We start from the raw sequence: 82,998 nt of genomic DNA, 5'->3' as shown, positions 1-82,998 counted from the left end.
CCCATCCCGAACACAGAAGTTAAGCTCTATCACGCCGAAAGTAGTTGCCGGATCGCTGGCTGCGAGGATAGGAAGATGCGGTGCCGTACATAGGTAGCGAAAGTTACAACAGAGAAGTAGAGAGTTAGGAAGATTTGGAGAGGTGTCCGAGTCTGGCCGAAGGAGCATGGTTGGAAACCATGTAAACAAGGAATTGTTTCGAGGGTTCGAATCCCTTCCTCTCCATTATGGACGCTTAGCTCAGCTGGGAGAGCACCTGCCTTACAAGCAGGGGGTCACAGGTTCGATCCCTGTAGCGTCCATTGGCGAAAGTCAAGACCGGCACGCCGGGATAAAAGGATGCCGACTTAGCTCAGTTGGTAGAGCACCGCTCTTGTAAAGCGGGGGTCGAAGGTTCGAGTCCTTTAGTCGGCATGATTTCTGCGGAAGTAGTTCAGTGGTAGAACATCACCTTGCCATGGTGGGGGTCGCGGGTTCGAATCCCGTCTTCCGCTTCTATGCCGGCGTGGCGGAATAGGCAGACGCACAGGACTTAAAATCCTGCGATAGAGATATCGTACCGGTTCGATCCCGGTCGCCGGCATATATGCACCTATAGCGCAATTGGATAGAGCGTCTGACTACGAATCAGGAGGTTGCAGGTTCGACTCCTGCTAGGTGCATAGAGGTTGAAGGAATTCAAACTCTTTTTTAAGTTTAAAGGGGCAAAAGCTCTCGTAGAACTTTTCGGGACGTAGCTCAGCTTGGTAGAGCACCTGGTTTGGGACCAGGGGGTCGCAGGTTCGAATCCTGTCGTCCCGATTGGCAATAAAAGTTGTCAAAGAAGATCGCGGTGTAGCTCAGCTGGCTAGAGCGTCCGGTTCATACCCGGGAGGTCGAGGGTTCGATCCCCCCTGCCGCGATAGGCTCGATATAGGACCTTTAGCTCAGTTGGTTAGAGCAGACGGCTCATAACCGTCCGGTCGTTGGTTCGAGTCCAACAAGGTCCATGCAGGACTACTGTATTGAAACAATGGAGAATTACCCAAGTCTGGCTGAAGGGAACGGTCTTGAAAACCGTCAGGTCGAGAAATCGGCGCGTGGGTTCGAATCCCACATTCTCCTTAGGTAGAGATACCGATTAAAATTATCGCGGGATGGAGCAGTCTGGTAGCTCGTCGGGCCCATAACCCGAAGGTCGTAGGTTCAAATCCTGCTCCCGCAATTGGTCGCATGGTCTAGCTGGTTAGGACGCCTGCCTGTCACGCAGGAGATCGCGGGTTCGAGCCCCGCTGTGACCGTTTAGTATGAGCAGTACTAAGATGGCGCTGTAGCTCAGTTGGTAGAGCATACGATTGAAGCTCGTAGTGTCGGCGGTTCGATTCCGTCCAGCGCCATAGATACACAGAGTGTATCCGACAAAGGATCTGCGAATGTAGTTCAATGGTAGAATTCCAGCCTTCCAAGCTGGCTATGCGGGTTCGATTCCCGTCATTCGCTTTTATGCGGTATGCATAGAAAGAGGGCCTGTAGCTCAGTTGGTTAGAGCACTGTGTTGATAACGCAGGGGTCACAGGTTCGAGTCCTGTCAGGCCCATCAGATGAAGCAAGTCACGTGAGTGCCTTGCTTTTTTTGTCTTGGAAAATTGATACTTGCCTTTTGATATCTTTTTAGATACAATAAATTTATTAACTTACCATAATTAGGCGATCTAAGAAAGTTGTTGGTTGATGAAAAACAACAAGCTGAAACTCCAGTAAGTCACGATAGTTAGTGGGCAATGCCACTCGGTCGTCTCCGTTATCAGATGATGAGTGTTATATATTATGTTGATATATAAAAACTGGGTGGTACCACGGAATCGCGTTTTCGTCCCTTATCTTTTTTGATTAGGATGTGAACGCGTTTTTATATGAGTATAGTTAACTGACCTCTATTGGTTTAAAAAGGAGATAATTATAATGTTGGATATGAAGTATTTACGAAAAAATGTTGATGAGGCTAAGAGACGATTAGGTGATCGTGGTGTGTCTGCTGATCAACTAGATGAGCTACTTGCCTTGGATCAATCAAGACGTGATGCGATCCAAAAAGTAGAAGGATTAAAAGCTGAACGTAACACTGCATCAGATAAAATTGCATATGCTAAGCGTAATAAAGAAGATGCTAGTGTAGCGATTGCAGCTATGCAACGCGTTAGCGCTGAAATTAAAGAATTAGATGCACAACAGGCTTACCTTGACGAACAGGTGCAAAATTTATCTGCTCATTTACCTAATTTAGCAGCCAAAGAAGTACCTATTGGCGAAGATGAAACAGCTAATGTGGAACAACGTGTTTGGGCACCAGCTGACTATCAAAGTCGACCACATGCAGTTGAGAAAACACCAGATTGGTTACAAGCGCACTATGATATAGGTGAGACACTAGGAATTCTAGATTTTGAACGTGGCGCCAAGGTATCTGGTGCTCGTTTCTTATATTATGTTGGTGATGGTGCCAGGTTAGAACGTGCAGTTTATAACTTTATGTTGGATGAGCATCGTAAAGAAGGCTATACTGAAATGATTACACCAATTGTGGTGAATGATTCAGCAATGTTTGGAACAGGGCAATACCCCAAATTTCAAGATGATGCATATCGTGTTGAAGGTCTAACTCAAACTTATATTCCAACAGCCGAAGTACCATTAACAAACTACTATTCAGGTGAAACTTTACCTGCTGAAGAGCTTCCAATTAAATTTACTGCGTTATCGCCATCGTTCCGTAAGGAAGCTGGTGCAGCAGGCAAGGACACACGCGGCTTGATTCGTTTACACCAGTTTAATAAAGTTGAAATGGTTAAATTTACAAAGCCTGAACAGTCATATACAGAATTAGAGGCTATGACAGCGAATGCGGAAAATATTTTGCAAAAACTTGGCTTGCCATATCATGTTATTATGCTATCAACTGGAGATATGGGATTTTCAGCAGCTAAAACATATGATGTAGAAGTTTGGATGCCACAGCAAAATGTTTATCGTGAAATTTCTTCAGTATCAAATACTGAAGATTTCCAAGCACGTCGCATGCACATTACTTATCGTGATGATAATGACAAATTGCAGCTTGTTCACACGTTAAATGGTTCAGGACTTGCTGTTGGACGTACTGTCGCAGCTATTTTAGAGAATTACCAAAATGAAGATGGAACTGTAACAATTCCTGAAGTTCTGCGCCCATATATGGGGGGGCAAGAACAACTTAGAGCAACACCACATCATTAATCTAGTGATGTCTCTAATCAATATATTTATTGATTAGGGATTTTTTTGTGTAGAAGTTTAACGGTGTTATTAAGAGATATAAAATAGTTAAGCATGAAAATTCAAGTTTTGTTATAATAGAACGTAGATTATTGTGCGACAGAACGCACAAATTTAGATTTTATAGGAGAAGCATACAAGCTATTTAATTTTGTGTGCTAAAAATCATGGCAAATCCAATAAGAAAATTAGTTGATAACTCAAAAAAACAACTAAAAAAATTAAATCAGATTGCTGACCAAGTAGACAGCTATGCTGATAGTATGGCTGCAATGACTGATGAACAATTGCAAGCCAAGACAGCAGAATTCAAGCAACACATTGCTGACGAAATTGAAGACATTCAAGATAAAAATAAAAAAAATAAAGTGTTGGCCAATATTTTGGATGACATTTTACCGGAAGTATTTGCGGTAGCTCGTGAAGGGGCAAAACGTGTTCTTGGTCTTTATCCATTCCGGGTTCAAGTTATGGGTTCGGCCGTTTTGCATGGTGGAAACCTTGCTGAAATGCGAACTGGTGAAGGAAAAACATTGACAGCTACTATGGCTGTTTACCTAAATGCGCTTCCGGGTCGTGGTGTTCACGTTGTTACGGTTAATGATTATTTGTCATCACGTGATGCTGAACAAATGGGGCAGCTGTATAATTGGCTTGGTCTATCAGTGGGCGTTAACGTGGGTGATGCACCAGCAGATGAAAAACGTGCTGCTTATGATGCCGATATTACATATTCAACCAACTTTAATATTGGATTTGATTATTTGCGTGATAACATGGTTCGTCGTGCTGATGAACGTGTCATGCAGCGTGGTTTAAACTTTGCCTTGATTGATGAAGCTGATTCGATTTTAATTGATACTGCAAGAACACCGCTGATTATTTCTGGTCCTGGTTCTGGTGTATCACAGTTGTACTCACGTGCTGATCGGTTTGTTAAAACATTGCAACGCGATGAAGATTATAAATTGGACGAAGAAGCTAAGACAACAATGTTGACCAATGAAGGTATTCATAAAGCTGAAGTTTTCTTTAATTTGAATAATCTATATGATGCAGATGATACGGCATTGACACATCATATTGACCAAGCATTACGTGCTAATTATAATTATCTTCAAGATAAAGACTATGTTGTTCAAGACGGTGAAGTTAAGTTAATTGATCAAGCGACAGGTCGTATTTCTGAAGGTACGCGTTTATCTGATGGGTTACACCAAGCCATTGAGGCAAAAGAAAACGTTGAAGTGCAAGAAGAAAATAAGTCTATGGCACAGATCACGTATCAGAATTTGTTCCGAATGTACAAAAAGCTGTCAGGTATGACAGGTACAGCAAAAACAGAAGAAGAAGAATTACGTGAAATTTATAACATGGAAGTTATCACAATTCCAACCAACAAACCGATTAAACGTGTTGATTATCCGGACCTGCTTTATCCATCTGCGCGTGCGAAATACAATGCTGTTGTGAAACTAATTCAAGAATTACATACTAAAGGGCAGCCAGTGTTAATTGGTACGGGTTCTGTCGAATCATCGGAACTATTGTCGAAAATTTTGATGGCTCAAAATGTGCCACATAATGTTTTGAATGCCAAAAATAACGCTAAAGAGGCAGAAATCATTGCCAATGCAGGACAACGTGGTGCTGTAACAGTGGCCACGAATATGGCTGGTCGTGGGACTGATATTAAATTAGGACCAGGTGTTGCTGATCTTGGTGGATTATCTGTCGTTGCTACCGAACGACATGAATCTCGCCGTATAGATAACCAGCTACGTGGGCGTGCGGGTCGTCAAGGTGATGATGGATTCTCACAATTCTTCTTATCATTAGAAGATGACTTAATGATTCGTTTCGGTGCTGATCGAGTACGTATCATTTGGCAACGTATGAATTTGGATGAAGACGAGACAGTGATTACTAATCGTCTGATTACACGATCTGTTGAGTCAGCACAAAAACGTGTTGAAGGAAACAATTATGATACACGAAAGAATGTTCTGCAATATGATGATGTTGTTCGTGAGCAACGTGAATTAATATATAAACAACGTAATATCGTTATTGATGAAGAGAAGTCATTGGAGTGGGTATTACTGCCAATGGTAAAGCGAACGATTGACCGTGTTGTGGATGCACATACAGCAAGTAAGAAAACAGATGAGTGGCAGTTAGAACCAATTGTAACTTTTGCTGGCAATGTCTTAGTTCATGCAGATAGTTTATCTGTTGAAACATTGAAAAGCTTGTCAAGAGATGATATTAAGGCTAAATTACTTGGTTTGGCAAAAGAAAATTATCGTGAAAAGAAAGCACAATTGTACGATCCAGATCAATTATTAGAATTTGAGAAAGTAGTTATTCTACGTGCGATTGACCAGCATTGGACAGATCATATTGATGCTTTGGACCGCTTGCGCCAAGGTGTTGGTTTACGTGGGTATGGGCAATTAAATCCATTAATTGAGTATCAAAATGAAGCCTTTACCAATTTTAATCGTATGATAGCTGATGTTGAATATGATGCCACACGTACGTTTATGAAGGCTGAAATTCGTCAAAATTTACGCTCATAAGCTGATAACATATTAAATATAACGAACCTTGTGTTCGTTTTTATTTTGAAGGGACACAATATAATGGAAATTATCGATGCCAAACATACTTTAGCCGATATCCAAGAAAACATCACAAGATTCCGTGAGACATTAGATTTAGAGGCGTTGACGGAAGAAATTGCTGATTTTGAAAATCAAATGACAGAGTCTGGATTCTGGGATGACAATGTTAAAGCTCAAAAAATAATTGAAGAAAATAATGTGTTAAAAAATCGACGTGATTCTTTTTTGAATTTGACTACTCAAGCAGAAGAAATTGAAGTTTTGATTGAAATGATTTCTGAAGACCCAGAAGATAGCGATATGGCAGCCGAATTGGAAGATAGTGTTGTTAAGGCTCAAAAAGATGTTGAAGCTTATAATTTAGAACAATTATTGACCGAACCTTATGACGCCAATAATGCTATCTTAGAAGTTCATCCAGGATCTGGTGGGACTGAGTCGACGGATTGGGGTGCTAACTTGTATCGTATGTATACACGTTGGGCACAACAACATGATTTTCAAGTGGAAGTGTTAGATTATCATGCCGGTGATGAGGCTGGCATTGATAGTGCGACCATTAAAATTACTGGGCATAATGCTTTTGGGTTTTTGCGGAGTGAGAAAGGTGTACATCGCTTTGTTCGCATTTCACCATTTGATTCAGCAGGACGCCGTCATACCAGCTTCGTGAGTGTTGATGTCATGCCAGAATTAGATGACACGATTGAAGTCGAAGTTCGTGACGATGATATCAAAATGGATGTCTTCCGTTCTGGTGGAGCAGGTGGTCAAAACGTCAACAAAGTATCAACCGGCGTACGGTTGACTCACGAACCGACAGGTATTGTTGTTTCATCAACTGTTGAAAGAACACAATATGGTAACCGTGATTATGCAATGCGTTTGTTGAAAGGGAAATTATATCAATTGGAACTAGAGAAACAGGAAGCCGAGCGTGCTGCCTTAACTGGTGAAAAGATGGAAAACGGTTGGGGATCGCAAATTCGTTCATATGTGTTGCATCCTTATCAGATGGTTAAAGATCATCGAACAAATTATGAAACCAACCAACCTCAACAAGTACTTGATGGTGATTTAGATCCATTTATTAATGCCTACTTACAGTGGCAACTCAGTTTGAAAAATCCAAATTAACTTGTAAAGTCGAAACAATGCGTTTCGACTTTTTGTATCATAAAACAAATTATTTCCTAATCATGGTCTAATGGGTTATAATATAAGTCAACATTAGACATCAATTGCCAAACTGGAGGGCACAACATGGATAACAATTATACAGCAAGTGCACAAAATGTATTAGTTTTGGCTCAGGAACAAGCAAAGTACTTTAAGCATCAAGCAGTTGGGACAGAACACCTATTACTTGCCTTAGCAATCGAAAAAGAAGGGATTGCTAGCAAAATATTAGGACAGTTCAATATTGCAGATGATGACATACGTGAAGAAATTGAGCACTTTACGGGCTATGGCATGACTTCACGCTATGATAAAAATAGTTACTTACCTTACTCACCTAAGGCAGCAGATATTTTACGACAAGCAGGTGAAGAGTCACAGGCTTTGGCACAACCAACAGTCGGGACAGAACATATTTTGCTCGCTTTACTACAAGACGAAAGTATTTTGTCATCACGAATTTTATTAGCGTTGGATGCTAATTTACAAGATATGCGACGTGCTGTTTTACGTAAATTAGGTATTACGGACGTCCGCAAGCAGATGAAACAACGTACGAAACAGCAACAGACTCAAGGAACACCGACTTTAGATGGGTTAGCGCGTGACCTGACACAAATAGCTAGCGAAGGCAATATGGATCCGATTATTGGACGTGCAAAAGAAGTACGTCGAGTGATTCAAATTTTATCACGCCGCACCAAAAATAATCCAGTGTTAATTGGAGAACCTGGTGTCGGTAAAACAGCGATTGCCGAAGGATTGGCACAAAAAATTATAGCTGGTGAGGTACCTAGTGCTCTACAAGGTAAGCGAGTAATGGCATTAGACATGGGATCATTAGTAGCTGGTACGAAGTATCGTGGTGAGTTTGAAGATCGTTTGAAAAAAATCATTGAAGAAATATATAATGATGGAAAAGTTATTTTATTTATTGATGAATTACACACTTTAATTGGTGCTGGTGGTGCTGAAGGCGCTATTGATGCGTCAAATATACTAAAGCCTGCTTTGGCACGTGGAGAATTACAAACATTAGGTGCGACAACTTTTGATGAGTATCAAAAGTATATTGAGTCAGATGCTGCATTAGAAAGGCGATTTGCTTCAGTGACAGTTGAAGAACCTTCACAAGAAGATGCTATTGCTATTTTAACTGGGATTCGGCCAAAATTTGAAGCACATCATCAAGTTCAAATTGATGATGAAGCGGTTAAAGCTGCTGTTAAATTGTCATCTCGTTACATCACAGATCGTTTTTTGCCGGATAAAGCGATTGATTTGATTGATGAAGCTGGGGCTAAAGTTCGTATTGATGCCTCTGATCAGCCCAAACCTATCAATAAAAAGGTAGCGCATTTAGAAGGAATTTCGGCTGCTAAAGATGCTGCTATTGCAGCGCTTGATTTTGAAGAGGCGGCACGTTTGAGAAAGCAAGAAGGCAAGTTGCAAACTCAAATTGCTCGAGCAGAGGCAAAAAAGGCTGCAAACGATGCTAATTCAGATCAACCACAATACAGCTTACATGTTACCGAGGAAGATATTGCTGAGGTAATCTCACAACAAACAGGCGTTCCGTTGACGCAGCTTGAAAAAAATGAGCAACAACGACTAGTTAATCTAGAGGATGTTTTAGGACGTCGAGTTGTTGGTCAAAAAGAGGCAGTTTCAGCCGTGGCACGTGCCATTCGTCGTGCGCGTTCTGGCTTAAAAGATCCCAATCGACCTATTGGAACATTTATGTTTTTAGGACCAACTGGGGTTGGTAAAACAGAATTAGCTAAGGCGCTAGCTGAGGCAATGTTTGGTAGTGAGGATAATATGGTCCGCATTGATATGTCAGAATATCAAGAGCGTTGGTCATCTTCACGTTTAATTGGTTCGGCACCTGGTTATGTTGGTTATGATGAGGGTGGACAATTGACTGAACAGGTACGTAATCACCCATATTCTGTTATTTTGTTAGATGAAGCGGAAAAAGCGCATCAAGATATCTTTAATCTCATGTTACAAGTATTTGATGATGGCTATTTGACAGATTCTAAGGGGAGAAAAGTTGATTTTAGAAATACAATCATTATTATGACTTCTAACTTAGGTGCAACACGCTTGCGTGATGAAAAATCTGTTGGATTTGGGGCTGTTGATTTAAAAAATGATAGTGAAGCAGTTGCTGAAAAGATTCGTGAAACATTAAAAGAAACATTCAGACCAGAATTTATTAACCGGTTAGACGAAACAATTGTGTTTAAATCATTAACCAAAGAAGAATTACATGAAATTGTGAAGTTGATGAGTCGTTCGGTATTACAACGTGTGGCAGAACAAGGGATTTCAGTGAAAATTACACCGGCAGCAATTGATGTTGTTGCGAGTGCAGGATTCGATCCGGAGTATGGTGCGCGTCCAATTCGTCGTGCGTTACAGACAAAAATCGAAGATGTATTGAGTGAAGAATTATTGCAAGGTAATATTACTACGGAAAGTGCAGTCACTATTGGCGCTAGAAATGGTGAAATTAAAGTTACTATTAAGCCCGTTAAAAAGGCATCTGCAAAATCATAATTAAAAGGCAATCACCCTGATATGAGGATGATTGCCTTTTGTGATAAAATAACGATAAGCCAACCAATGAACAGAAAGGGGACAAATGGCAGCTCGTGTGTGCGTTTGATTGTCAGATAAATTAAAGCAAGTATAGACGTTACAAACAAAGTTAGCGCAAATCCATTGAGATCATTAATCAAAGCTAAGTTAAGCAGTACTGGAATATCACCTGATCCCATCGCACGTCGAATAAAGACGAGCCATAGGCTGATTGATAGGATACTAAAAGTCATCAGAAGATGTTGTTTATCGTGTACGTGTATGATGAGATACACTAGCCAAGGGATAAGAAGGTAGGCATGAATACTTTTGTCATGCCAATCTTCTAGTGAAAAAAATAGTAAAAATAAGCCGGTGATCCAAAGTGGCGGATTGCTAAAAAGTAGAGTGCCTATAATCGTACCTAAGCATTCAAATATCGCAATATGGCAGCCAAAATATTGCTGACAGTATCGACATTTGCCTTTGAGCATGATTACCGAAATAATGGGTATAGTGTCGTACCATAATAGCATATGACCACAATGTAAACAAAATGATCTCTTGTGCAAGAGACTGATATGGTGGTTGATGCGATCGGCTAAGCACATAATTGTCGAAATAAGTGTTGCATTTAAAATAAAAATCAATGAAATAGTCATAAAGCATGATACGATGACTGTAAGAAAAATACACAAAGTGCATCACTAAATTCCTATTTAAATTAGACAATTAACTCTCTATTGACTTTTATTCTGATTCTGGTATTATATTTAACGTGCTTTTAAGTAATCTGTTCTGTGATCACATCACAACGTGCTGAACGGCGTTATAAAGGTAACTACCAACAGATTTCGAGTGAGCATTTTTGTTTAAAGACATTTATGACACACCTGGAACTGTGAAACTAGTAAAAATTTAAGGAGAATGTAGCATGCCTACAATTAATCAATTGGTTCGTAAGCCCCGCAAGTCACAGTTGACTAAGTCAAAGTCACCAGCTTTGAACTTCGGCTATAACTCAATGAAGAAGAAAGCAACAAATAACGTTGCACCACAAAAGCGTGGGGTAGCAACTCGTGTCGGAACAATGACACCAAAGAAGCCTAACTCAGCTTTGCGTAAGTACGCCCGTGTGCGTCTTTCAAACTTATATGAAGTGACAGCTTATATCCCAGGTATCGGCCACAACTTGCAAGAACACTCTGTTGTTTTGATTCGTGGTGGACGTGTTAAGGATTTGCCTGGTGTACGTTACCACGTTATCCGCGGTGCATTGGATACTGCGGGTGTTGATGGTCGTATGACATCACGCTCAAAGTACGGCACAAAGGCGCCAAAGAAGTAAGAAGGAGACTGACTAATGCCACGTAAAGGTTATACTAAGCGTCAGGAAGTTTTGCCTGACCCTATTTACAATTCAAAACTCGTTTCACGTTTGATCAACAAGTTGATGCTTGATGGTAAGCGCGGAACTGCTTCAACAATCCTATATGATGCTTTTGATCATATCAAGGAAGCTACTGGTAATGAACCATTGGAAGTTTTCGAACAAGCCATGGAAAATATCATGCCAGTATTGGAAGTTAAAGCTCGCCGTGTTGGTGGATCTAACTACCAAGTGCCAATCGAAGTGCGCCCTGACCGTCGTACAACATTGGGATTGCGTTGGTTGGTAAACTATTCACGTTTGCGTAACGAACACACAATGGACGAACGTTTAGCTAAGGAAATCATGGACGCCGCTAATGACACTGGCGCATCTGTTAAGAAGCGCGAAGATACACACAAGATGGCTGAAGCTAACCGTGCATTTGCTCACTATCGTTGGTAATATAAACAACACAGCTTACTGGCTGTGATAGTTGTTTATTCCTACCATGCAATAATAGTGTAAAATGACAGTAGATGGTACGACGCTGCCAGCGTTTACCGTCAAAAAGCGAACACAATTCTGTGTCGCTTTTTGTTGCATATAGAACAAAACCAGGAGATAACTCACAATGGCAAAACGTGAATACCCACTAGATCGTACACGTAATATTGGTATCATGGCCCACATTGATGCGGGTAAGACGACCACTACGGAACGTATCTTGTACTATACCGGTAAAATTCACAAAATTGGTGAAACACATGATGGTGCTTCACAAATGGATTTCATGGAACAAGAAAAAGAACGTGGAATCACGATTCAATCAGCCGCAACAACAGCTGTTTGGCATGGTTTCTTTGATCAATTCGCTAAGACACCTTACCGTGTTAATATTATCGATACACCAGGTCACGTGGACTTCACTATCGAAGTTGAACGTGCTCTGCGTGTGCTTGATGGTGCCGTAGCCGTACTTGATGGTGCTGCTGGTGTTGAACCTCAGACCGAAACTGTTTGGCGTCAAGCAACAACATATGACGTACCACGTATCGTGTTTGTTAACAAGATGGATAAGATGGGCGCTGATTTCCAAATGTCAGTTGACTCAATCCACGAACGTTTGCAAGTCAATGCGGAAGCTATTCAATGGCCTATTGGTGCAGAAGATGACTTCGAAGCTGTTATTGATTTAATCACAGAAGAAGCTTATTATCCAGTCGATGACTTGGGTGAAAAGTGGGAACCACGTGAAATTCCTGCAGAATTGAAAGATTTAGCAGACGAGAAGCATAATACATTGATTGAAGCAGTTGCTGATGTTGATGATGAATTGATGGAAAAGTATCTTGAAGGTGAAGAGATTTCAGTTGATGAATTGAAAGCTGCAATCCGTCGCGCGACTTTGGCATTACAGTTCTACCCAGTTCTTGCAGGTTCTGCCTACAAGGATAAGGGTGTTCAAATGATGTTGGATGCTGTTGTTGATTACCTACCAGGACCTTTGGATGTTAAACCATATATTGCTAATGATCCAAAAACTGGTGAAGAAGTTGATTTGATTGCTGATGATGACAAGTCGTTTGCTGCCTTGGCTTTCAAGATCATGACAGATCCATTCGTTGGCCGTCTAACATTTATGCGTGTTTATACAGGTACTTTGAAATCAGGATCATATGTACAAAATACATCATCTGATTCACGTGAACGTGTTGGTCGTTTGCTACAAATGCATGCGACATCACGTACTGAAATTGAAGAAGTATTTTCAGGTGATATTGCCGCAGCTATTGGTTTGAAAAACACAACAACTGGTGATTCTTTGACATCTGTTGATCATCAATTGGTACTTGAATCAATGGAATTCCCAGAACCTGTGATTGAATTAGCTATCGAACCAAAGACTAAGGCTGATCAAGATAAGTTGTCAAATGCTATCCAAAAGTTAGCGGAAGAAGATCCATCATTCCGTGCAACTACAAACCAAGAAACTGGTGATACTTTGATCGCTGGTATGGGTGAGTTGCAGTTGGATATTATGGTTGACCGTATGCGTCGTGAGTTTAACGTTGAAGCAACTGTTGGTGCACCACAAGTTGCTTACCGTGAAGCTTTCACAAAGACAGTTCAAGCACGTGGATTCTTCAAGCGTCAATCTGGTGGTAAAGGTCAATATGGTGATGTTTATATTGAATTCTCCCCAAATGAAGAAGGTGCAGGATTCGAATTCGATGACGCTATCGTTGGTGGTGTAGTTCCTCGTGAATATATTCCATCTGTTGAAGCTGGTTTGAAGGATGCATTGAATGCAGGTCCTTTGGCTGGATTCCCATTGGTTGATTTGAAGGCTAAGTTGTACGATGGTTCATATCACGATGTCGATTCTTCTGAAGCTGCCTTTAAGATTGCTGCATCTTTGGCATTGAAGGAAGCTGCTAAGACTGCTGGTGCTGTTATCCTTGAACCAATCATGGCTGTTGATATTGTTGCGCCTGAAGACAACCTTGGTGATGTTATGGGACACGTTTCAGCACGCCGTGGTATGATTGAAGGACAAGAATCACGTGGACCTGTTTTGGCTGTTAAAGCTAAGGTGCCTTTGTCAGAAATGTTTGGCTATGCAACTACTTTGCGTTCAGCTACACAAGGTCGTGGTACTTTCCAAATGGTATTCGATCACTATGAAGCCGTTCCTAAGAACATTCAAGAAGAAATCATCAAGAACAGTGGTGAAGAGAAATAATTAAAGTTTGATTTGTTGGCTATCTGTTTGATGACATATAATCAAGGATACTAACAGACAATAAAATTAATTTTAAACTGACTGATGGTTCAGTATAAACGGTGTCACTCTTATGAGTGACACCGTTTTAATTTAAATATTTTTGGAGAAATTATGAATAGACAATACAGTAAATTCCTGATACCCGGCATTATAGTGGTTGGCATGGTCTTGCGTTTACCATTTACTTCGATACCGCCGATTATTAGTGATATTGCTAAATCACAACATGTGTCGGTGGAACAATTGGGTATTTTGACAACAGTGCCATTGATTGCCTTTGCAGTATTTTCGTCAATTGTACCGAAAATAGCAGAAAAATTGGGATTAGAACGTGCTTTTGCATTGATGTTGCTGTTGATGACTATTGGATCATTAATGCGTATTGTTAATACACCTTTCTTGTATTTTGGTACGTTGTTGATTGGTATTGGCATTGCGCATATGAATGTTTTATTACCAAGTGTTGTACGAACTTATTTTCCGAGTAGAATTGGACCAGTAACATCAATATTTGTTTTTAGTATGGGTTTGGCAACTGCAGTCGGATCAAGTTTGGCGGCACCTATTACGCATGCCACGAATTGGCATGTTTTCGTGATTATTTTGACATTACTGTTAGGCTTAGCATTACTCGTTTGGTTGCCAAATGTTGTTTTTTCAAATAAAAATAAGGCTAAACGTGCGACATTAAAAAGTAGTACGTTACCATTAACAAGTACGCGCGTTTGGCAGAATAAGTATGCTTGGATGTTGTTGTTTTTTAGTGGTATGCAATCAGCTATGTTCTATGTGATAATGGCTTGGGGACCAACCATGGCCATACAAAGCGGCTTATCAGCTACAGTTGCTGGTCTGTTTGTCGGAATTAATGCCTTAATTGGCTTACCATTTGCTTTGATAGTACCAACAATTATAGCGCATTTCAATAGTAGACAGCGGCAGATATTTGTGGCAAGTTTCTCGACGATTGGTATCATTGGCTATGTCTTATTATTGGTACCACAAGATACTTTTGGTTACTGGCTGACCATTAATTTATTTATCGGTGTTAGCACTGCATCGCTTTTTCCTTATGTGATGGCAACATTTGGTTTAAAAACTAGTACACCAAGTCAAACAGCACAACTCTCTGGTATGGCACAAAGTGGCGGTTATTTAATTGCAGCATGTGGACCTGCTTTATTTGGTTATGGTTTTATTTGGTTTAACAGCTGGAAACCGCAGATTATAGTAATAACCGTGCTGTTTATTATAATGACTATCGTAATTATTTTGGTGGAAAAACAAGATAAAATATTAAAGTGAAAAAGCATGTAACGGATGAAGTTGCATGCTTTTCTTGTTACAATGTACTTATTGACTAAAAGTGAGGATTGGGCATTGACTAATACATCAACACCAATTATTGAGTTTAAAAACATTAGTTTATCATATGATGATAATGAAGTTTTGAAGAATATTGATTTGGAACTTGAAGCAGGTAAATTTTATACGTTATTAGGACCTTCAGGTTCAGGAAAAACGACTATCTTAAATTTGATTTCCGGTCAGTTAACTGCAACACACGGCAATATATTGTTTGAAGGCAATGTTATTAATGATGTGCCTGTTGAAAAACGTAATATGAATACGGTTTTTCAAGATTACGGATTGTTTCCAAATATGAATGTTTATGACAATGTGGCTTTCGGACCAAGTATTAAAGGTATGAATAAAGCCACGATTAAGACAAAAGTCACAGAAATGCTTGATTTAGTGAAATTAAGTCAGTTTGCTGATCGAGAAATTAATGAATTGTCCGGTGGTCAGCGTCAACGTGTAGCAATCGCACGTGCTTTAGCAAATGATCCAGAGATATTATTGTTAGATGAGCCATTATCGGCATTAGATTATAAGTTACGTAAGGATATGCAGTCTGAATTACGCGAAATTCAACAGCGTTTGGGGATTACTTTTGTTTTCGTAACACATGATCAAGAAGAAGCCTTGGCTATGTCGGATTGGATTTTCGTCATGAACGATGGTGTCATACAACAAAATGGTTCACCGGAAGATATTTATGACGAGCCGATTAACCATTTTGTTGCTGATTTTATTGGCGAATCAAATATCTTAGATGGTATTATGAAAGCCGATTATTTGGTGCATTTCGTAGGTAAAGATTTTGAAAATGTTGATGCTGGTATGCGACCAAACGAACGTGTTGAGGTTGTTTTACGTCCAGAAGATTTGGATTTGACGACAGTAGATCAGGCTAAGTTAATTGTAACAATTGAAGACCAGTCATTTCGAGGGGATTATTATGAAATCACCGCTATTGATGATGATGGTAATGAATGGCAAGTACAAGCTACTAATAAAGCAACCGTGGGCTCGCGGCTAGGCTTAACGTTTGATCCCGAAGATATTCATATTATGCGATTTAATGAATCTGAGGATGACTTTGATGCACGCTTGGAGAGTTATGATGATGATGCCGCGGAGTAAGAAACAACGTCAATTATTCTATCTAGTGCCATATGGTGCGTGGCTGCTGTTATTCGTAATTGTACCGCTGTGCCTACTTGTTGTTCAATCTTTAATGACTCAAAACGGGCATTTTACGCTGAATAACTATGCTATATATTTTTCCAGTGGTACGTATTTACGGATGACATTTAACTCAGTTTGGTTTGCTTTTTTAATTACAATTATCACCTTAATTATCAGTTATCCTACGGCTTATTTTTTGAATCAATTAAAGCAAAAACAATTCTGGTTACTTTTAATTATTTTACCTACTTGGATTAATTTGTTATTAAAGACGTATGCATTTATTGGTTTATTATCGAAAACAGGATCAGTAAATACTTTCTTGAATTTGTGGGGAATCGCGCCTAAACAGTTATTGTTTTCTGATTGGAGTTTTCTCTTAGTTGCGGCCTATATTGAAATCCCCTTTATGATTTTACCTATTTTTAATTCATTAGCTGAAATCAACCCACGATTAGAGCAAGCTAGTCGTGATTTAGGTGCAAATAAATGGCAGACGTTACGGTATGTAACTGTGCCGCTATCTATGACAGGTGTCAAAGCTGGGATTCAAGCAGTCTTTATCCCGAGTTTGTCATTATTTATGATCACACGTTTAATCGGTGGTAACCGTGTCATTACCTTGGGTACAGCCATTGAAGAACACTTTTTGGTCACGCAAAATTGGCACTTAGGTTCAACGATTGGTGTTATTTTGATTATTGCGATGGTCATTACGATGAGTATTACTCGTGATCGCGTCCGTAAGCATTCACGAAAGCGAGGCTGAGATAATGTATAAAAAAATTAAATGGTCTTACTTATATTTGTTATTCGTCTTTATATTGTTATATTTACCTATTTTCTTTCTGGTTGTCTATTCTTTCAACGCAGGGGATGTCATGCAAGGATGGGATGGCTTTTCACTTAAGCATTATAATGAATTATTTGCTGATACCCGCATATTAGAAATTATTGTTAACACCTTTTTGATTGCTTTGTTGTCATCACTTTTGGCAACGGTTATTGGCACAGCTGGTGCATTGTATATATATAATCAAACAAACGCGCTGACGAAAAATATTTTTCTGTCATTAAATAATATCTTATTGGTATCGCCGGATGTTATTATTGGTGCTTCTTTCTTAATTTTATTTACGGTAGTAGGATTTTCGCTTGGTTTTGTTTCAGTATTATTGGCACATATTGCCTTTAGTATTCCTATTGTAGTATTGATGGTCTTGCCACGACTGCAAGAAATGAACCAGTCATTAGTAATCGCTGCAAAAGATTTAGGTGCTGGTAATTGGCAAATGCTTTCGCGCGTTATTTTACCGGTCATCTCACCAGGCATATTAGCAGGATTTTTTATGGCTTTGACTTACTCATTAGATGACTTCGCTGTGACATTTTTCGTGACAGGTAATGGTTTCTCAACGTTATCAGTAGAAATTTACTCTCGTGCACGACAAGGTGTGAGCCTGGAAATTAACGCCTTGTCTGCGATGATGTTTTTGGTATCGTTAGCATTGGTGTTCATATATTATGTCATCTCGACACGTTTTGCAAAAAGTAAGAAACGTGGAACACGCCTCGTCTTACCTGCATCGGAGGGCTTATAATCATGAAGAAAATACTTGTTAGTGTTTTATCATTGTTTGTGTTGCTTATGATGTTGTTTGGCTTAAAAAATTATTTTTCTACACAAACAGGTTCTGGTGTATCATCAGGGAAGGTGTTGAATCTTTATAATTGGGGAGATTACATTGATCCAGCGTTACTTAAAAAGTTTACGCGCGAAACAGGTTATAAGGTAAGTTACGAAACATTTGATTCTAATGAAGCGATGTATACCAAAATCAAACAGGGTGGCACTTCTTATGACCTAACCATTCCTTCCGAATATATGCTAGAAAAAATGAAGAAAGAAAATTTGTTACTACCTCTAGACCACAGTCGATTAACTGGTTTAAAAAATTATGATGATCGCTTTCTCAATCAAATTTTTGATCGAGGTAACAAATATTCTTTACCATATTTCTGGGGAACATTGGGTATTCTGTATAATGATAAATTTGTAAATGCTAAAGATATTAAACATTGGGATGATTTGTGGTCGACAAAATTTAGAAATAAAATTATGCTGATTGATTCTGCCAGAGATGTTTTGGGATTTACTTTGATGACACAAAATAAATCTGTCAATACACGTTCAGCTGCTGACTTGGCTGCGGCACAGGGAAAACTAACGACATTAATGCCTAATGTTAAAGCTATTGTGGCCGATGAAATTAAAATGTACATGGCTCAAGAAGAGGCGGCAATTGCCATCACATATTCGGGTGAAGCTGCTGAAGCCATGTCGAATAATAGTCATTTGCATTATCTTGTGCCTAGCGAGGGCTCTAACTTATGGTTTGATAATATTGTCATGCCAAGAACAGCTAAACACAAGGATGCGGCCTATGCCTTTTTGAATTTTATGAACGATCCAAAAAATGCAGCGCAAAATGCTGAATACATTGGTTATGCGACACCTAATAAAAAAGCTTTCCAAATGTTACCAAAAGCAATTCGTACAGATCAACAATTTTATCCAAACGCTAAGGTTGTTGAGCGCCTGCAAGTGTATGATGATTTGGGACGAAAATGGACTGAGAAGTATAATGATGCTTTCTTAGAATTTAAGATGACACAACGCTAATAAATAAAATAGACAACGCTAACGTTGTTTTTTATTTGATACAACTTTTAAAATTGATTAGAAATATGGGCATAAGCGGTGATCATAAAAAGTCGAATTAAATCGTGCTAAAAGCCTTGCATTGTGATTGCTTTTTTGGTATTATATTTAAGTACGCTTTTGAGAAGGTCATTACATAAACCGCTCAAAATACTGGTGTATCAATATTTAGCGATGATGGTTAAGGTTGCGACACGCGCGGCCGCGTTGCCGAGGGCGCGCAAAACACAAGCAGTGTTGTCGGTTTTTAATCGGAGTTAGCTGATTTACAAAATCAACGAGGAGGCACGAAATAATGGCACAAAAGAAGATCCGTATCCGTTTGAAGGCATACGAACACCGTATCTTAGATCAATCAGCAGAAAAAATTGTTGAAACAGCTAAGCGTACGGGCGCAGGAATTGCTGGCCCTATCCCATTGCCAACTGAACGTACATTGTATACAGTTCTACGTTCACCACATAAGCACAAGGATAGCCGTGAACAATTTGAAATGCGCACGCACAAGCGTTTGATCGATATTGTGAACCCTACTGACAAGACAGTTGACGCATTGCGTAAACTTGAATTGCCATCAGGTGTTGCAATTGAAATCAAGTTATAATCTTAACGGATACATTTCAGACCTCACTGAGGCAAAATTAAGAAAATAATTAAGGAGATTAGTCATGACTAAAGGTATCTTAGGCCGTAAAGTCGGTATGACTCAGGTTTTCACTGAAACTGGTGAATTGATCGCCGTAACTGTTGTTGAAGCTACACCTAACACTGTTTTGCAAGTTAAAAATGCAGAAACAGATGGGTATAATGCATTACAACTTGGTTACCAAGATAAGCGCGCAGTTTTGTCAAACAAACCTGAACAAGGTCACGCTTCTAAAGCAAACACGACCCCTAAGCGCTACGTTCGTGAAATCCGCAATGCGGAAGGCGAATTTAACGCAGGGGATGAGATCAAGGTTGATACATTCGCAGCTGGTGATTACGTCGACGTAACCGGAATCACGAAGGGACATGGCTTCCAAGGTAACATCAAGAAAGATGGTCAGTCTCGTGGACCTATGGCTCACGGTTCTCGTTACCACCGTCGCCCAGGTTCAATGGGTGCTGTTATCAACCGTGTATTTAAGGGTAAGCTATTACCTGGACGCATGGGTAACAACAAGCGCACAATGCAAAATGTTGCTATCGTTCATGTTGACGTTGAAAATAACTTGTTGTTGTTGAAGGGTAACGTCCCTGGTGCAAACAAGTCACTTTTGACAGTTAAGTCAACTGTTAAAGTTAATGCAAAGCATCCTGAAGTTAAGATGGCTGGTGCCTCTGCATCTGCTGTTGCAACTGAAGAAGCTTAATATAATTTATATAGAAAGGAGAACAATCAATCATGACTAAAGTTGCTGTATTAAAGCAAGATGGTAGTCAAGCCACTGAAATCGAATTAAACGATACAGTTTTTGCTATCGAACCTAATAACGCCGTTATTACAGACGCCGTTTTGATGCAACGTGCATCAATGCGTCAAGGTACACATTCTGTTAAAAATCGTTCAGCGGTTTCTGGTGGTGGACGTAAGCCTTGGAAACAAAAGGGTACTGGTCGTGCACGTGCCGGTTCAATTCGCGAACCGCAATTCCGTGGCGGTGGTATTGTCTTCGGACCTACACCTCGCTCATATGCATACCGCATTAACCGTAAAGCATACCAATTGGCTTTGAAGTCAGTTTTGTCACAAAAGGTTTCTGATGGAAAGTTAGTTGTTGTCGATGCTTTGTCATTTGAGGCACCTAAGACACAAGACTTTAAAAAAGTTTTGACAAACTTGTCAGCTAGCACAAAAACATTAGTAGTTGTTGATGAAGATAACGAAAATGCAATCTTGTCAGCACGTAATTTGGCTAATGTTCAAGTTATGACAACAAAGGGTATTAACGTACTTGATGTTGTTAATGCAGATAAGCTGGTGATTGTTCAATCATCAATCGAAGAAATCCAAGGAGGTCTTGCCTAATGGATGCACGCGATATTATCCGTCGCCCTATCATCACTGAAGCATCAATGGCGCAAACTGAACGTAAGCGCTATGTCTTCGAAGTTGATGTCCGCGCTACAAAGCCTCAAATCAAGAAGGCTATTGAAGAAATTTTTGACGTTCAAGTTTCTGGCTTGAACACAGCAAATGTCCGTGGTAAGAAAAAGCGTCAGGGCCGTTATGTTGGTTACACACGTAAGTTGAAAAAGGCAACGGTAACGTTGTCAAAAAATTCAAAAGATATTCAAATTTTTAACGAAGGTTAATTCTAAATAGGAGGATAAGACATTGGCTATCAAGAAGTATAAGCCAACCTCTAACGGACGTCGTAATATGACGACTTCAGATTTTTCTGAAGTTACAAAATCAACGCCCGAAAAGAGTTTGTTGGCAAAAAAGTCAAAGACTGGAGCTCGTAATAATTCTGGTCGTATGACAGTGCGTCACCATGCTGGTGGGCACAAGCAAGCCTACCGTGTGGTAGATTTCAAGCGTATTAAAGATAACAAGACAGCTACTGTTAAAGCTATCGAATATGATCCAAATCGTACTGCCAATATTGCTTTGGTTGTGTATGAAGATGGTATTAAGTCATATATCTTGGCGCCAAAAGGACTTAAGGTTAACGATAAAGTACAATCTGGTCCTGATGCCGACATTAAGATCGGCAATGCCTTGCCATTAGGTATCATTCCTGAAGGTACTTTGATTCATAATATTGAATTAAAGCCTGGTAAAGGTGGTCAATTGGCTCGCTCAGCTGGAACGTCAGCACAAATCTTAGGTAAAGATGGAAAATATGTCATTGTACGTCTTACATCAGGTGAAGTTCGTTTGGTCCTAGCGACTAACCGTGCAACAATTGGTGAAGTCGGTAATGCTGAACATTCATTGATTAACTGGGGTAAAGCTGGACGTAACCGTTGGCGTGGAAAGCGTCCACATGTTCGTGGATCAGTAATGAACCCTAACGATCATCCGCATGGTGGTGGTGAAGGTAAAGCACCAGTTGGTCGTCCAAGTCCTATGTCACCATGGGGTAAGAAGACCGCTGGTAAGAAGACTCGCGATAATAAGAAGGCGTCAACAAAGCTTATCGTTCGCGGTCGTAAGAGTAAGTAAGGGAAAGGAGATAACTAATGGCTCGTAGTTTAAAAAAGGGACCATTTGCGGACCCACACTTGCTTAAGAAGATTGAGGCGCAAGTTGATTCTGAAAAGAAATCTGTAATCAAGACTTGGTCACGTCGTTCAACAATCTTCCCAAGCTTTATCGGTTTCACAATTGCCGTTTATGATGGTCGCAAGCATGTCCCAGTTTATGTCCAAGAAGACATGGTTGGGCACAAGTTGGGCGAATTTGTTCCAACTCGTACATTCAAAGGTCACAAGGCTGATGATAAAAAGACTGGTAAAAAATAAAGGAGGAAATTGAAAAATGGCTGAACAAGTTACTTCAGCTCGTGCGACAGCCAAGATCGTTCGCGTTGCCCCTCGTAAGGCACGCTTGGTTCTTGACACAATTCGTCGTAAGAGCGTTAACGAAGCATACGCAATTTTGAAGTTCCTACCTAACACTTCTACTGAAGATATTTACAAGGTTTTGAACTCAGCAGTTGCTAATGCTGAAAATAACTTCTCATTAGACCGAGAAGATCTTATTGTGAAGGAAGCCTTTGCTAACGAAGGACCTACGCTTAAGCGTTTCCGTCCTCGTGCCAAGGGTTCTGCTTCACCTATCAATAAGCGTACAAGCCACATTACAATTGTGGTTGCTGAGAAGGAGGCAAAGTAATGGGTCAAAAGATTAACCCTACTGGATTCCGTGTTGGCGTTATTCGCGACTGGGATGCAAAGTGGTTTGCTGACAAGGCTGATTATGCTAACCAACTTCACGAAGACTTGCGTATTCGTAAGTATATCGAAAAGAATTTAGCGGACGCCGCAGTTGATCGCATCGAAATTGAACGTAGCACAAAATCTCGTGTTGACGTTTCTGTTCACACAGCTAAGCCGGGCATGGTTATTGGTAAAGGTGGTTCCGAGGTTGAAAAGCTTCGTACACAACTTGCCAAATTGACTGATGTTGATGAAAAGGGACGTTCAAAACGTGTCTTTATCAATATTGTTGAAATCAAGAAACCTGATTTGTCTGCTCATTTAGTTGGACAACAAATTGCTGGTGATTTGGAACGCCGTGTTGCTTTCCGTCGCGCAATGCGTGGTGCTATTCAACGCACAACACGTTCAGGTGCTAAGGGTATCAAAGTAATGGTTTCTGGTCGTTTGAACGGCGCAGATATTGCTCGTATTGAACAATATACTGAAGGAACCGTGCCTTTGCATACTTTACGCGCAGATATTGATTATTCATGGGACGAAGCAATGACTGCTTACGGTAACTTGGGTATCAAAACTTGGATTTATCGTGGTGACATTTTACCACAAAAAAAGAACAGTAAGTAAGGAGGGAAGCAAACATGTTAGTACCAAAGCGTGTTAAATTCCGTCGTGTACACCGTGGTCACATGCGTGGCGAAGCAAAAGGTGGCAAGACGGTATCATTCGGTGAATATGGCTTGCAAGCAACAACTTCAAGTTGGATTACTAACCGTCAAATTGAAGCTGCCCGTACTGCAATGACACGTTATATGAAACGTGGTGGTAAGGTTTGGATTAAAATCTTCCCTCACAAATCATATACATCTAAAGGTGTCGGTGTTCGAATGGGTAACGGAAAAGGTGCACCTGAAGGTTGGGTTGAACCAGTTAAACGTGGTAAGGTAATGTTTGAAGTCGCAGGTGTTCCTGAAGCAACTGCGCGTGAAGCATTACGTTTAGCACAACACAAGTTGCCTGTACGTACAAAGATTATTGCTCGGGAGGCTGAATAATGGCTAAAGCAAGTGAGTTAAAAGAATTGTCACTTGCGGATTTGCAAAAGCACGAAGCCGAATTCAAGGAAGAATTATTCAACCTACGTTTTCAATTGGCTACTGGTCAACTTGAAAACACGGCACGTATTGCACAAGTTCGTAAGGACATTGCACGAGTTAAGACAATTATCCGTGCACAAGAATTGGCAAATGCCAATAAATAAGACGAAAGGAAGAAGCTGAAAAATGAGTGAAGAACGTAATGCTCGTAAGGTTTACCAAGGCCGTGTTGTATCAGATAAGATGGACAAAACAATTACTGTTGCTGTTGATACTTATGTGACTCATCCTGTTTATGGTAAGCGTGTTAAGTACACAAAGAAGTTTAAAGCCCATGATGAAAACAATAGCGCTAAGGATAACGATATTGTTCAAATCATGGAAACACGTCCTTTGTCTGCAACTAAGCACTTCCGTTTGGTTAAGATCGTTGAAGAGGCAGTTATTCTCTAATTCGTTCGATACTAAATCGTCGTAATTAATTGCTAACTAAGGAGGAAGAACCATGATTCAACAAGAGAGTCGTTTAAAAGTGGCTGACAACTCTGGCGCACGTGAAATCTTGACGATTAAAGTGCTCGGTGGTTCAGGCCGTAAGTTTGCTGGTGTAGGGGACGTTATTGTTGCTACAGTTAAGCAAGCTATCCCTGGTGGTAACGTAAAGAAGGGTGACGTCGTTAAGGCTGTTATCGTTCGTACTGTTTCTGACGTTCGTCGTACAGATGGTTCATACATCAACTTTGATGAAAATGCCGCTGTTATCGTTAAGGACGACAAGTCACCAGTTGGTACACGTATTTTTGGCCCTGTTGCACGTGAATTGCGTGACAGCAACTATATGCGTATCGTTTCATTGGCACCAGAAGTGCTCTAATACTGACAAGGAGGAGCCAAATCATGTTTGTAAAAACAGGTGATAAGGTTCGCGTCATTGCCGGCAAAGATAAGGGAAAAGAAGGCACAATCACTAAGACTGTTGCTGGAACAGAACGTGTCATTGTCGAAAACGTGAACATCGTTAAAAAGCATCAAAAGCCTTCTAACGAATACCCACAGGGTGGTGTTATCGATATCGAAGCACCAATCCACGTATCAAACGTGCAACTGCTTGACCCTTCAACAAATGAACCAACTAAAGTTGCGTTCAAAATTGAAGATGGCAAGAAAGTTCGCGTATCTAAAAAGTCTGGTAACGTACTAGGCTAATATTGAAAGGTGAAATCATTTTCATGGCTAACGCATTAAAAGAAAAATATGTTAATGAAGTTCAACCTGCTTTGATCGAAAAGTTTAACTTTAAATCATCAATGCAAGCACCAAAAATTGAGAAGATTGTTCTTAATATGGGTGTTGGTGATGCAGTTTCAAACTCAAAGAACTTGGATGAAGCGGTTGAAGAATTGAAGTTGATTGCTGGTCAACAGCCAGTAATTACAAAGGCAAAGAAGTCAATCGCTGGTTTCCGATTGCGTGAAGGTATGGCAATTGGAACTAAGGTTACATTACGTGGCGAACGTATGTATGAATTCTTAGACAAGTTGATCAATGTTTCATTGCCTCGTGTTCGTGATTTCCGTGGTGTATCATCAAAGGCCTTTGATGGTCGTGGTAATTACACTTTAGGTATTCGTGAACAATTGATTTTCCCAGAAATCGATTTCGACAAAGTAAACCGCGTACGTGGCTTGGACATTGTTGTTGTAACAACTGCCCAAAGCGATGAAGAAGGTCGCGAATTATTGGCACTTTTGGGTCTACCATTTGCCAAGTAATTAGTCGTTAAAAAACGCTTGTTACTCTTAATTAAAAAAGAGTGACGCGTTTTTAACTGTTATTGACGAAAATAGTCTATAATAGTTAAGAGCGTGTCATTTAACTATGTCTCGTTCAAAAATAAAAGGAGGATATCGATAGATGTCTATGACTGATCCAATTGCTGATTTATTGACACGTATTCGTAATGCCAATTTGGCACATCACGAAATCGTTGAAATTCCAGCATCAAAAATTAAAAAGAGCATTGCTGAAATTCTGAAATCAGAAGGTTTCATCCGCGATGTGGAATACATTGAAGATAACAAGCAAGGTGTTATCCGTGTATTTCTTAAGTACGGTGAAGACCGTAACCGCGTGATTACAGGAATTAAGCGTGTTTCAAAGCCAGGTTTACGTAAGTATACTAAGGCTGACGCACTACCAAAGGTTTTGAATGGTTTGGGAATTGCTATTATCTCAACTTCTGCAGGTGTTATCACTGATAAAGAAGCACGTTCAAAGCAAGTTGGTGGCGAAGTTCTCGCTTACGTTTGGTAATATATCTAAGAAAGGAGACTTACCATGAGCCGTATTGGAAATAAAGTAATTACATTACCAGCAGGTGTTGAAGTATCACATGAAGATAACACTGTCACTGTTAAAGGCCCTAAGGGAACATTATCACGTGAAATAGCATCACAAATTTCGATGTCTATCGAAGGCACTGAGGTTGCATTTTCACGTGCTAGTGACGACAGTAAGACAAGAGCTTTGCATGGTACAACGCGTGCAAACGTTGCTAACATGGTTGAAGGTGTATCTGAAGGATTCACTAAGACATTGAAGCTTGTTGGTGTTGGATACCGTGCTGCAAAGTCAGGATCAAAGTTGACTTTGTCAGTTGGGTACTCACACCCAGTTGTCTTTGAAGATCGCGAAGAGTTGACAGTTGAAGTGCCAGATGCATTGACTATCAAAATTTCAGGTATTTCAAAGCAAAAAGTTGGAGATTTAGCAGCTGAAATTCGTGCTGTTCGTTCACCAGAACCTTATAAAGGTAAAGGTATTCGTTACGAAGGTGAAGTTGTTCGTCGTAAGGAAGGTAAGACTGGAAAGTAAAAACCTATTTAGGTTCTTATTTAGACAGTGTTATTAACTTGTAAAACTAATAAATATATTAAAATGGTGAAAGCCATCAGAAAAGGAAAGCACAGCTATGATTTCAAAACCAGATAAAAATAAGCTCCGCGTAAAGCGCCACAAGCGTGTTCGTGGAAAGATTTCTGGTACTGCTGCTCGCCCACGTTTGAACGTATTTCGTTCTAATGCAAACATCTACGCGCAATTAATTGATGACGTAGAGGGTGTAACGCTAGCAAGTGCCTCAAGCCATGATACAGAAGTATCAGGTACAAAAACGCAACAAGCTACTAAAGTTGGTGAATTGATCGCTACACGTGGAAAAGCTGCAGGACTCGAAGATGTTATCTTTGATCGTGGTGGCTACTTGTACCACGGTCGTGTTCAAGCATTAGCAGAATCAGCCCGTGAAAACGGTTTGAAGTTCTAAGGAAAGGAGGAATATAAAATGGTTGAATTCGTTAACCCTAAGTCACTTGGTGAATTAGAAGAAAACGTTGTTTCTATTAACCGTGTCACAAAGGTTGTCAAAGGTGGTCGTCGTTTGCGTTTCGCAGCGTTGGTTGTCGTTGGTGATAAGCAAGGACATGTTGGTTTTGGTACTGGTAAGGCACAAGAAGTGCCTGAAGCTATTCGTAAAGCTGTTGAAGATGCTAAGCGTAAATTGATTACTGTTCCTACAGTTGTTACAACTATTCCTCATGACGTTCTTGGCGTATGGGGCGGCGGTAAAATTTTGATTAAGCCAGCCGAAGAAGGTTCTGGTGTTGCTGCTGGTGGTGCCGCTCGTTCTGTTATGGAACTAGCAGGTATTGCTGACGTGACTGCGAAGTCACTTGGCTCAGCTACACCTGTTAACGTTATCCGCGCAACTTTTGATGCTTTGACTAGTTTGAAAGATGCTGAAAAAGTAGCAGCTTTGCGTGGTGTTTCATTGGAACACTTAGCTGAATAAGGAGCGATAAAATGGCTGATTTAAAAATCACTTTGATTAAGAGTGCGGCTCATCGCTTACCAAAGCAGCGCGCAATTGTTAAGTCTCTTGGACTTGGACGCGTGTCTAGCTCAGTGGTGAAGCCTAATAACGAAGCTACTCGTGGTGCAATTTTTCATATTGCCCATCTTGTAAACGTTGAAGAAGTAAAGTAATAACTATATAAATAAGGAGGTACCGAAAGATGAATTTAAACGAATTACAAACTGCTGAAGGTTCACGCAAGTTGCGTAACCGTGTAGGTCGCGGTACGTCATCAGGAAACGGTAAAACGTCTGGACGTGGTCAAAAGGGTCAAAAGGCTCGTGGCAAAGTACGTTTGGGCTTTGAAGGTGGTCAAATGCCTTTGTACCGTCGTATTCCAAAACGTGGATTTACAAATATTTCACGTAAGGAATTCGCTGTTGTCAACTTGGACAAGTTGAATACATTTGCAGATGGCACAGAAGTAACACCAGCACTTTTGATTGAAAATGGTATTGTTAAGAATCAAAAGTCAGGAATTAAAATCTTGGCCGTTGGTCAACTTGATAAGAAGTTAAATATCAAGGCACATAAGTTCTCAGGCGCTGCAAAATCTGCTATTGAACAAGCTGGTGGATCAACTGAGGTAATTTAATGCTAAGCACGTTATTTAATGCAGTACGTGAAAAAGATATTCGTAAAAAGCTTGGATGGACTTTTTTAATTTTGTTTATTTACAGAATTGGAACACATATTACTGTGCCAGGTGTTGATCCAGCAGCTATGACGAATATGGCTAACTCCGGATTGATGAACATTCTGAATATCTTTTCGGGTGGCGGTCTGATGAATTACTCATTGTTTGCAATGGGTGTTTCACCGTACGTGACGGCACAAATTGTTGTGCAACTTTTGCAATTAGATATCGTGCCTCGCTTTGTTGAATGGAGTAAGCAGGGTGAAGTTGGTCGGCGAAAGTTGAACAACGCCACGCGTTGGCTAACACTTGTGCTTGCTTTTGTACAGTCTGTGGGTATTACAGCTGGATTTAATTCCTTGTCTGCCTACGGATTAGTCAGTGAAACAAATAATGTCATGTCATTTGCCGTGATCGGTTCGGTCATGACAATTGGAACATTTTTTGCAATGTGGCTGGGAGAAATGATTACTGAAAAAGGTCTAGGAAACGGTGTTTCTATGATTATTTTTGCTGGAATCATCGCTCAAGCACCTGAAGGTTTGTATGAAATTTTCAAAGAAAATATTTTACAAGCAGGTGCAAGTGATTTAACAAATGGTATTGTTTTCATGGTTGTTTTGATTGCCGCAATGATATTAGTTGTAGCAATTACTACTTGGTTTTATGAAGCTACACGTCGGTTGCAAATGCAATATACGCGTTCTGCAACTTCATATGGTAGTGAAGCATATTTACCACTAAAGGTTAATGTGTCAGGTGTTATCCCAGTAATTTTTGCTTCATCATTTATTAGTACGCCACAAACAATTATGTTAGCATTTCAAGATAAATATGCATCGGCTCAATGGTATCAAGTCATGCAACAAATATTTAGTATGACAACACTACCTGGTGCAATTCTCTATACTATATTAATCATCGTCTTTACGTATTTCTACGCTTTTGTGCAAGTTAACCCTGAGAAATTAGCGGAAAATCTGCAAAAGCAAGGCGCCTATATCGTTGGTGTTAGACCTGGTGATGAGACGAAATCTTTTGTTTCAAAATTACTATTGAATTTAAGCTTTGTTGGTTCAATATTCTTAGGTTTTGTAGCATTAGTACCACTAATCGCATCAGATATTTGGGGCTTAAATGAAAAAATTGGTTTAGGTGGCACTAGTTTGTTAATTGCAATTGGTGTTGCGTTGGACTTAATTCGTCAGATTGATGGTTTGATGCAAAAGAGAAATTATATTGGGTTTATAACCAAGGATCAGTTAGTAAATCGGGAGGCAACTAATGGCTAAAAATTTGATTTTATTAGGTTTGCCTGGTGCTGGTAAAGGCACACAAGCAGACTTCATCGTGAAAGATTATCCAAACGTACATATCTCTACCGGAGATATTTTCCGTGCAAACTTATCTAATGATACAGAACTAGGTAAGAAGGCACGTGAATATATGGATGCTGGAAACTTAGTTCCTGATGAAATTACAAACGCGATGGTTGCTGATCGTCTAAGTCAAGCAGACGTTGAAGAGAATGGTTTCATGTTAGATGGTTACCCACGTAATGAGGCACAAGCCGAGTTTTTGGATAACTATTTAGATAAAAAAAGCAATTCAGTTTCAGCTACGCTTTACTTTGAAGTTACTGATTCGTTATTGCGCGAACGTCTTTTGGGGCGAGGTCGTGCAGATGATACACCCGAAGTTATTGATAACCGTTTGGAAGTCAATAAAGCAGCTAACTTGCCATTAGTAGACTATTACAAAAAAGCAGGCGTGTTGCACACGATAGATGGCGGACGTGAACTGGCTGAAGTGTATCGTGATGTGAAAGGCGTTTTGGATAACTTATAAAAGTTTCTAAAATCACATTGAGAAGTATCAATATATTTGATATAATTTGATAGGCTAGGCGCTTATCGACAATGTTGAACATTATTAGCACAGGAGGTTAAGTGCATGGCCAATGATGTCATCGAAATTGAAGGTAAAGTGAAAGAAACTTTACCAAATGCGATGTTCCAAGTAGAACTCGAGAATGGTGCGGTTATTTTGGCACATGTTTCAGGTAAGATTCGTAAGAACTTTATCCGAATATTGCCAGGGGATCGTGTCACAGTAGAAATGTCACCATACGACTTAACAAAGGGTCGTATTACTTATCGTTTCCGTTAAGAAGTGATTTGGAATAATCAGTTAACCGAATAGGAGGAATGGATTATGAAAGTACGCCCATCAGTTAAAAAGATGTGTGATGCTTGCCGCGTTATCAAGCGTAATGGTCGCACGATGATTATATGCTCAGCTAACCCTAAGCATAAGCAACGCGCTGGAAAGTAATAATTTCTAAAGCAAGTATGGATTTAAATTAAGATTGTAAATAGACATAATTGTCGTTTTCAAAATATAAATAGGAGGTACATTGTTATGGCTCGTATTGCAGGTATTGATTTGCCACGTGACAAGCGTATTGTCATCGGCTTAACATACATCTACGGAATCGGTAATACTACTGCACAAAATATTTTAGCTGAAGCTGGTGTGTCTGAAGAGGTTCGTGTTCGTGATCTCTCAGCAGATCAAGAAGATGCTATCCGTGCAACAGTTGACAAGTTAAACTTGCAACTTGAAGGTGACTTGCGTCGTAAGATATCCTTGGATATTAAATCGTTGCAAGAAATTGCTTCATACCGTGGCATTCGTCATCGTAAGGGCTTGCCCGTTCGTGGACAAAACACGAAGAACAACGCCCGTACACGTAAAGGCCCAGCTAAGGCAATTACTGGTAAGAGAAAGTAATCTTTCTCTTGTTGTATCCTAATCGGTACGGCACATGATTATCGCAACCATAGTTGCGTAATGTTGGTTAATTTAATTAACCCGAGAAATTATACGAAAAGTATTGAATAGGAGGCCAATTTTATGGCAGGTCGTACAACGCGTAAGCGTCGTGTGAAGAAGAATATCGAAGCTGGTGTAGCTCATATTCACGCAACATTTAACAACACTATCGTCATGATTACTGATGTACAAGGTAACGCTGTTGCTTGGTCATCGGCTGGTGCACTTGGCTTCAAGGGAAGCCGTAAGTCAACACCATTCGCTGCTCAAATGGCAGCAGAAGCAGCAGCAAAAGGTGCCATGGAAATGAACATGCGCACTGTTGCGGTTACTGTTAAAGGACCAGGTTCTGGTCGTGAATCAGCTATCCGTGCTTTGGCCGCAGCTGGCTTGGAAGTAACATCAATTAAAGATGTTACACCAGTTCCCCACAACGGATCACGCCCACCAAAGCGTCGTCGTGTTTAATTGATTTTCATTGCTCTTGCTGTGAAAGAAGGGGTAAGAATTACAGATGATTGAATTTGAAAAGCCAAATATTCATAACATCGAAGAGGATGCCCGCTATGGCAAATTTGTTGTAGAGCCTCTTGAGCGTGGTTACGGTACAACGCTAGGTAACTCATTGCGTCGTATTTTGTTATCATCGCTTCCAGGCGCAGCCGTTAATACGGTGCAAATTGATGGCGTTGTCCACGAATTTTCAACAGTGGATGGCGTTGTCGAAGATGTCACACAAATAATTTTGAATTTGAAAAAAGTTGTGTTGGCGATTGATTCAGATGAGGAACGTGTTCTTGAAATTGATGTTCAAGGACCATCAGAAGTTACTGCAGCTGATTTACAAGCAGGTGCGGATGTAGAAGTTTTGAATCCTGATTTGCATATCGCTACTGTGGCAGCAGGAAAGTCTTTGCATATGACAGTTACGGCAGTTAAAGGTCGTGGCTATTCATCAGCAGACGAAAACAAGCAATTGCGTGAGGAAATGCCTATTGGCGTTTTGGCAGTTGATTCAATTTACACACCCATCGAACGTGTAAACTACCATGTAGAAAATACACGTGTTGGTTCACGTGATGATTATGATAAGCTGACTTTTGATATTTGGACTAATGGTTCAATTAAACCTAGCGATGCTTTGAGCCTTGGTTCTAAAATCTTGGCAGAACATTTGAACTTATTTATGGATATTTCTCCAGTTGCAGCTGAAGCCAATGTTATGGTTGAAGCAGAACCTGTTGCAGTAAGTGCATCAGATTCTGCACCAATTGAAGATTTAGACTTATCTGTTCGTTCATATAATTGTCTCAAACGGGCCGGTATCAACACTATTGTAGAGTTGACGGATCGCACCGAAGCTGACATGATGAAGGTGCGTAATCTCGGTCGGAAATCACTTGATGAAATCCAAGAAAAGCTCACAGAAATGAACTTAGGATTCCGCAAGGAAGATTAACACATGTCTTTAAACTACTAAAAAGGAGGATTCACCAATGCCATATCGTAAGTTGGGTCGTACATCTTCACAACGTAAAGCTTTATTGCGTGATTTGACTACTGATCTTTTGATCAATGGTCGTGTTACAACAACTGAAGCGCGCGCTAAAGAAGTTCGTAAGACTACAGATAAGATGATTACATTAGGTAAGCGTGGTGACTTGGCTGCTCGCCGTCAAGCTGCCGGTTTTGTCCGCAATGAAGTTGCTGACGTTATTGAAGACGGCGACAACGTGAAAGTTCAATCAGCTTTGCAAAAGTTGTTTGATGACGTTGCACCTCGTTTTGCCGAACGTAATGGTGGTTATACACGAATTCTCAAGACTGTCCAACGTCGTGGCGACGCCGCTCAATTGGTCATCTTGGAACTTGTTGATTAATTATTACATCTAAATATGATAATTCAAAAACCCTTTGGAAATATACCAAAGGGTTTTTATTTGTCGCGATTTAACAATAACTGACTAACGTGTTGAAGCTGGTCTTGTAATTTTGGATTAGGTAGTTGCTTAATCAAAGTATCTAATGATTGACTGTAGTCAGATAATAATAATGATAATTTTGACATAGCTTGACTATTATTAATGAGATCGTGTAATATAATCATCTCTTCATTGGTGATGTCATCACGTTTAGTTAGAAGTGCTTTAACTTCAGTGTTAATTTCTTCATCTTCTAAAGCAAATAATACGGGAGCGGTATAAATGCCATTACGAATATCTTGTCCAATGGGTTTTCCTAATGATAAATGTTCTGTGATAGATTCAAAATCAAGATAGTCATCTAATAGTTGAAAAGTTACTCCCATATTTTCACCAAGTTGGCTGACAATGCTTAGCATGTCGTCAGTGTAAGTATTCTCACTAATTGCACCAAAGCTGACACTCAGTCTAAAAAGTGCGGCCGTCTTACCCTGGATTTGTGATAAGTAGGAAGTGAAATTGGTATTGACGTCATAACGATTTTGCTTCTGAACCAGTTCACCAAAGAGAATCTCTTTTAAGGCAGCTAATGATAACTGGTTAGCTTTTGTATTATCAGCATTATTTAGCAATGAAAACATACCGGTGAGCAAGTAATCTCCAGCATATACAGCGGTGTCCTTACCAAACTGGCTTTGGATGCTTTCATGACCACGACGGAGTTTAGAATCATCAATAATGTCATCATGTATTAAGGTTGCCAAGTGGAGAAGTTCAACGCTGGCTCCAAGTGATACTGCGCGAGCATTGTATGGTTGGTTTGTTAGTTCTGAAAACAACAATGTCAGGGCGGGACGGACAAGTTTACCAGCATTTAATTGTAAGCGAATAGCATCGTCAATCTCAGTAAATCCGAGATGCCAGCTAGAAGACATTTCAACTAAAACAGCTTGTAAGGGTTCTTTTAATTCAGGAAATGTTTTCCAAATATTAGGTAAGGTAGGGGTTGACATGTTAATTTTCTCTGTTTCCTTTGCGTATAATTATTCATGTATACGTATTTATGTACAAAGTGCGAGAATTAACGTTTTCGCACTTTATTATTATATTATAACTTATTTATCTAGTTCATCGTAGACCGACTTTGCTTTACCGTACCAGAAACCACCAAATGTTCTTTGTAGTAGTGGGACAAGATAGAAATCTAAGCCAAAACCACGACCAGAGCCGTTCATAAGAGCTACACTTGATAGAATCAAGAACCAATGTGTCATATCAAAGCCATGTGTTGCCCAAGCAACAATGGTTAGCATAATTGAAACTGCTGCCAATGGCCAGGTTAGCAAACCAAGCAACAGACCGGCGCCAGTAATAATTTCAATAAAACTTGCTAGCCCATGTTGCCAGAACAAGTCATTAAGACCGCCGAGGTTACCTAGGGCAGCCAAAATCCAAAATAGGCCTAAGAATATACGTAGTGGTGTTGTCCATAGTACATTGCCTAGTCGAGAGACTGCACCCCAGAATGGATTACGACCATTATCTGTTCGGAAGAATTCATCCATCATATAATTGAAAATGGAATACATTGAACGGATTTGTGAGTAGAAGAAAAGATTGATACCATGTTTAGCTAAACTTGCAAAAAATCCAGAGAAGTTCATACCCATCAAACTAGCTACAGTGTAGTGTGAGCCAATTGATACGGCAAAACCATGGTATTTTACAGCTTCAGCAAAAGTTTTATGTTTACCGAAACCTAGGTCAGCTAAGATGTTGTATGATGCAGCGCGGGCAGAACTTTCAGCACCTTCTACAGTCTGTGGTACGGGGCCTGTTTTTTCATCAACATATGACAGTGTATCACCAGCAACGTAAATATCTTCAGATGGTGTATCATCTTCTAAAGTTGCACGCATATAATCATCAGCTTCAATACGACCACCACGGCCGTATTTGAAGCCCCAGTCAGAAATGAATGATTTAGCCTTTACACCAGCAGTCCAGATCAATGATTTAGTGGGTAATGTTGAACCATCTTTAAAAATAACACCATCTTCAGTTACCCCAGTAACCCTAGAATTCAAGCGAATGTCGACGCCATTATTTTCCATATATTTGAAAGCTTTATCGGCTAACTTACGGTCTTTTAACATGTTCAGAATTTGTGGACCGGCTTCAAGTAAAATAAGTTTAATTTCACTTTCGTCAAGCTTATAAGTTTGTGCCATAACTTTACGTTGTTCAATAAATTCGCCCATCAATTCTGCACCAGTAAACCCTGATCCAACGACAGCAATTGTTAACAACTGCTCACGTTTTTCGGGGTTTAATTCAGCAGCACCTTGACCAATGATATTTTCAATATGGTTACGGATCTCCAAAGATTCTTCCATTGACCATAATTCAAAACCATGTTCTTTTACGCCTGGGGTACCAAAATCATTAGATTGTCCACCAACAGATAAGAGTAACTTTTCATAGTCAATGTCGCCGTGGGTTGTTTTAACAATTTTTGCATCACGGTCAATACCGTTCACTTCGGCTGTTAGTAGTTTAACATTCCGGTCGTGGTAGAAGAGATGTTCCAAGTCTTCTTGTACGTGTTTTGGTTTCACACGTTGAGATGCAACCTCATGTAGCTCTGTCATATATGTAAAATAAGAATGTTTATCAATTAAGATAATATTGTATTCTTTGTGTGATTTTAATTTTTTTGACAAACTCTTTGCTGCAAAGACGCCACCGAAGCCGGCGCCAACAATGACAATATTTTTTTCTGCCATGACTATCTTCTTCCTTTTGTGAATCATTTAATATTATTGTGAAATATCTATTCAATTATAGCCCAATTATCTGTAATTTAAAAGGGTTTATGATAAAAGTTGTTTGTGAAATAATCAGAATAGGGCGTTAACTAAATATGAGCTAAATTACCGAACCTATGATAAAATAAGGAATAATGATTGAAGCAATTAAGATAAACAATTTAAAATATAGCTATCAAGGTAGCCAACAATTATTTGATGATTTCAATTTAACCATTCAAGTTGGACAATGGGTTGCGTTAGTTGGTCACAATGGTTCAGGGAAATCGACATTGGCGAAACTAATTTTAGGGCTCATTGTTGCCAATTCAGGGGATATTGATGTTTTTGGTGAAAGATTGAGTGTGGCAACAGTTAATCATGTGAGAGCACAAATTGGCATGGTTTTCCAGAACCCAGATAATCAATTTGTTGGTGCTACAGTAGCTGATGATGTGGCTTTTGGTTTGGAAAATATGCAAAAACCAAGTAGCGAGATGCCAAAACTAATTGATGAAGCCTTAGAAATTGTTGGTATGCAGGCGTTTAAGAATCGTGAACCACATATGTTGTCTGGTGGCCAAAAACAACGTGTAGCTCTAGCTAGCGTGCTGGCTTTGAATCCTAAAATAATCATATTAGATGAAGCAACTGCCATGTTAGATCCAGAAGGAAGAGACATGGTCATGCAGACGTTACAAAAATTGAAAGCGCGATTTGGTTCGGAGCTCACGCTAATTACGATTACGCATGACATGGATGAAGCGAGTTTAGCAGATCGTGTCGTTGTGATTAACGATGGTAAATTAATCCTTGACGGTGAGCCAGCTACCGTTTTTAGCGAACGAGACATTATGCACAGTAATGGGTTAGAGTTACCTTTTGCCGGTGAGTTGTTGGCAAAGTTAGATAAACGACCTAATAGCTATTTAGATGAAAGAGAATTAGTACAATGGCTATCACATTTGAAAAAGTAAATTTTAGTTATGGCGCTGGCACTAGCTTAGCGACTAGTATTTTACATGATATTACAATTGAAATGCCGACTGGACAAATTACTGCCATTGTTGGACAAACTGGATCGGGAAAGTCAACTTTAATTCAACATATTAACGGCTTGCTTAAGCCGACCAGTGGTCGTGTGATTGTCGATGGATTTGAATTATCTCATAATACGAAAGAAAAGCAATTGATAAGCCTGCGACAAAAAGTAGGCATGGTGTTTCAATTTCCAGAAAATCAATTATTTGCTAATACTGTCTTAGAAGATGTGATGTATGCACCAATGAATTTTGGTGTGAGTAAACAAGACGCCCAATTAGCGGCACAACAGGCTTTAACACGAGTAAATGTTAACGAAGCTTTGTGGGCGAAATCTCCTTTTGAATTATCAGGTGGTCAAATGCGTCGCGTCGCATTAGCTGGTACGCTAGCAAGTAATCCAAGTATTGTAGTAATGGACGAGCCAGCTGCTGGGTTGGATCCTAAAGGGCAAAATGATTTGTTAGATTTAGTACGAGAATTAAAAGAAATGGGCAAAACCGTTGTTTTTATTTCGCATCAAATGGATCATGTTGTGGCAGTTGCAGATCATGTGGTTGTCATGCATGAAGGCGAAATTGCTGCGCAGGAGTCACCAAAGTTGCTTTTTAATCGTGAATTATCTTGGTTTAATACGATGAAGCTTAGTTTGCCAAAAGCAGGTCAGTTTGCTGAAAAGTTACGCATGCAAGGTATGCTATTACCATACCGGCCTTTAACATTAGTCGAGTTATCTCAGCTTATTAATAAGGAGGTACAGTCATGAATAATATTATGATTGGCCGTTTTATTCCTGGAGATTCTTGGGTGCATCGATTGGATCCCAGAACTAAAATGATAGCAACATTTATTTATATTTTGGTGATGTTGTGGTCAAATAGCTGGCAGACATATGCTTGGTCAGCAGCATTTTTAATTTTGCTCATCAAACTAACACAGCAACCTTTCAGCCTTTACTGGAGTGGATTAAAACCAATATTTTGGTTAATCTTGTTTACAGTATTTTTACAGATTTTATTTACACCAGGTGAACCAGTATTATTTAAAGCTGGGCCTATCATTGTCACTTTGCCTGGTATTATTAACGCTGGTTATGTGATTGTTCGTTTTGTGTTAATTATCCTAATGTCCACAATTTTAACCTTAACAACACCACCAACAAGCATTGCTAATGCGCTAGAATCACTGTTGGGACCATTAAAAAAATTACGGGTGCCAGTGGCTGAGTTAGCATTGATGTTGTCGATTGCGCTACGTTTTGTTCCTTTATTAATGGATGAGACTCAAAAAATTATGAATGCACAGAAATCTCGTGGTATGAGTTTTTCAAATGGTGGACCGATCAAACGAGCTAAAGCTATTATCCCATTATTAATTCCTTTGTTTGTGGGGGCATTGCAACGTGCATTAGATTTAGCTAATGCGATGGAGGTACGTGGTTTTAAAGACGCGACACAGCGAACAAAATACCGTATTTTGCATTATCAGCAAGTTGATAGAATAGCTTTTTTGGGTTTAGGAAGTTTCGTAGCTATTTTTTTTGTGATTAAGTTCATATTTCATATTTAAAATGATTGATATTAATTAATAAGGGGAACGGATGGCCTTTGGCTATTTGATATTTAAAGACTATGCCAAGATATAAAGCGACCGTATCCTATGATGGATCAGATTTTTTTGGTTTTCAAGTACAAACAAAACATGGTGTTGAGTGTCAGCGTACTGTTCAGGGTGAATTGAATAAAGCAGTTAATCAAATGGCCAAGAATCCAATTGAACCGATTAAAGTGGTTGGTGCATCACGAACTGATACTGGTGTGCATGCTTTCGGACAAGTCGTGCATTTTGATTTGCCTTTTAATATTCATGAAATTGGTGTTCGTAAAGGTCTAAATACTTTATTACCACGAGATATATTGATTCAACATGTTGAAAAAGTATCTGATAATTTTCATGCGCGTTTTAATACACATGCAAAGCGTTATATTTATCGGGTATCCACACAAGATTATACTGATCCTTTCAAACGCAAATATACGGGTCACTTTCAGTGGCAATTAGATACAAAACGTATACAATTAGCATTACCTGATTTGATCGGTGAACACGATTTTGCCAGTTTTGCTGCGTCTGGGAATCAAACAGCAACAACAATTCGCACAATTACACGTGCTGATGTTGAAATTAAAGAAAGTGATCAAGAATTAGTGTTTACTTTTGAAGGTAATGCATTTTTATATAATCAGATTCGCATTATGGTTGGGGTCTTATTAGAAATTGGTAATGGTCGTCGTGATATTCATGATATTGTCCGTTTAATTGCTGTGAAAGATCGTGAACAAGCGAGATTTACCGCACCGGCTAGTGGCTTATATTTAGATGAAATATATTATGATTAAAAACAGGATTCACTCTAATAATAAAGGGTGTTAATACTAGTGAGATAATCAATTAAATTTGCTTAAACCCATTGACAATATACGTTTTTTTAGTTAAGATAGTAGACGGTATTGTTTACCTCACGATAAGCCCCGGAAACTTATTGTAAATGTATGGCAAGGAACGGCTATACTTGTAAACAACTAATCAAAGGAGCGCAAACATGCGTACAACATTTTTAGCAAAACCAGGTGAAATCGAAAAGAAGTGGTATATTATTGATGCCAAGGACGTCGTTTTGGGACGTTTGTCAACAGTAGTTGCTTCAATTTTGCGTGGTAAGAACAAGCCAACGTTTACACCAAACGTTGACATGGGTGATCATGTGATCATCATTAATGCAAGCGAAGTTAAATTGACAGGTAAGAAAGCTACTGATAAGATTTATTACCATCACTCAAACCACCCAGGTGGATTGAAGGCTCGCACAGCTGGAAACTATCGTGAATTCAACCCTGAAAAGTTGGTTGAATTATCAATTCATGGTATGTTACCAAAGAACACTTTGGGTCGTAAGCAAGGATTGAACTTGCATGTATACGCAGGTGCAGAACATGCAAATGCTGCACAAAAGCCCGAAGCACTTGACATCAACAAGTTGGTTTAAGAAAGGAGAATCTAAATTATGACTACAGCAGTACAATATGCCGGCACAGGTCGTCGTAAGAACTCAGTTGCTCGTGTGCGTTTGGTTCCAGGTAATGGCCAAATCACAATGAACGGCAAGTCAATCGAAGAATACATTCCTTTCGCTAACTTGCGTGAAGTTGTTTTGCAACCATTCAATGCTACTGATACATTAGGTAACTATGATGTATTAGTAAATGTTATTGGTGGTGGTTATTCTGGTCAAGCTGGTGCAACACGTCACGGTATCGCTCGTGCATTGTTGACAGTAGATCCTGATTTCCGTGCAGTCTTGAAGGCAGCAGGTTTGTTGACTCGTGACTCACGTATGAAGGAACGTAAGAAGCCAGGTTTGAAGAAGGCTCGTAAAGCTTCTCAATTCTCAAAGCGTTAATAATAATTATTCACGTTTTGTGGCAATCACAACGTTATTCAAAAAGCCCAATCTTCGGATTGGGCTTTTTTTAAATAATTCGAATAGCAAAGGGTTAATGTTTATTGATTAGGTTGAGAAGTGATCTATATTGTAGTTACTATATTTCTAAATTTTTCCGGTCTGCAAGCACCCAGCAAAATAAATAATTTATAAATCCAATGCAAGTGACAACACTAAAACTAATTAGCATTATAATCTGACTTTGATTCTTAGTCATTGGGATAACTAGTTGAACAAAAATAACGATACTGGAAACAGATGGTATTAGGGCTATGAATAAGCGGTAGGTTTTAGCTGCAGCAAAATGGCTCAGATGTTTTTCTCGTTCGTCGAAACTACTCATTTCCCTTTTTTTTGTATTATAGCCATCGTGTCCATATTTTTGATAAGCAAAACGTAGCAGACCAAAAACACTAGACCATATTAAGAAGATAAAAAATAAGCTCCCTGCGTTAATTTGTGATGACCCAGCTAGGGGTTTTGGCGATAAATTAATTATTTCGATAAGAGCGAGGGTTAACAAAATTGTAGTAATAATATTACCAACTTGCTCAAAAATTATTTTTTTCATGATTGAATTTCCTTCTCCTTGTCCAATTGAAATAATTTATCAATTGGTGTGTCTAATGCTTCTGAAAGTTGAAAGGCTAGCAGTAAAGAAGGTGTGTAGTTACCTTTTTCTAGAGATATAATCGTACGACGTGAGACACCAATTTTTTTAGCTAACTCTTCTTGTGTGAAAGCGCACGCTTTACGCTGCTGCTGTACAATATTTATAATGAACATAGTTATCATCCCTAATGTGAAATAAACTTCATAACTAGTTTATCATAGTATAATAAGTGTAGTCAACTTCGCTTATTATACGATTAACTTCGATTTCATGTTATATTTTAAATTTCTGTATTGAGTTGACACCCTTGGTAAATTCGGATAGACTTAACTATACGATTAACTCAATCTAGCGAGTATAAAAGCTGATCTGCCATTTATGGCTGTTCAGCTTTTCTTTATGTGGAGAGGTAAAGCAAGCATTATGGAAAAAGTATCTTTAAAAACAGCACTTGGCATTGTATCAGTCGCATTGGTCGCTTTTTCAGGTATCATGGCGGAAACAGCAATGAATGTGACGTTTCCAGTGTTAACAAAAGTTTTTAATACAAATTTAAATCTCATTCAATGGGTAACAACAGCTTATCTACTTGCAGTAACGGTTATGGTGACTACAAGTGCCTACTTGACCAAGCGGTTTAGCAGACGAATGTTATGGTTGGTTAGTGTGTTTATTTTTATCATCGGCACATTAATTGCTGGGTTGGCCAACAATATTCCGGTGTTATTATTGGGACGTATTTTAGAAGGTATTTCTGCTGGTATTGCTATGCCACTAGTGTTTAACGTTGTTGTGGCGACTGTGCCACATGCCAAAATTGGTGTTTGGATGGGGTTAGCCGCATTAGTTGTTAGTTTGGCACCATCATTTGGGCCTACTTATGGGGGGGTATTAGTAGACACATTAGGCTGGCGATCCATCTTCTTTATTTTACTAATTGCACCCATATTGTCACTTATTTTAGGCTGGCGAACTGTTGTAGCTATCGAACGTTATCCTGTGAAACAAAAATTTGACGCGTTAGCATTTTCCTTGTTATCTATATTTTTGATAGTTACTTTACTAGTTGTGAACCAATTAGAACAGGGGCGTGTCAACTGGCTATTAGTTAGCATTATTATTGTCACACTAGTCGCTTTTATCTGGCGTGGGCGACACTCAAAACAAAGTTTTTTAGATTTAAAGTTATTTACTGAAGTGAAATTTGTTGCTTTATTATTGCCAATTTCATTATATATGTTTGTTATGTTGGGACTGAATTTAATTATTCCAACTTTCTTACAGGAAGTTTTGCATACATCTAGTTTTTTGGCAGGTTTTTCTTTATTACCTGGTTCACTGATTGGTGCTTTTTTAAACCCTATATTTGGTCGAGTATATGATTTAAAGGGTGCTAAACTACCCTTGTACGTAGGCAATTGGATTTTCACAATTGTTGTATTAATTATGGCTATTTGGACGCAACATTTGGCACTTATTTCGATTATTATGTTGTATATCGTGTTTATCATTGGTCGAAATATGGCTTTTACTGGGGCACAAACTGCAGCTCTAGTTGATGTACCAGCCTCAGAAAAGTCTGACGCAACAGCAATCATACAAACGTTACAGATGTTCATGGGGGCTTTAGGAACAACAGTTGGTGCTTTGTTACAAGCAAAACTGGGTGGACTGCATGGCTTTCAAATTTTTGGTTACTTATCAATTATCATAGCTATTCTGATTTTAGGGTTAATTATGTTATATTTTAATGCAAGCAAAAAGAACGCCTAGGCGTTCTTTTTCTATAGATAATCCATTCTTGGTTAAATAATATATTCTTTAAATAGCTCGCGTTCTAACTGCGATAATTCAACCGTGATTAAGCTACCATGTTCATCATAATCTTCTGTTATAAAAGTGTGATTTGCTGCTAACTTTGCTGAAATACCACCCTTATCAAAAGGTACATGGAGTTTGACTGTTGTAACATCTTTAAATATTTGTTGCTTAATCAATGTGATCAGTGCATCTTGTGAGGCAGTATCTAATGCTGAAATAGTAATTGCATTTTCACCCGATAATTCAGGATAAGTGAGTTCGGTTCGGTCTGCTTTATTATAGATAGTGATCATTGGGATGTCATGAATACCAACTTCAGCCAAGGTTGCTTCAGTAGTAGCCATCATCTCTTTATAATGGTCATCTGACACGTCGACAACTTGTAGTAGTAGATCAGCGCTGGCTGCTTCTTGCAGTGTTGATTTAAAGGCAGCGACTAAGTTATGGGGTAATTTAGAAACGAAGCCAACCGTATCACTTAATAAGAACTGCTTTTTATCTGGTAATGTAAGTTGACGTACGGTTGTGTTCAGCGTAGCAAAGAGCATATTTTTTTCAAACACTTGTTTGCTGGTGTCAGTATCGGCGCCAACGCCAAAACGTTTGAGCAAACGGTTCATTAATGTCGACTTGCCGGCATTTGTGTAGCCTACTAAGGCGACGTTAGCTAGGTCATTGCTATTACGACGTACAGTGCGTGTTGTGTCACTTTTTGTGAGTGAAGCCAGGTCTTGGCGAATATGAACCATTTGTGCGGTAATACGGCGACGAGATTCTTCCAACTTTGTTTCACCAGCACCACGTGATGTAAAGCCACCACCACCAGCACCTGTTTGTTGATCGAGACTAACCGACATGCTTGTGCGTAAACGTGGTAATTGGTATTGTAAGCGTGCTAATTGTACCTGTAATTTAGCTTCTTTAGTTTGTGCACGTTGTGCAAAAATATCTAAAATTAACCCAGTACGGTCAACGACTGTCACATTGGTCTCTTTTTCTAAGTTACGAATTTGTGAGGGGGATAATTCATCGTTGGCGATAATCATATCTACATCGTATGTTTTAACTGCTTCAGCCAATTCTTCAACTTTACCTTTACCAAAATACAATGCCGGATTAGGGCGTTCAAGCTTTTGTGTAAAAGTTTCAACTGGTTCTAGATTATTTGCTTTCGCTAGATTGCCTAATTCTTCTATTTCGTAGTTAAAACTACCGTTATTTGTTGTTAGACCCACCAAGAATACTTGGCGTGGGGCTTCTGTCGTTGAATGTTGCTCTGTCATATAAAAAATACCTCCAGTAAATTACGAGACTGGGGGCATTTTACGCGTCAAAGACAGCTAATTCCGAACCAATCTCAAGAAAATGTACACAAAAATAACTCAGTTATTTTTATCATACGGGATCTTAAAATTCATTCAACAAGTTACTGTACTTCCTTTATTAGATTATTGTTAGTGTAACAGTTTTTTGAAACATTGTCTATTAAAAAATTGTTGTATTGTCGTTGAAGTTCGTTAGTGTTGTACTATCAGGTGTTAGTTCTATCTGCATAACCGCACCATTAGTGACCGGTGTACTGGCAAAATCGTGGTGTCCTAGTTTTTCAGCGATTCCGCGAATTGTTGTACCGTGCGATACAATTAAGACATTATCACCATCGTTATGACGGTCTCTAATGTCAGCAAACCCATGTTGCACACGTTGTGTCCATTTGTCATCGGTTTCAGCAAAGCTAAATGGATCAGCTAGATGGAGTGTATCCATAGCATCAGGCATGCCATAGTTCTTAATTAATTCAGAATAAGATTCAAACGGCTCACTTTTAAAAGCATTGAGGGTTGTTGATACTACCTCGCTATCAATACCTTCAAATGATCCGAAAAATTGTTCACGGAAATCAGGTAATTGAGTTGGCTCTAGAGGTGAATCTACTGTGTTATTTTGTAAAATGTATCGTGCAGTATGGACAGCGCGAGTTAAATCGGATGAATAAGCACCGTCAAAGTGGAGGTTTGCCAACCGCAAACCTGCATCCAAGCCGTGTTGAATACCACGCTCTGTTAAAGGGGCGTCAGACCAGCCTTGAAAGCGGTGTAGAAAATTAAAATATGTTTCGCCATGGCGAACGATATAGAGGTTAATAGACATATTACTGGCGTGCTCCAAATTATACTTGGTTAAAATCACTATGTCGCAAATTATAAGTGATTAGTAGCTCAAGGTTATTGCAACACATTTCCTCCTAAAATTTATTAATTCCATTTTAACATTTAATGGTGTTAATTTCTTGAAAAGACAACTAAATAAAAAAACCGCCGAAGCGATTGATTATCTTGACGTGTTTTGAGACAAATCCTTTGTATTATGATCAGTGACATTTGTAATTTCGTCATCGTCAAAGACACCATTACTGTTAAGATCTTCTCGTGGTGTCGGTAACACTTGCACAATGAATTCAGAAATGTAGGCATTATCGTAATCTAAAGCTGTTATTTCAAAATTAGCAACTTTCATCATGTTTCCGGCTCTAAATTCAGGATCTTGATTTAAGATATAACCTGTCAATGTTACAGCATCATCGTCTTCTAATTCTTTAACATTTTGATTAAAGTATCGTTCAAAATCATAAAGCGTCATTTTACCAGATACTTTATAACGGTGATCACCGAGCTTTTCGATATAGTCATCGGACACATCATCAATTTCATCACGAACAGTACCGAATAATTCTTCATAGATATCTTTATCTGTAATTAAACCACTGGTACCACCATATTCGTCGACCACAATAGCAATCGGAGAGCGTTTAATAATCATTTCATCCATGACATCGTGTAAATCCATATTTTCAGGTACGGCTGGAATATCACGCATGATCTTAGAAACAGGATCATGATCATTGATTCGTGCTTGGCGAACCAAATCATAGTTGAAAACGTAGCCTAATACCTTATCTTTATCATTATCAGCAATGACTGGGAATCTTGAATAGCGTTCTTGCAGATATAAATTTAAGGCGTCAGATATTGGTGTTTTAACATCAACAGCAGTCATTGATGTCCGATCAATCATAATATCAACAGCTACCTTATCATTCATGGCAAAAGCACGTTGCATAAAGGTTAAATCTTCTTCATCTAATTCACCAGCGGCTGCTGCATTCTTAGATAAGGATAATATTTCAGTCTGTGAGTAAATATCTTCTTCACCGTCTGTTCGAAATCCAAGTAAGTGTGTAATAAAGTTAGACAAATGATCTAACGTCCAAATCAATGGAAATAGGGTAATATGGAAAAAACGAACGGGACGAACAATAATAAGTAGTACCTTAACAGGTGATTCAATAGCAATGTTTTTTGGTACTAAATCGGTGAATACAGCGTGAACCACAGTGAAGATAATCATTGCCGCAACCGATGAAACTGCGCGTGCATATTCTGCGGGGAGAATGTTAGAACCAAGAATGATTTGAGCGACTGTTTCTTCACCAACCCAACCTAAAATCAAACTTGTCAATGTAATTCCGACTTGTGCGGTTGACAGGTATTCGGTTAAATGTGTGACCATGTGAATGGCATTATCAATATTACGTGAGGGTTTGTCACGTGTATCTTTTAATGCACGTAAAGCACTAAGACGAACTTTAACCAAGGCATATTCTGTTAAAGTAAACAAAATAGCAAGTAACAGCACGACAACAATAATGAAAAAGTTGAAGAGCATAGACGGACCAGAATCCAAAATCGTAAACCTCTTTTCTAATATGTATACTATTGGGTATTATACCAGAAAATGAGATAAAAGATAAACCATAATAAAATTATAACTTTTAAAAAGCGAACATTTTTAAATTTTGAAATATTAAAGAAGAAAAAAAGCGAACGCAATTTCGCTATAAAAAGAATTGAATAAATATGTCTATAATAATAAAACGAACACTGACAACATTTTAACGAGTTTTATAATAAAGTGGCCACAAATAGAAATAAATGATACAAGATATAAAACATTGGTATAACAGTGTTTTTAAAGTTCGTATCGTAGATTCAAAATATTTTATATTAATTTTTTTATTAAACGCCGACTTTCCGCGTATCGTGGGAACAATTGTTTGTAAAGACTGATATTGTCCTTGTTTAATTCTGAAAAATAGGTAAACTAATAGATAGTAAATCAAAAAATAAATAAGCAACATAAATATAGAGGTAGTAGCATGGAAAAAGTGATAGTATATACGAAATACGACTGTGTACAGTGCAAAATGACTAAAAAGTTTTTAGAATCACAAGGCATTGCATTTAAAGAAATCAATATTGAAGAAGAAATAAAATATGTTGATGAGTTAAAAGCTGATGGGTTCCGTCAGACACCTGTAGTCTCAATTGAAGGCATGCCAAAGTTTTCTGGTTTCCGTCCGGATGTATTAAAAAAGATTTCAGCATAAACTGAAGCCAAAAAATATCGTGCGGTATGCAGGCGATATTTTTTTATTTTCACACGATACAGTATCTATAAAGAGATAGAGGACGAAAATTATGTCATTAAAAGACCTGAACCTAAATGAAGTGACTTATTTTGATTTGAATAATCAAATCAATATTCCTAAAAATGGCCAAATCCAACTTGAAAAAGATCAAGAAGCACTTGATGCTTTTTTGAGAGAGAATGTTCGACCAAATGTCATGAAGTTTGACTCATTGTCAGAACGTTTCGAATGGTTATTCGAGAATGATTTTTTGGAACGTGAATTTATAAAAAAGTATAATTTAGAGTTTATTGAGAAACTCTATGCTTATTTAAACGGCGAAAACTTTAAGTTTAAGTCTTTTATGGCGGCATTCAAGTTTTATAATCAGTACGCATTGAAAACTAATGACGGTCAATACTACATTGAAACGTACGTGGATCGTGTCGCTATGAATGCATTGTACTATGCTGACGGTGATGAAGTAGTTGCTTTACGTATAGCTGATGAAATGATTCACCAACGTTATCAACCAGCCACACCTAGTTTTTTGAATGCTGGCCGGGCACGTCGTGGTGAACTGGTGTCTTGTTTCATTATTCAAACTTCAGACGATATGAATTCAATCGGACGTACAATTAACTCTGCTTTACAATTGTCAAAGATGGGTGGGGGAGTTGGTATCACGCTGAGCAACGTTCGTGAAGGTGGCGCACCTGTGATGGGAATTGACAACGCCGCTGGTGGCGTTGTGCCAATTATGAAATTATTAGAAGATTCATTTACATTTTCATCACAAGTTGGGGCACGTCAAGGCGCTGGTGTGGCTTATTTATCAATATTCCATCCTGATATTATGCCTTTTTTGTCAACAAAGAAAGAGAATGCTGATGAAAAAATACGTGTCAAGACACTTTCTCTTGGTTTAACAGTGCCAGATAAGTTCTATGAACTTGTTAAAAATAATGAAAAGATGTATCTTTTCAGTCCAGCAGATGTTGAAGATGTCTATGGACAGCCATTTAATTATGTTGATATCACTGCTGAATATGACAAAATGGTGGCCAATGATAAAATTCGCAAGTATGAGTTGGACGCCCGTTCACTAGAAGAAGAAATTTCGAAATTACAACAAGAGTCGGGTTATCCTTATATTATTAATATCGATACGACCAATCGTGCCAACCCTATTTCTGGTAAGATTGTGTCGTCGAATTTATGTTCGGAAATTTTGCAGGTACAGGCACCATCAGACATTGATGATGATCAGCATTATACACGCTTAGGCTCAGATGTTAGTTGTAACTTAGGTTCAGTAAATATCGTGAATATGATGCATACTGATAATTTTGATCAATCAGTTGATGCTATGGTACGTGCGCTGACCTACGTTTCAGATACATCAAAGTTGGATGTTGTACCATCAATTGCTAAAGGTAATCATGAAAAGCATGCCATTGGTTTGGGTGCTATGGGACTGGCAGCATATTTTGCACAACATCAGATGTATTATGGTGATGAAGAAGCATTAGATTTCACATCAACATTTTTCATGACACTGAATTATTATTCCATCAAAGCATCAGTAAGGATTGCCAAAGAGCGTCATGAAACTTTCTTTGAATTTGATAAATCAGCCTACGCGGACGGATCATATTTTGATAAATATTTAGCTAAAGATTGGATACCAAAGACTACTAAGGTGATTCGAGAATTTGGTCAACATCATGTGCCAACAAAAAGTGACTGGCTTGAATTAAAAAATGATGTGATGACATATGGTATGTATCACGCTTATCGTCATGCCGTAGCACCGACAGGTTCGATATCTTATGTTAACGATACAACTGCGACACTATTGCCTATTGTTAATAAAATTGAAGAACGTCAAGAAGGTATGATTGGAAAGGTTTATTATCCAGCACCAGGATTGAGTAATGAAACGATGCCATATTATGTATCAGCTTATGATACTGATATGCGAAAGGTCATTGATGTTTATGCCACTGCTCAGGCGCATGTAGATCAGGGGATGTCGCTGACGCTATTTATGCGTTCGACATTACCAAGCGGTTTGTATGAATGGAAAAATGGTCGAACTGATAAAATGACAACCCGTGATCTAACTATCTTACGTAACTATGCGTTTCACAAGGATATTAAGTCATTGTATTATGTCCGCACATTTACTGATGATAACCAAGAGTCAGGTGTTAACGAGTGTGAGAGTTGCTCAATTTAGTTTTGAAAAGTAAATATGAAAACATACAGTTTATTGGAGATTTTCATACTTATTTGTGACAATTGTGTGATATGATTGGATAATTAAACAAAGGACATCGTATTAATGACAAAAATTAATGTCTTGTATGCTTCTACAGAGGGGAACACAATATCCTTTGTAGAAAAGCTCAAAAGTATTACAGAAGCTAATGGGGATGAGTTTAGTTCACGTCTTATTGGCGATGAAACGGATTATGCTAACGAGACAGAGCCATATATAGCGATTGTACCAACTTATCTCAATGGTGGAACGGGCACAGGACCTGAAGTAACCGAAATATTTACCAACGCTTTAGGTGACTATATTTCTTTTGGCCGTAATAGCGCTTATCTAAAAGGGATAGTTGGTTCTGGGAATCGCAATTTCAACGTACAATTTAATTTAACCGGATTACGATATGCCCAAAAATTTGGGGTACCTATGTTATTTGCTTATGAGTTACGTGGTAGCCAATTTGATGCGGAAAAAGTATATAATATCATAAAACCCTTATTTGGAGAATAACTGTGGAACATTCAAAAAACAACTCATATACAGCAATTAACTGGAATAATATTGAAGATGAACTAGACAAGGCAACTTGGGAAAAGTTGACACAACAATTTTGGCTAGATACACGTATTCCTATTTCAAATGATTTACGCATTTGGCGTGGAAACATGTCGCCACAAGAACGTCAAACGATGAACTTGGTGTTTGGTGGATTGACAACATTAGATACGTTGCAGTCACAAGATGGTATGTCACAGTTGAAATTAGATGCTGTCAATCAAAAAGAAGAAGCTGTTTTGAACAATATTCAATTTATGGAATCCGTTCATGCAAAATCATATTCATCAATTTTTGAAACATTAAACCAAAAATCTGAAATTGAAGCTATCTTTGATTGGGCTGATACTAATGAATTTCTACAATACAAAGCTAATCGTATTAACGATATTTATCAGACAGGTTCACCTTTACAAAAGAAAATTGCTTCAGTATTTTTGGAAACTTTTTTGTTTTATTCTGGCTTTTACACGCCATTGTATTTCTTAGGTCACAACAAAATGTTGAACGTGGCAGAGATTATTAAATTGATCATTCGCGATGAGTCAGTGCACGGCACATATATTGGTTATAAATTTCAAATTGGTTTTAATCGACTACCTGAAGCCGAACGCGATTCGTTACAAACATGGATGTATGATCTGCTTTATGAATTGTATGATAATGAAGAAAAGTATACACACGAACTTTATGATGATTTGGGATGGACTGAACAAGTCCTAACTTTCCTGCGTTACAATGCTAACAAGGCATTGATGAACTTAGGCCAAGAACCAATGTTTCCGGATGGGGCAGAAGATGTCAACCCAATTGTTATGAATGGAATCTCAACATCCACGGCTAATCATGATTTCTTTTCTGGTGTAGGAAATGGTTATTTGCTTGGGGCCGTTGAAGCCATGGAAGCAGACGATTATACAATTGGATTAGACAAAAAAGACGAGTAATTGTATTAGAATTTAACAGTAACATGTTAATTATTATGCTAAAAATAAAGGCTTGATTCCATTAAATTTGGAATCAAGCCTTTATTTTATAGTATAACTATGAGTTGCGTTATTAGATTTCATCGTGTTTGAAGAGTGTGATGTTGGATTTTAAAAAAGTTGCTAGCTTTGGGTATAGTGAGGCAGATAATATAACCCAAGCGTAAGCTAACAAAACAGCTGCAAAAGTATCACTCAAAAAATTGGCGTTGAAATATATGCGGCTCATAATTGTCATTAGGCCAATCACAACTATCAGCCAACGACTAATTAATTGTGTCAACGGTGAATTAATATTAGGAATGACTAATATCACGACAATAAAAATGACAACGAATAAACTAAATACATGGTTGCTAGGGAAAGATGGTCCGTTATCAGCAAGTAGGTGCCCGATTGGCCTGTCTCTGTTAACTATTATTTTTATGATCGTAGTGAATAGATTACCAAATAACAGTGTCAACACAGTCCAAATCGCTGGGATACGTAATTCTGCGATAATAAGCACACCGGCCAGAATGAGTGCGTAAACAATATCAACGATAGGATTTCCCAGAAAAGCGGCAATACTCATCATGACATCTCCAAAGGGTGTTTGGAACTGATTAAACAAATTGTGAATGGCATTATCAAGTGCAACAGGCAGCACAAAATTTAATTTAACAAGAGCGGCCAGTAATATAGCGATGATAAAGCTAATTATTGCGTAGCGACGCTGTTTATTTTTAGTGGCTATAATCATGATATTCTACTCCAAATTCGGATTTTAACCTTATTCTAGTATAATGAATGCTGGTCATATAAACAAGGTTATTGGTATAAAAATATTAGTATATCACAATTTCATAGTGGTAATGGTGATATTTTAATAAAAGAAGGGGTTGCCAGAGTATCGTAAATTTGATATGATAGTATAGTTGTTTGAGATATGGGAGTGTAGCGAAGTCTGGCTAAACGCGACGGACTGTAACTCCGTTCCTTCGGGTTCGTAGGTTCGAATCCTACCGCTCCCATAGCCGATATAATAGTTAACGGCTAAATAAATTAACTATTGCCCCTTCGCCAAGTGGTAAGGCAGTGGTTTTTGGTACCGCTATGCGCTGGTTCGAATCCAGCAGGGGCAATAATTAAGAGGATGCTAATGTGCATCCTTTTTTATTTATACACGTAACCAAATAAAAATACCGTTACTACAATTAGTTAGTAACGGTATTTTTATTTGGATTGAGATTACTTACTCAATGTCTTCTTAGAGATAACTTCTAAATTATCATCCAAATCATAAACTAGTGGTTGTCCATTAGCGATTTCAAGGTTTAAGATGTCATCATCCGAGATATGCTCGAGATGTTTTGCCAAAGCGCGCAATGAGTTACCATGTGCCGCGATAACAACATTTTTACCAGCTTTCAAATCCTTTGAGATATCTGATTCCCAGAAAGGTAACACACGTTCCAAAGTAATCTTCAAGTTTTCGCCTAATGGTAATTCACCTTCAGGAACATCAGCGTAACGACGATCGAAAGCAGGGTAAGTGTTACCTTGTACTTCAACTTCTTTATCATAGCTATCTAGTAGTGGAGGCAAAACGTCATACGAACGACGCCAGATGTGTACTTGTTCATCGCCCCATTTTTCAGCAGCTTCTGCTTTATTTTGACCTTGCAATGCACCATAGTGACGTTCATTTAAACGCCATGATTTAGCTTCAGGAATGAACAACTGACCAGCTTCTTCAAGTGCATAATGCAATGTTGTGATTGCACGTGTCAAAACAGATGTATATGCTTGATCGAATTGAATATCTTCAGCTGCCAACAATTGACCAGCTTCTTTAGCTTGGGCGACACCCTTATCAGATAATTTTGTGTCAATCCAACCGTTGAACAAGTTCAATGCATTCCATTCACTTTGACCGTGACGGATTAATACTAACTTAGACATGTGTGATAAACTCCTTAGTTTGTGTTTAATTTAACGATTCTATTATACCACGAATAGTGGACACAAAAAAACTCGCCGAAGCGAGTTTTGAAAGTTTTAGAACTTAATCTTACAACTTTGTGATGTTTGCAGCTTGCAAACCACGATCTGATGATTCAACTTCGAATTCAACAGCTTGACCTTCTTCAAGAGTCTTGAAGCCGTCACCTTGAATAGCTGAGAAATGTGCGAAGACATCTTCACCATTTTCGCGAGTTACGAAACCGTAACCCTTTTCGCCGTTAAACCACTTTACTGTGCCTTTTTCCATGATATGTTTCTCCTTTTGGTGTGCTCACCAATAATTTTTTGTTTGTAACTTAAATAATTGGTACTTGAGCGCCTTCCTAGAAAAACAAATCAAAATCAAAAACTTTTATTACTCATTTAGTATAACACATCTGAGAGAAGAAGCAAGGGAAAAAACAAAATACCGAAAAAATGCTGTTTATTAACTATTACAGAGAATAGCCCTCTATGACTATTTTATAGAAAATGATGATGGTTCTCAATATTTAGGTGGTAACTCATGGAATGACTACTGGTACCTTGACGACTTATTGGATTTACGCTATAATTATTGGGTTGTCAATATGACATATGCAGCTGTGGCGGAATTGGCAGACGCGCAGGATTAAGGATCCTGTGCCCGTTTAGGGCGTGCGGGTTCGACTCCCGCTAGCTGCATTTCAGCTGGGTTACTAACATGGATTGTTAGTAACTCAGTTTTTTTATTGTTAATGATAGACTCGGGAAGAAATAATCAACAAATTAATTGTTTTTCTACCATAATATCCTTTGTTATTTTAGTGTGTTAGGGTTTTGTGGTAAAATAGAAGCATTGGAGAACAAATATGTTACTTTTCAAACGAAAACAGCATGCTTCGAAAGAGGTAGAAGAGACAGTATCGCAAACAGCAATTGAAACGATACAGCAAGAAAATGACGACTTACTGGATAAGATTGAGGCTTTGAAACTTGATGTTTCTGAGCTAACGGCAGAAAATCAACGCTTAACTGAGCAATTGACACGCAGTAAATATCAACGTTCATTGATTAAAACAAGCATGGGCTTGGGTGTATTGGTTATTAGTTATGGCATATTAAATCTTATTAATGAAGACTCGCGTTATACTGCAATTTTTCTTTTGATTGAAGCAGCATTTATGTTTATGATGTTACGAGGAGATGATAAATAATTATGGTAAGAATTCATAAAGAACATCGTGTGCCGTTTGTTGTAGCAAATTGGAAAATTAATAAATTGCAGGCAGATGTTGCCGATTTCTTAAAGCAAGTTAATAGTGAAGTGCCGGATCAGAAAATCGTTGAAACAGGCATTGCAGCACAGGACTTGTTTTTAGCTAATATGGTGCGTGACACTGTTGACTCACCGATTCATGTTGTCGCTGAAAATGTACATTGGGAAGATAGTGGTGCCTATACAGGCGAAACTTCGCCTAAGGCACTTAAAGATATTGGTGCAGAGTACGTTTTAATTGGACACTTTGAACGCCGTAAATTCTTTAATGAAACGGATTCGACTGTTAATCTTAAGGTGACGGCAGCTTTACGTAACGGTTTACGTCCTATTATTGATGTTGATGAAGATATGAGAACTTATGCGCAATTCATGGATGCTGATCCTTCTGTTGCTCAAGTAGCGGCTGCTTTAGCTGGCGTATCCGTTGATCAGATTCGAAACGTTACAATTGCTTATGAACCAACATGGGCGATTGGATCAGGGGAGGCAGCTACAGCTGATCAAGCGCAAAAAGCAGCACATCTTATCCGTCAAACTTTAGCCAAACTGTATTCACCAGTTATTGCTGAGCAAGTTCGTGTATTGTATGGTGGATCAGTGACACCAGAAAATGCGCGCGAAATTATGTCGCAAGCAGATATTGATGGTGTATTAGTTGGTACGGCTGCTTTAGACCCTAAAAAGTTCCTACAGTTAGTTGAAATAGCACGAGACCCAAATGTACCAACTTTTGACACTGAAAATGTTTAAAATTAAGTGATTAAATTAAGAAATAGCTTGTTGAGAGAGCATTGTGATTATTTAGATGGTTACTTGCAAATATATATCAAAAGCGTATAATTAAATATAGTAATACTGTGAATAAATACGGAATTTTGCGAAATATTGTCCGCAATACCTTTATATTGGAGCAAACGTTGTCTGCGGAAACAGCGGCGATTGCTTTTTTTGTGCCTATACGAGGATAAATTCACTAGAATATTTGAATTTGTAATCAAACTGTAACAAACAAAACACAGCGAAAAACAAACGAGGTGATAAGTGTGGCAGGACATTTAGTAAAGTATGGTAAACATCGTACCCGTCGTTCATATGCTAGCATCAAAGAAGTTCTTGATGTGCCAAATTTGATTGAAATTCAAACGGCGTCATATCAATGGTTCTTAGACGATGGTATTAAGGAAATGTTTGGTGATATCATGCCAATCGATGACTTTCAAGGGACTTTGTCTTTGGAATATGTCGATTATCAATTGATGGAACCAAAATATAATATTGATGAGGCACGTGAACACGATGCCAACTATTCAGCGCCATTACACGTAACTTTGCGTTTGACAAACCATGAAACCGGTGAAATCAAGTCGCAAGACGTATTCTTTGGCGATTTTCCATTGATGACTGAACAGGGAACTTTCATCATTAATGGTGCAGAACGTGTTATTGTTTCACAGTTAGTGCGTTCCCCTGGTATTTATTATAATCAAGAAAATGATAAAAACGGACGACCACGTTACGGTACTACGGTTATTCCTAACCGTGGTGCATGGTTAGAATACGAAACCGATGCCAAAGGTATCGCCAATGTACGTATTGACCGCACACGTAAGTTGTTGATGACTGAATTAGTGCGTGCACTTGGTTTTGGTTCAGATTCAGATATTATTGATATTTTTTCAGATCAATATGATGCTTTGAACATGACTTTGGAAAAAGATGTGCATAAAGACATGTCTGATTCTCGTGTCGAAGAGGCTTTAAAGGATGTTTACGAACGTTTGCGTCCGGGCGAACCTAAGACAGCCGATTCATCACGTGCGTTGTTAGTCGCAAGGTTCTTTGATCCAAAACGTTATGATTTGGCATCTGTTGGTCGTTATAAAGTTAACAAAAAGTTGTCGTTAAAGACACGCTTATTGAATCAAACATTAGCTGAAACATTAGCTGATCCAGATTCAGGTGAAGTTATTGTTGAAAAGGGAACGTTGGTAGATAAGACAGTGATGTCAAAACTATCACCATTCTTGGATCGTGAAGATTTCAAGACAACAACATATACACCATCTGGTGATGCAGTTCTTGAAGAACCTGTAACACTTCAGAAAATCAAGATTGAATCACCTGCAAACCCAGAAAAGACATTAGTATTGATTGGCAATGGTCATATTGATGCTGATGACCGTACAGTACGTCCTGCAGATATTTTGGCAGGTATGAACTACTTCTTGAACTTACAAGAAGGTATCGGTAACGTTGATGATATCGATCATTTAGGTAATCGTCGTATCCGTTCTGTTGGGGAATTATTACAAAATCAATTCCGTATCGGATTAACACGTATGGAACGTGTTGTTCGTGAACGTATGTCAATTCAAGATGCCAACACGGTGACACCACAACAATTAATTAACATTCGTCCAGTTGTTGCTGCTGTTAAGGAATTCTTTGGTTCATCACAATTGTCACAGTTCATGGATCAAACTAACCCATTGGGTGAAATGAACCACAAGCGCCGTTTGTCAGCTCTTGGACCGGGTGGTCTTACGCGTGATCGTGCCGGCGTTGAAGTTCGAGATGTTCACTATACACATTATGGTCGTATTGACCCAATTGAGACGCCAGAAGGTCCAAACATCGGGTTAATTAACTCCTTGGCAACATATGGTCGTATCAACAAGTATGGCTTTATCGAAACGCCATACCGACGTGTTGATTGGACAACGCATAAAGTTACCGAAAAAATTGATTATTTGACTGCTGATGAGGAAGATAACTTCATTGTTGCACAAGCTAACTCACCCTTAAATGATGATGGTAGCTTTGTTCACGAGACAGTTATGGCTCGTTTCGGTGAAGAAAACATCGAGACACCAATTGACCGTATTGACTACATGGACGTTTCGCCAAAGCAGGTTGTTTCAGTTGGTACTGCTGCAATTCCTTTCTTGGAAAACGATGATTCGAACCGTGCGTTAATGGGTGCCAACATGCAACGTCAAGCTGTTCCACTGCTTGATCCACATGCACCACTTGTTGGTACTGGTATTGAATATAAAGCAGCCCATGATTCGGGTGTTGCTATGATATCACGTGCAGCCGGTATGGTTGAATATGTTGATGGTCATCAAATTCGTGTTCGTCGTGAAGATGGTCAATTAGATACATATGAATTGATGAAATTCCGTCGTTCGAACGGTGGTAAAAACTATAACCAAAAGCCAATTGTTCATGAAGGTGAACATATTGAAGCTGATGAAGTTTTGGCAGATGGTCCTTCAATGGAACAAGGTGAATTAGCCTTGGGACAAAACCCATTAATTGCCTTTATGACATGGCAGGGTTATAACTTCGAAGATGCCATTGTTTTGAATGAACGTTTGGTTCGTGAAGATGTTTATACGTCAATTCACATAGAAGAATACGATTCAGAAGCTCGAGATACAAAACTTGGACCGGAAGAAATGACACGTGAAATTCCTAATACTGGTGAAGATCAGTTGAAGGATTTGGATGCTGATGGGATTATCCGCATCGGAGCCGAAGTTCATGATGGCGACATTTTGGTTGGTAAGGTAACACCAAAGGGTGTGACAGAATTATCAGCTGAAGAACGTTTGTTACATGCTATCTTTGGTGAAAAAGCACGTGAAGTACGTGATACGTCACTACGTGTACCTCATGGCGGCGGCGGTGTAGTTCAGAATGTTCGTATTTATACACCTGAAAATGGTGATGAACTTGCACCAGGCGTGAATATGATGGTCCGTGTTTATATTGCACAAAAGCGTAAGATTCAAGTTGGTGATAAAATGGCTGGTCGTCATGGTAACAAGGGAACTGTTTCCGTTGTTGTTCCTGAAGAAGATATGCCATATATGCCTGATGGTACACCAATTGATATCTTGTTGTCACCCATGGGTGTGCCTTCACGTATGAATATTGGTCAAGTACTTGAATTACACCTAGGTTTTGCCGCTAAAAAACTTGGCATTCATGTTGCATCACCTGTCTTTGATGGTGCATCTGATGATGAGATTGAAGCAGCTTTGCGTGAAGCTGGTTTGCCACAAGATGGTAAGTCTGTTGTCTATGATGGTCGCACCGGTGAAGCATTTGATAAGCGCGTTGGTGTGGGTGTCATGCATTATATGAAGTTAGCTCACATGGTTGACGATAAAATTCATGCACGTTCAATCGGACCTTACTCACTTGTTACACAACAGCCTTTGGGTGGTAAAGCACAATTCGGTGGACAGCGTTTCGGTGAAATGGAAGTTTGGGCACTTGAAGCTTATGGTGCAGCATATACATTGCAAGAAATTCTGACTTATAAGTCAGATGATGTTGCTGGTCGTGTGAAGGTTTATGAATCAATTATTAAGGGTGAACCAATTCCACGTCCTGGTGTACCAGAATCTTTCCGTGTGTTGGTTAAAGAATTACAAGCACTTGGATTGGATATGCAAGTATTAGATGGTGCTGGTAGTGAAGTTGAACTTCGTCAAATGGACGAAGATGACTCTATATTACCTGTTGATGCACTTGAAAAGTTAGCACGTACAAATCCTGACTTGTTAAATAAAGAAGATGAAGAAGTTGCTGCAGCATTTTCGAAGGTTGAAACCCAAGACAAATCTGAAGTAAATAACGAATTGTAATGAAACAATAAAACGTGTCGTGTAAATCACTGCACGTTTGTTATAAGATGTTGTCAATCGATTGATTGAGAATGGCTTATAGCAGACGTGCAGTGGATAAAATATACAACCGTTATATTAATAAATAATGAAAGGTAACAGCAAATAGATGGCAATCGATGTTAATAAGTTCGAAAGTATGCAAATCGGTTTGGCTTCTCCTGATAAGATTCGTTCATGGTCTTATGGTGAAGTAAAGAAGCCAGAAACGATTAACTATCGAACACTTAAGCCAGAAAAAGATGGCTTGTTCGATGAACGCATCTTCGGACCTACAAAAGATTATGAATGTGCCTGCGGTAAGTATAAGCGAATCCGTTATAAGGGGATTGTTTGTGACCGTTGTGGTGTTGAAGTGACATCATCAAAAGTTCGTCGTGAACGTATGGGGCACATCGAATTAGCTGCACCTGTTACACACATTTGGTACTTCAAGGGTATTCCATCACGTATGGGTCTTGTCTTAGACATGTCACCCCGTTCACTTGAAGAAATTATTTACTTTGCTTCATACGTTGTCATTGAACCAGGTGACGCGCCTGTAGAAAAGAAACAATTACTCACAGAACGTGAATATCGTGAATTGAAGCGCGAATTTGGTGCTAGTTTTAAAGCTGGCATGGGTGCTGAAGCGATTAAAGATTTGTTAGCCAATGTTGATTTGGCTGGTGAAGCAGATCAACTAAAGCGTGAATTACAAGAAGCAACGGGTCAAAAACGTGTACGTGCAGTACGTCGTTTGGATATCATTGAAGCTTTCTTACAATCAGATAATAAACCACAGTGGATGGTTATGGACGTTGTTCCAGTTATTCCACCAGATTTACGCCCTATGGTGCAATTGGAAGGTGGTCGTTTTGCCACTTCTGATTTAAATGATTTGTATCGTCGTGTGATCAACCGTAATAATCGTTTAAAGCGTTTGCTTGACTTAAATGCTCCTGGCATTATCGTGCAAAATGAAAAGCGTATGTTGCAAGAAGCTGTTGATGCATTGATTGATAACGGTCGTCGTGGTCGTCCAGTGGCTGGTCCTGGTAACCGCCCACTAAAGTCACTTTCTCACATGTTGAAGGGTAAGCAAGGTCGCTTCCGTCAAAACTTGTTGGGTAAGCGTGTTGATTATTCAGGACGTTCAGTTATCGATGTTGGTCCTTTCTTGAAGATGAACCAAATGGGATTGCCACGTCCAATGGCAATTGAATTATTCCGTCCATTTATCATGAAAGAATTAACAACACGAAAGTTAGCTGGAAATGTCAAATCTGCTAAGCGTAAGATTGACAAGGCTGATGAAGATGTTATGGATGTATTGGAAGATGTTATCAAAGAACATCCAGTTCTTTTGAACCGTGCACCTACGCTTCACCGTTTGGGAATTCAAGCTTTCGAACCTGTTCTTGTATCAGGAAAAGCAATGCGTCTACATCCATTGGTTACTGAAGCCTATAACGCTGATTTCGATGGTGATCAGATGGCCATCCACGTACCTTTGTCAGATGAAGCACAAGCAGAAGCACGTTTGTTAATGCTTGCGGCGGGACATATTTTGGCACCAAAAGATGGTAAACCAATTGTTGCCCCATCACAGGATATGGTTATTGGAAACTATTACTTAACGACAGAAGAAGTTGGTCGTGAAGGTGAAGGAATGATTTTTTCTTCAGTTGAAGAAGCTAAAATTGCCTTTGCAAGTAAAGTCGTACATTATCATACACGTGTCGGCATTCAAACGTCAGCATTCCCTTCAGCAAAGCCATTCACTTCTGAACAGCGTGAAAAAATATTGGTAACATCAGTTGGTAAGTTGATCTTTAATGAGATTTTACCGGTTGATTTTCCATATATTAATGAACCTTCAGAAGAAAATTTCAAGGGTATTGATGATCAATTCTTCATGGCACCAGGTGAAGACATTAATGAATTTTTGTCAGATGCACCAATTATTGGCGCATTCAAAAAAGGATTCTTGTCAGACGTTATTGCTGAAGTTTATAAGCGTTATAAGGTAACAGAGACATCTTTGTTACTTGACCGTATGAAAGATTTGGGTTACGACAAGTCAACCGAATCAGGTCTAACAGTTTCAATGAACGATGTGACTGAGTTAACTGAAAAGCCTGCTATTTTGGAAGATGCACATAAGCAAGTTGCTACAGTGACAAAACAATTCCGTCGTGGACTGATTACAGATACTGAACGTTATCAACGTGTAACTGAGATTTGGACTAAAGCTAAGGATATTATTCAAGATAAGTTGATTGAATCCTTTGAACCAACGAACCCTATCTTTATGATGCAGGATTCAGGTGCTCGAGGAAACATCTCTAACTTCGTTCAGCTAGCTGGTATGCGTGGATTGATGGCTGGACCTGGTGGTAAGATTATCGAATTGCCAGTTACAGCTAACTTCCGTGAAGGATTGACAGTGATGGAAATGTTTATTTCTACTCACGGTGCTCGTAAAGGGATGTCCGATACGGCTTTGAAGACTGCCAATTCTGGTTACTTGACTCGTCGATTGGTTGATGTTGCGCAAGATGTTATTGTTCGTGAATGGGACAATGATGCTGACCGTGGTGTGCCGGTTCAAGCAATTATGGATGGTACATCAGTTGTTGAACCACTTTATGATCGTATTTTGGGACGTTATGCAATGAAATCTGTTTTTGATCCAGAAACAGGTGAGAAAATTGTGTCACGTAACGAAATGATAGATGAAGATATTGCCAAGCAGATTGTTGCTGCAGGTATCGAGAAGGTAACTATTCGTTCTGTCTTTACTTCAACGACTGAGCATGGTGTTTCAGTGCTTGACTATGGTCGTAACTTGGCTACTGGAGAAGAAGTTGAAGTCGGTGAAGCAGTTGGAACAGTTGCTGCACAATCGATTGGTGAACCAGGTACTCAGTTGACCATGCGTAACTTCCACACAGGTGGTGTTGCCGGTGGTAATGATATTACACAAGGTTTGCCACGTGTGCAAGAAATTGTTGAAGCACGTATTCCTAAAGGACGTGCTGAAATTTCTGAAGTGACGGGAACTGTTACTTCAATTGAGGAAAATCCAGCTGAACGTACGAAGGCTATCACAATTGAAGGTGAAACAGATACACGAACATATACTCTACCATTAGTAGCGCGTATGAGATTTGCCGAAGGTGATGACATTCAACGTGGTGAGGCAATTAACGAAGGACCTGTTGATCCTAAGGAGCTATTGTCTGTCACAGATACGTTGACAACTGAATCATATATGTTGACCGAAATACAAAAGGTTTATCGATTGCAAGGTATTGAAGTGTCTGATAAGCATATCGAAGTTATGATTCGTCAAATGTTGCGTAAGATTCGCGTAATGGATCCAGGTGACACGAGTCTTTTGCCAGGTATGTTGATGGATATTGCTGACTTCAAACGAGCAAATGAAACAGCTTTGTTTGATGGTCTTGTACCAGCTACAGCACGTCCTGTATTACTTGGTATTACAAAGGCGGCTCTGGAAACAAATTCATTCTTGTCAGCTGCGTCATTCCAAGAAACAACACGTGTCTTGACTGATGCTGCTATTCGTGGCAAGAACGATCCATTAGTTGGATTGAAAGAGAACGTTATTATTGGTAAGATTATTCCTGCTGGAACTGGTATGGCCGAATATCGTAAGATTAAGACTAAGGTAGTTGGGGATGTTATTTCACAACTTGAAAATGAAACAGAACCTACACCAGATATTCCAAAATTGGATGATGTTGTTAAAACATTTGAAGAATAATAATGTTAGTAAAATAGATTTTATTAAACTATCGTTTAATATATGATGAGATGTCAGTTGTGTTTGATACCAAACACAACTGACATTTTTATATGAAATTATTACTTTAGAAACCAATTATGCCAAAAAAAGACCAATTATGCCAAATTTATAGGCATAATTGGTCTTTTAATTTATACTAAAATAGTTCTGCAGAACAAGTATGGAAAATTATACACGCGTTCAAATTCTCGCGTATAATGGAACTATGCATAAATTACAATACGAACAAATGAATGGATTATCGTTAGCTTATATCGGCGATGCAATCTACGAACTCGAAGTACGTCAACACTTGATTTCACTAGGATTAACCAAGGTGAACGAATTACAAAAGCGAAGCAAGCATTATGTTTCGGCTAAAGCTCATGCTGCGTTGTTTGAATTAATGGGAATAGATGATGTATTAACTGAAACGGAATTAATTTATTTTAAACGTGGACGCAATGCAAAATCACATACGAAAGCAAAAAATACGGATGTGATTACATATCGCATATCTACAGGCGTAGAAGCGTTGTTTGGTTTTTTGTATCTATCACAGCAACAAGAACGTGTCAGCGAATTAATGACTTGGATATTTAATCAGGTGGAATCAGGGAGAACAAGTGAATGAAACAGGAACAGAATAAACCCAACCAAACAGAATTTGTCTTTGGTCACTATGCTAGTGTTGAAACACTAAAGGGTACCCAGGAAATTAACAAAGTCTGGTTACAGACCGGGCTACAGGATAAAATACGGAATGAAGTGACACAACTAGCTAAGAAAAAGGGATTGGTCATTCAACAAGCACCTAAATCGAAACTTGATGAGCTCACCGATGGTGGTAATCATCAAGGTGTTGTTTTAAGTGTCGCAGCGTTTGAATACGCCAGTATCGACGATCTATTTGATAATGCAAAGCGTCATAATGAGGAACCATTTTTCTTAATTTTGGATGGTATTGAAGATCCACATAATTTAGGATCTATAATACGTACCGCAGATGCAGCTGGTGTTCATGGTATTATTATTCCAAAACGTCGGGCTGTACAATTGACCGCAACAGTAGCGAAAATTTCCACTGGTGCAATTGAACATGTACCGGTAGTCCGTGTTACTAATTTAGTAAACACAGTCAGTGAGTTGAAGGATCGAGGTGTTTGGGTTTTTGGTACCGATGTAGCTGGAGAAGATTATCGACGGTTAGATGCCAAAGGCGCAACGGCACTTGTCATTGGTAACGAGGGTAAGGGCCTGTCACCTTTATTAAAAAAGAAAGTTGATGGTATGTTGACCATTCCAATGGTTGGTCATGTCCAAAGTTTAAATGCTAGTGTGGCAGCGAGTTTGTTGATATATCAAGGATTTAGTTCACGTCATCCATTATAAGAATAGTGTTTGGTGATAGTTTTGTTGCACTTTGACTATGGCTAAGCATATTTATAACGGAGAATAAATGTGAGAAAAGATAGATTAGTTGCAGTAGTACGTGCTGCACAAAATGGACATGACATTGCTTATAATGTCTTAGTTCACCATTTACGCGGAGCAATTTTTGATGTGCATCGACGAAAAGTTAGTAGTCGAATGACTGCAGATGATTGGTACTCAGATGCGTTGACAGTATTAACGAAATGTGTTGATAAATTTGATACAGTAACACCGCGAGCCAAATTTTCGACTTACTTTATTACTGCATTGTCCAACCACGCAATTGATTTAGTCCGGTCATATTACACTGCAAAAGCAAATTTTGAAAAAAGTATGGTGTCGGAAGCTAACGATGAGACTGGTAATTTATTTAATAGTGGAACAGATACTTATAACCCAGAGCATATTTATGTTTTACGTGATATGCTTAAAACAACACAGATTGCGAATTCACCAGAGTTTAGAGAAGTTGTTTTACAACTTTTGGGTGTTAGTGATACACAACCAGTGATAACCTCACGGCGTTTTGAACAAATGCAATATCGTTTTAAAAAAGCAATGCAATCAGCAATAACCACATGATAATCATTTTTTTAGTCGACAAATTGTGTTTCGCTTACCACTCTGTGATATAATATACATGGTATAAAACCATAAACCAAAGGAGAATTAGACATATGTCTTTAATTACTGATATTATCGCACGCGAAGTCCTTGACTCACGTGGAAACCCTACACTTGAAGCTGAAGTCATCACAGAATTGGGTGGTTTCGGTCGCGGTATGGTACCTTCTGGTGCTTCAACTGGCGAACATGAAGCTGTTGAATTGCGTGATGGTGACAAGTCACGTTTCGGCGGTAAGGGGACAACAAAGGCTGTTGCCAATGTTAACGATGCTATCGCTAAGGCTTTGGTTGGTAAGTTCGATGTAACTGACCAACGTGCAATCGATCAAGCTATGATCGAACTCGACGGTACAGAAAACAAAGGTAAGTTAGGCGCAAATGCTATTTTGGCTGTATCAATTGCTGCTGCTCGCGCAGCTGCTGATGAATTAGGTGTGCCTTTGTTCTCATACTTGGGTGGTGCAAATTCATACGTATTGCCAACACCTATGATGAACGTTATCAATGGTGGTGCTCACTCAGCTAACAAGGTTGATTTCCAAGAATTCATGATTATGCCTGTTGGTGCGCCAACAGTTAAAGAAGCAATTCGTTACGGTGCAGAAACTTTCCATGCTTTGAAGAAGTTGTTAGAAGCTGATGGTAAGGCGACATCAGTTGGTGATGAAGGTGGATTTGCACCTGATTTCGCTGATAACGAAGAACCTTTGAAGTATTTGATTCGCGCTATCGAATCTGCAGGTTATAAGCCAGGTCAAGATATCGCTATTGCTGTCGATGTTGCTTCATCAGAATTGTATGATGCTGCCTCAAAGACATATAAGTTGCGTTGGTCAACAGGTGATGAATTCACAACGCCTGAATTTATCAAATATCTTGAAGATTTGGCAGACCGTTACCCAATTATTTCAATCGAAGATCCTATCGATGAAAACGAGTGGGAAGATTGGGCTACAATCACTGCTGAATTGGGAAAGAAAGTTCAATTGGTTGGTGATGACTTCTTTGTTACTAACACACAGTACCTTGAAAAGGGTATCAACATGGGCGCTGCTAACTCAATTTTGATCAAGGTAAACCAAATTGGTACTTTGACAGAAACTTTCGAAGCTATTGAAATGGCTAAAGAAGCTGGTTACACTGCTATCGTGTCACACCGTTCAGGTGAAACAGAAGATACAACAATTTCTGATTTGGTTGTTGCTACAAATGCTGGTCAAATTAAGACGGGTTCATTGTCACGTACTGATCGTATTGCAAAGTACAACCAATTGATTCGTATTGAAGAATTGTTGGATACAACTGCCAAGTATAAGGGAATTCATTCATTCTACAACTTGTCAGCTGCTGCACGTGAATCAATTCAAAGTAAGTAATATCATTTAAAAATCATCTCCTAATTAGAGGTGATTTTTTAGTACATAAAATAAGGAAGTATAGCCATGGACAGTATTGTTTCTGAGAATAACGCAACAGGAGTTGACCGTACATTAAGACGCTGTGAGTGGGTAAGTTCAACTCATACTTCAGATATGATGATTATTTATCATGATACGGAGTGGGGGTTCCCAGTTCATGATGATGTCAAATTATTTGAATTATTAACATTAGAAATTTTTCAAGCAGGTTTAAGTTGGGAAATTTCACTAAAAAAACGATCAGGCTTAAATGCTGTGTTTTATAAATTTGATATTGACCAAGTTACTCAAATGATGGATGATGATATTATCAGGTTGAAACAAGATACACGCATTATTCGCAATAGTTTAAAGATTGCCGCAACGATTAATAATGCGCAGGCTATAAAACGTGTTCAGCAAACATTTGGTAGCTTTTCGCAGTATCTGTGGTCATTTACAGATAATCGTGTCATTAATCACCACGTCCAGCATGCTAGTGATGTATTAGCACAAGATGATCATTCAAAAAAAGTCGCTAAAGATATGAAACAACGAGGCTTTAAGTTTACAGGTCCAGTGACAATATATTCTTTTTTACAAGCTATGGGTGTGATCAACGACCATGAGCAACACTGTGATTTTAACCCAGATAATGATGCATTAAACTGACAAGAAGGACAAGTATTGACTGTTAAATAGAATATGATAAAGAGGGGATGTATTTATGGCAAAATTAGAAGGAATCATTTTGTTGAATTCGGGTGTTGCTGAATTACAGATTGTTGATCATGGCGGCCATAAGATTGAATCCGTAAGGCGTGAATATAGTGATAATGATTTTGAATTATCCAAATTTTCTACTGAGGTCATGCAACGCGCATTAGCACAATTACAACGTTTTCAACAATTATTACGTGATTATGGCGTTAAAGATGTCCGCCTGTTTGGTAGTGAAAGTCTTTCTAAAATGCCTAATGCGGTTTATTTTGTTGATCAAGTTGAAAATGTTACTGGGCTAGATTTACGCTGGTTGAATGCCAATCAGGAAAATTATTACCGCCAACTAGCTTTACGCGTTCATAATCAAAAATTTTTAAATAAAGCGAATACATTTGTTTTAGGTGTTAGCTCGACACGAATTGATTTGTCATATTTTGAACAACAACAATTTAAGTTTTCTCAACATGCATCAATCGGACCCGTACGTTTAACGCAATCTATACTTGAAATGACTTCAGGTATTACGCAATTATTAACTTTTGCTTCAGAATTTATCAATAGTAAATTAGATGATTTTTGGCACATGCTGCCACCTTTCAAACAGGTTGAAACTTTGGTTGTTCTTGGCACAAGCATGTTAAATACTGTGTTTAATGATGCTAAAAAAACAACGGTCGTCGATAAAAAAAATCTCCAAGTTCTAGTGACTGATTTTAATTATATGAATGATCAAGAAATTTCAGATAAGTATGATTTGGACACTAAAGATATTTGGATGATTTATATGGAAGCCGTCTTGGTCTTAGAAATTATGTCACACATTGGGTCAGAATATATACAGATTAGTGATTTGACGGTTATAGATGGCTTAGTTACTAAAGATACTACAGCGCAAGAGGATATTATTACAGCTGCACGAGGCATTGCGGATCGATATATGGTCGAAGAAAAGCATCGTGAGATTGTTTTAGAATATGCTTGGCGTTTATTTGACCGTTTAAAAAAGATTCATCGTTTGGATACGCGTGATCGATTGCTATTGGGCGTAGCAGCCTTGACCCATGATGTTGGTAGTTTTATCAATTCTCAACGTCATTACCAATATTCAGAAGAAATTTTGGAAGGGATTGATTTTCATGGGCTATCCACGACCGAACAACATATGATTGCGGCCATCGCACGATATCATAGTGCTGAAACACCAGACAATGCGTTACGAGCCATTCAAGAATTTTCACCAAAGCAACGTATTCGTATTGCTAAAATGGCATCGTTATTGCGATTGGCTGATGCCTTGGATGATAGTCGTCTGCAAAAGATAGAAAAACTAACAGTATCGATTCAAAATGATCATATTACGGTTATCGGGCATACAGCATTGGATTTACAATTGGAAATTTATATTTTTTCTCAAAAAGCATATTTTTTTGAAGCAGTGTTTGGCTTACCCATTGTACTAAAAAGACAAGAGAAAAGGAGCAATGCGTGATGACAAATGAACTGAAACAACCTAAGTATTATGTGAATCGTGAGTTGAGTTGGTTGGCTTTCAATGATCGCGTGTTAGAAGAAGCTAGAGACACTCAAAATCCGCTACTAGAACGCGCAAAATTTTTAGCTATTACACAAAAAAATATGGATGAGTGGTTTATGGTTCGCGTTGCTAGTCTCCAACAACAAGTTTTGGTTGGTCATAATAACCCAGATGCATCAGGCTTATTACCAAATGATCAACTGAGTATGATATCTGCCGCTGCTAGAGAACAAATAAAAAATCAGTATCAAGTTTTAAATCGTAGTATTATTCCTGCGTTAAAAAAGCAAGGTTTTGAGTTGAAACACGCTGATAATTTGGCAGATAGTCAATATGCATTTTTAAAACGGTTTTTTGAGGAAGAATTGTTACCCATTTTGACACCAATGGCAATTGATAGTACACGACCATTCCCATTTTTGGCAAATGATACCCTTAATATTGGTGTACGTTTGAAACATGAAACTGACAAATCAGAAAAATATACTGCAGTGTTACAAGTACCAACAACTTCAGGTAGGGTCATTGCCTTACCTGAAAAAAACCAAGTGATTCTTGTTGAAGAAGTGGTGCAGATCTTTTTAGATGCTGTTTTCCCAGGTTATGATATTAAGGAAACGACAGTCTTTCATATTTTACGTGATATGGAGCTAGATGTGGCTGATGATGAAGATACACCAAACATCTTACAGGAAGTACAAAGTAAGTTACAAGAACGTGAGCGTGGTCGTGTTATTCGTGTCATTGTTAATACCAATACGAGCAAAACGTTAATGTCAAAAATCATAAAAGCACTGGATGTTTCTGATGAACGTGTTTATGAAGTAAACGGCGCCATTGATTTAACATTTTTAAGTGCATGGTTAAAATTAATTGATGCACCGTATTTGGAGTTTTCAAAGTTTAAGGGCTATGAAAGTTCTGAATTATCTCCGGATAATATGTTTGTTAGTATTAAACAGCAAGATTACTTATTGCATCACCCCTATGACACGTTTAAACCGGTAGTGACATTTATTCAAACTGCTGCATGTGACGATGATGTCTTGGCAATTAAAATGGTGTTATATCGTGTGTCTGGTAATTCTCCAATTATCCGTGCTTTAGCGGACGCTGCCCAGCGTGGTAAGCAAGTAACTGTTTTAGTGGAAATCAAGGCGCGATTTGATGAAGAAAATAACGTTCATTGGGCGCGTGAATTGGAGCAAAAAGGTGTGCACGTCGTATATGGTTTACGCGGGTTAAAAGTCCATGCTAAAATGGCGTTAGTCGTACGACGAGAGGATGATGCTATTGTTCGTTATGTGCACCTTGCCACTGGTAATTATAATGATGTGACAGCTAATTTTTATACTGATTTGGGACTATTAACTCGGGATAGTGAATTAGGGATGGACGTCTCTTCAATTTTCAATATATTAACTGGTTATTCTGATCAAGAGTATTTTCATCAATTGCATATGTCGCCTAATGGTATTCGAGAGTTTATCTATGACAAAATTGATGGGGAAATTGCCAATGCTAATGCTGGTAAATCAGCAGGCATCAAGATGAAATTTAATTCGTTATCCGATGAACAAATGATTCGTCATTTATATAAAGCTAGTCAAGCGGGTGTGCCAATCGAGTTACTTGTTCGTGGGATTACAATGTTGAAAGTAAATATTCCAGGTGTTAGTGACACAATTACTGTGCATTCAATTGTTGGTCGCTTTTTGGAACACAGTCGCATTTATAGTTTTAATAATGATGATAACCCCGAAGTTTATTTATCGTCAGCAGACCTAATGACACGTAATTTGGACCGTCGTGTTGAGTTACTTTTCCCACTTAAAGACACAGCGTTACGCCAGCGTGTGTTATCAATTTTTCAAACAATGTGGCAAGATAATGTTAAAACACGTGTTTTGCAGTCTGATGGTCATTTTGAAAAAATCGATCGCCGTGGTTTATCAACAATGAACGCACAAGAAATATTTATTGCCGAATCATTGAGTGTACAAGCCGACGTGAAACGTCAAGAAAAATCAGCACAGGCACAGCGAAAATTTGAACCAATTAATAATCCATTTTTAGGAGGTGAAGCATGACAATATTAGCAGTAATTGATTTAGGATCAAATTCTGTTCGAATGACAATTAGTCAGTTTCATCAAGATGGTCATTACGAAGTATTGGAACGATATCAAGAAATGGTTCGTTTATCAAAGGATATGGGGGATGATAAAATTCTTCAACCAGAGGCAATAGAGCGAACTTTAAACGCTTTAAAAGAATTTAAAAAGGCGCTTGGTAGTTATGCAAAAGAAAAAATCACCGTCCGTGCTGTAGCTACCGCTGCAGTACGTCAAGCAACTAATCAAAGTGAATTTTTAACAGCATTTGAAGAAATAATGGCAATGCCATTAGAGGTATTAACAGGTGAGCAGGAAGCGCACTACGATTATGTTGGTATTATTAACACACTAGATATTGTGGATGCTTTAATTTTAGATACGGGTGGTGCCTCTGCTGAATTAATTTTGGTGCGTAATCGTCAAGCGGTTCACGAAGTTAGTTTACCGGTAGGTGCTGTCACGATCAGTGAGTCATTTTTAGAGAAAGATGTCGTTAGTGCGGCTGCTTTATTTAAAGCAACAATTGCATTGCGACAAATGCTTGATAATGTGTCTTGGTTGAGGCAAGTTGCTCATATACCAGTAGTTGCACTTGGTGGCAGTAACCGTACATTAGCAAAAATTTCTCGCCGCCAAAACAAAGTGTTAGATTTACCAATTCATGGTTATCGGCTCAGCAAACAAGATGCAACGCAAATCTATCAAAATATATTAAGTAAAAACTTAGAGGCACGTAAAAAAATTGGCGGGTTAGCCAAGGAACGTGGCGACATTATTGTTGGTGGATTATTGCCCTTGATTGAATTACTAATATTATTAGGTGGTCAACAGGTGATCTTTTCACAAGCTGGTCTGCGTGAAGGTATTTTATTTGAGACCATTAAACAAGAGACCGGTCATGATGTCGTGGCACCAGAACCTGCAGCTATGACGATAGATTAAAAAAGCTAGACAGTATGTTAATTGTCTAGCTTTTTTATTTTCAACTGACAGGTATTTCAAAGAAGATTGTCTCACCAACCATGAAGGTTAAAGAACCAGAGAAGTGATTAGTTAAGGTGGTTTTAAATTGTGACAAGTCATCTTCCGAAACAGCAACAACTGAATGGACCATGGTGTCGTATTGTGTTTCAATGATTGGATAATTGTTTGTTTCAAGCCAGTAATTTAGTGTTTCAGAATGCCGATACGGTGCTGTAATGGTAACTTTTAAACGAGTTAGACGTTCGACGAATCCAGCAGATTTTAGACCGTCAGCAGTCGTTCCAGAGTAGGCACGAATGAGACCACCAGCACCTAATTTAATACCGCCAAAGTAACGTGTGACAATAGCAACTACATCATGTAAATGGTTTTTCTGTAAAACTTCTAACATGGGAACACCTGCTGTGCCACTCGGTTCTCCGTTATCACTGTACCGTTGGATTTGATCATTGTCACCTAGCATATAGGCAAAAACATTATGGTTAGCTTTATAATGCGCTTTATTAATACGCTCAATAAAAAGGCGTGCATCTTCTTCTGAAGTTATTCGGGCAACATTAAGTATGAAACGGGACTTTTTAATGTTTTGTTCCCATGTATAATTTTGTGGTGCAATAGTTAAGTATTGATTCATATAGGTTATTATACCGTATTAGTTTCAGAAAGTGAGTTGATCATTTGTCTAAAGCATACAAAAAAGCTGTCAAGCGTTAGCGTGACAGCTTTTTATATGATCTACCCGGGAGTCGAACCCGGATTTCAAGAACCGGAATCTTGCGTGCGATCCATTACACTAGCAGATCATAACTATTCAATTATAGCTTATTTAATAGTATTTTTAAAGAATATTTTTTTCATAGTTGTGATTTGTGAACAATTCTTATCATTAACGTAGAATATGATATGGAAGAATATTACGGCAGGCAACTTGTACAACCAAAAATAAAAAATGTGCCAGCTTATGTATCAGTAGCGGCGACGTTTAATAATCACATTTGTCAACGCTGCGGGCAAACTGATATTGAAAAACTACCAAACTATCATTTTTATTGCCGTGCTTGTTTAGCTTTAGGACGCGTTAGTTCGCGTGATGTTTTGTTATCTTTGCCAGAGCCGAATCTCTTTGATGGTCACGATATTTTAAGTTGGTCAGGAAAACTAACTGCGAAACAACAAGAAGTTAGTAATGAACTTATCGCGACATTAAAAGAAAAAAATGAACATTTAGTTTGGGCAGTTACGGGTGCAGGAAAGACTGAAATGTTGTTTCCGGTGATACACAAAGCGTTGACGCAACGATATCGTGTTGGGATTGTTTCACCTAGGGTCGACGTGATTATCGAATTAGCGCCACGATTACAGGCTGCCTTTTCAAAAACTGATATGGTCGTGTTACACGGAGAACAAACACAAGACTATCGCTATACACCTTTGGTTTTAGCAACAACACATCAGATGTTACGTTTTAAATCTGCTTTTGATTTGTTAATTGTTGATGAAGTTGATAGCTTTCCTTACGCAGGCGATAAAATGTTATCTTATGCGGTGCAACAAGCTAAAAAGGCTACTGGAACGTTGATTTTTCTAACAGCGACACCTACAAAACAATTACAAAAACGTGTTCGGAGAGGTTCATTAAAAACATCTTACTTACCGTTGAGGTATCATCAACATTTGTTACCGGTAATAAAAACAACATTAGTTGGTAATTGGCGACGAAAGATACCGAAGCAGTTGGTCAAACAACTGACTCATTTTCAACGTACAGAACAACGTTTTTTAATATTTGTGCCGAAAGTAGCTGATTTAAAAAAAGTGTATGATCAGATTAACAAGCATGTGCCACATTTAAAAGGCGACTATGTTCATGCGGCAGATAGTAGACGACAAGAAAAAGTGCAAGCTATGCGAGATTATCAGTTGCAATATCTTGTCACCACAACGATTTTGGAACGAGGTGTCACTTTTCCAGGCATTGATGTGTTAATTTTAGGCGCTGATGATACGACTTTTAGTGAAAATGCTTTAGTTCAAATTGCCGGACGCGTTGGGCGTAAAAATGATCGGCCAACGGGATTGGTACGAGCTTACGTGCAACATATTAGCTTAAATGTGGTAGCTGCTCAAAGGCAAATTAAACAAATGAATCATCGAGGTAAGAAATTAGGAGGACGAAAATGATATGCCAACTATGTCAGACGTTCATTAAACAAACACCGTCGTTATTGCAAACGTTTGGTATGATAAGATGGCAACCAAACAAGCTGTGTCAGGCTTGTCAATCGGAATTTGTGTCTATTAGTTGTGCTTGTTCAGGTTGTGGTCGTCAGCAGAATAATGAGTCATTGTGTTTTGATTGTCAACGCTGGGAAAAACAAGGTAAAATCTTATTACAACATACTTCGTTATATCAGTATAATGATGCAATGCGTGATTTTATGCAACGATACAAATTTAATGGTGATTACAGTTTGCGTCAGATATTTAATCATGAATTAATCCAGTACGTGAATAATATGGCTATAGATCTAGTTGTAGTTATTCCCATTAGTGAGTACACCATGATGACACGAGGATTTAATCAGACAGTTGGTCTATTTGAAGGTGTGACGTTGAGTGACTTACTAAAAGTCAAAGCTAAAAATAAAAGTCACCAGTCACAATTTAATAGGAAAGGTCGCATGATGCGGACACAACCATTTACAGTGAGCAAATCATTACCACTACACAACAAAAGAGTGTTGCTTGTAGATGATGTCTATACAACAGGGAACACATTGTATCATGCAGCAGACTTATTGTACGATTTAGGTGCGAAAAATGTGAAAAGTCTATCGTTAGCACGTTAAATTATGAAAAAATGTTTATTTTTACAGAAAACGCTTACACATATGGTATAATTAGTGTAGTAACTTAATTGGAGGAATTATTATGTTAGATTTTAATGTACGTGGCGAAAACATCGCGGTAACTGATTCACTTCGTGAATATGTCGAAAAGCGTTTAACTAAGTTAAACCGCTATATTGAAGAAACAGCAAATGCTAATATAAATTTGCGTACGTATCAATCAAATAACTCCGGTAAGGCTGAAGTTACAATTGTACTGCCTTACGTTGTATTGCGTGCTGAAGATACTAATCCAGATTTGTATACAGCTATTGATGCTGTATCTGAAAAATTGGAACGTCAAATTCGTAAGTACAAGACTAAGATTAACCGTAAGTCACGTGAAACTGGCTTTAAGGGTATTGATTCCAATGATGAAATTCCAGCAACAGATGTTGATGATGATAGCTTACAAATTGTACGTAGGAAGCAAGTTGATTTAAAACCTATGTCACCAGAAGAAGCAGCGTTACAAATGGATTTGTTGGAACATAATTTCTTTATTTTCAAAGATGCAGAATCCAATACAGATTCAGTTATTTATAAGCGTGCAGATGGTAAATATGGTCTGTTAGAGACTGAATAATTTTAATATTAAACTAAAGCTAAACAAGGGTTTAGCTTTTTTATTATTCAAATATTTTAAAGGTTCAGCGACGATACTTGTCCTAGAAGACATAAGTTGTCATAAAAAGTCATAAAACTTTATAAAGTCGCCCAAAAATGCTTTTTTTATCGTTATGCTATTTATATTAGATAGAAGAGGTTTTTTTTATGTTTAGTTGGCAATTGCTATTAAAAGACAAGAGACAATTAGTAAAGTGGTTATTCGTTATTTTAGTACCGACGCTGCTTGTGGCGGGGTTCATAGGTGCAACAAGTCATATGGCACAACATGCAAGTAAGTTACAAGTCGCTGTGGTTAACCAGGATCAATCTGCAAAATATCAGGGTAAAACACAAAATGTTGGGAAAAACTTTGCAGAGGTGCTCCAAAAGAGTAAAACATTAAGTTTTGTGACTTATTCAACACCAGAAAAAGCTAATGATGCTTTGCACACAGGCCGTGTTAGTGGTGTTGTGATTTTACCAAAAAGCCTAACACAGGATGTATCTGAATTCAAAAAGACTGGAAAAAGTGTGACAATAAAGCAAATAATTGCCAGTGGGCAAAGTCAATTTGCTTCGCAGTACGTGCAACATGAATTGGATAACGTGCTTAATCGTGAAAATGCACGTTTAATGATGGGCGTTAGTAATGATTCTGTTTTAAAAAATCTCACAACACAAAGTCAAAATTTGTCACAGGAATCCAGCGACTTGCAGCTGAATCTGCAAGCTATTGGTAACGGAATAGACACGGATAATGCTGAAGAGCTACAAGAAAAAGCAACTGATGTCGCTAATAAAATGGCTAACTATTCTGCACAAATGAATGATGCGGTTCAGGCCAATGACACAGCTAAAATTCAAGAAATGGCTGTGGCAATGAATGATTTGTCATATACAATGCAAACTTCTGTGGTTGGTGGTATTGGTAACATTGCAGCAAGTCTAAACACTACAAAAGCATTGAGTGATAAATCTGGCATTATCCAAAGTAGTGCCAAAACGCTGAAAAAGGGTCAAACTAGTATAGCTGATAAACTTCAGAAAATGTCAGGCGAGCAAGCAGATAATAAAGAGACATCACCATTGACGCAACTACTAGTTTTTGATCGACAAGATGTACAACCTATTCGTCAGAGTGGCCAAACAATATTACCTAACATCTTGGTGATTGGTGTGACACTATTGGCCATTTTATTTGGTTTATTATTGCCAATGAAGCCGGTTAAACAAGAAGCGTTAGCACTTGAACAATGGTGGGAAAATTTTCAAGTGGCTGGGTTATTAAATGCTGTGGCTGTTGCTTTGATGGTAGCAAGTGGTATTTTTTGGCACGTGTCTCTTTTTAATTTTTGGGTGATTGTCGGTATTACTATTGTTGCTTCATGGGCAATGATGAGTATCATTTGGTATTTAAAAGAGTGGTTAGGGCAGCTTGGCTGGTGGTTAGGTACTACAATTTTAACGCTGCAAACAATTTTCGCAGTGACAACGGTGCCACAATCAATGACGACTGGTATTTTTAATTATTTTTATAATATATGGCCATTGAGCGCATTGAACCATGTTGTGCGACAATTGATATTTGGTGGTAATATACAACAAAATGTGATTATTTTAGTAATTTGGTTTTTGGCTATCACAATATTATTGGTGACATATTATCGCATGAAGCAACGTCAGAATTTTAAGGCAATGATGGCTGACGAAGCTTGATGGCTGAGAAATCAATCAGCCACGCTAATTATGAGAATTTTAATGCTTTTTTAAGCTCATTAAAGGGTGTAAACTAGAGTTATGGTAACGAAGCCGAGTAAAAGTGAAGAAACATATGCCAAAATTTTAGAAGCGGCAACTGTGCAATTTTTATTGAATGGCTATGCACAAACGACGACACGTGAAATCGCTAAAGCACTAAAAATCACGCAACCTGCGATTTATCATCATTTTGGTGATAAAGAGACTTTGTTTGTTGAGGTGATTAAGCGCGTAGGAAACCAAGTTATGACTGATATGATGGCTATTTTGGACCAAACATATCCACAACCTGTTGACCAGCTAGTGGCGTTAACCGAGGTGATTATAACACGTCATCCACGCGATGTATTTTCACTAATACATGGTAGCTTTGATACGTTATCGCCACAACATCAGCAGGAATTAGGCATGGTTTTTGGTCGTAATTATGTCATGCCCATTGCACAGTTTTTCAGTCAAGAAGTGGTGCCTTTGCGGGAAGGTATTGATTCAAAAATGGCTAGTTCGTTTTTTATTACGAGTCTATCACCACTATTTAGCGATTTTCATGCGCTCAATGGTACAACAACAATGCATGAAAGAATTCAACAATTATTAGATCTCATTCTTTATGGTCTACTCAATCGTTGAGTTTTACCTGCTTAAATGTTATGCTAAAATAAGAAATTTACGGAGGCAGCTCATGGCTAGTCATAAAGTATCGCTTGCGTGTACAGTATGTGGATCACGTAATTACACAGTTGCATTGTCAAAAGATCGTACAGAACGTTTAGCAGTTAGTAAGTTTTGCTCATTCTGTGGCAAACATACATTGCACCAACAAACAAAATAAAGGTTACAAATATGCTCAATTATTTTAGAAACGTCGCAGCTGAAATGAAAAAAGTGACATGGTTGTCACAACAACAAGCTTCAAAAGAAGCGGTAACTGTTATTACCGTTTCTGTTATCTTTGCTGTTTTCTTAGGTGGCATGGATTGGCTTTTGCAAAGTGGCTTTAATTTTGTTATGAAATAATAGCGAAATTACAAAAAGTATAGTATACTAAAGACAACTAGAAGGACTTCTCGGCGAAGTTCTTTTTTCTATTGAAATGAATGGAGGAAATGTGTATATTATACACAACTAAATTTTATGTCTGAAAATAATGAAACACCCGAAGAAACTGTTGAAGAAACGGCATCAAATACAGATAACATTGAAAAGTCATGGTTTGTTGTTCATACTTATTCAGGATATGAACACAAAGTTAAGGCCAATTTAGAATCACGTACACAAACAATGGGGATGTCAGAACAAATTTTCCGTATTTTGGTACCAGAACAAGAAGTCACGACCATTCAAGATGGTGAAGCCAAGACATCAGTGGAAAATGATTTTCCAGGTTATGTGTTAGTTGAAATGGCTACGCCACATGATTATAATATGACAGATGAGGCATGGTATGTTGTCCGTAACACGCCTGGTGTCACTGGATTCTTGGGTTCTCACGGTGCTGGTTCAAAGCCAAACTCACTATTACCTGAAGAAGTCGATTTGTTGATGAAGCGTATGGGCATGGTTACACGTGAAGTTGTTGACTTAGATGTCGCAGTAGGTCAAATTGTTAAAATTATTGCTGGTCCATTTTCTGGTATGGAAGGGACAGTGACTGTTGTCGATACAGAAAAGCAAACGCTTGAAGCAACAGTTGAAGTCTTTGGTCGTGAAACACCGACAGAATTAGACTTTGCTGATGTTGATACTGTGTTAGATCAAGCCTAAATTTAACTATTGCATTTTGAATATTTTTTTAATATAATTATAGAGTATGTCATCGACATGCGTGGGAGCAGCACTAAAGCTGCGTCTACCACAACACGAGGAGGAAAAAATCGTGGCTAAAAAAGTTACAACAGTAGTTAAACTACAAATTGCCGCTGCTAAAGCAACACCAGCTCCACCAGTTGGTCCAGCTTTGGGACAAGCCGGCATTAATATCGCGCAATTCACAAAGGAATTTAACGCGCGTACTGCAGATCAAGCAGGTTCAGTCATTCCGGTTGAAATCACTGTTTTTGATGACCGTTCATTCGAATTCGTTACAAAAACACCACCCGCTGCTGATCAATTACGTAAGCTTGTTGGTAAGGGTTCAGGTGAACCTAATACTAAGAAGGTTGGAAACGTTACTTTGGATCAAATCCGTGCAATTGCTGAAAACAAAATGGCAGATTTAAATGCTAATGATGTAACAGCAGCTATGCGTATGATCGAAGGTACAGCACGTTCAATGGGTGTTACCGTTGATGGTGTTGACTTGACTGTTGAAGGTACAGCAATCAAGGAGGACGCAGAATAATGACTAAAAAGCATGGTAAAAAGTATATTGAAGCATTATCAAAAGTAGAAGCTGAAAAGAACTACGCTTTGAATGATGCTGTTTCATTGATTAAAGAAATGGACTACGCTAAATTTGATGCTTCAGTTGAAGTTGTCTTTAATTTAAACGTTGATACACGTCAAGCTGATCAACAATTGCGTGGTGCTATTGTTTTGCCAAATGGTACTGGTAAAGATAAGAAGGTTATTGTCTTTGCACAAGGCGACAAAGCTAAGGAAGCGGAAGCTGCTGGAGCTGATGTTGTCGGTGCGGCTGATCTTGTTGCTCAAATTCAAGGCGGTTGGTTAGACTTTGATACAGCTATTGCAACACCTGATATGATGGCTCAAGTAGGCCGTGTTGCCCGTATCTTAGGTCCTAAGGGTATGATGCCTAACCCTAAGACTGGCACAGTAACAATGGATGTTACTAAGGCTGTCTCAGATGCCAAGGGTGGACAAGTAACATACCGTACAGACCGTGATGGTAACGTTGCTGTTCCTGTGGGTCGTGTGTCATTTGATGTTGCTAAGTTAACTGAAAATGTTCAAACAATTGCTAACACAGTTCTTAAGTCACGTCCGGCTGCTGTTAAAGGTGCCTACGTACAACATGCTTCAATTTCATCAACATTTGGTCCAGCTGTTGCTTTGGACTTGAATGCTTTATAAGATTTGACGATATTTGTTTTATCTGATATACTTACTAAGTAAATTAAATCATTTTGCCTAAGACTCAGGAGGTAGTAATACCTTAATATTTATCCTGCCGAGGAAGTTTAAAAACTTTTCCCGTGTGTCTGTTGGCTCACGGGATTTCTTTTGCAAAATAATTATATAAAGAAAGGAGAACATATATCATGAGTGAAAAGACTATTGCAGTTAAAGCACAAAAAGTTGAAGAAGTTGCTGAACAATTCAAGAATGCTGCCTCAGCCGTTGTTGTTGATGCTCGTGGATTGACAGTTGCTCAATCTACAGAGCTACGTCATCAATTGCGTGAAGAAGGCGTTTTACTTGAAGTAATCAAAAACAAGATTTTGACACGTGCCGCTGAAAAAGCCGGATTTGCTGAATTAAATGACCTTTTTGCTGGTCCTTCAGCTGTCGCTTTCTCAGAAGAAGATGCTATTGCACCTTCACGTATTTTGAAGAAGTTTGCTGACGCCAACGAGAAGTTGGAAATTAAAGGTGGTGTTGTTGATGGCAATATTGCCAACATAGCCGACATTAATAAGTATGCTTCTTTGCCATCACGCGAAGGCTTGCTTGGTCAGTTGATGGCCGAATTCCAATTCTCAATCCGTTCATTTGCATATGCTGTTAAGGCTGTGCAAGAGAAGTTGGAAGAAGGCGAAGAACCTGCTGTTGAAGCAGTTTCAGATGCTGAATAATTTTTAAAAACAAATACAAACAAAAAACAATTTGGAGGATTTAATCATGGCTTTTGATAAAGACGCGATTATCGCATCATTAAAGGATGCAACAATCTTGGATTTGGCTGATTTGGTTTCAGCAATCGAAGAAGAATTTAACGTTTCAGCCGCAGCTCCTGTAGCCGCAGCTGGTGCAGCAGACGGCGCAGCCGCTGCAAAGACAGACTTCGACGTAGAATTGACTTCAGCAGGTACTGCTAAGGTTAAGGTTATCAAGGCAGTTCGTGAAGCAACTGGTCTTGGTTTGAAGGAAGCTAAGGGATTAGTTGATGATGCACCTTCAATCATTAAAGAAGGTCTTGATGAAGCTGCTGCCAATGAATTGAAGGCAACTTTGGAAGAAACAGGCGCTTCTGTAACTTTGAAGTAATTCATCATATTAAAAGAGGTGCTTAGGTACTTCTTTTTTTGTACATAAATTTAAGGAGTTCTCATGGTAGAATCTAAAGCAAAAATTGATGGTGAAATGTATTTCACTTCAAATCCTAATTCTGATCATCATTATCAAAACTTTGATTTTGAATTATTGGGTCAAACATTACATTTTATAACAGATAGTGGTGTTTTTTCAAAATCAACTGTTGATTTTGGTACACGAACAATGCTAGAAGCTTTGCCTAATACAAAACTAATTGAAGGGAAAGTATTAGATTTAGGTACTGGGTATGGTCCTGTGGGGATTGCTGTGGCAAAAACATTTGATCGAGAAGTTGATATGACGGATGTTAATGAGCGGGCTCTGGATTTAGCAAGGAAGAATGCAGAACGTAACGGCGTTAGTTCATTAGTGAATATTTTCCAATCTGATGTTTATGCTAATGTTCAGGATAAGTATGCTTTGATATTAGCCAATCCACCCATTCGAGCTGGAAAAAATGTTGTTACTGCGATGTTACAAGATGCGATGCACCACCTTTTACCAGGTGGTAAACTAATTGCTGTCTTGCAGAAGAAGCAAGGGGCACCATCAGCACAAAAAAATATGGCTTCAGCATTTGGTAATGCTAAAGTGATTCATAAAAACAAAGGATACTATATTTTGGAGAGCACATATGGCGACTAGCCCAACATTTAGCGATGAACAAGTTGATTATTTTATGCAAGAAGCTTTGAATGAGGCTAAATTGGCGGATGCAGAAGGTGAGGTGCCTATCGGTGCAGTTGTTGTGTATGATAATCAGGTGATTGCACGCGCGCATAACCATCGAGAGACGAACCAATTGGCAACGGCGCATGCTGAACTATTGGTTATTGAATTAGCCAATCAAGCTTTACATTCCTGGCGATTGGAAAACACGGCTTTATTTGTAACGTTGGAACCTTGTGTAATGTGTGCCGGTGCGATTATTAATGCCCGAATCCCGGCTGTTTATTATGGTGCAGACGATACTAAGGGTGGTGCGACACGGTCATTGTATAAATTATTAGAAGATGAACGGTTAAATCATCGTGTAGACGTTCACGTGGGCATTCGTAGTGAAGAATCTGGTAAGCTGTTGAAAAATTTCTTTGCTAAAATTCGAGCTAAACGACAACGTGTAAAAAGCGATGAAGCAAATAGTCAGCAAAAATTGTGAAATTGTATTATAATAATCAACATAACGTAAAGAGGTCAATACTACATGAAAAATCCCAATTCTTGGCGCACGGATCAAGATTATTTGAATATTGTTGATGATTTATTACAGTGTGATGAAGTACAGCAGTTGGCGCAATACACGCAACATCATTTTTCTAATCGTTTACGACACTCAGTTTCAGTTTCATATCAATCATATACTATTGCTAAAAAAATTGGGGCAGATGCAACCGCTACAGCACGTGCGGGACTTTTGCACGATTTATTTTATTATGATTGGCGTGTTACAAAGTTTGAAGAAGGTTCGCATGCTTATGTGCACCCACGTATTGCTTTAGAAAACGCGCAAAAAATTACACACATTAATGACAAAGAA

At 38.7% G+C, this 82,998-nt stretch carries 90 protein-coding genes, 18 tRNA genes and 1 other annotated feature (1 of these 109 only partly in view); of the genes, 96 read left to right on the top strand and 12 right to left on the bottom strand.

All coding sequences use genetic code 11. The features are described from left to right. Positions 1 to 136 precede the first annotated feature (136 nt). From HNQ98_RS05040 to HNQ98_RS04950, 19 genes are all read left to right on the top strand, one after another. Positions 137 to 225: transfer RNA gene (locus tag HNQ98_RS05040), tRNA-Ser, on the top strand. Positions 226 to 229: 4 nt separating this feature from the next. Further along, positions 230 to 302: transfer RNA gene (locus HNQ98_RS05035), tRNA-Val, on the top strand. Positions 303 to 341: 39 nt separating this feature from the next. After that, a tRNA-Thr gene (locus tag HNQ98_RS05030) sits at positions 342 to 414 on the top strand. Positions 415 to 422: 8 nt separating this feature from the next. Continuing rightward, positions 423 to 494: transfer RNA gene (locus HNQ98_RS05025), tRNA-Gly, on the top strand. Positions 495 to 499: 5 nt separating this feature from the next. Beyond that, a tRNA-Leu gene (locus HNQ98_RS05020) sits at positions 500 to 583 on the top strand. A 5-nt stretch (positions 584 to 588) separates the two neighbouring features. Next, positions 589 to 662: transfer RNA gene (locus HNQ98_RS05015), tRNA-Arg, on the top strand. A 65-nt stretch (positions 663 to 727) separates the two neighbouring features. Beyond that, positions 728 to 801: transfer RNA gene (locus HNQ98_RS05010), tRNA-Pro, on the top strand. 27 nt (positions 802 to 828) lie between these two features. Beyond that, positions 829 to 902: transfer RNA gene (locus tag HNQ98_RS05005), tRNA-Met, on the top strand. A gap of 13 nt (positions 903 to 915) precedes the next feature. Further along, a tRNA-Ile gene (locus tag HNQ98_RS05000) sits at positions 916 to 989 on the top strand. Between the two features lie 25 nt (positions 990 to 1,014). Then, positions 1,015 to 1,104: transfer RNA gene (locus HNQ98_RS04995), tRNA-Ser, on the top strand. Between the two features lie 26 nt (positions 1,105 to 1,130). After that, a tRNA-Met gene (locus HNQ98_RS04990) sits at positions 1,131 to 1,204 on the top strand. Between the two features lie 2 nt (positions 1,205 to 1,206). Further along, positions 1,207 to 1,280: transfer RNA gene (locus HNQ98_RS04985), tRNA-Asp, on the top strand. Positions 1,281 to 1,303: 23 nt separating this feature from the next. Next, positions 1,304 to 1,376 (top strand) — tRNA-Phe (locus tag HNQ98_RS04980). A 32-nt stretch (positions 1,377 to 1,408) separates the two neighbouring features. After that, a tRNA-Gly gene (locus HNQ98_RS04975) sits at positions 1,409 to 1,479 on the top strand. 23 nt (positions 1,480 to 1,502) lie between these two features. Then, positions 1,503 to 1,576: transfer RNA gene (locus HNQ98_RS04970), tRNA-Ile, on the top strand. 365 nt (positions 1,577 to 1,941) lie between these two features. Further along, a complete protein-coding gene (gene serS / locus HNQ98_RS04965) occupies positions 1,942 to 3,252 on the top strand; it encodes a serine--tRNA ligase (RefSeq protein WP_135198001.1) in 1,311 nt (436 codons plus the stop codon). Positions 3,253 to 3,458: 206 nt separating this feature from the next. Further along, positions 3,459 to 5,873: a preprotein translocase subunit SecA gene (secA, locus tag HNQ98_RS04960; protein WP_014973677.1), complete on the top strand. Its 2,415-nt coding sequence runs from the start codon at positions 3,459 to 3,461 to the stop codon at positions 5,871 to 5,873. A gap of 63 nt (positions 5,874 to 5,936) precedes the next feature. Next, a complete protein-coding gene (prfB, locus tag HNQ98_RS04955; protein ID WP_041773124.1) occupies positions 5,937 to 7,055 on the top strand; it encodes a peptide chain release factor 2 in 1,119 nt (372 codons plus the stop codon). 126 nt (positions 7,056 to 7,181) lie between these two features. Further along, positions 7,182 to 9,662, top strand: coding sequence for an ATP-dependent Clp protease ATP-binding subunit (locus HNQ98_RS04950; RefSeq protein WP_135198002.1), 2,481 nt, complete (start codon positions 7,182 to 7,184; stop codon positions 9,660 to 9,662). Between the two features lie 11 nt (positions 9,663 to 9,673). On the opposite strand, the gene HNQ98_RS09370 is transcribed toward HNQ98_RS04950, so the two are convergent. Then, positions 9,674 to 10,345 carry a prepilin peptidase gene (locus HNQ98_RS09370; protein WP_041773126.1) on the bottom strand — a complete coding sequence of 224 codons (672 nt, stop codon included), beginning with the start codon at positions 10,343 to 10,345 and terminating at the stop codon, positions 9,674 to 9,676. A gap of 272 nt (positions 10,346 to 10,617) precedes the next feature. Here HNQ98_RS09370 and rpsL point away from each other — a divergent pair, with 272 nt between their 5' ends. The 36 genes from rpsL (at position 10,618) to rplQ (ending at position 33,326) form a co-directional block, all read left to right on the top strand. Beyond that, complete coding sequence (rpsL, locus tag HNQ98_RS04940) at positions 10,618 to 11,031, top strand: 30S ribosomal protein S12 (RefSeq protein ID WP_014973681.1); 414 nt, start codon at positions 10,618 to 10,620, stop codon at positions 11,029 to 11,031. Positions 11,032 to 11,046: 15 nt separating this feature from the next. After that, positions 11,047 to 11,517, top strand: a complete 471-nt coding sequence (gene rpsG, locus HNQ98_RS04935; RefSeq protein ID WP_013103428.1) for a 30S ribosomal protein S7 — start codon at positions 11,047 to 11,049, stop codon at positions 11,515 to 11,517. A gap of 169 nt (positions 11,518 to 11,686) precedes the next feature. Beyond that, the gene (gene fusA, locus HNQ98_RS04930; protein WP_014973682.1) at positions 11,687 to 13,798 is read left to right on the top strand and encodes an elongation factor G; all 2,112 of its coding nucleotides are present in this window, start codon (positions 11,687 to 11,689) and stop codon (positions 13,796 to 13,798) included. 153 nt (positions 13,799 to 13,951) lie between these two features. Continuing rightward, on the top strand, positions 13,952 to 15,145 hold the full coding sequence (locus HNQ98_RS04925; protein ID WP_014973683.1) for an MFS transporter: 1,194 nt from the start codon (positions 13,952 to 13,954) through the stop codon (positions 15,143 to 15,145). 42 nt (positions 15,146 to 15,187) lie between these two features. Beyond that, positions 15,188 to 16,327, top strand: a complete 1,140-nt coding sequence (locus HNQ98_RS04920; RefSeq protein WP_050995380.1) for an ABC transporter ATP-binding protein — start codon at positions 15,188 to 15,190, stop codon at positions 16,325 to 16,327. Continuing rightward, positions 16,314 to 17,141, top strand: a complete 828-nt coding sequence (locus HNQ98_RS04915) for an ABC transporter permease (protein WP_041773177.1) — start codon at positions 16,314 to 16,316, stop codon at positions 17,139 to 17,141. The genes HNQ98_RS04920 and HNQ98_RS04915 overlap by 14 nt, the downstream gene beginning before the upstream one ends. Before the next feature lie 4 nt (positions 17,142 to 17,145). After that, positions 17,146 to 17,973, top strand: a complete 828-nt coding sequence (locus HNQ98_RS04910) for an ABC transporter permease (RefSeq protein ID WP_014973686.1) — start codon at positions 17,146 to 17,148, stop codon at positions 17,971 to 17,973. A 2-nt stretch (positions 17,974 to 17,975) separates the two neighbouring features. After that, a complete protein-coding gene (locus HNQ98_RS04905) occupies positions 17,976 to 19,055 on the top strand; it encodes an ABC transporter substrate-binding protein (RefSeq protein ID WP_014973687.1) in 1,080 nt (359 codons plus the stop codon). A 334-nt stretch (positions 19,056 to 19,389) separates the two neighbouring features. After that, positions 19,390 to 19,698: a 30S ribosomal protein S10 gene (gene rpsJ, locus HNQ98_RS04900; RefSeq protein WP_014973688.1), complete on the top strand. Its 309-nt coding sequence runs from the start codon at positions 19,390 to 19,392 to the stop codon at positions 19,696 to 19,698. A gap of 64 nt (positions 19,699 to 19,762) precedes the next feature. Then, on the top strand, positions 19,763 to 20,449 hold the full coding sequence (gene rplC, locus HNQ98_RS04895; protein ID WP_014973689.1) for a 50S ribosomal protein L3: 687 nt from the start codon (positions 19,763 to 19,765) through the stop codon (positions 20,447 to 20,449). Between the two features lie 32 nt (positions 20,450 to 20,481). Next, on the top strand, positions 20,482 to 21,105 hold the full coding sequence (gene rplD / locus HNQ98_RS04890) for a 50S ribosomal protein L4 (RefSeq protein ID WP_014973690.1): 624 nt from the start codon (positions 20,482 to 20,484) through the stop codon (positions 21,103 to 21,105). After that, entirely contained in the window at positions 21,105 to 21,392 is a 288-nt protein-coding gene (gene rplW, locus HNQ98_RS04885; protein WP_014973691.1) for a 50S ribosomal protein L23, read from the top strand. Before rplD ends, rplW begins: the two co-directional genes overlap by 1 nt. 22 nt (positions 21,393 to 21,414) lie before the next feature. Then, complete coding sequence (rplB, locus tag HNQ98_RS04880; protein WP_014973692.1) at positions 21,415 to 22,248, top strand: 50S ribosomal protein L2; 834 nt, start codon at positions 21,415 to 21,417, stop codon at positions 22,246 to 22,248. Positions 22,249 to 22,265: 17 nt separating this feature from the next. Further along, positions 22,266 to 22,547 carry a 30S ribosomal protein S19 gene (rpsS, locus tag HNQ98_RS04875; RefSeq protein ID WP_014973693.1) on the top strand — a complete coding sequence of 94 codons (282 nt, stop codon included), beginning with the start codon at positions 22,266 to 22,268 and terminating at the stop codon, positions 22,545 to 22,547. A gap of 16 nt (positions 22,548 to 22,563) precedes the next feature. After that, positions 22,564 to 22,920: a 50S ribosomal protein L22 gene (rplV, locus tag HNQ98_RS04870; RefSeq protein WP_004911267.1), complete on the top strand. Its 357-nt coding sequence runs from the start codon at positions 22,564 to 22,566 to the stop codon at positions 22,918 to 22,920. After that, complete coding sequence (gene rpsC / locus HNQ98_RS04865) at positions 22,920 to 23,591, top strand: 30S ribosomal protein S3 (protein ID WP_014973694.1); 672 nt, start codon at positions 22,920 to 22,922, stop codon at positions 23,589 to 23,591. The genes rplV and rpsC overlap by 1 nt, the downstream gene beginning before the upstream one ends. A gap of 14 nt (positions 23,592 to 23,605) precedes the next feature. Further along, positions 23,606 to 24,019, top strand: coding sequence for a 50S ribosomal protein L16 (gene rplP / locus HNQ98_RS04860; protein ID WP_014973695.1), 414 nt, complete (start codon positions 23,606 to 23,608; stop codon positions 24,017 to 24,019). After that, a complete protein-coding gene (gene rpmC / locus HNQ98_RS04855; protein ID WP_014973696.1) occupies positions 24,019 to 24,225 on the top strand; it encodes a 50S ribosomal protein L29 in 207 nt (68 codons plus the stop codon). Before rplP ends, rpmC begins: the two co-directional genes overlap by 1 nt. Positions 24,226 to 24,247: 22 nt before the next feature. Further along, positions 24,248 to 24,514: a 30S ribosomal protein S17 gene (gene rpsQ / locus HNQ98_RS04850; RefSeq protein ID WP_014973697.1), complete on the top strand. Its 267-nt coding sequence runs from the start codon at positions 24,248 to 24,250 to the stop codon at positions 24,512 to 24,514. Between the two features lie 52 nt (positions 24,515 to 24,566). Then, positions 24,567 to 24,935, top strand: a complete 369-nt coding sequence (rplN, locus tag HNQ98_RS04845; RefSeq protein WP_014973698.1) for a 50S ribosomal protein L14 — start codon at positions 24,567 to 24,569, stop codon at positions 24,933 to 24,935. A 23-nt stretch (positions 24,936 to 24,958) separates the two neighbouring features. Beyond that, on the top strand, positions 24,959 to 25,267 hold the full coding sequence (gene rplX / locus HNQ98_RS04840) for a 50S ribosomal protein L24 (protein WP_014973699.1): 309 nt from the start codon (positions 24,959 to 24,961) through the stop codon (positions 25,265 to 25,267). A 23-nt stretch (positions 25,268 to 25,290) separates the two neighbouring features. Further along, complete coding sequence (gene rplE / locus HNQ98_RS04835) at positions 25,291 to 25,833, top strand: 50S ribosomal protein L5 (RefSeq protein ID WP_014973700.1); 543 nt, start codon at positions 25,291 to 25,293, stop codon at positions 25,831 to 25,833. A 142-nt stretch (positions 25,834 to 25,975) separates the two neighbouring features. Further along, positions 25,976 to 26,374: a 30S ribosomal protein S8 gene (gene rpsH, locus HNQ98_RS04830; protein ID WP_014973701.1), complete on the top strand. Its 399-nt coding sequence runs from the start codon at positions 25,976 to 25,978 to the stop codon at positions 26,372 to 26,374. A 24-nt stretch (positions 26,375 to 26,398) separates the two neighbouring features. Beyond that, positions 26,399 to 26,935 carry a 50S ribosomal protein L6 gene (gene rplF, locus HNQ98_RS04825; protein WP_014973702.1) on the top strand — a complete coding sequence of 179 codons (537 nt, stop codon included), beginning with the start codon at positions 26,399 to 26,401 and terminating at the stop codon, positions 26,933 to 26,935. Positions 26,936 to 27,032: 97 nt separating this feature from the next. After that, a complete protein-coding gene (rplR, locus tag HNQ98_RS04820; RefSeq protein WP_014973703.1) occupies positions 27,033 to 27,386 on the top strand; it encodes a 50S ribosomal protein L18 in 354 nt (117 codons plus the stop codon). Positions 27,387 to 27,404: 18 nt separating this feature from the next. Next, positions 27,405 to 27,911: a 30S ribosomal protein S5 gene (rpsE, locus tag HNQ98_RS04815; RefSeq protein ID WP_014973704.1), complete on the top strand. Its 507-nt coding sequence runs from the start codon at positions 27,405 to 27,407 to the stop codon at positions 27,909 to 27,911. Between the two features lie 11 nt (positions 27,912 to 27,922). Continuing rightward, a complete protein-coding gene (gene rpmD / locus HNQ98_RS04810) occupies positions 27,923 to 28,105 on the top strand; it encodes a 50S ribosomal protein L30 (protein ID WP_014973705.1) in 183 nt (60 codons plus the stop codon). A 29-nt stretch (positions 28,106 to 28,134) separates the two neighbouring features. Next, entirely contained in the window at positions 28,135 to 28,569 is a 435-nt protein-coding gene (gene rplO, locus HNQ98_RS04805; RefSeq protein ID WP_014973706.1) for a 50S ribosomal protein L15, read from the top strand. Further along, a complete protein-coding gene (secY, locus tag HNQ98_RS04800; RefSeq protein WP_014973707.1) occupies positions 28,569 to 29,903 on the top strand; it encodes a preprotein translocase subunit SecY in 1,335 nt (444 codons plus the stop codon). The genes rplO and secY overlap by 1 nt, the downstream gene beginning before the upstream one ends. Continuing rightward, positions 29,896 to 30,459 carry an adenylate kinase gene (locus HNQ98_RS04795; protein ID WP_014973708.1) on the top strand — a complete coding sequence of 188 codons (564 nt, stop codon included), beginning with the start codon at positions 29,896 to 29,898 and terminating at the stop codon, positions 30,457 to 30,459. The genes secY and HNQ98_RS04795 overlap by 8 nt, the downstream gene beginning before the upstream one ends. A 105-nt stretch (positions 30,460 to 30,564) precedes the next feature. Then, complete coding sequence (gene infA, locus HNQ98_RS04790; protein WP_002816015.1) at positions 30,565 to 30,780, top strand: translation initiation factor IF-1; 216 nt, start codon at positions 30,565 to 30,567, stop codon at positions 30,778 to 30,780. Between the two features lie 45 nt (positions 30,781 to 30,825). Continuing rightward, on the top strand, positions 30,826 to 30,945 hold the full coding sequence (gene rpmJ / locus HNQ98_RS04785) for a 50S ribosomal protein L36 (RefSeq protein ID WP_002816013.1): 120 nt from the start codon (positions 30,826 to 30,828) through the stop codon (positions 30,943 to 30,945). Between the two features lie 87 nt (positions 30,946 to 31,032). After that, positions 31,033 to 31,404: a 30S ribosomal protein S13 gene (gene rpsM / locus HNQ98_RS04780; RefSeq protein WP_014973709.1), complete on the top strand. Its 372-nt coding sequence runs from the start codon at positions 31,033 to 31,035 to the stop codon at positions 31,402 to 31,404. Between the two features lie 123 nt (positions 31,405 to 31,527). Then, entirely contained in the window at positions 31,528 to 31,914 is a 387-nt protein-coding gene (gene rpsK / locus HNQ98_RS04775; RefSeq protein WP_014973710.1) for a 30S ribosomal protein S11, read from the top strand. A gap of 46 nt (positions 31,915 to 31,960) precedes the next feature. After that, positions 31,961 to 32,905 carry a DNA-directed RNA polymerase subunit alpha gene (locus HNQ98_RS04770; RefSeq protein WP_135198006.1) on the top strand — a complete coding sequence of 315 codons (945 nt, stop codon included), beginning with the start codon at positions 31,961 to 31,963 and terminating at the stop codon, positions 32,903 to 32,905. Positions 32,906 to 32,942: 37 nt separating this feature from the next. Then, positions 32,943 to 33,326 (top strand): 50S ribosomal protein L17, encoded by a 384-nt coding sequence (gene rplQ / locus HNQ98_RS04765; RefSeq protein WP_014973712.1) that lies wholly within the window; start codon positions 32,943 to 32,945, stop codon positions 33,324 to 33,326. A 56-nt stretch (positions 33,327 to 33,382) separates the two neighbouring features. On the opposite strand, the gene HNQ98_RS04760 is transcribed toward rplQ, so the two are convergent. Both HNQ98_RS04760 and HNQ98_RS04755 read right to left on the bottom strand, forming a co-directional pair. Next, a complete protein-coding gene (locus HNQ98_RS04760) occupies positions 33,383 to 34,381 on the bottom strand; it encodes a polyprenyl synthetase family protein (protein ID WP_014973713.1) in 999 nt (332 codons plus the stop codon). A 102-nt stretch (positions 34,382 to 34,483) separates the two neighbouring features. Then, positions 34,484 to 36,154, bottom strand: a complete 1,671-nt coding sequence (locus HNQ98_RS04755; protein ID WP_014973714.1) for an NAD(P)/FAD-dependent oxidoreductase — start codon at positions 36,152 to 36,154, stop codon at positions 34,484 to 34,486. A gap of 176 nt (positions 36,155 to 36,330) precedes the next feature. Here HNQ98_RS04755 and HNQ98_RS04750 point away from each other — a divergent pair, with 176 nt between their 5' ends. The 6 genes from HNQ98_RS04750 (at position 36,331) to rpsI (ending at position 40,676) form a co-directional block, all read left to right on the top strand. Beyond that, positions 36,331 to 37,152 (top strand): energy-coupling factor transporter ATPase, encoded by an 822-nt coding sequence (locus tag HNQ98_RS04750; protein WP_014973715.1) that lies wholly within the window; start codon positions 36,331 to 36,333, stop codon positions 37,150 to 37,152. Then, on the top strand, positions 37,128 to 37,982 hold the full coding sequence (locus HNQ98_RS04745; RefSeq protein ID WP_014973716.1) for an energy-coupling factor transporter ATPase: 855 nt from the start codon (positions 37,128 to 37,130) through the stop codon (positions 37,980 to 37,982). The genes HNQ98_RS04750 and HNQ98_RS04745 overlap by 25 nt, the downstream gene beginning before the upstream one ends. Continuing rightward, a complete protein-coding gene (locus tag HNQ98_RS04740; RefSeq protein WP_014973717.1) occupies positions 37,979 to 38,785 on the top strand; it encodes an energy-coupling factor transporter transmembrane component T family protein in 807 nt (268 codons plus the stop codon). Before HNQ98_RS04745 ends, HNQ98_RS04740 begins: the two co-directional genes overlap by 4 nt. A 62-nt stretch (positions 38,786 to 38,847) precedes the next feature. Further along, positions 38,848 to 39,615 carry a tRNA pseudouridine(38-40) synthase TruA gene (gene truA, locus HNQ98_RS04735; protein WP_014973718.1) on the top strand — a complete coding sequence of 256 codons (768 nt, stop codon included), beginning with the start codon at positions 38,848 to 38,850 and terminating at the stop codon, positions 39,613 to 39,615. A 203-nt stretch (positions 39,616 to 39,818) separates the two neighbouring features. Beyond that, positions 39,819 to 40,262 (top strand): 50S ribosomal protein L13, encoded by a 444-nt coding sequence (rplM, locus tag HNQ98_RS04730; RefSeq protein WP_014973719.1) that lies wholly within the window; start codon positions 39,819 to 39,821, stop codon positions 40,260 to 40,262. Between the two features lie 18 nt (positions 40,263 to 40,280). After that, positions 40,281 to 40,676 (top strand): 30S ribosomal protein S9, encoded by a 396-nt coding sequence (gene rpsI, locus HNQ98_RS04725; RefSeq protein ID WP_014973720.1) that lies wholly within the window; start codon positions 40,281 to 40,283, stop codon positions 40,674 to 40,676. A 139-nt stretch (positions 40,677 to 40,815) separates the two neighbouring features. Here the strand turns inward: rpsI and HNQ98_RS04720 are convergent, their stop codons facing one another. Next, positions 40,816 to 41,289, bottom strand: coding sequence for a hypothetical protein (locus HNQ98_RS04720; protein ID WP_014973721.1), 474 nt, complete (start codon positions 41,287 to 41,289; stop codon positions 40,816 to 40,818). After that, on the bottom strand, positions 41,286 to 41,504 hold the full coding sequence (locus tag HNQ98_RS04715; RefSeq protein WP_014973722.1) for a helix-turn-helix transcriptional regulator: 219 nt from the start codon (positions 41,502 to 41,504) through the stop codon (positions 41,286 to 41,288). The genes HNQ98_RS04720 and HNQ98_RS04715 overlap by 4 nt, the downstream gene beginning before the upstream one ends. A 250-nt stretch (positions 41,505 to 41,754) precedes the next feature. Between HNQ98_RS04715 and HNQ98_RS04710 the strand changes: the two genes are divergently transcribed. After that, complete coding sequence (locus tag HNQ98_RS04710) at positions 41,755 to 43,104, top strand: MFS transporter (protein ID WP_184284956.1); 1,350 nt, start codon at positions 41,755 to 41,757, stop codon at positions 43,102 to 43,104. A 32-nt stretch (positions 43,105 to 43,136) separates the two neighbouring features. Here the strand turns inward: HNQ98_RS04710 and hflX are convergent, their stop codons facing one another. From hflX to HNQ98_RS04695, 3 genes are all read right to left on the bottom strand, one after another. Beyond that, positions 43,137 to 44,435: a GTPase HflX gene (gene hflX / locus HNQ98_RS04705; RefSeq protein ID WP_014973724.1), complete on the bottom strand. Its 1,299-nt coding sequence runs from the start codon at positions 44,433 to 44,435 to the stop codon at positions 43,137 to 43,139. A 202-nt stretch (positions 44,436 to 44,637) separates the two neighbouring features. Then, on the bottom strand, positions 44,638 to 45,303 hold the full coding sequence (locus HNQ98_RS04700; protein ID WP_014973725.1) for a histidine phosphatase family protein: 666 nt from the start codon (positions 45,301 to 45,303) through the stop codon (positions 44,638 to 44,640). A 180-nt stretch (positions 45,304 to 45,483) separates the two neighbouring features. Next, on the bottom strand, positions 45,484 to 46,896 hold the full coding sequence (locus HNQ98_RS04695; protein WP_014973726.1) for a hemolysin family protein: 1,413 nt from the start codon (positions 46,894 to 46,896) through the stop codon (positions 45,484 to 45,486). A gap of 472 nt (positions 46,897 to 47,368) precedes the next feature. Here HNQ98_RS04695 and nrdH point away from each other — a divergent pair, with 472 nt between their 5' ends. The 4 genes from nrdH to nrdF all read left to right on the top strand — a co-directional run bounded on the left by nrdH (position 47,369) and on the right by nrdF (position 51,400). Beyond that, positions 47,369 to 47,599, top strand: a complete 231-nt coding sequence (gene nrdH / locus HNQ98_RS04690; RefSeq protein ID WP_019040573.1) for a glutaredoxin-like protein NrdH — start codon at positions 47,369 to 47,371, stop codon at positions 47,597 to 47,599. Positions 47,600 to 47,690: 91 nt separating this feature from the next. Then, positions 47,691 to 49,862, top strand: a complete 2,172-nt coding sequence (gene nrdE, locus HNQ98_RS04685) for a class 1b ribonucleoside-diphosphate reductase subunit alpha (protein WP_014973728.1) — start codon at positions 47,691 to 47,693, stop codon at positions 49,860 to 49,862. Positions 49,863 to 49,967: 105 nt separating this feature from the next. Then, positions 49,968 to 50,408: a class Ib ribonucleoside-diphosphate reductase assembly flavoprotein NrdI gene (locus HNQ98_RS04680; protein ID WP_014973729.1), complete on the top strand. Its 441-nt coding sequence runs from the start codon at positions 49,968 to 49,970 to the stop codon at positions 50,406 to 50,408. A 2-nt stretch (positions 50,409 to 50,410) separates the two neighbouring features. Then, a complete protein-coding gene (gene nrdF, locus HNQ98_RS04675) occupies positions 50,411 to 51,400 on the top strand; it encodes a class 1b ribonucleoside-diphosphate reductase subunit beta (RefSeq protein ID WP_014973730.1) in 990 nt (329 codons plus the stop codon). Positions 51,401 to 51,512: 112 nt separating this feature from the next. On the opposite strand, the gene HNQ98_RS04670 is transcribed toward nrdF, so the two are convergent. Then, complete coding sequence (locus tag HNQ98_RS04670; RefSeq protein ID WP_014973731.1) at positions 51,513 to 52,181, bottom strand: phosphatase PAP2 family protein; 669 nt, start codon at positions 52,179 to 52,181, stop codon at positions 51,513 to 51,515. 188 nt (positions 52,182 to 52,369) lie between these two features. Between HNQ98_RS04670 and HNQ98_RS04665 the strand changes: the two genes are divergently transcribed. Both HNQ98_RS04665 and HNQ98_RS04660 read left to right on the top strand, forming a co-directional pair. Beyond that, positions 52,370 to 52,452 (top strand) — tRNA-Tyr (locus HNQ98_RS04665). Positions 52,453 to 52,491: 39 nt separating this feature from the next. Then, positions 52,492 to 52,563 (top strand) — tRNA-Gln (locus HNQ98_RS04660). Positions 52,564 to 52,669: 106 nt separating this feature from the next. Here the strand turns inward: HNQ98_RS04660 and gpmA are convergent. Both gpmA and HNQ98_RS04650 read right to left on the bottom strand, forming a co-directional pair. Then, positions 52,670 to 53,383, bottom strand: coding sequence for a 2,3-diphosphoglycerate-dependent phosphoglycerate mutase (gene gpmA / locus HNQ98_RS04655; protein WP_014973732.1), 714 nt, complete (start codon positions 53,381 to 53,383; stop codon positions 52,670 to 52,672). 109 nt (positions 53,384 to 53,492) lie between these two features. After that, positions 53,493 to 53,693 (bottom strand): cold-shock protein, encoded by a 201-nt coding sequence (locus tag HNQ98_RS04650; RefSeq protein WP_014973733.1) that lies wholly within the window; start codon positions 53,691 to 53,693, stop codon positions 53,493 to 53,495. Between the two features lie 331 nt (positions 53,694 to 54,024). Between HNQ98_RS04650 and HNQ98_RS04645 the strand changes: the two genes are divergently transcribed. From HNQ98_RS04645 to HNQ98_RS04585, 13 genes are all read left to right on the top strand, one after another. Next, positions 54,025 to 54,109: transfer RNA gene (locus HNQ98_RS04645), tRNA-Leu, on the top strand. Between the two features lie 167 nt (positions 54,110 to 54,276). Next, positions 54,277 to 54,621 (top strand): hypothetical protein, encoded by a 345-nt coding sequence (locus HNQ98_RS04640; protein WP_014973734.1) that lies wholly within the window; start codon positions 54,277 to 54,279, stop codon positions 54,619 to 54,621. Between the two features lie 2 nt (positions 54,622 to 54,623). Next, entirely contained in the window at positions 54,624 to 55,436 is an 813-nt protein-coding gene (gene tpiA / locus HNQ98_RS04635; protein WP_014973735.1) for a triose-phosphate isomerase, read from the top strand. Positions 55,437 to 55,729: 293 nt separating this feature from the next. Beyond that, positions 55,730 to 59,344 carry a DNA-directed RNA polymerase subunit beta gene (rpoB, locus tag HNQ98_RS04630; RefSeq protein ID WP_014973736.1) on the top strand — a complete coding sequence of 1,205 codons (3,615 nt, stop codon included), beginning with the start codon at positions 55,730 to 55,732 and terminating at the stop codon, positions 59,342 to 59,344. A gap of 148 nt (positions 59,345 to 59,492) precedes the next feature. Beyond that, positions 59,493 to 63,155: a DNA-directed RNA polymerase subunit beta' gene (gene rpoC / locus HNQ98_RS04625; protein WP_014973737.1), complete on the top strand. Its 3,663-nt coding sequence runs from the start codon at positions 59,493 to 59,495 to the stop codon at positions 63,153 to 63,155. 247 nt (positions 63,156 to 63,402) lie between these two features. Continuing rightward, positions 63,403 to 63,810, top strand: a complete 408-nt coding sequence (locus tag HNQ98_RS04620; protein WP_014973738.1) for a Mini-ribonuclease 3 — start codon at positions 63,403 to 63,405, stop codon at positions 63,808 to 63,810. Next, positions 63,807 to 64,568, top strand: a complete 762-nt coding sequence (gene rlmB, locus HNQ98_RS04615; protein ID WP_014973739.1) for a 23S rRNA (guanosine(2251)-2'-O)-methyltransferase RlmB — start codon at positions 63,807 to 63,809, stop codon at positions 64,566 to 64,568. Before HNQ98_RS04620 ends, rlmB begins: the two co-directional genes overlap by 4 nt. Before the next feature lie 69 nt (positions 64,569 to 64,637). Beyond that, positions 64,638 to 65,192, top strand: a complete 555-nt coding sequence (locus tag HNQ98_RS04610) for a sigma factor (protein WP_014973740.1) — start codon at positions 64,638 to 64,640, stop codon at positions 65,190 to 65,192. A gap of 95 nt (positions 65,193 to 65,287) precedes the next feature. Next, positions 65,288 to 66,613, top strand: coding sequence for a phosphopyruvate hydratase (gene eno / locus HNQ98_RS04605; protein ID WP_014973741.1), 1,326 nt, complete (start codon positions 65,288 to 65,290; stop codon positions 66,611 to 66,613). A gap of 66 nt (positions 66,614 to 66,679) precedes the next feature. After that, a complete protein-coding gene (locus HNQ98_RS04600; protein ID WP_014973742.1) occupies positions 66,680 to 67,306 on the top strand; it encodes a DNA-3-methyladenine glycosylase I in 627 nt (208 codons plus the stop codon). A gap of 55 nt (positions 67,307 to 67,361) precedes the next feature. After that, entirely contained in the window at positions 67,362 to 68,846 is a 1,485-nt protein-coding gene (locus HNQ98_RS04595) for a Ppx/GppA phosphatase family protein (protein ID WP_014973743.1), read from the top strand. Next, complete coding sequence (locus tag HNQ98_RS04590) at positions 68,846 to 70,981, top strand: RNA degradosome polyphosphate kinase (protein WP_014973744.1); 2,136 nt, start codon at positions 68,846 to 68,848, stop codon at positions 70,979 to 70,981. Before HNQ98_RS04595 ends, HNQ98_RS04590 begins: the two co-directional genes overlap by 1 nt. Continuing rightward, complete coding sequence (locus tag HNQ98_RS04585; RefSeq protein ID WP_014973745.1) at positions 70,978 to 71,949, top strand: Ppx/GppA family phosphatase; 972 nt, start codon at positions 70,978 to 70,980, stop codon at positions 71,947 to 71,949. Before HNQ98_RS04590 ends, HNQ98_RS04585 begins: the two co-directional genes overlap by 4 nt. A 40-nt stretch (positions 71,950 to 71,989) precedes the next feature. Here HNQ98_RS04585 and HNQ98_RS04580 read toward each other — a convergent pair whose 3' ends face one another. After that, positions 71,990 to 72,625, bottom strand: a complete 636-nt coding sequence (locus tag HNQ98_RS04580) for a YigZ family protein (protein ID WP_014973746.1) — start codon at positions 72,623 to 72,625, stop codon at positions 71,990 to 71,992. Positions 72,626 to 72,894: 269 nt separating this feature from the next. Between HNQ98_RS04580 and HNQ98_RS04575 the strand changes: the two genes are divergently transcribed. The 15 genes from HNQ98_RS04575 to HNQ98_RS04505 form a co-directional block, all read left to right on the top strand. Next, entirely contained in the window at positions 72,895 to 74,172 is a 1,278-nt protein-coding gene (locus HNQ98_RS04575; protein ID WP_135198017.1) for an ATP-dependent helicase ComFA, read from the top strand. A 164-nt stretch (positions 74,173 to 74,336) separates the two neighbouring features. Then, complete coding sequence (locus tag HNQ98_RS04570) at positions 74,337 to 74,840, top strand: ComF family protein (protein ID WP_223824788.1); 504 nt, start codon at positions 74,337 to 74,339, stop codon at positions 74,838 to 74,840. Positions 74,841 to 74,922: 82 nt separating this feature from the next. After that, positions 74,923 to 75,465: a ribosome hibernation-promoting factor, HPF/YfiA family gene (gene hpf, locus HNQ98_RS04565; RefSeq protein ID WP_014973749.1), complete on the top strand. Its 543-nt coding sequence runs from the start codon at positions 74,923 to 74,925 to the stop codon at positions 75,463 to 75,465. 188 nt (positions 75,466 to 75,653) lie between these two features. Next, a complete protein-coding gene (locus HNQ98_RS04560; protein WP_014973750.1) occupies positions 75,654 to 77,204 on the top strand; it encodes a YhgE/Pip domain-containing protein in 1,551 nt (516 codons plus the stop codon). 81 nt (positions 77,205 to 77,285) lie between these two features. After that, entirely contained in the window at positions 77,286 to 77,876 is a 591-nt protein-coding gene (locus HNQ98_RS04555) for a TetR/AcrR family transcriptional regulator (RefSeq protein ID WP_014973751.1), read from the top strand. A 52-nt stretch (positions 77,877 to 77,928) separates the two neighbouring features. After that, the gene (gene rpmG, locus HNQ98_RS04550) at positions 77,929 to 78,078 is read left to right on the top strand and encodes a 50S ribosomal protein L33 (RefSeq protein ID WP_014973752.1); all 150 of its coding nucleotides are present in this window, start codon (positions 77,929 to 77,931) and stop codon (positions 78,076 to 78,078) included. 11 nt (positions 78,079 to 78,089) lie between these two features. Continuing rightward, positions 78,090 to 78,263: a preprotein translocase subunit SecE gene (gene secE / locus HNQ98_RS04545; protein WP_014973753.1), complete on the top strand. Its 174-nt coding sequence runs from the start codon at positions 78,090 to 78,092 to the stop codon at positions 78,261 to 78,263. Between the two features lie 117 nt (positions 78,264 to 78,380). Beyond that, positions 78,381 to 79,010 carry a transcription termination/antitermination protein NusG gene (gene nusG / locus HNQ98_RS04540; RefSeq protein ID WP_014973754.1) on the top strand — a complete coding sequence of 210 codons (630 nt, stop codon included), beginning with the start codon at positions 78,381 to 78,383 and terminating at the stop codon, positions 79,008 to 79,010. Positions 79,011 to 79,122: 112 nt separating this feature from the next. Beyond that, positions 79,123 to 79,587 carry a 50S ribosomal protein L11 gene (gene rplK / locus HNQ98_RS04535; protein ID WP_014973755.1) on the top strand — a complete coding sequence of 155 codons (465 nt, stop codon included), beginning with the start codon at positions 79,123 to 79,125 and terminating at the stop codon, positions 79,585 to 79,587. After that, complete coding sequence (gene rplA, locus HNQ98_RS04530; protein ID WP_014973756.1) at positions 79,587 to 80,279, top strand: 50S ribosomal protein L1; 693 nt, start codon at positions 79,587 to 79,589, stop codon at positions 80,277 to 80,279. Before rplK ends, rplA begins: the two co-directional genes overlap by 1 nt. Positions 80,280 to 80,317: 38 nt before the next feature. Continuing rightward, positions 80,318 to 80,437: a sequence feature (ribosomal protein L10 leader region), on the top strand. 30 nt (positions 80,438 to 80,467) lie between these two features. Beyond that, positions 80,468 to 81,001 (top strand): 50S ribosomal protein L10, encoded by a 534-nt coding sequence (gene rplJ / locus HNQ98_RS04525; protein WP_014973757.1) that lies wholly within the window; start codon positions 80,468 to 80,470, stop codon positions 80,999 to 81,001. A 46-nt stretch (positions 81,002 to 81,047) separates the two neighbouring features. Continuing rightward, positions 81,048 to 81,413, top strand: coding sequence for a 50S ribosomal protein L7/L12 (gene rplL, locus HNQ98_RS04520; RefSeq protein WP_014973758.1), 366 nt, complete (start codon positions 81,048 to 81,050; stop codon positions 81,411 to 81,413). Positions 81,414 to 81,476: 63 nt separating this feature from the next. Next, on the top strand, positions 81,477 to 82,106 hold the full coding sequence (locus HNQ98_RS04515) for a class I SAM-dependent methyltransferase (protein ID WP_014973759.1): 630 nt from the start codon (positions 81,477 to 81,479) through the stop codon (positions 82,104 to 82,106). Then, positions 82,096 to 82,620, top strand: coding sequence for a tRNA adenosine(34) deaminase TadA (gene tadA, locus HNQ98_RS04510; protein WP_014973760.1), 525 nt, complete (start codon positions 82,096 to 82,098; stop codon positions 82,618 to 82,620). Before HNQ98_RS04515 ends, tadA begins: the two co-directional genes overlap by 11 nt. Before the next feature lie 45 nt (positions 82,621 to 82,665). Continuing rightward, positions 82,666 to 82,998, top strand: partial view of an HD domain-containing protein gene (locus HNQ98_RS04505; RefSeq protein WP_014973761.1) — the 5' portion only. It continues 186 nt past the right edge of the window; 333 of the gene's 519 nt are visible here — the first part of the coding sequence; it begins with the start codon at positions 82,666 to 82,668; the stop codon falls past the right edge of the window.

Origin of the sequence: Leuconostoc carnosum, assembly GCF_014207505.1 — a bacterium.
Taxonomy (GTDB): Bacteria; Bacillota; Bacilli; order Lactobacillales; family Lactobacillaceae; genus Leuconostoc; species Leuconostoc carnosum.
This window is presented reverse-complemented; position numbering and strand designations above follow the sequence as displayed.

Bases quoted from the DNA above. Each gene is read 5' to 3' on its own strand.
- HNQ98_RS04795 (WP_014973708.1), top strand. From the start codon at position 29,896: ATGGCTAAAAATTTGATTTTATTAGGTTTGCCTGGTGCTGGTAAAGGC.
- HNQ98_RS04710 (WP_184284956.1), top strand. From the start codon at position 41,755: ATGGAAAAAGTATCTTTAAAAACAGCACTTGGCATTGTATCAGTCGCA.
- rpmD (WP_014973705.1), top strand. From the start codon at position 27,923: ATGGCTGATTTAAAAATCACTTTGATTAAGAGTGCGGCTCATCGCTTA.
- rpsM (WP_014973709.1), top strand. From the start codon at position 31,033: ATGGCTCGTATTGCAGGTATTGATTTGCCACGTGACAAGCGTATTGTC.
- rplQ (WP_014973712.1), top strand. From the start codon at position 32,943: ATGCCATATCGTAAGTTGGGTCGTACATCTTCACAACGTAAAGCTTTA.
- rplR (WP_014973703.1), top strand. From the start codon at position 27,033: ATGATTTCAAAACCAGATAAAAATAAGCTCCGCGTAAAGCGCCACAAG.
- rplA (WP_014973756.1), top strand. From the start codon at position 79,587: ATGACTAAAAAGCATGGTAAAAAGTATATTGAAGCATTATCAAAAGTA.
- rpsK (WP_014973710.1), top strand. From the start codon at position 31,528: ATGGCAGGTCGTACAACGCGTAAGCGTCGTGTGAAGAAGAATATCGAA.
- rpsQ (WP_014973697.1), top strand. From the start codon at position 24,248: ATGAGTGAAGAACGTAATGCTCGTAAGGTTTACCAAGGCCGTGTTGTA.
- rpsJ (WP_014973688.1), top strand. From the start codon at position 19,390: ATGGCACAAAAGAAGATCCGTATCCGTTTGAAGGCATACGAACACCGT.
- HNQ98_RS04555 (WP_014973751.1), top strand. From the start codon at position 77,286: ATGGTAACGAAGCCGAGTAAAAGTGAAGAAACATATGCCAAAATTTTA.
- rplJ (WP_014973757.1), top strand. From the start codon at position 80,468: ATGAGTGAAAAGACTATTGCAGTTAAAGCACAAAAAGTTGAAGAAGTT.
- rplC (WP_014973689.1), top strand. From the start codon at position 19,763: ATGACTAAAGGTATCTTAGGCCGTAAAGTCGGTATGACTCAGGTTTTC.
- secA (WP_014973677.1), top strand. From the start codon at position 3,459: ATGGCAAATCCAATAAGAAAATTAGTTGATAACTCAAAAAAACAACTA.
- rpsL (WP_014973681.1), top strand. From the start codon at position 10,618: ATGCCTACAATTAATCAATTGGTTCGTAAGCCCCGCAAGTCACAGTTG.
- HNQ98_RS04915 (WP_041773177.1), top strand. From the start codon at position 16,314: ATGCCGCGGAGTAAGAAACAACGTCAATTATTCTATCTAGTGCCATAT.
- tadA (WP_014973760.1), top strand. From the start codon at position 82,096: ATGGCGACTAGCCCAACATTTAGCGATGAACAAGTTGATTATTTTATG.
- rplN (WP_014973698.1), top strand. From the start codon at position 24,567: ATGATTCAACAAGAGAGTCGTTTAAAAGTGGCTGACAACTCTGGCGCA.
- rplF (WP_014973702.1), top strand. From the start codon at position 26,399: ATGAGCCGTATTGGAAATAAAGTAATTACATTACCAGCAGGTGTTGAA.
- rplM (WP_014973719.1), top strand. From the start codon at position 39,819: ATGCGTACAACATTTTTAGCAAAACCAGGTGAAATCGAAAAGAAGTGG.
- HNQ98_RS04650 (WP_014973733.1), bottom strand. From the start codon at position 53,693: ATGGAAAAAGGCACAGTAAAGTGGTTTAACGGCGAAAAGGGTTACGGT.
- hflX (WP_014973724.1), bottom strand. From the start codon at position 44,435: ATGACAGAGCAACATTCAACGACAGAAGCCCCACGCCAAGTATTCTTG.
- rpsE (WP_014973704.1), top strand. From the start codon at position 27,405: ATGGTTGAATTCGTTAACCCTAAGTCACTTGGTGAATTAGAAGAAAAC.
- nrdE (WP_014973728.1), top strand. From the start codon at position 47,691: ATGTCATTAAAAGACCTGAACCTAAATGAAGTGACTTATTTTGATTTG.
- HNQ98_RS04760 (WP_014973713.1), bottom strand. From the start codon at position 34,381: ATGTCAACCCCTACCTTACCTAATATTTGGAAAACATTTCCTGAATTA.
- rplL (WP_014973758.1), top strand. From the start codon at position 81,048: ATGGCTTTTGATAAAGACGCGATTATCGCATCATTAAAGGATGCAACA.
- HNQ98_RS04515 (WP_014973759.1), top strand. From the start codon at position 81,477: ATGGTAGAATCTAAAGCAAAAATTGATGGTGAAATGTATTTCACTTCA.
- HNQ98_RS04740 (WP_014973717.1), top strand. From the start codon at position 37,979: ATGAATAATATTATGATTGGCCGTTTTATTCCTGGAGATTCTTGGGTG.
- rpsG (WP_013103428.1), top strand. From the start codon at position 11,047: ATGCCACGTAAAGGTTATACTAAGCGTCAGGAAGTTTTGCCTGACCCT.
- HNQ98_RS09370 (WP_041773126.1), bottom strand. From the start codon at position 10,345: ATGACTATTTCATTGATTTTTATTTTAAATGCAACACTTATTTCGACA.
- rplW (WP_014973691.1), top strand. From the start codon at position 21,105: ATGGATGCACGCGATATTATCCGTCGCCCTATCATCACTGAAGCATCA.
- HNQ98_RS04950 (WP_135198002.1), top strand. From the start codon at position 7,182: ATGGATAACAATTATACAGCAAGTGCACAAAATGTATTAGTTTTGGCT.
- rpsS (WP_014973693.1), top strand. From the start codon at position 22,266: ATGGCTCGTAGTTTAAAAAAGGGACCATTTGCGGACCCACACTTGCTT.
- nrdH (WP_019040573.1), top strand. From the start codon at position 47,369: ATGGAAAAAGTGATAGTATATACGAAATACGACTGTGTACAGTGCAAA.
- rpsC (WP_014973694.1), top strand. From the start codon at position 22,920: ATGGGTCAAAAGATTAACCCTACTGGATTCCGTGTTGGCGTTATTCGC.
- hpf (WP_014973749.1), top strand. From the start codon at position 74,923: ATGTTAGATTTTAATGTACGTGGCGAAAACATCGCGGTAACTGATTCA.
- rplX (WP_014973699.1), top strand. From the start codon at position 24,959: ATGTTTGTAAAAACAGGTGATAAGGTTCGCGTCATTGCCGGCAAAGAT.
- serS (WP_135198001.1), top strand. From the start codon at position 1,942: ATGTTGGATATGAAGTATTTACGAAAAAATGTTGATGAGGCTAAGAGA.
- truA (WP_014973718.1), top strand. From the start codon at position 38,848: ATGCCAAGATATAAAGCGACCGTATCCTATGATGGATCAGATTTTTTT.
- rpsI (WP_014973720.1), top strand. From the start codon at position 40,281: ATGACTACAGCAGTACAATATGCCGGCACAGGTCGTCGTAAGAACTCA.
- HNQ98_RS04745 (WP_014973716.1), top strand. From the start codon at position 37,128: ATGGCTATCACATTTGAAAAAGTAAATTTTAGTTATGGCGCTGGCACT.
- HNQ98_RS04575 (WP_135198017.1), top strand. From the start codon at position 72,895: ATGGAAGAATATTACGGCAGGCAACTTGTACAACCAAAAATAAAAAAT.
- gpmA (WP_014973732.1), bottom strand. From the start codon at position 53,383: ATGTCTAAGTTAGTATTAATCCGTCACGGTCAAAGTGAATGGAATGCA.
- eno (WP_014973741.1), top strand. From the start codon at position 65,288: ATGTCTTTAATTACTGATATTATCGCACGCGAAGTCCTTGACTCACGT.
- tpiA (WP_014973735.1), top strand. From the start codon at position 54,624: ATGGTAAGAATTCATAAAGAACATCGTGTGCCGTTTGTTGTAGCAAAT.
- rpmC (WP_014973696.1), top strand. From the start codon at position 24,019: ATGGCTAAAGCAAGTGAGTTAAAAGAATTGTCACTTGCGGATTTGCAA.
- fusA (WP_014973682.1), top strand. From the start codon at position 11,687: ATGGCAAAACGTGAATACCCACTAGATCGTACACGTAATATTGGTATC.
- HNQ98_RS04720 (WP_014973721.1), bottom strand. From the start codon at position 41,289: ATGAAAAAAATAATTTTTGAGCAAGTTGGTAATATTATTACTACAATT.
- rplV (WP_004911267.1), top strand. From the start codon at position 22,564: ATGGCTGAACAAGTTACTTCAGCTCGTGCGACAGCCAAGATCGTTCGC.
- HNQ98_RS04920 (WP_050995380.1), top strand. From the start codon at position 15,188: ATGTACTTATTGACTAAAAGTGAGGATTGGGCATTGACTAATACATCA.
- HNQ98_RS04620 (WP_014973738.1), top strand. From the start codon at position 63,403: ATGCATAAATTACAATACGAACAAATGAATGGATTATCGTTAGCTTAT.
- rpsH (WP_014973701.1), top strand. From the start codon at position 25,976: ATGTCTATGACTGATCCAATTGCTGATTTATTGACACGTATTCGTAAT.
- rpoC (WP_014973737.1), top strand. From the start codon at position 59,493: ATGGCAATCGATGTTAATAAGTTCGAAAGTATGCAAATCGGTTTGGCT.
- secE (WP_014973753.1), top strand. From the start codon at position 78,090: ATGCTCAATTATTTTAGAAACGTCGCAGCTGAAATGAAAAAAGTGACA.
- nusG (WP_014973754.1), top strand. From the start codon at position 78,381: ATGTCTGAAAATAATGAAACACCCGAAGAAACTGTTGAAGAAACGGCA.
- HNQ98_RS04600 (WP_014973742.1), top strand. From the start codon at position 66,680: ATGGACAGTATTGTTTCTGAGAATAACGCAACAGGAGTTGACCGTACA.
- rlmB (WP_014973739.1), top strand. From the start codon at position 63,807: ATGAAACAGGAACAGAATAAACCCAACCAAACAGAATTTGTCTTTGGT.
- HNQ98_RS04680 (WP_014973729.1), top strand. From the start codon at position 49,968: ATGACAAAAATTAATGTCTTGTATGCTTCTACAGAGGGGAACACAATA.
- rpmG (WP_014973752.1), top strand. From the start codon at position 77,929: ATGGCTAGTCATAAAGTATCGCTTGCGTGTACAGTATGTGGATCACGT.
- secY (WP_014973707.1), top strand. From the start codon at position 28,569: ATGCTAAGCACGTTATTTAATGCAGTACGTGAAAAAGATATTCGTAAA.
- HNQ98_RS04770 (WP_135198006.1), top strand. From the start codon at position 31,961: ATGATTGAATTTGAAAAGCCAAATATTCATAACATCGAAGAGGATGCC.
- rplP (WP_014973695.1), top strand. From the start codon at position 23,606: ATGTTAGTACCAAAGCGTGTTAAATTCCGTCGTGTACACCGTGGTCAC.
- HNQ98_RS04590 (WP_014973744.1), top strand. From the start codon at position 68,846: ATGACAAATGAACTGAAACAACCTAAGTATTATGTGAATCGTGAGTTG.
- rplE (WP_014973700.1), top strand. From the start codon at position 25,291: ATGGCTAACGCATTAAAAGAAAAATATGTTAATGAAGTTCAACCTGCT.
- HNQ98_RS04670 (WP_014973731.1), bottom strand. From the start codon at position 52,181: ATGATTATAGCCACTAAAAATAAACAGCGTCGCTACGCAATAATTAGC.
- HNQ98_RS04755 (WP_014973714.1), bottom strand. From the start codon at position 36,154: ATGGCAGAAAAAAATATTGTCATTGTTGGCGCCGGCTTCGGTGGCGTC.
- infA (WP_002816015.1), top strand. From the start codon at position 30,565: ATGGCCAATGATGTCATCGAAATTGAAGGTAAAGTGAAAGAAACTTTA.
- HNQ98_RS04750 (WP_014973715.1), top strand. From the start codon at position 36,331: ATGATTGAAGCAATTAAGATAAACAATTTAAAATATAGCTATCAAGGT.
- HNQ98_RS04905 (WP_014973687.1), top strand. From the start codon at position 17,976: ATGAAGAAAATACTTGTTAGTGTTTTATCATTGTTTGTGTTGCTTATG.
- HNQ98_RS04595 (WP_014973743.1), top strand. From the start codon at position 67,362: ATGGCAAAATTAGAAGGAATCATTTTGTTGAATTCGGGTGTTGCTGAA.
- rplD (WP_014973690.1), top strand. From the start codon at position 20,482: ATGACTAAAGTTGCTGTATTAAAGCAAGATGGTAGTCAAGCCACTGAA.
- HNQ98_RS04560 (WP_014973750.1), top strand. From the start codon at position 75,654: ATGTTTAGTTGGCAATTGCTATTAAAAGACAAGAGACAATTAGTAAAG.
- HNQ98_RS04715 (WP_014973722.1), bottom strand. From the start codon at position 41,504: ATGTTCATTATAAATATTGTACAGCAGCAGCGTAAAGCGTGCGCTTTC.
- prfB (WP_041773124.1), top strand. From the start codon at position 5,937: ATGGAAATTATCGATGCCAAACATACTTTAGCCGATATCCAAGAAAAC.
- rpmJ (WP_002816013.1), top strand. From the start codon at position 30,826: ATGAAAGTACGCCCATCAGTTAAAAAGATGTGTGATGCTTGCCGCGTT.
- HNQ98_RS04925 (WP_014973683.1), top strand. From the start codon at position 13,952: ATGAATAGACAATACAGTAAATTCCTGATACCCGGCATTATAGTGGTT.
- rplO (WP_014973706.1), top strand. From the start codon at position 28,135: ATGAATTTAAACGAATTACAAACTGCTGAAGGTTCACGCAAGTTGCGT.
- HNQ98_RS04585 (WP_014973745.1), top strand. From the start codon at position 70,978: ATGACAATATTAGCAGTAATTGATTTAGGATCAAATTCTGTTCGAATG.
- HNQ98_RS04700 (WP_014973725.1), bottom strand. From the start codon at position 45,303: ATGTCTATTAACCTCTATATCGTTCGCCATGGCGAAACATATTTTAAT.
- HNQ98_RS04910 (WP_014973686.1), top strand. From the start codon at position 17,146: ATGTATAAAAAAATTAAATGGTCTTACTTATATTTGTTATTCGTCTTT.
- HNQ98_RS04640 (WP_014973734.1), top strand. From the start codon at position 54,277: ATGTTACTTTTCAAACGAAAACAGCATGCTTCGAAAGAGGTAGAAGAG.
- HNQ98_RS04580 (WP_014973746.1), bottom strand. From the start codon at position 72,625: ATGAATCAATACTTAACTATTGCACCACAAAATTATACATGGGAACAA.